96 protein-coding genes, 1 tRNA gene and 1 pseudogene (2 of these 98 cut by a window edge) are annotated in these 115343 nt (G+C 62.5%); 49 read left to right on the top strand and 49 right to left on the bottom strand.

Going from position 1 to position 115343, the window contains the following annotated elements; translation table 11 throughout:
- The 3 genes in view from DGA31_RS01760 to DGA31_RS01750 are tightly spaced (each overlapping or abutting the next) and all read right to left on the bottom strand, a layout consistent with a single transcriptional unit that may run on beyond the window.
- Positions 1-1221: the 5' portion of a DUF4129 domain-containing protein gene (locus DGA31_RS01760; protein WP_109511504.1), read on the bottom strand. The gene continues 321 nt to the left of window position 1, outside the view; the window shows 1221 of its 1542 coding nt (coding positions 1-1221); the start codon lies at positions 1219-1221; its stop codon lies off the left edge, out of view.
- A complete protein-coding gene (locus tag DGA31_RS01755; protein WP_109511339.1) occupies positions 1208-2233 on the bottom strand; it encodes a stage II sporulation protein M in 1026 nt (341 codons plus the stop codon). The genes DGA31_RS01760 and DGA31_RS01755 overlap by 14 nt, the downstream gene beginning before the upstream one ends.
- Complete coding sequence (locus tag DGA31_RS01750) at positions 2230-2940, bottom strand: RDD family protein (RefSeq protein ID WP_241509508.1); 711 nt, start codon at positions 2938-2940, stop codon at positions 2230-2232. The genes DGA31_RS01755 and DGA31_RS01750 overlap by 4 nt, the downstream gene beginning before the upstream one ends.
- 162 nt (positions 2941-3102) lie before the next feature.
- On the opposite strand from DGA31_RS01750, the gene sbcB reads away from it, so the two are divergent.
- Positions 3103-4533, top strand: coding sequence for an exodeoxyribonuclease I (sbcB, locus tag DGA31_RS01745; RefSeq protein WP_109511337.1), 1431 nt, complete (start codon positions 3103-3105; stop codon positions 4531-4533).
- Between the two features lie 134 nt (positions 4534-4667).
- On the opposite strand, the gene mvaT is transcribed toward sbcB, so the two are convergent.
- Positions 4668-5045 (bottom strand): histone-like nucleoid-structuring protein MvaT, encoded by a 378-nt coding sequence (mvaT, locus tag DGA31_RS01740; protein ID WP_056834360.1) that lies wholly within the window; start codon positions 5043-5045, stop codon positions 4668-4670.
- Between the two features lie 515 nt (positions 5046-5560).
- Here mvaT and purU point away from each other — a divergent pair.
- Positions 5561-6412, top strand: coding sequence for a formyltetrahydrofolate deformylase (gene purU, locus DGA31_RS01735; protein ID WP_056834363.1), 852 nt, complete (start codon positions 5561-5563; stop codon positions 6410-6412).
- 66 nt (positions 6413-6478) lie between these two features.
- The gene (locus DGA31_RS01730) at positions 6479-6658 is read left to right on the top strand and encodes a hypothetical protein (protein WP_109511336.1); all 180 of its coding nucleotides are present in this window, start codon (positions 6479-6481) and stop codon (positions 6656-6658) included.
- Here DGA31_RS01730 and DGA31_RS01725 read toward each other — a convergent pair.
- Together DGA31_RS01725 and DGA31_RS01720 are read right to left on the bottom strand one after the other, a co-directional pair.
- Complete coding sequence (locus DGA31_RS01725; protein ID WP_109511335.1) at positions 6619-7410, bottom strand: N-acetylglucosaminyl phosphatidylglycerol deacetylase; 792 nt, start codon at positions 7408-7410, stop codon at positions 6619-6621. The two genes, DGA31_RS01730 and DGA31_RS01725, sit on opposite strands and share 40 nt — an antisense overlap.
- A complete protein-coding gene (locus DGA31_RS01720; RefSeq protein WP_109511334.1) occupies positions 7403-8512 on the bottom strand; it encodes an N-acetylglucosaminyl phosphatidylglycerol synthase in 1110 nt (369 codons plus the stop codon). Before DGA31_RS01720 ends, DGA31_RS01725 begins: the two co-directional genes overlap by 8 nt.
- Positions 8513-8668: 156 nt before the next feature.
- Here DGA31_RS01720 and DGA31_RS01715 point away from each other — a divergent pair, with 156 nt between their 5' ends.
- Positions 8669-10159: a helicase HerA-like domain-containing protein gene (locus DGA31_RS01715; protein WP_109511333.1), complete on the top strand. Its 1491-nt coding sequence runs from the start codon at positions 8669-8671 to the stop codon at positions 10157-10159.
- Between the two features lie 301 nt (positions 10160-10460).
- On the opposite strand, the gene DGA31_RS01710 is transcribed toward DGA31_RS01715, so the two are convergent.
- Positions 10461-11933, bottom strand: a complete 1473-nt coding sequence (locus DGA31_RS01710; RefSeq protein ID WP_056834369.1) for an inorganic phosphate transporter — start codon at positions 11931-11933, stop codon at positions 10461-10463.
- 173 nt (positions 11934-12106) lie between these two features.
- On the bottom strand, positions 12107-12304 hold the full coding sequence (locus DGA31_RS01705; protein ID WP_056834371.1) for a hypothetical protein: 198 nt from the start codon (positions 12302-12304) through the stop codon (positions 12107-12109).
- An 865-nt stretch (positions 12305-13169) separates the two neighbouring features.
- Between DGA31_RS01705 and pcaR the strand changes: the two genes are divergently transcribed.
- The 5 genes from pcaR (at position 13170) to DGA31_RS01680 (ending at position 18550) form a co-directional block, all read left to right on the top strand.
- Complete coding sequence (gene pcaR, locus DGA31_RS01700) at positions 13170-14012, top strand: pca regulon transcriptional regulator PcaR (protein WP_056834373.1); 843 nt, start codon at positions 13170-13172, stop codon at positions 14010-14012.
- A gap of 167 nt (positions 14013-14179) precedes the next feature.
- The gene (locus DGA31_RS01695; RefSeq protein WP_056834376.1) at positions 14180-15037 is read left to right on the top strand and encodes a CoA transferase subunit A; all 858 of its coding nucleotides are present in this window, start codon (positions 14180-14182) and stop codon (positions 15035-15037) included.
- Complete coding sequence (locus DGA31_RS01690; RefSeq protein ID WP_056834377.1) at positions 15037-15816, top strand: CoA-transferase subunit beta; 780 nt, start codon at positions 15037-15039, stop codon at positions 15814-15816. The genes DGA31_RS01695 and DGA31_RS01690 overlap by 1 nt, the downstream gene beginning before the upstream one ends.
- On the top strand, positions 15813-17018 hold the full coding sequence (gene pcaF, locus DGA31_RS01685) for a 3-oxoadipyl-CoA thiolase (RefSeq protein WP_193551484.1): 1206 nt from the start codon (positions 15813-15815) through the stop codon (positions 17016-17018). The genes DGA31_RS01690 and pcaF overlap by 4 nt, the downstream gene beginning before the upstream one ends.
- A gap of 233 nt (positions 17019-17251) precedes the next feature.
- Complete coding sequence (locus tag DGA31_RS01680) at positions 17252-18550, top strand: MFS family transporter (RefSeq protein ID WP_056834382.1); 1299 nt, start codon at positions 17252-17254, stop codon at positions 18548-18550.
- A gap of 735 nt (positions 18551-19285) precedes the next feature.
- Here DGA31_RS01680 and adeC read toward each other — a convergent pair.
- Genes adeC through DGA31_RS01665 form a run of 3 tightly spaced genes read right to left on the bottom strand, consistent with a single transcriptional unit; the run spans position 19286 to position 25038 of the window.
- Complete coding sequence (adeC, locus tag DGA31_RS01675) at positions 19286-20746, bottom strand: AdeC/AdeK/OprM family multidrug efflux complex outer membrane factor (protein ID WP_056834384.1); 1461 nt, start codon at positions 20744-20746, stop codon at positions 19286-19288.
- On the bottom strand, positions 20743-23874 hold the full coding sequence (locus tag DGA31_RS01670) for an efflux RND transporter permease subunit (protein ID WP_056834386.1): 3132 nt from the start codon (positions 23872-23874) through the stop codon (positions 20743-20745). Before DGA31_RS01670 ends, adeC begins: the two co-directional genes overlap by 4 nt.
- Positions 23875-23877: 3 nt before the next feature.
- Complete coding sequence (locus DGA31_RS01665; protein WP_109511331.1) at positions 23878-25038, bottom strand: efflux RND transporter periplasmic adaptor subunit; 1161 nt, start codon at positions 25036-25038, stop codon at positions 23878-23880.
- 240 nt (positions 25039-25278) lie between these two features.
- Here DGA31_RS01665 and DGA31_RS01660 point away from each other — a divergent pair, with 240 nt between their 5' ends.
- Together DGA31_RS01660 and DGA31_RS01655 are read left to right on the top strand one after the other, a co-directional pair.
- Positions 25279-25917 carry a TetR family transcriptional regulator gene (locus DGA31_RS01660; protein ID WP_056834389.1) on the top strand — a complete coding sequence of 213 codons (639 nt, stop codon included), beginning with the start codon at positions 25279-25281 and terminating at the stop codon, positions 25915-25917.
- Positions 25918-26134: 217 nt separating this feature from the next.
- Positions 26135-27268, top strand: coding sequence for a type VI immunity family protein (locus DGA31_RS01655; RefSeq protein WP_109511330.1), 1134 nt, complete (start codon positions 26135-26137; stop codon positions 27266-27268).
- Here DGA31_RS01655 and DGA31_RS01650 read toward each other — a convergent pair.
- Positions 27265-28758: an MDR family MFS transporter gene (locus tag DGA31_RS01650; RefSeq protein ID WP_277749392.1), complete on the bottom strand. Its 1494-nt coding sequence runs from the start codon at positions 28756-28758 to the stop codon at positions 27265-27267. The two genes, DGA31_RS01655 and DGA31_RS01650, sit on opposite strands and share 4 nt — an antisense overlap.
- 422 nt (positions 28759-29180) lie before the next feature.
- Between DGA31_RS01650 and DGA31_RS01645 the strand changes: the two genes are divergently transcribed.
- On the top strand, positions 29181-29423 hold the full coding sequence (locus DGA31_RS01645) for a hypothetical protein (RefSeq protein ID WP_056834392.1): 243 nt from the start codon (positions 29181-29183) through the stop codon (positions 29421-29423).
- Between the two features lie 6 nt (positions 29424-29429).
- On the opposite strand, the gene DGA31_RS01640 is transcribed toward DGA31_RS01645, so the two are convergent.
- The 7 genes from DGA31_RS01640 to bglX form a co-directional block, all read right to left on the bottom strand.
- Positions 29430-30053, bottom strand: a complete 624-nt coding sequence (locus DGA31_RS01640) for a flavin reductase family protein (RefSeq protein ID WP_056834394.1) — start codon at positions 30051-30053, stop codon at positions 29430-29432.
- A 175-nt stretch (positions 30054-30228) separates the two neighbouring features.
- Positions 30229-30771: a phage infection protein gene (locus DGA31_RS01635; protein ID WP_109511329.1), complete on the bottom strand. Its 543-nt coding sequence runs from the start codon at positions 30769-30771 to the stop codon at positions 30229-30231.
- A 368-nt stretch (positions 30772-31139) separates the two neighbouring features.
- Complete coding sequence (locus DGA31_RS01630) at positions 31140-32462, bottom strand: MFS transporter (RefSeq protein WP_056834398.1); 1323 nt, start codon at positions 32460-32462, stop codon at positions 31140-31142.
- 173 nt (positions 32463-32635) lie between these two features.
- Positions 32636-34939 (bottom strand): PAS domain-containing protein, encoded by a 2304-nt coding sequence (locus DGA31_RS01625; protein ID WP_109511502.1) that lies wholly within the window; start codon positions 34937-34939, stop codon positions 32636-32638.
- Positions 34940-35175: 236 nt separating this feature from the next.
- The gene (locus DGA31_RS01620; protein WP_109511328.1) at positions 35176-36501 is read right to left on the bottom strand and encodes a sigma-54-dependent transcriptional regulator; all 1326 of its coding nucleotides are present in this window, start codon (positions 36499-36501) and stop codon (positions 35176-35178) included.
- Positions 36498-38261, bottom strand: a complete 1764-nt coding sequence (locus DGA31_RS01615; protein WP_109511327.1) for a sensor histidine kinase — start codon at positions 38259-38261, stop codon at positions 36498-36500. The genes DGA31_RS01620 and DGA31_RS01615 overlap by 4 nt, the downstream gene beginning before the upstream one ends.
- 67 nt (positions 38262-38328) lie before the next feature.
- On the bottom strand, positions 38329-40629 hold the full coding sequence (gene bglX, locus DGA31_RS01610) for a beta-glucosidase BglX (protein ID WP_109511326.1): 2301 nt from the start codon (positions 40627-40629) through the stop codon (positions 38329-38331).
- 392 nt (positions 40630-41021) lie between these two features.
- Between bglX and DGA31_RS01605 the strand changes: the two genes are divergently transcribed.
- The 3 genes from DGA31_RS01605 (at position 41022) to DGA31_RS01595 (ending at position 43698) form a co-directional block, all read left to right on the top strand.
- Complete coding sequence (locus tag DGA31_RS01605; RefSeq protein ID WP_109511501.1) at positions 41022-41747, top strand: TPM domain-containing protein; 726 nt, start codon at positions 41022-41024, stop codon at positions 41745-41747.
- A gap of 25 nt (positions 41748-41772) precedes the next feature.
- A complete protein-coding gene (locus tag DGA31_RS01600) occupies positions 41773-42390 on the top strand; it encodes a TPM domain-containing protein (RefSeq protein WP_056834407.1) in 618 nt (205 codons plus the stop codon).
- A gap of 93 nt (positions 42391-42483) precedes the next feature.
- Entirely contained in the window at positions 42484-43698 is a 1215-nt protein-coding gene (locus DGA31_RS01595; protein WP_109511325.1) for a class I SAM-dependent methyltransferase, read from the top strand.
- On the opposite strand, the gene DGA31_RS01590 is transcribed toward DGA31_RS01595, so the two are convergent.
- The gene (locus DGA31_RS01590) at positions 43691-44581 is read right to left on the bottom strand and encodes a DMT family transporter (RefSeq protein WP_056834411.1); all 891 of its coding nucleotides are present in this window, start codon (positions 44579-44581) and stop codon (positions 43691-43693) included. The two genes, DGA31_RS01595 and DGA31_RS01590, sit on opposite strands and share 8 nt — an antisense overlap.
- A 236-nt stretch (positions 44582-44817) precedes the next feature.
- On the opposite strand from DGA31_RS01590, the gene yiaY reads away from it, so the two are divergent.
- Positions 44818-45966, top strand: a complete 1149-nt coding sequence (gene yiaY, locus DGA31_RS01585; RefSeq protein ID WP_056834413.1) for an L-threonine dehydrogenase — start codon at positions 44818-44820, stop codon at positions 45964-45966.
- Between the two features lie 42 nt (positions 45967-46008).
- Here yiaY and DGA31_RS01580 read toward each other — a convergent pair whose 3' ends face one another.
- From DGA31_RS01580 to rtcR, 3 genes are all read right to left on the bottom strand, one after another.
- Positions 46009-46947: a DMT family transporter gene (locus DGA31_RS01580; protein ID WP_109511324.1), complete on the bottom strand. Its 939-nt coding sequence runs from the start codon at positions 46945-46947 to the stop codon at positions 46009-46011.
- Between the two features lie 56 nt (positions 46948-47003).
- Positions 47004-47747, bottom strand: a complete 744-nt coding sequence (locus tag DGA31_RS01575; RefSeq protein WP_109511323.1) for an AraC family transcriptional regulator — start codon at positions 47745-47747, stop codon at positions 47004-47006.
- Between the two features lie 288 nt (positions 47748-48035).
- The gene (rtcR, locus tag DGA31_RS01570) at positions 48036-49649 is read right to left on the bottom strand and encodes an RNA repair transcriptional activator RtcR (RefSeq protein ID WP_109511322.1); all 1614 of its coding nucleotides are present in this window, start codon (positions 49647-49649) and stop codon (positions 48036-48038) included.
- Between the two features lie 203 nt (positions 49650-49852).
- Between rtcR and DGA31_RS01565 the strand changes: the two genes are divergently transcribed.
- From DGA31_RS01565 to DGA31_RS01530, 8 genes are all read left to right on the top strand, one after another.
- The gene (locus tag DGA31_RS01565; RefSeq protein ID WP_109511321.1) at positions 49853-51403 is read left to right on the top strand and encodes a TROVE domain-containing protein; all 1551 of its coding nucleotides are present in this window, start codon (positions 49853-49855) and stop codon (positions 51401-51403) included.
- Positions 51404-51916: 513 nt separating this feature from the next.
- Positions 51917-53155 (top strand): RtcB family protein, encoded by a 1239-nt coding sequence (locus DGA31_RS01560; protein WP_109511320.1) that lies wholly within the window; start codon positions 51917-51919, stop codon positions 53153-53155.
- An 18-nt stretch (positions 53156-53173) separates the two neighbouring features.
- Positions 53174-53962 carry a nucleotidyltransferase domain-containing protein gene (locus DGA31_RS01555; protein WP_109511319.1) on the top strand — a complete coding sequence of 263 codons (789 nt, stop codon included), beginning with the start codon at positions 53174-53176 and terminating at the stop codon, positions 53960-53962.
- A gap of 58 nt (positions 53963-54020) precedes the next feature.
- A complete protein-coding gene (gene rtcA / locus DGA31_RS01550; RefSeq protein ID WP_109511318.1) occupies positions 54021-55046 on the top strand; it encodes an RNA 3'-terminal phosphate cyclase in 1026 nt (341 codons plus the stop codon).
- A gap of 171 nt (positions 55047-55217) precedes the next feature.
- Positions 55218-57359 (top strand): TonB-dependent siderophore receptor, encoded by a 2142-nt coding sequence (locus tag DGA31_RS01545; protein ID WP_109511317.1) that lies wholly within the window; start codon positions 55218-55220, stop codon positions 57357-57359.
- Between the two features lie 59 nt (positions 57360-57418).
- Positions 57419-58027 (top strand): DUF998 domain-containing protein, encoded by a 609-nt coding sequence (locus tag DGA31_RS01540; RefSeq protein ID WP_109511316.1) that lies wholly within the window; start codon positions 57419-57421, stop codon positions 58025-58027.
- Positions 58024-58821, top strand: a complete 798-nt coding sequence (locus DGA31_RS01535; RefSeq protein WP_109511315.1) for an AraC family transcriptional regulator — start codon at positions 58024-58026, stop codon at positions 58819-58821. The genes DGA31_RS01540 and DGA31_RS01535 overlap by 4 nt, the downstream gene beginning before the upstream one ends.
- A 96-nt stretch (positions 58822-58917) precedes the next feature.
- A complete protein-coding gene (locus DGA31_RS01530) occupies positions 58918-59259 on the top strand; it encodes a cupin domain-containing protein (RefSeq protein ID WP_056835320.1) in 342 nt (113 codons plus the stop codon).
- Positions 59260-59450: 191 nt separating this feature from the next.
- On the opposite strand, the gene dsbG is transcribed toward DGA31_RS01530, so the two are convergent.
- Genes dsbG through dsbD form a run of 3 tightly spaced genes read right to left on the bottom strand, consistent with a single transcriptional unit; the run spans position 59451 to position 62790 of the window.
- The gene (dsbG, locus tag DGA31_RS01525) at positions 59451-60221 is read right to left on the bottom strand and encodes a thiol:disulfide interchange protein DsbG (RefSeq protein ID WP_109511314.1); all 771 of its coding nucleotides are present in this window, start codon (positions 60219-60221) and stop codon (positions 59451-59453) included.
- A gap of 23 nt (positions 60222-60244) precedes the next feature.
- Entirely contained in the window at positions 60245-61048 is an 804-nt protein-coding gene (locus DGA31_RS01520; RefSeq protein WP_109511313.1) for a TlpA disulfide reductase family protein, read from the bottom strand.
- A complete protein-coding gene (gene dsbD / locus DGA31_RS01515; protein ID WP_109511312.1) occupies positions 61048-62790 on the bottom strand; it encodes a protein-disulfide reductase DsbD in 1743 nt (580 codons plus the stop codon). Before dsbD ends, DGA31_RS01520 begins: the two co-directional genes overlap by 1 nt.
- Positions 62791-62936: 146 nt before the next feature.
- Between dsbD and DGA31_RS01510 the strand changes: the two genes are divergently transcribed.
- Together DGA31_RS01510 and DGA31_RS01505 are read left to right on the top strand one after the other, a co-directional pair.
- Entirely contained in the window at positions 62937-63617 is a 681-nt protein-coding gene (locus DGA31_RS01510; RefSeq protein WP_109511311.1) for a response regulator, read from the top strand.
- A complete protein-coding gene (locus DGA31_RS01505) occupies positions 63614-64924 on the top strand; it encodes an ATP-binding protein (protein WP_109511310.1) in 1311 nt (436 codons plus the stop codon). The genes DGA31_RS01510 and DGA31_RS01505 overlap by 4 nt, the downstream gene beginning before the upstream one ends.
- Before the next feature lie 24 nt (positions 64925-64948).
- Here the strand turns inward: DGA31_RS01505 and DGA31_RS01500 are convergent, their stop codons facing one another.
- Positions 64949-66214, bottom strand: a complete 1266-nt coding sequence (locus tag DGA31_RS01500; RefSeq protein WP_109511309.1) for an OprD family porin — start codon at positions 66212-66214, stop codon at positions 64949-64951.
- Between the two features lie 333 nt (positions 66215-66547).
- Here DGA31_RS01500 and DGA31_RS01495 point away from each other — a divergent pair, with 333 nt between their 5' ends.
- The 4 genes from DGA31_RS01495 (at position 66548) to DGA31_RS01480 (ending at position 70126) form a co-directional block, all read left to right on the top strand.
- Entirely contained in the window at positions 66548-67570 is a 1023-nt protein-coding gene (locus DGA31_RS01495) for a TRAP transporter substrate-binding protein (RefSeq protein ID WP_056835322.1), read from the top strand.
- A gap of 17 nt (positions 67571-67587) precedes the next feature.
- Positions 67588-68109, top strand: coding sequence for a TRAP transporter small permease (locus DGA31_RS01490; protein WP_241509507.1), 522 nt, complete (start codon positions 67588-67590; stop codon positions 68107-68109).
- Positions 68106-69428 (top strand): TRAP transporter large permease, encoded by a 1323-nt coding sequence (locus DGA31_RS01485; RefSeq protein WP_109511307.1) that lies wholly within the window; start codon positions 68106-68108, stop codon positions 69426-69428. Before DGA31_RS01490 ends, DGA31_RS01485 begins: the two co-directional genes overlap by 4 nt.
- Before the next feature lie 305 nt (positions 69429-69733).
- The gene (locus tag DGA31_RS01480) at positions 69734-70126 is read left to right on the top strand and encodes a hypothetical protein (RefSeq protein ID WP_056834448.1); all 393 of its coding nucleotides are present in this window, start codon (positions 69734-69736) and stop codon (positions 70124-70126) included.
- Between the two features lie 41 nt (positions 70127-70167).
- Here DGA31_RS01480 and DGA31_RS01475 read toward each other — a convergent pair whose 3' ends face one another.
- The 5 genes and pseudogenes from DGA31_RS01475 to DGA31_RS31025 form a co-directional block, all read right to left on the bottom strand.
- Complete coding sequence (locus DGA31_RS01475; protein ID WP_109511306.1) at positions 70168-70902, bottom strand: PA3715 family protein; 735 nt, start codon at positions 70900-70902, stop codon at positions 70168-70170.
- A gap of 38 nt (positions 70903-70940) precedes the next feature.
- Complete coding sequence (locus tag DGA31_RS01470) at positions 70941-71615, bottom strand: hypothetical protein (RefSeq protein ID WP_193551483.1); 675 nt, start codon at positions 71613-71615, stop codon at positions 70941-70943.
- 206 nt (positions 71616-71821) lie between these two features.
- Entirely contained in the window at positions 71822-76228 is a 4407-nt protein-coding gene (locus DGA31_RS01465; RefSeq protein WP_109511305.1) for a response regulator, read from the bottom strand.
- Positions 76229-76257: 29 nt separating this feature from the next.
- Positions 76258-77415 carry a response regulator gene (locus tag DGA31_RS01460; RefSeq protein ID WP_109511304.1) on the bottom strand — a complete coding sequence of 386 codons (1158 nt, stop codon included), beginning with the start codon at positions 77413-77415 and terminating at the stop codon, positions 76258-76260.
- 192 nt (positions 77416-77607) lie between these two features.
- A pseudogene (locus DGA31_RS31025) lies at positions 77608-77700 on the bottom strand (transposase domain-containing protein); the annotation flags it as partial.
- Between the two features lie 279 nt (positions 77701-77979).
- Here DGA31_RS31025 and DGA31_RS01455 point away from each other — a divergent pair.
- Positions 77980-78219, top strand: a complete 240-nt coding sequence (locus DGA31_RS01455; RefSeq protein WP_109511303.1) for a hypothetical protein — start codon at positions 77980-77982, stop codon at positions 78217-78219.
- Positions 78220-78552: 333 nt separating this feature from the next.
- Here the strand turns inward: DGA31_RS01455 and DGA31_RS01450 are convergent.
- The 6 genes from DGA31_RS01450 to DGA31_RS01425 form a co-directional block, all read right to left on the bottom strand.
- Positions 78553-78626 (bottom strand) — tRNA-Gly (locus DGA31_RS01450).
- A 133-nt stretch (positions 78627-78759) separates the two neighbouring features.
- Positions 78760-79653 (bottom strand): alpha/beta fold hydrolase, encoded by an 894-nt coding sequence (locus DGA31_RS01445; protein ID WP_056834546.1) that lies wholly within the window; start codon positions 79651-79653, stop codon positions 78760-78762.
- A gap of 298 nt (positions 79654-79951) precedes the next feature.
- Complete coding sequence (locus tag DGA31_RS01440; RefSeq protein WP_109511302.1) at positions 79952-80644, bottom strand: pseudouridine synthase; 693 nt, start codon at positions 80642-80644, stop codon at positions 79952-79954.
- Between the two features lie 4 nt (positions 80645-80648).
- Positions 80649-80864: a cysteine-rich CWC family protein gene (locus DGA31_RS01435; RefSeq protein WP_056834549.1), complete on the bottom strand. Its 216-nt coding sequence runs from the start codon at positions 80862-80864 to the stop codon at positions 80649-80651.
- Complete coding sequence (locus DGA31_RS01430; protein WP_109511301.1) at positions 80861-82330, bottom strand: sensor domain-containing diguanylate cyclase; 1470 nt, start codon at positions 82328-82330, stop codon at positions 80861-80863. The genes DGA31_RS01435 and DGA31_RS01430 overlap by 4 nt, the downstream gene beginning before the upstream one ends.
- Positions 82331-82432: 102 nt before the next feature.
- A complete protein-coding gene (locus tag DGA31_RS01425) occupies positions 82433-85738 on the bottom strand; it encodes a dermonecrotic toxin domain-containing protein (RefSeq protein ID WP_109511300.1) in 3306 nt (1101 codons plus the stop codon).
- Between the two features lie 328 nt (positions 85739-86066).
- On the opposite strand from DGA31_RS01425, the gene DGA31_RS01420 reads away from it, so the two are divergent.
- On the top strand, positions 86067-86471 hold the full coding sequence (locus DGA31_RS01420) for a hypothetical protein (RefSeq protein WP_241509506.1): 405 nt from the start codon (positions 86067-86069) through the stop codon (positions 86469-86471).
- Between the two features lie 133 nt (positions 86472-86604).
- Positions 86605-87300, top strand: coding sequence for a uracil-DNA glycosylase (gene ung / locus DGA31_RS01415; RefSeq protein ID WP_109511299.1), 696 nt, complete (start codon positions 86605-86607; stop codon positions 87298-87300).
- A gap of 300 nt (positions 87301-87600) precedes the next feature.
- Here ung and DGA31_RS01410 read toward each other — a convergent pair whose 3' ends face one another.
- Genes DGA31_RS01410 through DGA31_RS01395 form a run of 4 tightly spaced genes read right to left on the bottom strand, consistent with a single transcriptional unit; the run spans position 87601 to position 91640 of the window.
- Positions 87601-88632, bottom strand: a complete 1032-nt coding sequence (locus tag DGA31_RS01410; RefSeq protein WP_109511499.1) for an AbrB family transcriptional regulator — start codon at positions 88630-88632, stop codon at positions 87601-87603.
- Positions 88625-90139 carry a tripartite tricarboxylate transporter permease gene (locus DGA31_RS01405; RefSeq protein WP_056834561.1) on the bottom strand — a complete coding sequence of 505 codons (1515 nt, stop codon included), beginning with the start codon at positions 90137-90139 and terminating at the stop codon, positions 88625-88627. The genes DGA31_RS01410 and DGA31_RS01405 overlap by 8 nt, the downstream gene beginning before the upstream one ends.
- Position 90140: 1 nt before the next feature.
- Positions 90141-90599, bottom strand: a complete 459-nt coding sequence (locus tag DGA31_RS01400) for a tripartite tricarboxylate transporter TctB family protein (RefSeq protein WP_109511298.1) — start codon at positions 90597-90599, stop codon at positions 90141-90143.
- 54 nt (positions 90600-90653) lie between these two features.
- Positions 90654-91640 carry a Bug family tripartite tricarboxylate transporter substrate binding protein gene (locus tag DGA31_RS01395; RefSeq protein WP_177339442.1) on the bottom strand — a complete coding sequence of 329 codons (987 nt, stop codon included), beginning with the start codon at positions 91638-91640 and terminating at the stop codon, positions 90654-90656.
- Positions 91641-92086: 446 nt separating this feature from the next.
- On the opposite strand from DGA31_RS01395, the gene DGA31_RS01390 reads away from it, so the two are divergent.
- Positions 92087-92758, top strand: a complete 672-nt coding sequence (locus DGA31_RS01390) for a response regulator (protein ID WP_056834569.1) — start codon at positions 92087-92089, stop codon at positions 92756-92758.
- On the top strand, positions 92751-94127 hold the full coding sequence (locus DGA31_RS01385) for a sensor histidine kinase (RefSeq protein ID WP_056834571.1): 1377 nt from the start codon (positions 92751-92753) through the stop codon (positions 94125-94127). The genes DGA31_RS01390 and DGA31_RS01385 overlap by 8 nt, the downstream gene beginning before the upstream one ends.
- A gap of 39 nt (positions 94128-94166) precedes the next feature.
- Here DGA31_RS01385 and DGA31_RS01380 read toward each other — a convergent pair whose 3' ends face one another.
- Together DGA31_RS01380 and ygfZ are read right to left on the bottom strand one after the other, a co-directional pair.
- Positions 94167-94988 carry an HDOD domain-containing protein gene (locus DGA31_RS01380; protein WP_056834573.1) on the bottom strand — a complete coding sequence of 274 codons (822 nt, stop codon included), beginning with the start codon at positions 94986-94988 and terminating at the stop codon, positions 94167-94169.
- Positions 94989-95050: 62 nt separating this feature from the next.
- Positions 95051-95992 carry a CAF17-like 4Fe-4S cluster assembly/insertion protein YgfZ gene (gene ygfZ, locus DGA31_RS01375; RefSeq protein WP_161959128.1) on the bottom strand — a complete coding sequence of 314 codons (942 nt, stop codon included), beginning with the start codon at positions 95990-95992 and terminating at the stop codon, positions 95051-95053.
- A 144-nt stretch (positions 95993-96136) separates the two neighbouring features.
- Here ygfZ and DGA31_RS01370 point away from each other — a divergent pair, with 144 nt between their 5' ends.
- The gene (locus DGA31_RS01370; protein WP_056834575.1) at positions 96137-96391 is read left to right on the top strand and encodes an FAD assembly factor SdhE; all 255 of its coding nucleotides are present in this window, start codon (positions 96137-96139) and stop codon (positions 96389-96391) included.
- The gene (locus DGA31_RS01365) at positions 96375-96824 is read left to right on the top strand and encodes a protein YgfX (protein WP_109511297.1); all 450 of its coding nucleotides are present in this window, start codon (positions 96375-96377) and stop codon (positions 96822-96824) included. The genes DGA31_RS01370 and DGA31_RS01365 overlap by 17 nt, the downstream gene beginning before the upstream one ends.
- 1 nt (position 96825) lies before the next feature.
- Here DGA31_RS01365 and nadB read toward each other — a convergent pair whose 3' ends face one another.
- Complete coding sequence (nadB, locus tag DGA31_RS01360; RefSeq protein ID WP_109511296.1) at positions 96826-98442, bottom strand: L-aspartate oxidase; 1617 nt, start codon at positions 98440-98442, stop codon at positions 96826-96828.
- Positions 98443-98943: 501 nt separating this feature from the next.
- On the opposite strand from nadB, the gene rpoE reads away from it, so the two are divergent.
- From rpoE to pdxJ, 11 genes are all read left to right on the top strand, one after another.
- A complete protein-coding gene (rpoE, locus tag DGA31_RS01355; RefSeq protein ID WP_056834582.1) occupies positions 98944-99525 on the top strand; it encodes an RNA polymerase sigma factor RpoE/AlgU in 582 nt (193 codons plus the stop codon).
- 31 nt (positions 99526-99556) lie between these two features.
- Positions 99557-100138, top strand: a complete 582-nt coding sequence (locus DGA31_RS01350) for an RseA family anti-sigma factor (protein ID WP_109511295.1) — start codon at positions 99557-99559, stop codon at positions 100136-100138.
- 8 nt (positions 100139-100146) lie between these two features.
- Positions 100147-101112, top strand: coding sequence for a MucB/RseB C-terminal domain-containing protein (locus DGA31_RS01345; protein WP_109511294.1), 966 nt, complete (start codon positions 100147-100149; stop codon positions 101110-101112).
- Positions 101113-101418: 306 nt separating this feature from the next.
- Complete coding sequence (locus DGA31_RS01340) at positions 101419-102840, top strand: DegQ family serine endoprotease (protein ID WP_193551487.1); 1422 nt, start codon at positions 101419-101421, stop codon at positions 102838-102840.
- A 162-nt stretch (positions 102841-103002) separates the two neighbouring features.
- Positions 103003-104799, top strand: a complete 1797-nt coding sequence (lepA, locus tag DGA31_RS01335; protein WP_056834589.1) for a translation elongation factor 4 — start codon at positions 103003-103005, stop codon at positions 104797-104799.
- An 8-nt stretch (positions 104800-104807) separates the two neighbouring features.
- Positions 104808-105662 (top strand): signal peptidase I, encoded by an 855-nt coding sequence (gene lepB, locus DGA31_RS01330; RefSeq protein ID WP_056834591.1) that lies wholly within the window; start codon positions 104808-104810, stop codon positions 105660-105662.
- A gap of 111 nt (positions 105663-105773) precedes the next feature.
- A complete protein-coding gene (locus DGA31_RS01325) occupies positions 105774-106151 on the top strand; it encodes a DUF4845 domain-containing protein (RefSeq protein WP_056835333.1) in 378 nt (125 codons plus the stop codon).
- A complete protein-coding gene (rnc, locus tag DGA31_RS01320) occupies positions 106148-106837 on the top strand; it encodes a ribonuclease III (protein WP_056834593.1) in 690 nt (229 codons plus the stop codon). The genes DGA31_RS01325 and rnc overlap by 4 nt, the downstream gene beginning before the upstream one ends.
- Complete coding sequence (gene era, locus DGA31_RS01315; RefSeq protein ID WP_056834595.1) at positions 106830-107732, top strand: GTPase Era; 903 nt, start codon at positions 106830-106832, stop codon at positions 107730-107732. Before rnc ends, era begins: the two co-directional genes overlap by 8 nt.
- Positions 107733-107801: 69 nt before the next feature.
- Positions 107802-108485 (top strand): DNA repair protein RecO, encoded by a 684-nt coding sequence (gene recO / locus DGA31_RS01310; RefSeq protein ID WP_109511292.1) that lies wholly within the window; start codon positions 107802-107804, stop codon positions 108483-108485.
- Positions 108486-108546: 61 nt separating this feature from the next.
- Positions 108547-109287: a pyridoxine 5'-phosphate synthase gene (gene pdxJ / locus DGA31_RS01305; protein ID WP_109511291.1), complete on the top strand. Its 741-nt coding sequence runs from the start codon at positions 108547-108549 to the stop codon at positions 109285-109287.
- A 391-nt stretch (positions 109288-109678) separates the two neighbouring features.
- Here the strand turns inward: pdxJ and cmoB are convergent, their stop codons facing one another.
- The 4 genes from cmoB to lon all read right to left on the bottom strand — a co-directional run bounded on the left by cmoB (position 109679) and on the right by lon (position 114475).
- Positions 109679-110638: a tRNA 5-methoxyuridine(34)/uridine 5-oxyacetic acid(34) synthase CmoB gene (cmoB, locus tag DGA31_RS01300; protein WP_109511290.1), complete on the bottom strand. Its 960-nt coding sequence runs from the start codon at positions 110636-110638 to the stop codon at positions 109679-109681.
- Positions 110635-111378, bottom strand: coding sequence for a carboxy-S-adenosyl-L-methionine synthase CmoA (cmoA, locus tag DGA31_RS01295; RefSeq protein WP_109511289.1), 744 nt, complete (start codon positions 111376-111378; stop codon positions 110635-110637). The genes cmoB and cmoA overlap by 4 nt, the downstream gene beginning before the upstream one ends.
- A 237-nt stretch (positions 111379-111615) precedes the next feature.
- Positions 111616-112011, bottom strand: coding sequence for a protease inhibitor I42 family protein (locus DGA31_RS01290; protein WP_056834602.1), 396 nt, complete (start codon positions 112009-112011; stop codon positions 111616-111618).
- Positions 112012-112069: 58 nt separating this feature from the next.
- Positions 112070-114475, bottom strand: coding sequence for an endopeptidase La (lon, locus tag DGA31_RS01285; RefSeq protein ID WP_056834603.1), 2406 nt, complete (start codon positions 114473-114475; stop codon positions 112070-112072).
- A gap of 266 nt (positions 114476-114741) precedes the next feature.
- Between lon and DGA31_RS01280 the strand changes: the two genes are divergently transcribed.
- Positions 114742-115343, top strand: the 5' portion of a protein-coding gene (locus DGA31_RS01280) for a methylamine utilization protein (protein ID WP_109511288.1). The gene runs 70 nt beyond the window's last position; 602 of the gene's 672 nt are visible here — the first part of the coding sequence; its start codon is at positions 114742-114744; the stop codon falls past the right edge of the window.

Below are 115343 nucleotides of genomic sequence, written 5' to 3'. Positions count from 1 at the left end.
GGCTACCGGTGGCGTATCGAATGATGCAGGCGCTGTCGGGCGCACCGGGCGTTTGCGCATGCCGATTGGCACGATAAACAGCTGCATCCATTGGCGGTAGCGCCAGAGCACCAGCACCGACAGACTGATGGCCAGCCCCCAGAGCAGCACTTCAATCAGGCGGGCAATCAGGCTGGCCCCTTTGAGCAGCCCGTTCAGCCAGTCAGGGCCGGAGCCGGAAGGGGGCTGAGCGGGCTCGGCTTCAGCCTGCGGTGATTCGGCCACGCGCCAGCCCGAGACGGTTTCAGGATTGCTGAAAGGCGGCGCTTGCAGAATCTGCTCGATCGTTTCACGCGATTGCTCGCTGGTCAGCGGCTGGTGGGTCAGGCGCGGGCTGTCAGGCGTTGCTTCGGGCTCGACACTGGCGGCCCAGCCCGTGGCCGGCAGGCCGCACAGGATCAGGCTGGCGCCCAGTAGCAGGGCGCTGGCGCTACCGGCCAGGCGCTGGCGCAGGCGCCTGAACACCAGCTCGATGTCCCAGGCCTCCAGGCGCGTGCGCCGGTTAAGGTAAAGCGTGAAGCCGCAGGTGACATACACCGGTTCCCAGGCGATCAGCGCCAGCGCATAGAGCCCGTTGAGCAGGTGATCGAGCCATAGCGGCTGCCCGAAGCCCTGCAGCAGGCCGGTCCAGTCCACGTCATCCGTGAGCGGTGCCGGGATCAGGGCGTACAGCAGCAGGATCAGGCCGATATACAAAACCATTTCCAGGTGCATGCCCACCAGGGTCAGGCAGCGTGCGGCGCGCATGTCGGCCTGACAGAGTACGCCCAGGCGCTGGCGACGTTCATCACCGGCCAGACCTTCGAGCTGCTGCACCGGCAGGGTGAAACTGCGCACCAGGCTCAGGCGCCGCCAGGTCAGGCTGGGTAGCCATTGGCGTCTGAGGGTCGCCGGCCAGGCCTTGAGGGCTTGTCCGAGGGTCGGTGTCGCCCCGAACAGCGCCTGGGACACAATCAGCAGTGGCAGACGTTCATAGAGTGGCTTGAGCCACCAGAACATCACCATGACCGCGCCGGGATAGTCCCACAGCAGCGCACTGAGCAGCGCCAGCAATGGCAGGGTGACCAGCGCCCAGGAGGCCATGAGCAGGCCACGGTGCTCACGGGCCAGCAGGATGCCCAGGTCCAGGGCTTCCCAGGCAGGGCGGGGGCGCACCTCGATACTGGCGTCAGTCAGGCGCATGTGCAGTGCGTCCTGCCAGCAGCAGCCAGGCAGCCACCAGTGTCCATAAAAGCCCGCCCACCAGGTATTTGATCCACGGCGCCGGCCAGGCCATCGATGACCAGTAGGCCTCGATGAACGCAGCAATCAGCAGCATGGCAATCACCCCGCCCAGCAACTGCATGCTGGTCCGGCCGGCTTCGCGCAGGGCGTGGCTGCGGGTCAGCCTGCCCGGTGCCAGGATCGCCCAGCCCAGTTTCAGCCCGGCCGCGCCGGCCAGCGCGATGGCGGTCAGTTCAAAGGCACCATGGCCGACCACGAAGGTCCAGAACGTCTGGCCATAGCCCAGTTGCGTCAGGTAGCCGGCCACCGCACCCATCATCAGTCCGTTGTAAAGCAGGATGAACAGGCTGCCCAGCCCCAGTAGTACGCCGGTGGCATAGGTCTGAAAGGCAATGCCGATGTTGTTCATGATGTAGTAGCCGAACATCTCCCAGTCTGCGCTGGCGGAGCGCTCGGGCGCTCTGCCGATGTGCTCGGCATCAGGTGCGTACATGGCCTGCAAGCTGCTGACCTGGCCGGGACTGACGACGCTGTACACCAGCTCGGGCACTGCATGCACCAGCAGGCCCATGCCCAGCAGGCTGCCGAACAGCAGCAGGCCCGACACGGCCACAAAACGCCATTGGGCCCGGACCTGCCTTGGAAAACCGGCCAGCATGAAGACCAGCAATTGGGTCACGGCCGTGCCTTGATGGCGATACAGTTGCTGATGGCCGCGCATGGCCAGTTGTTGCAGCGAGTCGACCAGGAACGTGCTGTAGCCCCGGGCCTGGGCCAGCGCCAGGTGCTGGCAGACGCGCCGGTAGTCGCGGCTGAAGGTTTCGTGATTCAGCCTGTGCCGAGGGCGCGCTTCAGGCCACAGTGCCTTGCGTTTGCCGGGCGTGCGGCGACGGTGCTCAAGCCGGTCCAGTTGTTCGGCAAAGGCGTTCCAGTCGGCCTGGTAGCGGGATTCGAACTGGCGCTGTTTCATGCCGGGCCTACCAGGGTGCGTGCAATGCCGTAAAGCTGGGCCACGGCCTGGTCGGGATGCACACGCAACGGCCCGGCCAGGTGGGCGGCCAGTTCATGGATGCGGGCAGCGGACAGCTCGCCCTGGCGCTCGGCCAGTTCGAGAATGGCGCGCTGCTCTGGCAGGGTCAGGGCAAAGGGGGCCACCGCCGGCATGGCTTCAGGCAGCACCGGTCGCGACCGTGGCCGTTCGCGATAGATCACTTGTGTGCCGGCGGCGAGGTCGCCCAGGCGTTTGAACGAGGCGTGGTTGAGGCTGGCGACAGCGCCAAGGGCATAGCCGAACGGCAGCATGTCGACGGCCCGCAGCAAATTGCGGATCAGTGAGGATGACCAGCCCACCGGCGTGCCGTCGTCATGCACCACGCGCAGCCCCATCCACTGTTTGCCGGGCGTACGGCCCTGGTTGAGCACCTCGAACAGCACCGGGTACCACCAGTTGAGCATGAACAGGGCGATGGCGATCAGCCCCGCACCCAGTTGGTCAAGCAGCGAAAACCCGCCATAGATGCCCAGCAACAAGAGGCCGCGCAGGCCCAGGTCGAGGCTGAAGGCCAGCGCGCGCACCACCAGGCCGGCAGGGCGCAGGATCAGGTCGATGCCCTCGGGGGTCTCGATCCTGAGTCGGGTGTCCAGAGGAAGGGCCGGCCTTGTCGAATCTGCAAGCATGGTCATGGCACTTGGGGAGCGATAAGGGATGTTAGCACTGTGTATCCGTCAAGCGGGCTGCACAGACAGACCTTGCCCGATCCATGCAGCAACCACGCGCCAATTGGCTATTTGAAGCCGTCAGGTTCTACACTTCTCAGGTCTTCAGTTCAGGAACAGCCCGTGACTTCCAGCATCTTCTGGTACGACTACGAAACCACCGGCATCAATCCGCGCTGCGATCGTCCGTTGCAAATGGCCGGTATCCGTACCGACGCCGACCTCAATGAGATTGCCGCGCCCGTCAACCTCTATTGCCAGCCCGGCGACGATATCCTGCCGCATCCGATGGCGTGCCTGATCACCGGTATCACACCGGTACGGCTGGCGGAGCAGGGTATGTGCGAGGCTGACTTCATGCGTCTGGTGCATGCGCAACTGGCTGCGCCTGGCACCTGCGGCGCGGGCTATAACACGCTGCGTTTCGACGACGAAGTGACCCGGTATAGCCTGTATCGCAATTTCTACGACCCTTACGGCCGTGAATGGCAGGGCGGCAACAGCCGTTGGGACCTGATCGATGTGGTGCGTGCCGCGTATGCATTGCGCCCCGATGGCATTGTCTGGCCCGAAGAGCAAGGGCGGGTCAGCCTCAAGCTTGAGCGCCTGACGGCCGCCAATGGTATCGATCATGGCCAGGCCCATGATGCATTGTCCGACGTGCGCGCCACCATCGCACTGGCACGCTTGATTCGTGACCGGCAACCCAGGCTCTACAATTACCTGTTCAACCTGCGTAACAAGCGCAAGGTGCAAGAGCAGATCACCTTGTTAGAGCCGCTGGTGCACATCTCCGGGCGCTTTTCGGCGGCCCGGCACTATCTGGGCGTGGTCCTGCCGCTGGCCTGGCACCCGCATAACCGTAATGCCCTGATTGTCTGCGATCTGCACGCAGACCCTGGACCGTTGCTTGAGGAAGAGGCCGAGACCTTGCGCCAACGGTTATACACCCGGCATGAGGACCTGGCCGAGGGGACGCGGCCGGTGCCGCTGAAACTTGTGCATATCAATCGCTGCCCGGTGCTGGCGCCACTGAATGTTTTACGGCCGCAAGATCAACAGCGTTTGCAACTGGACATGACCACCGTGCACGCGCGCGCCGCGTCATTGCAGCACAATCCGCAACTTTGGCAGGACCGTGTGCAGGCGGTGTATGGCAAGGAAGACTTCAGTGGGCATGAAGATCCCGAGCAACAGTTGTATGACGGTTTTATAGGCGAGCGCGACAGGCGCTTGTGCGAGCAAGTGCGCATGGCCGAACCCGAGCAACTGGCGCAACCGGTGTGGCCATTCGATGACGGGCGCTTGCCTGAATTGCTGTTCCGCTATCGGGCGCGTAATTTTGCCGACACCTTGAATACGGCTGAACAACAACGCTGGCTGGATTTTTGTCGGGCCAGGCTGAGTCACGCGGAGTACGGCGCGCCGAATACTTTGCAAAGTTTTACCGCCGCCGTGGCCGAAGTATCGCCAAGTGCCAGTCCCGAGCAGCTCAAGGTCATTGGCCAGTGGCAGGATTATGTGCAGCAATTGCGTAATCGACTGGGGCTCTAGGGAGGGGGGCGCAGCGTTACATCGGTTGAGCCCGGGCGCGTGTTGAGGGTGCAATAACAAGGTCGGGGTTATCGTTCAATTTCATGCAAATAAAAAACGCCAGCAAGCTGGCGTTTTGAGGTGGACGGTGGGGATCAGCCCAGCAGCGTCGACCAGCTTTCAACTTCATCGCCACCCCAGCGGGCTTTCCACTCTTTCAGGGTCTTGTGATTGCCACCCTTGGTTTCGATGACTTCGCCGTTGTGCGGGTTCTTGTATTGCTTGACCTTGCGCGCGCGCTTGGTCGTGGTGGTTTTTACAGCGCCACGCGGTGCCTTGTTGATCTTGGCTTCCGGGTCGAGCAGGGCAATGATGTCGCGCAGCGACTTCTGGTACTCACCCATCAGGGCGCGCAGTTTGCCTTCGAACTCGAGCTCGGCTTGCAATTTGTCATCTTGGGACAGATTTTTCAAACGCGCCTGCAGCTCTTTGATAGCTTCTTCAGTGGCGCGATATTCGATGATCAGGGACATGAGTCATACCTAGGATGTGAGGGTTGCAGGGGACAGTGGGGGCAATAATAGTCAGGGTATTTGAGCAAGTAAACAGTATTTAAAGTTTTCTTTGAAGTGAGTCATGGATATACAGCGTTCGTACAGCATGACGGAACTAGCCGAGCGCTGCAATCGTACCTAATTATGTTGGTTGTGGCTGTACGAAATGCCGTTGCAATGGCCGTGCACGCCGGCATGAAAACCGCGTGTGACGACCGGTGCAATCGTTCTTAGTCTGCTTTATGTCGAATCACAAGATCCTGTTTAAGGATGTCCCTGAAATAGCCATATGTCGGAATTTAATGCGCGAAAATTCCTCATTGAGTGTCAGGCTTTTCCTTTTAGCTCTATGCGGCAAGCGCATTGACAAGATGAAATCCGAGAGATGAGGCCTTGTGCCATGTTTGAGTGGCTAAAAGGCATGACCGTACTACTGCAGTTTTGCAGCGCAGCAGCTAGAATGGCCGCCTTTATGGAGCTCTGGAGTTTTACCCATGCGCACTTTTCGCCTGGTGATCGCTTGCCCGGACCGGGTCGGCATCGTTGCCAAGGTCAGTAACTTTCTGGCGTCCTACAATGGGTGGATTACAGAATCGAGTCATCACTCTGACAACCTCAGTGGCTGGTTCTTCATGCGCCACGAAATTCGCGCCGATACGCTGCCCTTCGACCTGGACGGTTTTCGCCAGGCATTTGCGCCGATTGCCGAAGAATTCTCGATGGACTGGCGCATTACCGATTCCAGCCAGAAAAAGCGCGTGGTCCTGATGGCCAGTCGCGAATCGCACTGCCTGGCCGACCTGCTGCACCGCTGGCACAGTGAAGAACTGGACTGTGAGATCGCCTGCGTGATTTCCAATCACCAGGACCTGCGCAGCATGGTCGAGTGGCACAACATTCCCTACTACCATGTACCGGTCGACCCCAAGGACAAGCAGCCCGCGTTCGCCGAAGTGTCGCGCCTGGTAGGCGAGCACCAGGCCGATGTCGTGGTCCTGGCGCGCTACATGCAGATTCTGCCGCCGCAGTTGTGCCAGGACTATGCGCACCGGGTCATCAATATCCACCACAGCTTCCTGCCCTCGTTCGTGGGCGCCAAGCCTTACCATCAGGCTGCCCTGCGGGGTGTGAAACTGATCGGCGCCACGTGTCACTACGTCACCGAAGAGCTCGATGCCGGCCCCATCATCGAGCAGGACGTGGCCCGCATCAGCCATCGCGACAGCATCGAGACCACCGTTCGCCTGGGACGTGACGTCGAGAAGCTGGTGCTGGCCCGTGGCCTGCGTGCGCATCTGGAAGACCGGGTCATGGTCCACGACAACAAGACCGTGGTCTTCGACTGATCCGGGCTGGCCCACCGCCGCGCGCTGCGCTACGGTGGGCCCTGTCGTCGCATCGGGAGACCGTCCATGAACGATCCGCTGGATAAAGCCACTTCCAAAGCCCCACCGGTGATCGGTGAAGGCTGCCTGAGCCGTTATGACCCGGACGCCCTGGGGCCGGAAGATGGCACCGACTTTCCGGACGCGGCCCGATTGTGGCGCCAGACTCAGGATTCGCAGCGCGACGACGGCGACCAACAGCCCTGAGTGGCCAGCCAGTCATGCTTGGTCAGCGGCTGGCGTCCTTCATCAAGCAGGCGTTCCAGTACCGTCAACCAGTACGTGCGCGCCAACGCATGCTGCATGTCCACCGGGTGCAGGCCCAGGCGGATGACGGGCGCCTGGCGCCATTGCCATTCATGACACCGCCCCACCAGCCATGACGCGCCTCGGCGCAATGAACTGCGCGCGCTCCAGACCAGGCCCGGTGCTGCAAAGCGCTTGAAATCAGGCAGCCGGTATAAGGCGCGCAGGTCGCTGGTGTACTGCAGCGGTCGCTGGGCCAGCGCCTGGCGGGTGCCGTCGCTCATCAGCCAGGCCGGGGCGACAAAACCGTAAAGAGGCCAGGCATACCGTTCGAACACGTCGATACCGGCATCCAGGCGCGCCAGCGCCTGTTGCCGGGTAAGGGGATAGAACTCGCCTTCATGGGTGTATAGCCGGCGCATGAAGCCGTCCACAGGGTGGCGTGGGGCAGGTGCATCATCGCAATGGTAGTAGCCGTGCAGCGCCAGTTCATCACCCAGCTCCAGGCGCTGGTGCAGCAGGTTCAGCAAGTGTGGATCGCGACCGAGCGCGTGGCGTTTGTGAAAGTCCGGCACCACCAGCCAGGTCACCGGCACCGGCCCGAGTGCATCGACGGCTGCGATGAAATCCCGGTAGAACTGCCAGCTGCAAGGGGCCACATCATGCAGGACCAGCAGCACGGCAGGCCGGGCCAGGGAGGCCGGTTCAGTCATGGGGCCTGGCCGGCAGGTGACCCAGGACGGTGCGGTAGTGGCCCAGCAGTCCGGCGACCACATTGTCCCAGCTGTAGCACTGTTCGACATGGCGCCGGCCGGCCTGTCCCACGGCCCGGACATCCCGGCTGAACAGCTCACGCACTGCGCAGGCCATGGCGTGTGGCTGGTTGGCCTCGCACAGGACGCCGCAACTGGAAGGAATGATCTCGCTGAACGCCCCGGCGTCGACGGCCACCACGGCCGTGCCACAGGCCATGGCTTCGAGTACGACCAGGCCAAAGGTCTCCTGGTCGCCGGCGTGCAGCAAGGCATCGGCACTGGCCAGCAGGCGCGCCACTTCGCCGGGCGGGCGGAAATGCCCGATCACCGAGACATTGTCCGGTCGATGGCTGGGCATGTGCGACCCCACCAGCAACAGGTGATAACCGGGTCCCAGGTGCTGCATGCAGTGCAGCAATACGTGGAGGTTTTTTTCCCTGGAGCCGCGTCCGGCAAAGATCAGCAGCCGTGTATCGGGTCTCAGCCCCAGCACCTGTTTCAGGCACGGGTCGCAATGACGAGGATGAAAGGCGTGCAGGTCGACACCCAGCGGCTGTACATGCACCTGCTCCACGCCCATCGCCAGGAGCTTGTCGGCCATTGCCTGGCTGGGCGCCAGGACCCGGTCGAAGTGGCCATACAGCTTGCTGATATACGCCTGGGCGCTGCTGCCCATCCACTGCCCGATACGGTTGCTGACCAGCAAGGGCAGGTCGGAATGATAAAAACCGATGACCGGTACATCCAGTTGCCGGCGTGCATCCAGCGCCGCCCAGGCGGTCAGGTACGGGTCACCCACTTCGATAAGGTCTGGCTTGAGACCTTGCAAGGTGATGCGCCAGGGGCTGACCCGCCAGGGAAAACGGTAGCCGTTGCCGAACGGCAGTGGCGGGGCAGGCACCTGGTAGATGCCGTTGTGATGGCTGCTGCGTGCGCCCGGGATCAACAGGCTGTGACGCACCTCCGGATAACGCATCAGGCGACGATGCTTGGCGTCCAGGTAGGTGCGCACCCCGCCGCTGGCCGGGGCGTAGAACATGGTCATGTCGGCGATGTGCACGCGGCATGCTCCTGCGATGAGTGGCTCTCTAAAGAGGGATCACTGACAGCGTAGTTGTTCGTATCACCTTGCGACCGTCCGCCGGGTGGAAGGTCATGAGTCGGGTTTCGGGTGGAAACTGAGAAGTCCGATGCCAACCTGAAGAGGATTGACTCAATGGCGGACTCTCAAACAATTGTCCTGGGTGCAGACCCGGCGGCTCAACCGGTGGCCCAGGCGCTGCGGCTGGCCAACCGCCATGGCCTGGTCGCCGGTGCTACCGGGACGGGCAAGACGGTGACTTTGCAACGCCTGGCCGAAGCGTTCAGTGAGGCCGGAGTGGCAGTATTTGCCGCCGATATCAAGGGCGATCTCTGTGGCCTGGGCGCGGCTGGCGCCGTGCAGGGCAAGATTGCCGAGCGGCTGGCCGGCATGCCCTGGCTGAATCATCGACCCCAGGCTTATCCGGTCATCCTGTGGGACGTCGATGGCGTGTCCGGTCATCCACTGCGCACCACACTGAGTGAAATGGGCCCCTTGTTGCTGGGCAACCTGCTGGCGCTGACTGACAGCCAGCAGGCCGCGCTCTATGCGGCGTTCAAGGTGGCCGACCGTGAAGGCCTGTTGCTGTTGGACCTCAAGGACCTCAAGGCCCTGCTCGTTCATCTGCGCGATCATCCGCAACAGTTGGGCGAAGATGCGGCCCTGATGACCACCGGCTCCAGCCAGGCTTTGCAGCGTCGCCTGGCCGGGCTGGAGCAGCAGGGCGCGGCAGCACTGTTCGGTGAGCCTGCGGTGCAACTGCAGGACCTGTTGCAGCCGGCCAGCGACGGGCGAGGACGTATTCATCTGCTGGACGCACGCCGTCTGGTGCACGAGGCGCCCAAGGTCTATGCCACCTTCCTGTTGTGGCTGCTGGCGGAGTTGTTCGAGCAGTTGCCCGAGCGTGGCGATGCCGACAAACCGTTACTGGCCTTGTTCTTCGATGAGGCGCACCTGCTGTTTGCCGATACGCCCAGGGCCTTGCAGGAACGGCTTGAACAGGTCGTGCGGCTGGTCCGGTCCAAGGGCGTGGGGGTGTATTTCGTGACCCAGTCGCCAAGCGACTTGCCCGATGACATCCTGGCGCAGTTGGGTTTGCGTATCCAGCATGGCCTGCGGGCCTTTACCGCACGCGAGCAGAAGGCGCTGCGCGCCGTGGCCGAAGGCTTCAGGGCCAACCCTGACTTCGATGCACGAGCGGTGTTGACCGAGCTGGGCATTGGCGAGGCGCTGGTCGGCACCCTGCAGGACAAAGGCACCCCGGCCAGGGTGCAGCGCGTGGTGATCGCCCCGCCGCAATCGCGCATCGGGCCGCTGAGCGAGGCCGAGCGTCGGGCATTGATCGCGGTGTCGCCGTTGGCAGGGCGTTATGACCAGCCTGTCGACCGCGAATCGGCCTACGAGATCCTGGCGGCGCGCACGCTTGCTGAGCCTGGCCCCCATCAGCCGCCCGGCCCGGCCGGGCCGCCGGAGGCCAGCCTGAGCGACAAGGCCGGTGACTTTCTCGGTGGCCTGGCCGGGCAGGCCATGAAAGGCGTCATGCGTCAGGCCGCCAGTCAGCTTGGACGGCAACTGGTGCGGGGATTGATGGGGTCGTTGCTGGGCAGCAAGACACGCCGCCGATGAACAGAGTCCTAGGGTCTGCTGCCGTTTCAGCACGAGGCGCGTTGCTGGGCCAAGTCTCGCCAGGCCAGGCGGAGGACGCAGAAAAGGGGAACGCCCTTTTCAAGTCCTCCAACACCGCATGGCGAGATTGGGCACGCAACCCGAAGGGCCGGGCCTGTTTTGCCGCGAGACTGCGTTACTCGCCACTCATCTGGAATGGCCAGACTTCGCGGCGCCTGCCTTGCCTCGCGGCAAAACGGGCGCCGGCGCGGCCGTGATGAAACGGCAACAGACCCCAGGCACCGGCCCGGGGCTCATGCGCTCAGGACAGCGCCATGGATGCCAGCCAGAACAGGCCGGCTGACAGCGTGACCGTGGCCGGCAGGGTCAGTACCCAGGCCAGCAGGATGGTGCGGACCGTGCCGCCCTGCAGGCCGCTGCGGTTGGCGACCATGGTGCCCGCCACGCCTGAAGACAGGATATGCGTGGTCGACACCGGCAGGCTGAACACATTGGCCAGGCCAATGGCCGTGGCTGTGGTGATCTGCGCCGACATGCCCTGGGCGTAGGTCATGCCCTGGCGGCCGATTTTCTCACCGATGGTCAGCACTACGCGTTTCCAGCCGACCATGGTACCGATGCCCAGGGCCAGGGCCACCGCGAGAATCACCCAGAACGGTGCGTACTCGGTGGTGGCGGTCAGGTCCTTGCGCAGCTTGTTCAGGTCGGATTTTTCGCGCGCGGCCAGGTCGGGCAGCTTGCTGACCTTGCGCGCCGTGTCGTCCAGGCACAGCAGGTAGCGGCGCACTTCAATGCGGTCTTCGGCGCTCAGGCCCTTGTAGTCGGTCACGCCTTGCAGTCTGGCGAGCAGGGCGTCGATGGTCGGCATGGTCTGCTTGGGATCGCACGCTGCAGTGGATGGCAGGTCGCCTGGCGCGGCCTTGCCCATGGCCAGGTATTCACCCAGCGTAGCGTTATTACGCTGGTAGAACTGGCTCAGGTGCAAGGTGGCATCGCGGGTGCGCTCGATCTGGTAGGTGGTGCTGTTCAGGTCGAGAACGAACTGGGCCGGCACGATACCGATCAGCACCAGCATGATCAGGCCGATGCCTTTCTGGCCATCGTTGGAGCCATGCACGAAGCTGACGGCCATTGCGGAAATGACCAGCACCAGGCGATTCCAGAACGGCGGGTGCTTCTTGTCGTCGAGTGTGCGGCGCTGCTCCGGGGTCTTGTGCATCTTCGACAGCGGGCGCCACCACTTCAGCAACAGCAACAGCAGGCCGGCAATCAGGAAACCGCCCAGGGGCGAGAACACCAGCGAGGCCCCGATATCGATTGCTTTCTGCCAGTTCACGCCTTCACTGACCGGAATGCCGTTGATCAGGGCGTTGGCCAGGCCCACGCCCAGGATCGAGCCGATCAACGTGTGCGAACTGGAGGCCGGAATACCGAAGTACCAGGTGCCCAGGTTCCAGGCGATGGCGGCCGTCAGCAATGAGAAGACCATGGCCAGCCCATGACCGGTATTGACGTTGATCAGCAGCTCGACCGGCAGCAGGTGCACGATCGCATAGGCCACGCCCACACCGCCGAGCAGCACCCCGAGGAAGTTGAAGACCCCCGAGGCAAACACCGCAAGATGCGGTGGCATGGCTTTGGTATAGATGACCGTCGCCACCGCGTTGGCCGTGTCGTGGAAGCCATTGATGAACTCGAACGATAGGACGAATGCCAGGGCGAGCAACAGGCTGACCAGCACCCATGCATCAAGCCCGCTGAATAAATCGATCATGTAGAATTTCTGACCCGTTCTTAAGGGGGCGGGATTATGACAGAAAAAATACACTTCCATATATCGACCGCTGATCGGTATCGATAATCAGTGGTTCGCAGGCATGGCACAGCCGCCCCGAAAAGGGGAAGAAAACAACGTCAGGGGCGGTCGGGGGCTGCTGAAGTCGACGGTCACTCGTCGTCTTTAAGCTCTTTTTCCATTCGTTGCAGCTCTTGCTTGAACGCCTGGTCCTGCACCGTGGCACGCTTGCGCCAGGGTTTGCGCTCGGGCTCGGGCTGCGCGGCATAGGTGGTCACTTCGCCGCCGTAAACTTCTTTGTAGCGTTGTTCGTGGCGCTCAAGTTCCGCGCGCAGTTCATCTTTAGTCACGGGTGTTACCTGATCATATCCAAATGAGTTCCAGTGATAACGCCAGGCACTCCATGCGCGCACATTCACCTGATTGGCCGGGGAGCAGGGCAGACAATTCAGTCAGGCCCTGCGGATCATCCGGTACTTCAAGGTAATGCAAACACCTGCAGTGGCTCGCGGCTACGGGCACTGGAAAAAAACAGCTGTCGTAGCGACATTCGTATGGGGCAGCCGCAATGCTGGACATTGCGGACGTTGACCAGACCTTGCATCGAGGTGAACGCAACAGGGCGTTGCGTGACGCATCGAAAAATGGCGATAGGCCCTGGCATGGCACGAAGGGCACAATCAGGACGCAAGGTATAACCGGCCAAGTGACCGCTACTATCTCCAAGAAGTACCGGGACGTCAACTACAGGAAACGCCCAATGTGCAGGGTATTGCCCTGACAGTTGCACGAGAAGTTTCAGCCATGAACAAATATGAAACATCTTTTTCCGGGCACAGCACGTTGAGCCCGCTAAGACATCGGGGCGATGCCGGGCTGTAGCAGTGAACAGGCAGACAGGCGTTGAACCACCCGGCAGGAAAAGCACGGCGGGCGTTGAAACGGCGACCGGTACTGACGGAAAAGCGGCAATAATAAAAACGGCCTTGCTTCGTGGACAAGGCCGTTGCCTTGGACTTCTCAGTGGGTACCTGACCAGGATTTCCAAGAAGCCACTTCATGGCAGGGGTAAAGGTATAAGTATATTTGTCAGGGGTCAATTGCGATTATCGGCCACTTGTTCGATAATCGCACGACCGGGCCGCCTCCATTGCGTCGCATACGGCCTGAACCTTTGAAATACAAGGTCTGCAAGGATAATGCTGAGGTGTGGTCATGAATGAAGAACTGCGTAATTCTTTTGTCTCGCTGGCGCCGCCCATCGTGGCGTCACCGGCCAAACGCATTCAAGCGCTGACCGGCGACCCGGACTTCATGACGTCACTGGCGCGTGGCCTGGCGGTCATTCATGCCTTTCAGGAACGCAAGCGGCATCTGACCATTGCCCAGATCAGCCATCGCACAGAAATTCCTCGCGCGGCCGTTCGCCGCTGCCTGCACACCCTGATCAAGCTCGGTTATGCGACCACCGACGGTCGTACCTATTCGCTGCTGCCCAAGGTCCTGACCCTGGGCCATGCCTATCTGTCGTCCACACCGCTGGCGATGTCATCGCAGCCCTATCTGGACCGCATGAGCGACCAGTTGCATGAAGCCTGCAACATGGCCACGCTCGAAGGCGAGGACATCCTTTATATCGCCCGTTCCGCCACGACCCAGCGGCTGATCTCGGTCGACCTCTCGGTGGGCGGGCGCCTGCCTGCCTATTGCACCTCCATGGGGCGCATCCTGCTGGCGGCGCTGGACGACGTCACCCTGCGTGAATACCTCGACCATGTCGACATGCAGCCCAAGACCAGCCGCACCCTGCGCACCCCTGAAGCCCTGTTCGAATGCCTGCAACAAGTGCGTCAGCAAGGCTGGTGCATCGTCGATCAGGAGCTGGAGCAAGGCCTGCGCTCGATTGCCGTGCCGGTGTATGACGCCTCGGGGCAAGTGCTGGCGGCGCTCAACGTCAGCACCAGTGCCGCCCGTGTGGCCCGCAATGAACTGGAGCAGCGTTTTTTACCGATCATGCTCGAAGCCAGCCGCGAACTGAGTGCACAGATCTTTACCTGAATGCCTTGAAAACAGCCATTTGCACGCGCGGCGATCTTGTTCGATTATCGAACGAATAATCGATTATCGGATTGTTTGCTGCCCGGCTCGCGCATAACCTCATGTTCATCGCGGCGCCAATCCAGTGCGTCGCTCATTTAACGTGACGTTGGGTTCGGGAGCACCTCATGGCTGAAATCATGTCTTTACGTGATGCGGTGAAACAACTGGTCAACGATGGCGACACCGTTGCGCTGGAAGGTTTCACGCATTTGATCCCCTCGGCCGCCGGCCATGAAATCATCCGTCAGGGCAAACGCGACCTGACCCTGGTGCGCATGACCCCGGACCTGATCTATGACCAGTTGATCGGCGCCGGCTGCGTCAAGCGCCTGATCTTTTCCTGGGGCGGCAACCCGGGTGTCGGTTCCCTGCACCGCCTGCGCGATGCCGTCGAGAAAAAATGGCCACGCCCTCTGGAGCTGGAAGAACACAGCCACGCCGACCTGGCCAACGCCTATGTGGCCGGTGCCTCGGGCCTGCCGTTCGCGGTGCTGCGTGCCTATGCCGGCTCCGACCTGCCCAAGGTCAACCCGCTGATCAAGACCGTCACCTGCCCGTTTACCGGTGAAGTACTGGCGGCGGTACCGGCGGTACGCCCTGATGTGACCGTGATTCACGCCCAGAAGGCCGACCGCAAGGGCAACGTGCTGATCTGGGGCATCCTCGGCTCGCAGAAGGAAGCGGCCCTGGCGGCCAAGCGTTGCATCGTCACGGTCGAGGAAATCGTCGACGACCTGCAGGCACCAATGAACTCTTGCGTATTGCCGACCTGGGCCCTGAGCGCTGTGTGCGTGGTGCCTGGCGGCGCGCATCCCTCGTATGCCCATGGCTACTACGAGCGCGACAACCGCTTCTATCAGGACTGGGACCCGATTGCCCGTGATCGCGAGGGCTTCCAGGCCTGGATCAAGGAGTACATCGAGGACACGGCGGATTTCGCTGAATTCAAGAACAAGCTGGCCAGCGCTGCGGAGGCAAAGTAATGACTTACACCACCAGTGAAATGATGACCATCGCCGCCGCACGTCGTCTGCACAACGGCACGGTCTGCTTTGTGGGCATCGGCCTGCCGTCCAAGGCCGCCAACCTCGCCCGCCTGACCTCGGCGCCGGACGTGGTACTGATTTACGAATCGGGCCCGATCGGCGCCAAGCCGACCGTATTGCCGCTGTCGATCGGCGACGGTGAACTGGCCGAAACCGCCGACACCGTGGTGTCGACCAGCGAAATCTTCCGCTACTGGCTGCAAGGCGGCCGCGTTGACCTGGGCTTCCTGGGGGCCGCGCAGGTCGACCGCTTCGGCAACATCAACACCACCGTGGTCGGCGATTACCACAACCCCAAGGTGCGCCTGCCGGGTGCCGGTGGCGCACCGGAGATTGCCGGCTCTGCCAAGTCAGTGCTGATCATCCTCAAGCAGTCGCCACGTTCGTTCGTCGAGCGCCTGGACTTCATCACGTCGGTGGGCCATGGCGAAGGCGGCGACTCGCGCAAGCGTCTCGGCCTGCCGGGTGCCGGTCCTGTGGGCATTATCACCGACCTGTGCATCATGGAGCCGGAGGAGGGTAGCAACGAGTTCGTGGTCACCACGCTGCACCCTGGCGTCACCCGTGAACAAGTCACCGCCGCCACCGGCTGGCCAGTGCGCTTTGCCGAAAACGTAACCTGTTCCGCCGATCCGACCGAGGTTGAACTGACCGCTCTGCGTGATCTGGAAGCGCGTACTGCCGCCGCCCACGGTCAGGCACCAGGAGAAGCATGATGCGTGACGTCTTTATCTGCGATGCCATCCGCACCCCGATCGGCCGCTTCGGCGGTGGTTTGTCCGGCGTACGCGCCGATGACCTGGCCGCTGTGCCGATCAAGGCGCTGATCGAGCGCAACCCTTCGGTCAACTGGGCCGAAGTGGACGAAGTCTTCTACGGCTGCGCCAACCAGGCCGGCGAAGACAACCGCAACGTGGCGCGCATGGCCGCACTGCTGGCCGGCCTGCCGGCGAGCATTCCGGGTGTGACCCTCAACCGCCTGTGCGCCTCGGGCATGGACGCCATCGGCACGGCATTTCGTGCCATTGCTTCGGGCGAAATGGAGCTGGCCATTGCCGGCGGCGTCGAGTCGATGTCGCGTGCACCGTTCGTGATGGGCAAGGCTGATGCCGCGTTCTCGCGCAACATGAAACTGGAAGACACCACCATTGGCTGGCGCTTCATCAATCCGCTGATGAAAGCCCAGTATGGCGTCGATGCCATGCCGGAAACCGCTGACAACGTGGCCGATGACTACAAGGTGTCGCGCGCCGACCAGGATGCGTTTGCCCTGCGCAGCCAGCAGCGCACCGCCGCCGCCCAGGCTGCCGGTTTCTTTGCCGAAGAAATCGTGCCGGTGCGCGTGGCGCACAAGAAGGGTGAAACCATCGTCGACAAGGACGAACATCCGCGTGCCGACACCAGCCTGGAAACCCTGAGCAAGCTCAAGCCGGTCAACGGTGCGAACAAGACCGTGACCGCCGGCAACGCCTCGGGTGTCAACGACGGTGCCGCCGCGCTGGTTCTGGCTTCGGCTGAAGCGGTCAAGAAACACGGCCTGACCCCGCGTGCACGGATTCTCGGCATGGCCAGCGCCGGTGTCGACCCGCGGGTCATGGGCATCGGTCCGGTGCCTGCTGTACGCAAGCTGGTCGAGCGCCTGGGTGTGGCCGTGACTGATTTCGATGTGATCGAACTCAACGAAGCTTTTGCCAGCCAGGGGCTTGCCGTGCTGCGCGAACTGGGCCTGGCCGACGACGCGCCTCAGGTCAACCCGAACGGCGGCGCCATCGCCCTGGGCCATCCCTTGGGCATGAGCGGCGCACGGCTGGTGCTGACGGCCTTGCACCAACTGGAAAAAACCGGGGGCCGCAAGGGCCTGGCCACCATGTGCGTAGGCGTAGGCCAGGGCCTGGCGCTGGCCATCGAGCGTACCTGAGGGTTGTTCTGTCACTGTCCGGACCTGTCTCCACAAAAGGGCAGGCCGGGCGGTTGCTTATCCGCTTTACCTCCTCTTCGCAGGCTTTGGCCTGCGTCTTTTTACCCGCGAAATGCCCCTCGTAAAGCGTCTACGTGGAACTTTCATTCCGGCAGATGTGACCAATTGTTTCGCGACAGGGTTATCCTTGCAGGGCAATCGTGTCGATATCACACCAGGATGGGGGAGCAACAATGGCAACGACCACGCAGCCGCACTACACCGGTGAGGAGCGCCGCAAACGCATCTTCGCCATCGTCGGGGCCTCGTCAGGCAACCTTGTCGAGTGGTTCGACTTCTACATCTATGCCTTTTGCGCGATTTATTTTGCGCCTGCGTTCTTTCCCTCCGACGACCCTACCGTGCAGTTGCTCAACACCGCAGGCGTGTTCGCTGCCGGCTTTCTGATGCGCCCCATCGGCGGCTGGCTGTTTGGCCGGGTCGCCGACAAGCACGGGCGCAAGAGTTCGATGCTGATCTCGGTAAGCATGATGTGCTTCGGTTCGCTGGTGATCGCCTGCCTGCCCACCTACGCCAGCATCGGCGCCTGGGCGCCGGCACTGCTGCTGGTGGCGCGCCTGATCCAGGGGCTGTCGGTGGGCGGCGAGTACGGCACCACCGCCACCTACATGAGTGAGGTGGCGTTGCGTGGCCAGCGTGGTTTTTTTGCTTCGTTCCAGTACGTGACCCTGATCGGCGGCCAGTTGCTGGCGGTGCTGACCGTGGTGATCCTGCAGCAGTTTCTGACCACCGAAGAGCTGCGTGACTATGGCTGGCGCATTCCGTTCGTGATCGGCGCCTGTGCGGCGATCATTGCCTTGTTCCTGCGTCGCAGCCTGGATGAGACCACCACCGCCGAAAGCCGCAAGGATAAGGACGCCGGCAGCGTGTCAGCCCTGTTCAAGCATCACAAGGCAGCGTTTATCACGGTACTGGGCTACACCGCGGGTGGCTCGCTGATTTTCTATACCTTTACCACTTACATGCAGAAGTATCTGGTCAATACCGGCGGCATGCCGCCCAAGACGGCCAGCTACATCATGACCGGCGCGTTGTTTGTGTACATGTGCATGCAGCCGTTGTTCGGCATGCTGGCCGACCGTATCGGGCGGCGTAATTCGATGCTGTGGTTCGGCGCGCTGGGCACCTTGTGCACGTTTCCGATCCTGATGGCGCTCAAGACCGTGAGCAGTCCGTGGATGGCCTTTGTGCTGATCACGCTGGCGCTGGCGATCGTCAGCTTCTACACCTCGATCAGCGGCCTGGTAAAAGCCGAGATGTTCCCGCCGCAGGTGCGTGCGCTGGGTGTGGGCCTGGCGTATGCGGTGGCCAACGCGATGTTTGGTGGCTCGGCTGAATATGTGGCACTGAACCTGAAGAACATGGGGATGGAGAGCAATTTCTACTGGTACGTGACGGTGATGATGGCCGTGGCGTTCCTGTTCAGCCTGCGGCTGCCCAAGGAACCGGCTTACCTGCATCATGATCATTGATTGAGGTTGGTGGCTGAGGTTGTGTCGGGGTGAGCGGATTTCATGCCTGGCTCCAGACGGTGGGAGGCGGCTTGCCGCTGTTGAGTTTTGTACGGTGTTGTCCGTGCTTGTTGTGGCTAGCCCTTAGAGCAGTTCCGACCCTCTTCGGGCCGGGTTACTTTGTCTTGGCAAAGTAACCAAACCGCTGGCTCCTGGCTGGGCCCCTGCGGGGTTCCCTCCTTGCGGCGCCACTCTATCGGGCCGCGCCGATGGGCCGTCCCTGGCCCAGCGGCGCTGGCTCGGCATCCCTGCCTCGCTCCCCGATTCCGCGACACCTCCACTCGGCCTGCGCCCAAGTCGCGATCTGTGTCGTCTGTGATATTTGCGTAGAAGAGCAACAGCAACAGCAACAGCTTTTGCTCTTGCTCTGCTTTTCATGCGCGAGGGTGCAGGCGACGCAGAACGCGACTTGTGCAGGCCGAGTGGAGGCGTTGCGCAGGGGGGAAAAGGGCCAGGACGGCCCGTTAGCCGCTTGGGCCAGGGACGGCCCATAAGCGGCGACCCCCGGAGCGACGCCGGAGGGAGGGGACCCCGAAGGGGCCGGAACCAGGAGCAAACGGTTTGCTTACTTTGCCAAGACAAAGTAAGCCGGCCCGGAGAGGGCCGGAACCTTTCTAAAGACCATCACAATAATTCCATCCACTCCAAAGACAACAAACCCGCCATCAGGCGGGTTTGTTGTCTTTCAAACATGAATCAAAACAACTGCACCGAAGGCTTTTCCTTGGCAATCGGCTGGTTCTGCGCGCTGTTCTCGTACCAGCCACCCCCCAACGACTTGTACAGATTGACCTCGCTGGTCAACTGCGCCAGGCGGTCGGTGATCAGCGTCTGCTGGGCACTGAACAGCGAGCGCTGTGCATCGAGGAAGGTCAGGTTACTGTCGATCCCGATCCGATAGCGACGCTCGGCCAGGCGGTAGTAATCCTGGTTGGCCGTGACGAAATCACGCTGCGCCTGCAACTGCTCGTCGTAGGTCTTGCGCGCCGCCAGGCCATCGGACACTTCCTGGAAGGCCGTCTGAATCGCCTTTTCATAGTTGGCGACGCTGATTTCCTTCTGGATCTTCGAATAATCCAGGCTGGCACGCAGGCTGCCGGCGTTGAAGATCGGCAGGTTGATGCTCGGCTGGAACAACCACGTCCCCGAGCCGCCGCCGAACAACCCGGACAGGTCCGGACTGATGCTGCCGGCATTGGCCGTCAGGCTGATGCTGGGGAAAAACGCTGCACGGGCCGCGCCGATATTGGCGTTGGCCGCCTTCAGGTTGTACTCGGCCTGGAGAATGTCAGGGCGACGCTGCAACAGGTCCGACGGCATGCCGGCCGGCATTTCGCTGAACAGATCAGCACTCAAGGGCTGGGCCTGTGGCAGGTTGGCCGGCAGGCCGGTGCCCAGCAGCAGGGTCAGGTTGTTCTGATCCTGCGCCACCAGGCGCTGGTACTGGGCCAGCCGGGCCTTGGCGCTTTCCACCGAGGTGCGTGCCTGGCTCAGGTCCAGGGCCGAGGCCACGCCTACTTCGTTACTGCGGCTGGTCAGGCGCAGGCTTTCGTTGTAGGTCTTGAGCGTGTCCTCGGTCAGCTTGAGCAGCTCCTTGTCGGCCTGCCAGGTCAGGTAGGCATTGGCCACGCTGGCCACCAGGCTGATCTGCGTGCTGCGCCGGGCTTCTTCGGTGGCGAAGTAGTTCTGCAAGGCTTGCTCGCTCAGGCTGCGCACCCGGCCGAACAGGTCCAGCTCATAGGCGCTGACGCCCAGGGTCGCCGAGTAGGTGCTGCTGATGCTGCTTTGCCCGGTGGTCGACATGTCGGCCGGCAGGCGCTGGCGATTGCCGCTGCCGGTGGCCGAGACCGCCGGAAACAGGTCAGCCCGCTGGATACGGTACTGGGCGCGGTAGGCATCGATGTTCAATGCCGCCACGCGCAGGTCGCGGTTGTTGACCAGCGCGGTCTGGATCAGTTGCTGCAAGGCCGGGTCACGGAAAAACTGCCGCCAGCCTTGTTCGGCTGCCGCCACGTTGGCCGCCTGGGCCGGCTCGTAGGCCGGTCCTTGCGGGTACTGGGCGGCCACCGGGGCGGCCGGTTGCTGGTACTCGGGTATCAGGGAGCAGCCGCCGAGGATGAACGCGGTGACTGCCAGGGAGATCAGGGACTTGCTCATTGGCCAGCCTCGTGGTGTGGAGTGTTTTTCTGTTTGCTCTTGAACAGCCCGGAGATCGAGACAAAGAACAGCGGCACCCAGAAGATCGCCAGAACGACGGCGGTAATCATACCGCCAATCACGCCGGTACCGATCGAGTGCTGGCTGCCGGAGCCGGCGCCGGTCGAAATCACCAGTGGCACGACACCCAGGATGAACGCCATGGAGGTCATGATGATCGGGCGCAGACGCATCCGGCAGGCTTCGACCGTGGCTTCCACCAGGCCCTTGCCCTGTTCATGCAACTCCTTGGCAAACTCGACGATCAGAATGGCGTTTTTCGCCGCCAGACCCACCGTTACGAGCAGGCCGACCTGGAAGAACACGTCGTTGGACAGGCCACGCAGGCTGGTCGCCATCAAGGCACCGATCACCCCCAGCGGTACGACCAGCATGACCGCGATCGGGATCGACCAGCTTTCATACAGGGCCGCCAGGCAGAGGAACACCACCAGCAGCGACAGCGCATACAGGGCCGGTGCCTGCGAGCCCGACAGGCGCTCTTCGTACGACAGGCCGGTCCAGGAGATACCAATGCCGGCCGGCAGGTCCTTGGCCATGCGCTCGATCTCGGCCATGGCTTGTCCGGTACTGTAGCCCGGTGCCGGGGTACCCAGTACTTCCATGGCCGGTACGCCGTTGTAGCGGGTCAGCTTCGGTGCACCGTAGACCCACTCGCCGCTGGCGAAGGCCGACAGCGGTACCATTTGCCCCTGGTTGTTGCGCACGTACCACTTTTTCAGGTCTTCAGGGTTCATCCGCGCACCGGCGTCGCCCTGCAGGTAGACCTTCTTGACCCGACCGCGGTCGATGAAGTCGTTGACGTAGCTGCCACCCAGCGCAATCGACAGGGTGTCGTTGATGTCCGACAGCGTCACGCCCAGGGCGCTGGCATGCTCGTCGTCGATGATCAACTGGTATTGCGGCTCATCGTTCAGGCCGTTGGGGCGCACACCGGCCAGGATCTTGCTCTGGGCGGCGGCACCGAGCAACTGGTTGCGCGCAGCCAGGAGTTTCTCATGGCCGACACCGCCCTGGTCCTGCAGGTAGACGTCAAAACCGGTGGCGTTACCCAGTTCCAGTACCGAAGGTGGCACCACGGCAAACACCATCGCATCGCGCAGGCTGAAGAAGTAGCCCTGGGCACGCTTGGCCAGTTCGAACACGCTGTTTTCGGCGGTACGCTCATCCCATGGCTTGAGCAGGACGAAGGCAATCGCCGAGCTCTGGCCGCGACCGGCGAAGTTGAAGCCGTTGACCGTGAACACCGACTTCACCGCACCGGCTTCCTTGGTCAGCAGGTGTTCACGCATGGTGTCGAGCACCTGCTGGGTGCGTTCGGAGGTGGAGCCCGCCGGGGTCTGGACCTGGACGAACATCACGCCCTGGTCTTCCTCGGGCAGGAAGGCGGCCGGGATGCGGTTGAACATCCATACCATGCCTACGCAGATCAGCGCATAGGCGATATAGGCCGGCCACTTGTGCTTGAGCATGCCGTTCACGCCGCGCTCGTAACCATGCACGCCACGGTCGAAGGTGCGGTTGAACCAGCCGAAGAAGCCGCGCTTTTCCAGGTCATGGGAGTGGTCGATCGGCTTGAGCATGGTGGCGCACAAGGCCGGGGTGAAGATCAGTGCCACGACCACCGACAAGGCCATGGCCGAGACAATGGTGATGGAGAACTGTTTGTAGATCACACCCGTCGAGCCGCCGAAGAACGCCATGGGCAGCAATACTGCCGAGAGCACCAGGGCGATACCGACCAGTGCACCCTGGATCTGGGTCATCGAGCGAATGGTCGCGTCACGCGGTGACAGCTTGTCTTCGATCATCACCCGTTCGACGTTTTCCACCACGACGATGGCATCGTCCACCAGCAAGCCGATGGCCAGCACCATGCCGAACATGGTCAGGGTGTTGATGGTAAAGCCGAAGGCCGCCAGGATGCCGAATGTCCCCAGCAGCACCACCGGCACCGTCAGGGTGGTAATCACCGTGGCGCGGAAGTTCTGCAGGAACAGGTACATGACCAGGAACACCAGCGCGACCGCTTCGATCAGGGTGTGGACCACCCCGGAAATCGATTCGCTGACCACTGGCGTGGTGTCATACGGGAAAGCGACCTGCATGCCAGGCGGGAAGAACGGTTCCAGCGAGGCGATGGTCGCCCGGATCGCCTTGGCGGTGTCCAGTGCGTTGGCGCCGGGGGCCAGCTTGATCGCCAGGCCCGAGGCCGGCTTGCCGTTGAATTGCGAGTCGACGCTGTAGTTCTGTGCACCCAGGCCGACCGTGGCGACATCCTTGACACGCACTTGCGAGCCGTCGGTGTTGACCTTGAGCAGAATGTTCTCGAACTGTTCGGCAGTCTGCAGGCGGGTCTTGCCGATGATCGTGGCATTGAGCTGCTGGCCGCTGATCGACGGCAGGCCGCCAAGCTGACCGGTGGCCACCTGGACGTTCTGCGCGCTGATGGCGGTTCTGACATCGCCCGGGGTCAGCTGGAAGTTGTTCAGCTTGGCCGGGTCGAGCCAGATACGCATGGCGTACTGGGCACCGAAGACCTGGAAGTCACCCACGCCCGAGGTCCGGGAGATCGGGTCCTGCATGTTGGAGACGATGTAGTTGGCCAGGTCTTCCTTGGTCAGGCTGCCGTCCTCGGACACCAGCGCGATTACCATCAGGAAGTTTTTCACCGCCTTGGTCACGCGGATACCCTGCTGCTGCACTTCTTGCGGCAGCAGCGGGGTGGCCAGGTTCAGCTTGTTCTGCACCTGGACCTGCGCGGTGTCAGGGTTGGTGCCCTGCTCGAAGGTCACGGTGATGGTCATGCTGCCGTCGGAGTTGCTCTCCGAACCGACATAGCGCAAGCGGTCGATACCGTTGAGCTGTTGCTCGATGACCTGCACCACGGTGTCCTGCACGGTCTGCGCCGAAGCGCCCGGGTAGCTGACCTGGATGTCGATGGCCGGTGGCGCGATGCTGGGGTACTGGTTGATCGGCAGCTTGAGGATCGACAAACCGCCGACCAGCATGATCACCAGGGCGATTACCCAGGCGAAGATGGGGCGGTCAATGAAAAATTTCGACATGGGTTACTCCCCTTTGCTGCCGGCGGCTTTATCGGTGGCCGCAGCAGGTGCCGGGTTGGCGCCTTTCACGTTGGTGGCTTCGCTGGCTTTCACTTCGGCACCCGGCTTCACGTACTGCAGGCCTTCGGTGATGATGCGGTCGCCCTCGTTCAGGCCTTTCTCGACCAGCCATTTGTCGCCGACGGTGCGGTCAGCCACCAGGGTGCGCTGCTCGACCTTGTTGTCCTGGTTGACCACCAGGGCGGTCGGGATGCCTTTCTGATCGCGGGTGATGCCCTGTTGCGGCGCCAGGATGGCCTTGGCATTCACACCGGCTTGTAGCTGCGCGTGGACGAACATGCCGGGCAGCAGACGGTGCTCGGGGTTGGGGAACACAGCGCGCAGGGTGACCGAGCCACTGGTCTGGTCCACCGACACTTCCGAGAATTCCAGGGTGCCTTCCTGCGGGTAGGCGCTGTTGTCTTCCAGGGTCAGCTGGACCTTGGCGGAGTTGGCGCCGGTTTTCTGCAACTTGCCGCTTTCGAGGTCGGCGCGCAGCTTGAGCATTTCGGCCGAGGATTGCACCACGTCGACATAGATCGGATCGAGCTGCTGGATGGTGGCCAGGGCGCTGGTCTGGCCGCTGGTAACCAATGCGCCTTCGGTGACGACCGAGCGGCCGATGCGGCCGGAAATCGGGGCCAGCACCTTGGTGTAGCGCAGGTTGATCTGTGCGGTCTGCAAGGCGGCCTGGGCTTCCAGGCTGGTGGCCAAGGCCTGGTCGTATTCCTGACGGCTCACTGCCTGCTCGCTGACCAGTTGCTTGTAGCGGTCGGCCAGGGACTTGGCCGATTGCAGCGTGGCCTTGGCGCTGTTGGCGGTGGCTTCATACAGTGCCGGGTCGATCTGGTAGAGCTGCTGACCGACCTTGACGTCGGCGCCTTCAGTGTACAGCCGCTTGAGAATGATGCCGTCGACCTGTGGCCTCACTTCGGCCACCCGGTAGGCGGTGGTGCGCCCCGGAAGCTCGGTGGTCAGGGTATAAGGCTGGGCTTTGAGGGTCACCACGCCGACCTGAGGAGTCTGAGCGGGCGGGGCCGCTTCTTCCTTCTTGCTACAACCGCTGAGCAGTGTTGCCAGGGCGACGGCAGTGACCAGAACGGGAACAGCTGGCTTGAATTGCATGAAGATCCTCGGAAGGTCAGAACCCTTGATTGCTCAAGAATGTGGAGATGTAAAAAACTTTGCCGCTAGATAAGTAGCATGCTAATGAATATACTTACATTCACGGCTGTTTGTAAACAGTCGATTATGAGACTTTAAGTCGCAGCCAGCGGGTCGGGACCCAGAAAACAACGCTCACCCGACCGTGCCTCCAGCACCTGTGCAAACAGGCTGGAGCATTTTTATTGAGGTTTTACTGCCATGGTTCGTCGCACCAAAGAGGAAGCACAAGCCACCCGTAGCCAGATTCTGGAAGCTGCCGAGCAGGCGTTCTATGAGCGCGGCGTCGCGCGGACCACGCTCGCCGACATCGCGACGCTCGCCGGTGTGACCCGTGGTGCCATTTATTGGCATTTCACCAACAAGGCCGAACTGGTGCAGGCGATGCTCGACAGCCTGCACGAACCCCTCGAAGAAATGTCCCTGGCCACCCAGAGCGAGGCTGAACACGACCCCCTGGGGTGCATCAAGAAGCTGCTGATTCATTTGTTTCATCAGGTTTCCAAGGACCCTAAAACCCGACGCATCAATGAGATCCTTTTTCATAAATGCGAGTTCACTGACGAGATGTGCGATTTTCGCCGGCAGCGCCGGGCCAACGCACTCTTTTGTAACGAACGGATCGGGCTTGCATTAAGCAACGCCGTGCGCAAGGGGCAACTGCCGGCCACGCTGGATATCTTTAGGGCCTCTGTCTGCATGCATGCCTACATCGATGGTGTGCTCGGGCAGTGGTTGCTGGTGCCTGACAGTTTCTGCCTGCACGAACAGGCCGAGCCATTGGTCGACACCTGCCTGGATATGCTCAGGTTCAGCCCGGCGCTGTGCAAGGCGTCCTGACCTGCGACCGTGCGGATTGATCGTGCAGTCGGAAATCATACGCCGGCAAGGTGTACATATCGCTATTACCGGTAGGAAATTGTCCCGTCTGTCAGACCGCAAGTCAGATATTTCCAGATATGTGTAGCTGATTTCCCAAACTTCTCCGGCCATATTGCTCATTGCCATATCTGTCTTCACTCTGCGGCCCTTCACCGTGCCGCTTGGGAGGGCAGACATGTTGCAAACAGCACCGGAACCTGAGTGTTCGCTGGCAGACCTGACGCGTCAGGCCCAAGCGCTGACCATCGATAATGCTCGATGCATGGCCATCGTCCGGCTGGGGCTGATTACCACGCTGTATTTCAGGAATGGCCATACGCAAGCCGTGCGCGAGCGTCTTGAGGCGTGTTTCCTGCGCTTCTACCAAGCGTTCAGGGCTGAGCTCAAATGTCAGTTTTTCCAGCATCGACGCTCGCTTTCGCCTTCAGGTTTTGCCGCCTGCCGACGTCAGGCCCGTGAACGCTCGCCGGACCTGCCACTGCTATGGTCGTTGTCCAGCAGCGGTGCCGAGCAGGCCGCGGCCTACAGCCTGTTTGTCGTGGCCGCTTCCCGGATGCAGGGTGAGAACGACCTTTCATGCCTGAAAATGGTCTTGCCGTGGTCTTTCCTGACTGAACCTGACGGCCTGCGGGCCTACGATGACTGGATACGCTATCTGTGCAATGCCGTGCAGGCCGAGCACGGGTTTGGCGGGCTGGCCTGCGTGCTGCCCGCCGAGGGGCATCGCTACCTGCCGCTGGAATACCAGCTCGCCCGGCAGTACAGCGGGCTGATGGTCGACCCGCGCCCGCATATCGACAGCCTGCGTCTGCTCAGGCATATCAAGGGCGTGAGCTGGTACACGGTGCTGGGCCATGCATTCGTCAAGCGTCTGGGGGGCAGCGATGCCCTGCGTGCACGTGCAAGCCTCTGGAGCGATGTGCAATTTCAGGCGTACGACGGCGGGCTGTTGATTCGTGCCGGTCGAGTGCCGGAACTGGGCGATGTGAGGGGGGCGGCGCCACAGGCGTATGCCCGGGTCAACCGGCTGATCCGCCCGGTGCGTCTGCAGGACACCGGCTGCCTGCATCCGTATCTGCCCAGCGACAAGGGATTTACTCCTCAGAGCACGGCCCGTTGGTATGCGCGCTTTGACGACAAACCGGTGCCGCCGGTCAGTGCCGGGCAAGCCTGCCCGCAAGCCGGCTATTGGTTCAGCAACGCCCGTGCCGGTTCACGTCGCCTGTTTCGCGAGGGCGAGATCATGCCCGGCTTTGCCGGCATCAAGGTCGAGCGTACGCAGTGGTTTCTGGACAAGCAGCAAGGCTAGCGCCCGCGCAAGACGGTATTGGGCATTGCCAGCGCGACCCCGAGGCCCAGCAGGGCGATGCCGGCGCTGACCAGCAACAGATGGCGGAACGTCTGCGCCAGTTCTGCCCGCAATGCCTCAAGCGCCGGTCCGCGGGTGGCCTCGAGGCTGGCGAGCAAGGCGTTGCCTGAATGACCTTCGCTGCCCAGTGCTCCTGCGCCCAGCGCTCCAAGGCCAGTGCCTTGCAGCATGGCCAGCAACAACGCCGACATCAGCGCCACGCCCATGGCCCCACCCAGCGAGCGAAACAGGTTGCTGGTGCTGGTCGCCACGCCCATGTCGCGCGCCTGCACAGCGTTCTGTCCTCCCACCAGCGAGGTCGGAAACAGCATCCCGGTGCCAATGCCGGTCAAGACCATGAACGCCCCCGTCAGCCACACCTGCTGCGGGGCCGTAAAGGCCAGACCCAGAATCGCCAGGGGCAGTAGCAACGTACCGCCCAGAATCAGGGGTTTGTAACGCCCCGTCATCGATGCGCGCCGGCCGGCGCAATACGCCCCCAATGGCATGCCCATCGCCAACGGTAACAGGTGCAGGGCCGCGCTATCGGCGCCTGCGCCGGTCAGCGTCTGATAACGCAGCGGCATCAATACCGTCAGCGAAATGGACTGGAAACTGGCGAAAAACACGGTCAGCCAGCACAGCACCGCACTGCGGCTGGCAAACAGGTGCATCGGCAGCACCGGCTCGGCGGCCCGACGCTCATAAGCAATGAAGGCCACCAGCGCCAGCACGGCAACGCCCAGCAGGGCCTGCACATGCCGGTCGGCCAGGCCATGGCCCTGGCCGATTTCCGTGATGCCCAGCAACAAGGCGCCTAGGCCGAGGATCATCAACATCGTGCCCAGGTAATCGATCACCGGTTTGCGTTGCGGAACCGGCAGGCCCTTGAGCGTGCGGTGGGCAACGACCAGGGCGACGACGCCCAGCGGCAGATTGATCAGAAATACCCAGCGCCAAGACCAGTACTCGGTCAACACGCCACCCAGCACCGGGCCGGCGACACTGGCCAGGGCGTACATGCTGCTGAAATAGCCCTGGTAACGTCCGCGTTCGCGAGGCGGGATAATGTCGCCAATGATCGCCTGGCTGACCGAAACCATGCCACCGGCACCCACTCCCTGGAGCACGCGCGCCATTACCAGTTGTTCCATGCTCTGGGCCATGCCGCACAACAACGAGGCCACGGTGAACAGCGACAGGCCGATCAGCATCAGGCGCCGTCGTCCGTACAGGTCGCCCAGCTTGCCGTAGATCGGCACAGCGACGGTCATGGCCACCATATAACCGGAAATCACCCAGGCCAGCAGGTCGACGTCCTTGAGTTGGGCAGAAATGGCCGGCAGCGACACCGCAACGATGGTCTGGTCCAAGGCGCTGAGAAAAGTCGCCATCATCAGGGCGAACAGAATACTGCCGATGGCAGGCGAAGTCGGATCGGGGCGGGTCACGGCAAAACCTGAAGGTGGTTACCCCGCGTGCAAGCGGGTCGGTCATGCCGGCCAGTCTAGTCCGTTAGCTTGCTAATCGATAGCCTTGCACAGCCTCATCGCAAGGCGGCAAGTGAGGCATTGGTGGGGGAGCAGTGGCCAAAGGCACACGCGACGGCAGCGGGCGCTTGCCGGATCTGCTCGATACGATAGGCGCCAGCGGCATACAACGCAAAGACGCCAACCAGACCCATTACAGCCAGGCATTTTCTTGTAGTGACTCTCATGACGCACCCCCTGGATCGACCTGTGGAGTATTTGAAGAGTTACTTCAAGTGTAGGACAACACTGCGGTTTGCAAGAAAAATTGGCCAGAGGCCAGCGCCTGTCCCGTCCTGGGGAGGTTAGAATCGCCGATCTTTTTACCAGAGGAGCATCTTCACATGGCCCGTAGGGAATTCGAGCATTTCGAAGCGGTGTCGGCGGCGATTCCAGCGCAAGGCGCCTATCAGGCGGCCATTGCCGTCAAGGCACTGCAGAGTGGCGGCGCGCCGCGTTTTCATGCCGTGCTCGACGGCCAGGCGTTCAAGACCGCCGATGAGGCCGACCAGGCGGCCGTCGGCGAGCTTGAGCGTCTGCTGGGCGTCGATGCCGACGCTGAACTGGTCTGGCGCCCGGCCTCGTAGACAGCCTCAGGTCCTGGGGCGGTGCATCTTGAACAGCGCTTCGGGGCCCAGCTGGAAATAATCGGCAGGGCCACCGCCACGCAGGATCGGCTCGGCGGCAGCGGTGTCATAGATGCCGTCCTTGAGCAGCCAACTGGCGATATGCACCGCCACCACCTCACCCAGAATCAGCCAGCTCGGCACCAGTGCCTGATCTGCCCGTTGCAGTTGCACGATCTGGGTCACCTTGCATTCGAACGCCACCGGCGTTTCCTTGACCCTCGGCACCGCCACCCGTTGTGAAGCCTGCGGTGTCAGCCCGGCCAGTTGAAACTCGTCAATGTCGGCCGGTACGGCCGCGCAGCTCTGGTTCATGGCCTCGGCGAGCGAGCGGGTGGCCAGGTTCCAGACGAACTCGCCGGTCTGCTCGATGTTATTGAGGCTGTCCTTGCGGCCGACGCTGCAAAAACCAATGATCGGCGGCACATAGTTGAAGGCATTGAAAAAGCTGTAGGGCGCCAGGTTCAGAACGCCCTGGGCATCCTGGGAAGAAATCCAGCCGATCGGACGCGGACCGACAATGGCATTGAACGGGTCATGCGGCAGGCCGTGGCCCTTGGACGGTTCATAGGAGTAGATGTCATCTGACATGTCGTGCTTCCTGGCAGCGGGGTGTTGTTGAGGCCTTAATAGTGCTGGCGCAGGCAATCTGTGGCAATCAGTGCCGCGACATGAACGGACAAGCCATAAAAAAATGCCAGTCAGGGGGCTGACTGGCATTAAACAGGAGCATCGAGGAAAGCTGGAGCAGAACGTTGAGCACCGATCAGGTCAGGCGGTTGGCACCGACACGGTCGGCACCGTCAGCGGCCAGGCGGTTGGCGCCTACACGGTCGGCACCGTCGGAAGTCAGACGGTTGGCACCGACACGGTCAGCACCGTCAGCGGCCAGGCGATTGGCACCTACACGGTCGGCACCGTCGGAAGTCAGACGGTTGGCACCGACACGGTCAGCACCGTCAGCGGCCAGGCGGTTGGCACCTACACGGTCGGCACCGTCGGAAGTCAGACGGTTGGCACCGACACGGTCAGCACCGTCAGCGGCCAGGCGGTTGGCGCCTACACGGTCGGCACCGTCGGAAGTCAGGCGGTTGGCACCGACGCGATCGGCACCGTCAGCGGCCAGGCTCTGGTCGGCACCCTTGATGTCGATCAGGGGCTGGCGGTTAGGGCCGACGTTGTCGGAACCATCGGCGGCCAGATAGTCGGCGCTGATGGCTTGATGAGCGGTGTCAGTGGCTGGCAGGGCGAAGGCGCTGGAAGCCAGAACAGAGAAAACGAGGCCGGCGAATACAGTGGTCTTTTTCATGGTGGTGTCTCCAAGTTCGGGAAGTCTGTTCGGGTGAGTTGTTGTCCCGGTATGGAGGCCATGCTACGCCGCGCATGATTATTAAGAAGTTAATAGGGTTGCTAGCGAACATTGCTGAAAATGATAGTTGGCCGCAGCGCCCGGTTTTCGGGCCGCGCAGACCGGAATGGGCATTGACGGTGCACTTTCTGAAATATCGCGAAATAAGCCCTCTTGACAAATCTGAAAATGGCTTTTTAGACGCCCGAATGAGCGCCGGGCAGGGCAGCGTCGTGCACTGTCGTGAGCCGGCTTGATCAAGCGCTGGCCATGAAAAAAGGGACAGCCCACAGATGCGGACTGTCCCTTCTCATCAACGCAACGCGAGATCAGTCGGTTTCGATCCGCGAATGCTTGCGTGTGTCCTTCATGAACACGTACACCAGCAGCGAGCAGGCGATGCACGCGGTGACGTACCAGTAATAGCCGGTTTCCATGCCGACGCTCTTGAACCACAGCGCGATGTATTCAGCGGTGCCACCGAACAGCGAAACGGTCAGCGCATACGGCAGGCCCACGCCCAGGGCACGAATCTCGGTCGGGAACAGCTCGGCCTTGACCACCGCGTTGATCGAGGTGTAGCCGCTGACGATGATCAGCGCCCCCATGATCAGGAAGAACGCGCCCCACCAGCTCTGGATGGTATGCAGGGTGGTCAGGATCGGCACCGTGAACAGCGTACCCAGGACACCGAAGGCGATCAGGATCGGACGCCTGCCGATCTTGTCCGACAGCGCACCGATGACCGGTTGCAGCAGCATGAACAGGAACAGTGTCGCCGCCGAGATCGAGGTCGAGTCAGTGATGCTCATGCCCACCGTGTTGACCAGGTACTTCTGCATGTAGGTGGTGTAGGTGTAGAACGCCAGGGTACCGCCCATGGTCAGGCCGACCACCGTCAACAGCTCCTTGGGATGGCGCATCAGGGTGCGCATCAGGCTTTCCTTGGCCTTTTCCTTTTTCTTCTTGGTGAACGACTCGGTTTCTTCCATGCCACGACGCAGGTACAGCGCCACTACCGCACACAACGCGCCGATCACGAACGGAACGCGCCAGCCCCAGGCGTACAGCTCTTCGGTGGTCAGGACCCGTTGCAGTACGATCAGCACGCCCAGGGCGATGAGCTGGCCGGAAATCAGCGTCACATACTGGAAGCTGGAAAAGAAGCCACGGCGTTCCTTGGTCGCCATCTCACTGAGGTAGGTGGCCGAGGTGCCGTATTCGCCACCGACCGACAGGCCTTGCAGCAGGCGGGCGAAGATCAGCAGGATCGGTGCGCCGATACCGATGGTTTCATAGCCCGGTGTCAGGGCAATGACCAGCGAGCCGAAGCACATCAGGATCACCGACGCCATCAATGCAGCCTTGCGGCCTTTGTAGTCGGCATACAGGCCCATCAGCCAGCCGCCGATCGGGCGCATCAGAAAGCCGACGGCGAAGATGGCAGCGGTATTGAGCAGTTGTGCGGTGGTGTCGCCCTTGGGGAAGAACGCCTTGGCGAAATACAGCGAGAACGCTGCGTAGACATACCAGTCGTACCACTCGACCATGTTGCCGACCGAGCCGCTGAAGATCGACTTGAGGCGCGAGGAAGTGGTTTTTGGCGCGGCGGTAGTGCCCGCCGACTCGGTGGAGGAGTTGGGAATAGCCATCGTGATCCTTTGCCAGGTCATTGTTTTTAGTAAGGGCCGCGTGACTGCGGTCCATGGACAAGACATAGCAGGACTTGTGCCACCCCCTGAAGGCCCGTAATAGAGCGATTCAGGGGCGGTGGGTAAGCAATAATCCGCCTATTGGCCCGATGGCATGAGCGGATTTTTGCCGATCAGGACGACTCGGATCGGGTGGGGCGGGCACTGGCGTACAGCCGTGCGCACAAGTCTTCGATCCGGTAGGGCTTTTGCAACAGCTCGAAGCGCTGTGAAGGTTCTCGATTGAGGTCGGCAAATGCAATGCTGTAGCCACTGGTAAGGATTACCGGCATGCCGGGCCAGGCCTGCTGGATGTTGGCGTACAGTTCGACGCCGCTCATGCCGGGCATGGCGATGTCCGAAAACACCACATCGAAGGGCTCTGGATCCGTGCGCAACACCTCCAGCGCCTGTTCGGCCGCCGCAGCCCATACGACGTTGAAGCCGCTCTGTTCCAGCATGGCCGAGGTGTAGGTGCCGATCTGCGGATTGTCTTCGACCATCAGCACCCTCAGGCCGCTATCGGCCAGCACCGGCCGGCTGTGCTGCATGGGCGCTTGCTCGGGATGGGTGGCGCTGGGCAGATAAAGGGTAAAGCGACTGCCGCTGCCCAGTTCGCTGTGCACCGCCACTTCACCGCCGGACTGTTTGACAAAGCCGAAGACCTGCGACAGCCCGAGCCCTGTGCCCTGGCCGACGCCTTTGGTGGTGTAGAACGGTTCGAAAATCAGACCCAGCTTGTCTGCTGCGATGCCAGAACCGGTATCGGTCAGGGTGATGGCCACATAAGCGCCCGGTGCCAGGCTAGTCACGGGCGCCAGGGCAGAAGCCTCCACGCGCTCGACCCGGATCGTCAACTGGCCGACACCGTCCATGGCATCGCGCGCATTGACCACCATGTTGATCAGGGCCGTGTCGAACTGGCTGCCATCGGCGTAGATGTAGCAGGGCTCCCCGGGGAGTTCGATACCGACCTGAATGCGTGAGCCGGTCAGGCTGTCCATCATCTCGCCGATGCGCGATACGCTTTCGTTGAGGTCGAACACTTGCGGTTGCAAGGCCTGGCGCCGGGCAAACGCCAGTAACTGGCCGGTCAGGCGGGCGGCGCGGTCAACGGTGCTGGAAATGGCCTCGACATAGCGCATGCGCTTGGCTTCGGGAAGGTGTTCAGGCTTGAGCAGGTCGGTACAGGACTTGATCACCGTCAGCAGGTTGTTGAAGTCATGGGCCACGCCACCGGTCAACTGGCCGATGGCTTCCAGCTTTTGTGCCTGGCGCAAGGATTCTTCGGTGATCCGCAAGGCTTCGCTGGCCTCGACCTGCGCCTGGATGTCCCGGCCTACGGCATGAATGAACTGCTGATCGGGTACGGCGGCCCAAGCGATGGTCCGGTACGAGCCGTCAGCATGCCGATAACGGTTCTTGAAGTCGGCAATCCTCAGGCCGTGCGCCAGATTGGCCATGGCCGCCAGGGTCGGTTCGACATCATCCGGGTGCACCAGGTGCATGAAATCGCCACCCGGCAACGACGCCTCATCCCAGCCAAGCACGCTGTTCCAGGCCGGATTGAGCGCATGAATGGTGCCGTCAAAGCGCGCCACCAGCATCAGGTCGGTCGACAACTGCCAGATCCGGTCGCGGTCAAGGGTGCGTTCCTGCACTCGTTGTTCGAGCGAGTCGTTCAGTGCGCGCAGGGCCTCTTCGGCATCGTAGAGCGCGGTCATGTCGCGTGATACGCAGAGGATCTTTTCCGGTTGACCGTTTTTGCCCAGCACCGGGCTGACGTGTACGTGCCACCATTTGCGCTTGCCACCCAGCGTCTCGGCCATGCCGGTAAAGCTTCTGCTCTGGCCGGCCTTGGCGGCGGCAACGGCAGCCCGGGCTTCCAGGTTGCCCTGGCCTTCCCAGAAGTCCGGCCAGGGACAGCCATGCACGGCATTGAAGTCGCTGACTTCCATTATTTTCTGACCGCCTTCGTTCATGAAGGTCAGCCGTGCTTCCAGGTCCAGCACCTTGATGCAGTCGTTGATACTGGCCAGCACGCGCTGGCTGAAGGCATGCTCCTGTTGTTGAACTGCCTGGGCGTTGACCTGCGCGGTCAGGTCGTGCACCACGCAGAGCGCGCCGGCCACGGGGCTGTCTTCTTCGGCCAGCAATGAGTCCGACAGCGGTGAGCACGACAGCGTCCACCAACGGGTCTGTGGCGGCTCAAGATGTGTGCAGGACACGGGCATGGATTCGCATTGCGTGCTGTGCCCTGCCAGCGCTTGCATGATGTACGGACCCAGGCTGTGCCAGGGCAGGCCTGCCACCGAGGCTGCCGGCTTGCCCAGCAACAGGTGCGGCGCAAGACCCAGCGCCGTGCAGCCGGCGTCATTGGCAAACAACAGGTGTTGCGGGCCCCAGACCAGCAGCATGCAGGTCGGTGAGGCGAACATCAGGTTCAGGGCGCCCAGCAGAGGGGCGGGCCAGTGCTCACGCACGCCCAGGGTGCTGCTCGACCAGTCATGCTCGCGTACGAAGCGGGCCGCTTCTGCACGGCTGACAGGCTGTTTCGGGGAAATGGTCACGGTAGGTTCAGCTCCAGGTCTGGTTCCATGAAGCGCAAATTTCGCGGCCAGATGATGTCATTGTGCCTTAGTCCTGGCGAGCGCCAGAGGTTCAGGCACATCGCTCAGGTCAGGAAGTGTTCGCGTACCAGTCCGTGGCGTTGCATTTTCTCGTTCAAGGTTCGACGCGGCAGCTGCAACTCGTTGAGCACCGCCTTGATGTCGCCTCTGTGCCGGGTTAGCGCGGCGCGCAGGCATTGAGCTTCAAATGCTTCCTGTTGATCGACCAGCGATTGTCCGGAAGGTTCGCTTGGCGTCTGGTTCAGGCCCAGGACTTCGCGCTCGGCGGCATTGGCCAGCTCGCGGACATTGCCAGGCCAGTCATGACTGAGCAGCCGGCCCAGCCGGGCGCCGTCCGGGATCGGTGCCGATCGGCCCAGGCGTGCGGCCGCCGCCTGGATGAAATGCTGGTAGAGCAGGGCGATGTCCTCACGGCGTTCACGCAAGGCCGGCAGGCGCAGTTCGGCCACATTCAGCCGGTAGGCCAGGTCTTCGCGGAAACGCCCGGCGCGGGCTTCGTCGAGCAGGTCGGGCTTGGTGGCGGCAATGATGCGCACATCGACACTGATGCTATGGTTCGAGCCCAGGCGCTGCAGCTGTCGATCCTGCAGCACGCGCAGCAGTTTGGCTTGCTGGGCGAGGGGCATGCTTTCGATTTCGTCGAGAAACACCGTGCCGCCGTTGGCGAACTCCAGCCGGCCGATGCGCTTGCCCTGGGCACCGGTAAACGCGCCGTTTTCATGCCCGAACAGCTCGGCTTCGAACAACTGCTCGGGAATCGCGGCGCAGTTCAAGGCCACAAATGGCTTGTCGGCGCGCGGGCCGAAGTCATGCAGGCAGCGCGCAACCAGTTCCTTGCCGCTGCCGGTTTCACCGCGAATCAACACGTTCACCGGCAGGCCGGCCAGTTCCAGCACCTGGCGGCGTAAGGTCTGCAGGCTGGGCGATACCCCCAGCAGCGCGGCTTCAAGCCGGCTGCGCGCGTCGGCCTGTTCATGCAGGCGACGGTTTTCCAGGATCAACTGGCGCTTTTCCAGAGCGCGGCGCAGGGTGTCGAGCAGCGCCTGCGGACTGAAGGGTTTTTCCAGAAAGTCATAGGCGCCTTCGCGCATCGCTTCCACGGCCATCGGCACGTCACCGTGGCCGGTCAGCAGAATCACCGGCAGGTCCTTGTCCTGGGCCTGCAAGCGGGCCAGCAGCGCCAGGCCGCCCATGCCGGGCATGCGCACGTCGCTGATGATCACGCCGGGAAAGTGCTCGGGCAACTGCGCCAGGCACTCTTCGGCACGGCTGTGCAACTGCACCTCGAAGCCTGCCAGGGTCAGCCAGGGCTCGATGGCCTGGCGAATGGCGGTTTCGTCATCGACCACGATGACCGAATTGAGGGTCATGGTTCGGACTCCAGGAAATCATTGGCCAGGCTGAAACTGAACACCGCGCCGTCACCGCCATTACGGGCCGTCAATTGCCCGCCCAGGCTGTGGATGATCGCATATGACACCGCCAGCCCCAGGCCCAGCCCGTCACCCACAGGCTTTGTGGTAAAGAACGGATCGAACAGGCAGGGCAGGTGCTCGGCTGCAATGCCGGTGCCGCTGTCGATCACGCTCAGTTGCCACTGATCATCCCGGGCTTCGATACGCACTTCCAGGCGCTTGTGCGGCTGATCGCGCAGGGCATCCAGAGCGTTGCGCAACAGGTTGATCAGCACCTGTTCCAGGCGGATGGCGTCGCCGCGCACCCAGGCCGGCCGCGCCAGGTGCAACACGCATTCGACCTGTTCCTCGCGCAGGCGGGTGTCAAGCAGCAGCAGGGCCTGGTCGACCACATTGGCCAGGTCCAGGCGCTCGCGCAGCCCGTCGGGGCTCTTGCGGGCAAAGGTCTTGAGGTGACCGGTCAAGGCGGCCATGCGGGTCAGTTGCTGGTCGAGCAAGGCCAGCGCCTGGCAGGCATCTTCGATACGGCCCTGATCGAGCAGCAGGCGCAGGGTTGCCAGTTGCATACGCTGCGCGGTCAGTGGCTGATTGATCTCATGGGCCAGGGCCGCCGACATCTGCCCCAGCGCCGCCAGCTTGGTCGATTGCACCAGGCCTTCCTGAGCGGTGCGCAGGTCACGGGTGCGTTCCTCGACCAGGCGTTCCAGCTCGTTGCGGCTGCGTTCGCGCAAGCGCGCCATGCGCCAGCGCTGCGACAGGAACAGCCCGAGAAACACCAGCATCAGCCAGAGACTGGCGGCGGCAAGGCCTGCATTGCGAATGTCTTCATTGACCGACACAGGCTTGCGCAACAGGTGCAGGGTCCAGTTCTCATCGGGCATCGCTTGCGATTGCCAGAGATACTCGGCGCTGCCTTCGGGGGCTTCCACGCGACTCAAGTGGCTGCCGGGACCAAAGCGTTGCAACACCCGGCTGCGCAAGGGCGACAGGGGTTTCTTGTCATATTGGCGGGTGCTCAGCAGGTCGGCGCGGTCTTCGACGGAAATCGATTGCAGCTCGCGATAACGCCAGTCAGTGCGGTTGGCCAGAAACACAATGCCCTTGGCATCGCTGGCCATCAGCAGGTCGTCGTCCTGGGCCCATTCGCGCTCAAGGGTGGGGAATTCCAGCTTGACCACCATGGCGCCCATGAACTCGCCATCGTCATCGAGCACGGCATTGGACAAGAAGTAACCGGGAATGCCGGTGGTCACCCCCACGGCATAGAAACGCCCCGTCCCTTTGGCGCGGGCCTGCAGGAAATAGGGGCGAAAACCGTAGTTATTGCCGACATAGCTCTTGGGGTTGCGCCAGTTGCTGGCGCCCACCGCCACCCCATGCCGATCCATCAGCTCCAGCGAGGAGGAGTGCGCTGCTCCGTTGATGCTTTCAAGCTTGCGATTGAGCGACGCCTGCGCCTGTTCGCCCAGAGGCGCACGCACTGCATTGCGGATCTCGGTGTCCAGCGCCAGTACCGCCGGCAGGGCGCGGTAACGCTCGATCAGCGTATGCAGGGTGTTGGCATACAAGGCCAGCCGGTCGCTGGCGCGCCTGGCTTCTTCACTGAGCACATGCTGCTGGGTCTGACGCATGGCCAGCGCGGCACAAATCGCCGCGCCGGTCACAATGACCAGCACATAGACGAACAGGCGCAGCGTGCGTTGGGTAAGCGTCATCGGGGAGCCTGCAGTTTTCAAACGGTTGCCCGGGCAGGCGTGTGCCTGCCCGGTGCCGCCAACAACCTTAAAGCAGGTTGAAACGGGTTTCCTTCACGTTCGCCGAGTCCAGGCCGATCATCACCTTGAACTCGCCGGCTTCGGCCGCGTACTTGAGTGCCTGGTTGTAGAACTTCAGGTCGTTCTCGCTCAGGGTGAAGGTCACGACCCGTTCCTGGCCAGGCTCAAGCATGACGTTCTGGAAGCCCTTGAGCTCCTTGACCGGGCGGCTGATCGAGGCGGCCACGTCGCGCAGGTACAACTGCACCACGGTGGCGCCGGCGACCTTGCCGGTGTTCTTGACCGTGACGCTGGCGGTCAGCGTGCCCTGGCGTGGCAGCGTATCGGCAGACAGGGTGATGTCCGAGACATCGAAGTTCGTGTAGCTCAGGCCATAGCCGAACGGGAACAGCGGGCCGTTGGTTTCCTCGAAGTATTGCGAGGTGTAGTTGCCAGGCTTGCCCGGTGTATAGGGACGACCGGTGTTCAGGTGGGCATAGTAGCTGGGCAACTGGCCAACCGAGCGTGGGAAGGTCATGGGCAGCTTGCCCGACGGGTTGTAGTCGCCGAACAGCACATCGGCAATCGCGTTGCCGCCTTCGGTGCCGGCAAACCAGGTTTCCAGTACGGCGTCGGCCTGCTCCAGCTCCTCGCCCAGCGCCAGCGGCCGGCCATTCATCAGCACCAGCACCAGCGGCTTGCCGGTGGCCTTGAGGGCCTTGATCAGGTCGCGCTGCCGGCCGGGAATGTACAGAGTGCTGCGGCTGGCCGACTCGTGGGACATGCCACGCGACTCACCGACCACCGCCACGACCACGTCGGCCTGCTGGGCGACCTGGACCGCCTCGTCGATCATTTCCTGGGCCGGACGCGGGTCGACATCCACTTCCTTCTCGATGAAGTTCAGGTAGTTGAGTACGTTTTCCTTGTCACTGACGTTGGCGCCGCGCGCATAGACCAGTTTGGCCTTGTCTCCAACGGCCTTTGCCAGTCCGTCATAGACAGTGACCGACTGGTTGGGGCGTCCGGCGGCCGACCAGCTGCCGAGCATGTCCAGCTGGCTCTGCGCCAGGCCGCCGATCACGGCGATGGTGCCTTGCTTGTTCAGCGGCAGGGCGTTGTTGTCGTTTTTCAGCAGCACCAGAGTCTTGCGTGCCACCTCACGGGCTTCGGCACGGTGCAGGCGATCTTCGGAATACGTGTCGGCCGGATCGTCACCGGCCACGCCGATGCGCTTGTACGGGTCGGCAAACAGCCCCATGTCGTATTTGGCGCCCAGCACTTCGCGTACGGCGTTATCGATTTCCTTGACCGATACCTCACCGGACTTGACCAGCTCGGGCAGGTATTTGCCGTAGGCGGCGTCGTTCATGCTCAGGTCGATGCCGGCCTTGATCGACAGCTTGGCCGCCTCGCGGTTGTCCTTGGCCACGCCATGCTGGATCAGTTCGCCAATGGCGCCGTGGTCGCTGATGGTCACGCCCTTGAAGCCCCAGTCCTTGCGCAGCAGGTCCTGCATCAGCCAGGTGTTGGAGGTCGCCGGGACGCCATTGATCGAGTTGAGCGCGACCATGACCGCACCGGCCCCCGCATCCAGGCCAGCCCGGTAAGGCGGCAGGTAGTCCTGGTGCATGCGCGTCGGGCTCATGTCGACGGTGTTGTAGTCGCGACCGCCCTCGACCGCGCCATACAGGGCGAAGTGCTTGACGGCAGCCATGATGCTGGCCTGCTCGGCCGGGCTGTTGCCCTGGAAAGCCTTGACCATGGTTTCGGAAATGCGCGAGACCAGGTAGGTGTCCTCGCCAAAGCCCTCGGAGCTGCGACCCCAGCGTGGGTCACGCGAGATGTCGACCATCGGCGCGAAGGTCATGTCGATACCATCGGCGGCGGCCTCTTTGGCCGAGATGCGACCGCTCAGGGCGATGGCCTCAAGGTCCCAGCTCGCCGCCATGCCCAGGCTGATCGGGAAAATCGTCCGATGACCATGCACCACGTCATAGGCGAAGAACATCGGAATCTTCAGACGGCTTTTGGCGACAGCGGCCTCTTGCAGAGGACGGTTTTCTGCCCGTGTAATGGAGTTGAAGGTGCTGCCAATCCGACCGGCGGCAATTTCCTTGAGAATCATGGGCTGCGGCACTTCACTGCTGATGCTGATCAGGCGCAGCTGGCCGATCTTTTCATCGAGCGTCATCTGTTTCATCAGGCCGGCGATGAAGGCATTCTTGGCTTGCAGAGGCGTTTGCTGCGCAGCCCCGGTCGGGGTGGCGGCCAGCGTCGAATGGCTGGCCAGGACGGCCAGCAAACCTGTTAAGCACAACTTGTTCATGAATGATTTCTCAAGGCTTATGCCAGTAACCTGCGTCAAATACCGGCTGCCAGATTTTAGGGTTTGAACCTTTGGCGGTATTGTTAAGCCAGAGCACAGAGGTCGTCGCTGGATGTTTTGTTGCATCATAGGGCGCTGATGCAGCCAGTTTTGACCGATACTCCGGCATTGGCGCCGGATTATGCCGGGGAACTTGCGATTTGGCTAAGGCAGCGATTTTTCCGGCGACTCGAAACGTACGACAGGAGACACTTCAGGATGCATGCACAGGGTTGCAGTCATGCCCCAGGCCTGCGGCATAGAGCGCCAGGGCGTCAATGGGTTACCCTCTGCGGGTTACGGATTGGCAAGGCCGGGCAGGTGAAGCTTTGAAGGCTGTTCTAAACATGATGATGCTGTCTGTGCTGTTGCTGTGCAGCGCCACCCAGATGGCCCGGGCCGACGAGCCTGCTTTATTGTTCCCGCCCATGACGGGCAGCGTGGTCGATGCCGCCCAGATGCTCGACAACCCGACCACGGCGCGCCTGTCGACCATGCTCGGCGAGCATGAACAGGCGACCGGCGAGCGGGTCGTGGTGGTTACGCTGGTCGACCTGCAGGGCACGACCATCGAGGATTACGGCACGCGCCTGGGCAAGGCCTGGGGCATGGGCAGCAAGGGCAAGGGCAATGGCGCCCTGCTGATCGTCTCGCGCGACAACCGCAAGGTGCGTATCGAGGTCGGTACCGGCTTGCAGGGCCGCCTCAACGAGGCCCAGTCATCGATGATCATCAACATGCTGGTCACCCCGGAGTTTCGCGAAGGCAATTTCGCCACCGGCATCGAGCGTGGCGCCCAGGCCATGATCGCAGCGCTGGGTGGGCATGTGCCGGATGACCCTGACCCGTCCCCGGACAGCACCTACGTGGGGCAGTCGGGCAGCGTGCTGTGGTCCGTGCTGCTGCTGGTACTGGCCGGCGTGGCGCTGTTCATGGCCGTGCTGGCGATGACCAACCTGGGCCGACGCCTGCGCAGCAAGGCCGACGGCGGCCGGGGCAAGCTCGACCCCTCGGGCAGCCGCGTCATTCGTGGCAGTGGCAAGGGCTTTGGCGGTGGCGGCGCTTCCGGCAACTGGTAAAACAGGAATTGAACATGAGGCATGCATGGCTTTACTGAGTCAGGATGAACAGCAACTGGTCGCCGAAGCGATCAGCCGTGTCGAACGCCGCACCGATGCCGAACTGGTCACGGTCCTGACCGCAAGGTCGGACGATTACGCCTACGTGCCGCTGGTCTGGGCTGGGGTCATGGGCCTGCTGCTGCCAGGCATCGTCAGTTACACCACCGAGGCGCTCACGGCCAACCAGTTGCTGCTGGCGCAACTGACCACCTTCGTACTGGTCGCACTGCTGTGCCGCATCACCCGGGTCACCAGCCAGTTGGTGCCTTCTTCGGTGCGTCGCTGGCGCGCCGGCAACCTGGCCCGTCGACAGTTTCTCGAACAGAACCTGCATGCTACGCCCGGCAGCACCGGCATCCTGCTGTTTGTCAGCGAGGCCGAGCGTTATGTCGAGATCCTGGTCGACCAGGGCATTTCCAGCCGCCTGCACGACGAGACCTTCAAGGCGATGGTCGATGTGTTTACCCAGCAACTGCGCAACGGTCAAAACCTGCAAGGCTTCCTGGGCTGCATTCATGCCTGTGGCGAGCTACTGGCCGACCATGTGCCGGTGACCCGCACGCGCAATGAACTGCCAAACCGGTTGGTGGTGCTGGGTTAGTCGACGGCGACAGACACACAAAGCGGACTTCTGGCAGCGCTGGCGCTAAAATGCCCCGCTTCCTGATCTGCCCAGCCGCCCGAGGCGTTTTCGATGTCTGCCACTTCCACACCTTCTTCTGCCACCGACCCGCGTGACCGGTTTCTCGGCCTGCTGGACGACTGCCTGACGCAAAATGCCCTGGTCAAGCTGGTCCTGGCCCGTCATGTGGGCACCGAGGCCGACCTGCAGCGCATCATCATCACCCCGGTGACGATCAAGGAGCAGGCCTGCCTGTCGTTCGTCTACCGCTACAAGACCCGCGACATCACCAAGAACCACGCGCTGGTCGAGGCGCAGGCGTTGATCGGCGACTTGCTGCCCGGTGCCTTTCGCAATGCCCATCTGCTGACCCTCAGCGACGAGGCGCAGCTGGAGTTCAGCAAAAAGGGCAAGCCCAGCCTGGCGCGTCATGCCGCGCAACAGTCGCGCGAAGCGCCGTCCGCCGGGCATGACCGCGAGAAAAAACGCTACCTGGAACTGACCCGGCCGTTTCTCACCGATCTGGGCGTGACCAACCGCCAGCACGAACTGATCCCGGCCATGTCGCGCAAGTGGAAGCAGATCAACAAGTTCATCGAGGTGTTTTCCCATGCCCTGGCCACCTCACCACTGAGCCTGGACAAGCCCGTGCGCGTGGCCGACTTCGGCTCGGGCAAGGGCTACCTGACTTTTGCCATTCACGACTACCTGCGCAACACCTTGCAGGCCGAGGGTGAAGTCACGGGTGTGGAGCTGCGTGAAGACATGGTGACCCTGTGCAACACTGCTGCCGCGCGCCTGGAGCATCCCGGCCTGGTGTTTCGCTGTGGCGACGTGCGCAGCGTGGCGCCCAGCGAGCTGGACGTAATGATCGCCCTGCATGCCTGCGACATTGCCACCGATTACGCGATCCACACCGGCATCCGCTCGGGCGCGGCCATCATCATGTGCTCGCCGTGCTGCCACAAACAGATCCGCCAGCAGATCCAGAGCCCGGGCCTGTTGCAACCGATGCTGCAATACGGCCTGCACATGGGCCAGCAGGCCGAAATGGTCACCGACAGCCTGCGCGCCCTGTTGCTCGAAGCCTGCGGCTACGAGACCAAGGTGTTCGAGTTCATCTCGCTGGAACACACCAACAAGAACAAGATGATCCTGGCAGTCAAACGCGCAGAACCGGTCGACCCGGCCCGCCTGCTGGCGCGCATCGCCGAGCTCAAGGCGTTCTACGCCATCACCGAGCAGTGCCTGGAAACCCTGCTGCGCGCCGACGGCTTTCTCAACTGACGACGGGCTTGGGGGCTACGACCGTGGTCTTGCGCCCCAGGACCACTGTGCCGATCACGGCAACCGCAAAGAGCCAGGTGATCGGTTCGACCTGCTCGCCAAACAGCAGTGCCGACAAGGCGATGGTGAAGAAAATCTGCAGCAGCTGGATCTGGCTGACCCGCGAGATCCCGCCCATCGCCAGGCCCGAGTACCAGGCAAAGAAGCCCAAAAACTGCGAAAACAGCGTCACATAGCCAAACGCCCACCAGGCCGATGCCGAGACCGGTCCCTGATGCTGGCTGGCCAGCCAGAGCACCGGCCCCAACAGCAGCGGAAACGCCAACACCAGCGCCCAGCAGATCACCTGCCAGCCGCCCATTTCCCTGGCCAGTCGTCCGCCTTCGGCGTAGCCCAGGGCGCCGACGGCAATCGCGCCGAGCATCCACAGATCGCCGACCTGAATGCTGCCGGCGCCATTGATCAGCGCATACCCGAGCACCAGCGCGCTGCCCAGCGCTGCGCAGGCCCAGAAGGCCCGCGAAGGGCGCTCGTGCGAGAGCCAGGCGGCATAAATGGCCACGAACAGCGGCTGGATACCGTTGACCAGCGCGCCGTGCGAGGCCGGCAGGCTTTGCATGGCCCAGGCCGACAGCACCGGAAAACCGACGATCACCCCCAGCACCACCAGCGCCAGGCCCTTGAGTTGCTGGCGGGTCGGCCACTTCTCCCGGCGCCAGAGCAACAGCAGCGCGGCGGGAATCGCCGCCAGCAGGGCGCGGCCCATGCCGTTGAGCAGGGGGTGGATTTCCTGGACCACGATGCGTGTCATCGGCAGGGTCAGGCTGAAGATGATCACGCCCAGCAGGCCCAGGGCCATGCCGGTATTTTCACGAGAGGACATAAGTGACGCCAGCGTTGTGCAGTGGAGGGCAAAGCCGGCATCTAGCCATAGACGGCCGGGTTTTTCCTTCACAGCTGGGCAGTGATTGAGCCGTACAGTTGGTCGGGTCAAGGCCATGCAGGCGCGTTTTCATTGCGCCAGGTCAATACCGCTGCCCTGTGCTGCGCCGATGCTGGGCCCCTGTCTACACACCCATGCCCCGCGCCGGCCCGGACGGCGTATCAAGAGGATCCGCCATGAGCAGCACCTTTTTCATTCCCGCCGTGAACATGATCGGCAGCGGTTGCCTGCAAGAGGCCATGCAGGCCATTCGCAAATACGGCTTTCTCAAGGCGCTGATCGTCACCGACGCCGGCCTGGCCAAGGCCGGCGTGGCCACGCAAGTGGCCGGGCTGTTGGTCGAGCAGGGCATCGACTCGGTGATCTATGACGGTGCCCGGCCCAACCCGACCATCGCCAACGTCGAGCAAGGGCTTGAGCTGCTGCAGGCGCACCAGTGTGATTTCGTGATTTCGCTGGGCGGCGGCTCGCCCCATGACTGCGCCAAGGGCATTGCCTTGTGCGCCAGCAACGGCGGCCACATCAGCGACTACGAAGGCGTCGACCGCTCGCAGCAGCCGCAACTGCCACTGGTGGCTATCAACACCACGGCCGGCACCGCCAGTGAGATGACCCGCTTCTGCATCATCACCGACACGGCACGGCACGTGAAAATGGCGATCATCGACCGCAACGTCACCCCGATCCTGTCGGTCAACGACCCGCAAATGATGGCCGGCATGCCGCGTTCGCTGACCGCTGCGACCGGCATGGATGCCTTGACCCATGCCGTCGAAGCGTACGTGTCCACTGCCGCCACACCGATCACCGACGCCTGCGCACTCAAGGCCATTGGTTTGATCGCCGGCAACCTGCAGCGGGCTGTCGAGCAGGGCGACGACTTGCAGGCCCGGGAAAACATGGCCTATGCGCAGTTTCTGGCCGGCATGGCGTTCAACAACGCCTCGCTCGGCTATGTGCATGCCATGGCGCACCAACTGGGCGGTTTCTACGACTTGCCGCACGGTGTATGCAATGCGGTGCTGCTGCCCCATGTCCAGCGCTTCAATGCCAGTGTCAGCGCCGCGCGGCTGACCGATGTGGCCCACGCCATGGGTGCCAATATTCGTGGCATGAGCCCCGAGGCCGGCGCCCAGGCCGCCATCGATGCCATCAGCCAACTGGCGGCCAGCGTCGAGATTCCGGCCGGGCTGACTCAGTTGGGGGTCAAGCAAAGCGACATCCCGACCCTGGCCGCCAACGCCCTGAAAGACGCCTGCGGCCTGACCAACCCGCGTCCGGCCGATCAGCAACAGATCGAAAGTATTTTCCAGGCGGCGCTGTAACCCGCAAACACGGCCCCCTGCACCGAATTCAACACCCGGTAATCAATGATTCATTAATGTTTGATGCGAGCGCAAACAGCCCACTACGCCCATTACCAGCAACACAATGGCGGCATATTCCACCGGTTGCGGCCAGCGGCCTTCCCAGAGAAAGCCCAGTAGCAAGGCCGCCAGGGTTTCGATGACCAGCACCTGGCCGCTGAGCGCCAGCGGCAGCAGGCGACTGGCCTGGTTCCACAAGGCGCCGCCGAGCACCGAAGCCAGCAGGGCCACGCCACCGGCCACCAGCATGAAGTGCAGCCAGGTGTACGGGGTGTGTGCACTGAATGCCGGTCCCAGCAACGGCACCGCGAGCACCAGTGACTGGGCACCGGTCATGACCCCGGCCAGCAATGCCCAGTCATTGGCCGACACGCCGGTCATGGTGCTCAGGCGCCGGGTATTGCTGACCGCAAACCAGCTCCAGCTCAACAGTGCGCCGACGGCACACAGCAGGCCCCAGCCGATATCGGCTGTGTTTTCAGCGTGGCCGCCGATGGACAGGGCGTGCAGGCTGATCAGCAGGACGCCGGCGATGGCGCAGCACAATGAAGGCGCCAGCCTGGGCAGCGAAACGGCATTGGCATCCTTGCGCCCGGCCAGCGTCATCAGTACCGGGATCAGGCCGACAATCAACGAGATGGTGGCGACGCCAGCCAGTTGTACACCACTGCCGACCAGCGAGTAATACAGCAGGTTGCCGATCAGGCAGAGCCAGAACAGCGACACCCAGTCCTCACGGCGCAGGCTGGCACAGGCGCGGCGCCAGCGCGGGGCCAGCAGCAAGACCGAAATCAGCCCGTAACAGAGAAAACGCAGCACGGCGAACTGAGCGCCCGACAGACCGGGCGTCAGTTTCGGCCCGAGAAAAATCACGCCCCAGCACATCCCTGCACCCACGCCAAAACCGATGCCCCTGAGCAGTACCCGATCAGCCACCATCACCACCACCGCCGTGCAGATTCAAAGCGGCCAGTCTGAAAGGTGGCGATCAGGTTTTATTGTCTGAACGTCCCGGGTTTTTTACCCAGGCTCTTGCGATAGGCTGCCGGTGTGACGCCACACAGGCGGTGCATGGCGCGGGTCAGCGCGGCCTGGTCGGAAAAGCCGCAGCGAAGGGCGATTTCGGCAATCGGCAGACGGCTGTCGGTCAGCCATTGTCGGGCTTTATGCAGGCGTACATCGGCCAGCCAGGCTTGCGGGGTTTGATCAAACAGCGCTCGAAAGCGCAGGTGCAGCTGGCTCAGGCTCATGCCGGCCAGACGGGCCATGGCGTCATTGGTCCACGCCGCGGCGGGGTTGGCCTGCAATTGCGCCAACAATGCCTGGATGCCGCTGGGCGCCGACAGCGGGCTGCAGGCCAGGGACGACAGCAGCAAGGGCGCCAGTTGTCCGGCACTGTTGCCAAGCGTTCGAGCGTCGACCAGTTCGGCGAACTCGATCAAGCGTCGCGTGGCTGGCGAAATGGGGACATAAATGCGCTGCGCCAGGCTGTCCAGCACCTGTTCCTGCCAATCGCCTGGCGGGCAGTCGAGCACCAGAAAGCGGCTGCCGGCCTCGGCCACCTGCGCATGCCGGGCGCCTGGTGCGACCAGCGCAGCGGTGCCAGCGTCCAGGCGTGCGCCATGACCTTCCACGTCGATTTCCATGCGTCCACTGATAGGCAGCACCAGTTGGGTGAAATCGTGCTGATGGTGGGGATGCTCGCCGTGATAGCGGCGGATGTCGAGCGTTGGGGCCACGGGAGATTCCGGTGCAAGGGGCCGAGGCCATGAATCTATCACAGCCATCGACTGCCGTAGGGTGGCCCTTGCGTGGGGTGTGCCATCCTCCTTCAAAAATAAAATAAATTATTGATTTAATTAAATATTAAATGCACCACCTGTAGGAGCGCGCTTGCCCGCGACCGGCTGCATTAGCAGTCGTAAATTTTTAGCGTCTGTACAATTTTTGCGAGCGCTAACGCACTCGGTCGCGGGCAAGCGCGCTCCTACACCCTGTGTTTGCTGCGCGACAGCGTGCCGCCTTGGCTATCGGGTCTGGTCGCGGATCGCTTTCCACTCCAGCCCGAATCGCGCCAGGTATTTACGCAGCCGGTCGGCATCGTTGGGGTTGGCCTTGCCCAGGCGTGACACGCCGAACAGCGTGCGCCCGGCAGCGGACAGGCTGTCGGCCTGACGACACACCTCAATCACAGCCTTCAGTTGCAGGCGGTCGAACAGGTCCAGCTCCAGGCCGTCTTCGAGCAGGGGTTGCAGAGTGTCCTGTTCCTGCTCCTGCTCGAGCCCCCAGGCAAAGCGCAGGCGCTGGATCTCTTCTTCGACCTGGCTTTCATCGATGCGTCCGCTGTCGGCCAGGGTGGCCATGCGTGTGATCGAGGCCGACAGTTCACGGAAGTTGCCCAGCCAGGCGGCTTCGCCGGCGCAGGCAAAATCCAGATAACGCCGGCGTGCTTCCAGGTTGAAACGCACCAGCCGGCCTTGCTCACGGGCGTAACGTTCCAGTTCGAAGTCGATATTGGGCTCGATGTCTTCACGCCGGCCATTGAGCCCCGGCAGGCTGAAGGTCCACAGGTTGATGCGCGCATACAGGTCTTCGCGAAACTGCCCCTGCAGCACCCGCTCGCGCAGGTCGCGGTGGGTGCCGGCGATGATCAGGAAATCGCTGGCCACTTCCTTGTCCGAGCCCATGGGGAAGAAGCGTTTCTCTTCGATGGCCTTGAGCAGCATGGCCTGCTCGTCGGCGCCCAGTTCACCGATCTCGTCGAGAAACAGCATGCCGCCATCGGCCGCCCGCAACAGGCCGTCGCGGGCGTTCTGCGCGCCGGTAAAGGCGCCCTTGAGATGGCCGAACAGGGCCGACATGGCACCGTCGCCGCGCAGGGTGGCGCAGTTGACCTCGACAAAGCGGCCTGGCACCTGGTGCCGGCTGCGCTTGAGTTCGTAGATGCGCCGGGCCAGGAACGACTTGCCGGCCCCGGTCGGGCCGATCAGCAGCATCGGCGCGGTGGAGCGCAGGGCGACCCGTTCGATCTGTTCGATGGAGCGATTGAAGGCCGGGTTGCGCGTGGCAATGCCGGCCTTCAGAAACGCCAGGCCTTGCAGGCGCTTGTCGGCAAAGCGCGAAGCAATATGATCATAGCGCGACAGGTCCAGGTCGATGATGCTGTGGGTGCCGGTGGCGAGCGCTTCCGGGTCCAGGCGCCGGGCCGGCGAGGTCTGGATCAGCCGCGCCGGCAGGTAGCGCGCCTCGGTCAGCAGGAACCAGCAGATCTGCGCGACGTGGGTGCCGGTGGTGATGTGCACCAGGTAATCCTCGTGTTCCACATCGAACGGGTAGGCGCTGGCAAAGTCGTGCAGCGCGCCATACACCTCCTGGAAGTCCCAGGGGTTTTTCAGGTCCATCGGATGCAGGCGGACCTCGGTTTCCGGCGACACCTGACGGATGTCCTCGACCACCCGCTGGGCCAGGCTGACGTCGCGGGCGTCGATACCGTGGATCAGCTCCAGACGGTGAATCAGTACATCCGGCTGCTGGCACAGGCCAATGCTTGGCCGCCAGTGGCTCCAGCGTGCCGCGCCCTTGCCGACTCGGTCAAGGGTGGCGCCGAGAAAACCGATGGCAACGGTATGCTTGGTGGACATGTTGATACTCTGGGATAAGTGGCGATAAAGAAGGATAGATTTTCAGCGATTGAATTGCCACGCAAAAACCATAGGCGAGAATTGATAAAATATTAATTCCTTATTAATCAATTAGTTGAAAATTTATTGGCATTGAAAAACAAACCTGGCACGTCGGCTGCAATATCTCTCGTAACAACAGGACAACAGAGTGAGATGCCACGATGGCCAACGTCAAACTGTTCAACAGTCACCCGGCAACCTTGCCAGCCAGCGATACGCACAATGCGGCCAAGGCCCCGGCCTATGCCTACAGCGCCCGGCACCAGCTGGCACAACTGACCGTGACCGGCTGCCTGAACCAGACGTTCTACGCCGCTCCCGAAGCGCAGCTCGACAGCGTGCTGCAACGGGTGGGCGAGCTGGACAGCCGCTACGTGGCCAAGGCCGCTCTGTATGCCCGTCGCAAAGGCCATATGAAAGACATGCCCGCCTTGTTGCTGGCTGCCCTGGTGGCGCAGCGCTCGGCCCTGGTGCCAGCCCTGTTCGGTGAGGTCATCGACAGCGGCAAGATGTTGCGTACCTTCGTGCAGATTCTGCGCAGCGGCGTGACCGGGCGCAAATCGCTCGGTTCGCAGCCCAAGCGCCTGGTGCAACAGTGGTTGAACAACGCCACCGAGTACCAATTGTTACAGGCCTCGGTGGGCAACCAGCCATCGCTGGCCGATGTGCTGAAGATGGTGCATCCCAAGCCTGCTGAAACCTGGCGCGAAGCGTTTTTCGCCTGGGTGATCGGCAAGCCGGTGGATGTCCAGGCCTTGCCTGAACTGACCCGCGCGCTGTTGGCGTTTCGCAGCGGTGCCTCTACAGAAGTACCCGGCGTACCCTTCCAGTTGCTGGGCAACGAAACCCTGAGCGCCGAGCAATGGGCGCACCTGGCCGGCACGATGGGCTGGCAGGCCCTGCGTATGAACCTCAACACCCTGGCGCGTCACGGCGCGTTTGAGGTGCCCGGTTGTGCCGAGCGTGTGGCGGCCCGCCTGGCGGATCCGGCGGCAGTGGCCAAGGCACGGGTGTACCCGTACCAGTTGCTGGCGGCGTACCGCATGACCGGCGACGATGTTCCGGCCAGCGTGCGCAATGCCTTGCAGGATGCACTGGAATTGTCCCTGGGCAACGTGCCGGTATTGCCGGGCAACGTGGTGGTCTGTCCGGATGTGTCGGGGTCGATGCACACCCCGGTCACCGGTTACCGGCAGGGGGCGAGCACGGCGGTGCGCTGCATCGATGTGGCGGCCCTGGTGGCGGCGGCGGTGTTGCGCAAGCAGCCCAATGCCCGGGTGATGCCGTTCGAGGTCGATGTGGTGGACGTGCAGCTCAATGCCCGCGACAGCGTGATGAGCAATGCGCAGAAACTGGCCGCCATCGGCGGTGGCGGCACCAACTGCTCGGCACCGCTGGCGCGGCTGGCCAATGCCGGCTGCAAGGTCGACACCCTGATCCTGGTCTCGGACAACGAGTCGTGGATCGATGCACGGCGCCACGGCGCCACCGAGACGATGCGCCAATGGGAGCGCATCAAGAAGATTAACCCGCAGGCACGGCTGGTGTGCATCGATATGCAGCCTGGCGCGACCACCCAGGCGGCAGACCGCGAGGACATCCTCAACGTCGGGGGCTTCAGTGATGCGGTGTTCGATGTGATTGAGCAGTTCATCAGCGGTCGCTACGGCGCCCGGCAGTGGGTACAGGCCATCGAGGCCATGGAGTTTTGAATGACGGGCATCCATTGGGTGCCCTGCGAAAAGTGTTTTTCACCGGCGCTGAATGCCGACGGGACTACATCCAAGACGTCTCGTCAGACCCTTGTCAGCGCCAGTGAACGGTGCGAATGCCGATGGCTGTACATCTTAATGTGCTTATCAGTCATCTCTGTTGTCGCACCACCCTGTTTGAGTTCGCTTTGCGAGCGATGTTTTCACCGGCGCTGAATGCCGACGGGACTACATTCCAAGACGTCTCGTCAGCCCCTTGTCAGCGCCAGTGAACGGTGCGAATGCCGGTGGCTGTACATCTAATGTACTTAATCAGCCACCTCTGTTGTCGCACCACCTTTTTGAATTTGCCCGGCGAATGCCGGTGGAACTACAGGATGCTGGGGTCGCGGGTTCAAGTCCCGCCAGCCGTAAGGCTGTAGCTCAGTCGGTAGAGCGCAGCAAATGTTTCACCTCGATTTGTCGCCCAAGGGCCCGGAACACAGGCCGCACGATCGGCCAGAAGGAATGATCATGAAAGAGCAGGAAACCAAGAGCACCTGGCAGTTGCTGGAAGTGGCCAACGGCAAGCCCATCAAGCTGTGGACCGAAGGCGTGCCGGTCGAAAACGAAGCCCGCAAGCAGTTGATGAACACCGCGAAGATGCCGTTCATCTTCAAGCATCTGGCCGTGATGCCCGATGTGCACCTGGGCAAGGGGTCGACCATCGGCAGCGTGATTCCCACGGTGGGCGCCATCATCCCGGCTGCGGTCGGGGTCGATATCGGTTGCGGCATGATTGCCGCCCGTACCTCGCTGACCGCCAGTGACCTGCCGGACAACCTGGCCGGGCTGCGCAGCGCCATCGAAAAGGCCGTGCCGCATGGCCGTACCGTGACCCGTGGTGGCCGCGACAAAGGCTCATGGCAGGACGTCCCGCAGCAGGCCGATAACGCCTGGGGCGCGCTGGCTCCACGTTTCAAGGCCATCACTGACAAGTACCCGAAGCTGAGCAAGACCAACAACCGCCAGCACCTGGGTACCCTGGGTGGCGGCAACCACTTCGTCGAGGTCTGCCTGGACGAAGCCAACCGGGTCTGGTTCATGCTGCACAGCGGTTCGCGCGGGGTCGGCAATGCCATCGGCAACCTGTTCATTCATATGGCCCAGGACGATATGCGTCAGCACATCGCGAATCTGCCGGACCGGGACCTGGCGTACTTCGAAGAAGGCAGCGAGCACTTCGATGACTATGTCGAAGCGGTCGGCTGGGCCCAGGATTTTGCCCGGCAGAACCGTGAGCTGATGATGCAGGCGGTGATCAAGGCCACCCGTCAGGTCATCACCAAGCCGTTCGAGGTCGCGCTGGAGGCAGTGAACTGCCACCACAACTATGTGCAGAAAGAGCGGCATTTTGGTGAAGACGTGCTGATCACCCGCAAAGGCGCGGTGTCGGCCAAGAAGGGCGAGTTGGGCATCATTCCCGGCTCCATGGGCGCCAAGAGCTTTATCGTGCGCGGGCTGGGTAACGAAGAGGCGTTCAGTTCGTGCAGCCACGGTGCCGGACGGACCATGAGCCGTACCCAGGCCAAGAAGCAGTTCACCGTCGAGGACCAGATTCGCGCCACCGCCCATGTGGAGTGCCGCAAGGACGCCGATGTGATCGACGAAATCCCGATGGCCTACAAGGACATCGATCAGGTCATGCATGCCCAGCGCGAACTGGTGGAAGTGCTGCACACCCTGCGTCAGGTGGTGTGCGTGAAAGGCTGAACAGACAGGAGAAGGACCATGGACCGCACAGAGGTTCATCCACTGAGCAGCGCCATGCGCGAGCGGGTGCTGCAGGCGTTGCAACGCATAGAGCGCGAGCACAACGTCACGGTGCTGTATGCCTGCGAGTCGGGCAGCCGCGCCTGGGGTTTTGCCTCGACCGACAGCGACTACGACGTGCGTTTTGTCTATGTCGAGAAACCCGACTGGTTCGTGCAGGTCGACACGCCGCGTGACGTGATCGAGCGACCGCTGGACGACGAGCTGGATGTCAGCGGCTGGGAGCTGCGCAAGACCCTGGGGTTGCTGCGCAAGTCCAACCCGACGCTACTGGAGTGGCTGGATTCGCCCCTGGTGTACCGCCATGAAGCGGCCGCCACGGCCGGGCTGCGTGCCCTGGCCGAGACGTTCTACAGCCCGCCGGCAGCGCGCAACCATTACCTGTCGATGGCGCGCAAGAATTTTCGCGGTTACCTGCAAGGCGACACGGTGCGGTTCAAGAAGTACTTCTATGTGCTGCGTCCCTTGCTGGCGGTGCGCTGGATCGACCAGGACCGGGGCCGTCCGCCGATGACCTTCGAGGCCTTGCTGGGCACGCTGGACGACCCGCTGTTGCTGGCGGAAATCGACGAGCTGCTGGCGCTCAAGCGCAATGCCGACGAAGCCAGCTACGGCCCGCGTCGCCCGCGACTGCATGCGTTCATCAACGCCGAGTTGCAACGCGAGGTCCCGGCGCTGCCACGCACACGCCAGGACAGCGGGCTGCTGGACATGTACCTGCGCGACACCGTGGCGCGGTATGCCTGAACGGCTGACACCGGACTGATGCACTTATCGGCAAACCTATTCGATTCCAAGGAACACCATGAAAAAGGACGTTATTGAACTGGACGGCAGCATCGGTGGCGGGCAGGTGCTGCGCAGTGCCTTGAGCCTGTCGATGATCACCGGCCAGCCGCTGCGCATCGACAACATCCGCGCCCGGCGCGTCCGGCCCGGCCTGTTGCGCCAGCACCTGACTGCCGTACTGGCCGCCGCCGAAGTGTGCGGCGCCACGGTCGAGGGCGCGCAGATGCATTCGCAGCAGCTGTATTTCGAGCCTGGCGCCATTCGCGGCGGCGACTACCGCTTCAGCATCGGTACCGCCGGCAGTTGCAGCCTGGTATTGCAGACCCTGTTGCCAGCCTTGCTGCATGCCCCGCAAGCGAGTCGCGTGCACATCAGCGGTGGCACGCACAACCCGCTGGCACCGCCGGCCGATTTCCTGCAGCGCGGGTTCTTGCCGCTGATGCAGCGCATGGGCGCCAGGATCGAGCTGCAACTGCTGCGTCATGGCTTTGTCCCGGCCGGCGGTGGCGAGCTGCTGGCCTTTGTCCAGCCCTCGACCTTGCAACCCTTGCACCTGTGCGAGCGCGGTGCGCTGTTGAGCCGGCGTGCCACGGCAGTCATCGCCGGTGTGCCGGGGCATGTGGCCGAGCGTGAGTTGAGCCGTCTCGCCAAACGCTTGAACCTGGCCCCTGAAGCGTTGCACTGGCAGGTCCTCGACCCTGAGCATGGCCCCGGCAACGTGCTGATGCTTGAAGTGGTCTGCGAACACCTGAGCGAGCTGTTTTTCGCCTTCGGCCAGTCCGGGCTGCGCGCCGAGAAAGTGGCCGATTACCTGGTCGATGCCGCCCGGCCGTGGCTGGGCAGCGAGGCGGCGGTGGCCGAGCACCTGGCCGACCAGCTGTTGTTGCCCATGGCCCTGGCCGGCGCCGGCAGCTTTACCACCACGCACGTCAGTGAGCACCTGCGCAGCAACATCAGCGTGATCGAACGCTTCTTGCCGGTGTTGATCGATTGCCAGCAGCAAGGTGAAAACCTGTGCAAGGTCGAGATTGAGGCCTGTTGAGGTGCGGCGTGACGACGCATTGTGAATAAAAAATATTCACAAATGACATTCAATCCTATCTAATGTCGCCGCGCCTTGACGCTGCCGACAGTCCTGAGATGCACAGGGACCGCTTCTGGTACGGGCACGTCCAGCCACACCCGTCCTGTCTCTGCTCATCAAGGAATCGTCATGCGGCCTCTTTCCCGCCCTTTCTTCATCGCTGTCCGGGGTACGGCCCTGGGCTTGCTGGTCACCAGCCCGGCCGTGCTGGCCGACACCACCGGCACGCCTGCCGGCAGCGCCGTGCAATTGCCGGACATCAATGTCGAATCCAGCCGCGAGCAGACCCCGGTCACGGCGCCGTTCACCGGCTACAAGGCCGAGCGGGCGCAGAGTGCGACCAAGACCAACACGGCCATCAATGAAACCCCGCAATCGATCACGGTGATCGGCAGCGAACAACTGCGTGACCAGAACGTCCAGTCGCTGGCCGAAAGCCTGCGCTATACCGCCGGTGTCAATGCCGGCCAGCGCGGCCGGCGCGGGCTGGATGACTTCATCGTGCGCGGTTTCGTGCAGAGCGCCTACAAGTTCGTCGATGGCATGCGCATGGACTCGGACATGTGGATCCAGAGCGATCCGTTTGCCTTCGAGCGCATTGAAGTGCTCAAGGGGCCGGCGTCGATCCTCTATGGCCAGATCGCCCCGGGCGGGGTCATCAACCAGGTCAGCAAGCGGCCCACCGATGAGCCCTTGGCCGAGGTCGGCCTGGGCCTGGGCAACTATGGCCAGCGCAAGTACACCGCCGACCTGTCCGACCGCCTCAATGCCGACGGCAGCCTGCGTTACCGGCTGGTGGCGCTGTATTCCGAAAGCGATGACATCGTCGATTACGTCGACCGCGACCGTACCTATCTCGCGCCTTCGCTGACCTGGGACATCAGTGACGACACAAGCCTGACCCTGCTGGCCAGCTATCAGAAAAGTCACTATGTGCCCATTCGGGGCCTGCCGGCCGAAGGCACGGTGCTGGGCAACCCCAACGGCAGCATTGCCCGCGACCGTTTTGTCGGCGTGCCGGGTATCGACCGCTACACCACCGAGCAGCAGATGCTGGGCTACGAGCTGGAGCACCGCTTCGCGCCCAACGTCACTTTCCGCCAGAAGCTGCGCTACAACGAATACGACCTGGACGGTGCCTTCTCCAGCCCGACCTCGCTGGCCGCCAACAAGCGCAGCTACAACCGCCAGGTGCAATGGCGTGACGTGCAGGGCGAAGTGTTCACCATGGATAACCAGTTGAACGTGCAGTTCGACACCGGCCCCTTCGGCCACGATGTGCTGGTGGGCCTGGACTGGTTCGACTTCCACACCGACGACACCCGCCACACTTCGACCCTGGCAGCCATCGACCTGTACAACCCGTCCTACAGCGTGGTGCCGGGGCCCAAGACCTTCCAGGCCACTACCAGCGGCACTGAAGACATGCTGCAGCGCGGCCTGTACCTGCAAGACCAGATCACGTTCGGTGATGGCTGGAACCTGTTGCTGGGCCTGCGCCACGACGACTCCGAACTCAAGTCGCATCGTGGCAGTACGCGCACGACCACCAACGAGAACGCCACCACCGGCCGCGTCGGCCTGCTGTACGCCTTCGACAACGGCTGGTCGCCGTACATCAGCTACAGCGAGTCGTTCGTGCCGGTCACCGGCAGCGACATCAGCGGCAAGGCCTTCGAGCCGGAAACCGGCGAGCAGACCGAAATCGGCCTGAAGTACGAGTCGCCCGGCAAGGCGCTGGACGTGACCTTTGCGCTGTACGACCTCAAGCGCCAGAACGTCACCACCACCGACCCGAGCAACAGCGGCTTCAGCGTGCAGGTCGGCGAGCAGCGTCACCAGGGCGCGGAAATCGAACTGCATGGCCGGCTGACCGAGCAACTCGACCTGGTGGCCACCTACAGCTACATCGACGCCGAAGTCACCAAGAGCAATGACGGCTTCCAGGGCAACCGGCCGATCCAGGTGCCCGAGCACATGGCCAATGCCTGGCTGCGCTATGACCTGTCCAGCCTGCTGCCGGGCCTGGGTATGGGCGCCGGAGTGCGCTATATCGGCGAACAGGCGGGCGATCAGGCCAACACCTTCGACTCGCCCGACTACACGCTCTACGACATGATGGTCGACTACAAGACCGGCCCGTGGCGCTTTGCGGTCAACGGCAGCAACCTGACCAACAAGGACTACATCGCCAGCTGCGCCAGCACCTCGGCCTGCTTCCCCGGGGATCCACGGATGCTGATGTTCAGCGCCAACTATAAATTCAAATAAACTCAGCACACCTGCAGGCACAGACAAGGCTGCGCCTGCCCACTGACAAGGACGCGACAATGCAGAAGGGATTTCTGAACATGGGCCGGGTGATCCCGGTGTGGCTGTTTTTCGGCGTGTGGCTGACCGCACTGGGTTATCCGGGCTACAGCCATGTCGACCAGGCGATGAGCCAGCTTGGCGCCGTTGGTGCGCCCACCCACGGTTATTCGGCCTGGGTCAATAACGTGCCGCTCGGCATCCTGTTCATCCTGTTTGCTTGTGGCGCCAGCCTGCACTTTCGCACCTCGCGCCTGGCGTTGTTGAGCGCCGCCCTGATCGGTGTGCATGGCCTGGCCAGTTTCGCCACCGGCTACTTTGCCTGCGATGCCGGTTGCGCCCCGGCGCAGCCGTCAGCCTCCCAGAACCTGCATAACCTGGCCGGGCTGGTGATGTTCCTGTCGCTGACCCTGGCGAGCGCTCTGTGGGTCTGGCTGGGCAAGCGCTTGCTGGGATCGACCGGCTTTACCGTCTGGTCGGCGCTGTGCACGGTGCTGGCGCTGGTCACGGTGGCGCTGATGGGGCAGGCACTGGAAGCCGGGCAGGGCTTCGGCCTGTACCAGCGGCTCAACTATGGTGTTTCAGTGCTTTGGGTGGCGACCCTGGCGCAGCTATCCTTGCGGGCATGAACACACACGATTGGGTCCTGCACGGCGAGTCACCCTCGCGCATCGAGCGTATCGAGGCGTATTTCAGTGGCCACGGCTACACGCCGCACCGGCACGACACTTACGCCATCGGCCGCACCCTGGCCGGCGTGCAGAGCTTTCAGTACCAGAAGGTGCTGCGCCACAGCCTGCCGGGCGGCACGCTGGTGCTGCACCCCGATGAGCTGCACGATGGCATGGCTGGCACCGAGGCGGGCTTTCGTTATCGCATGGTCTACGTCGAGCCGGTGCTGGTCCAGCAGGTGCTTGGTGGGCGGCCGTTGCCATTCATCAAGGGCGCATTGAGCGCGGACACACGTCTGTACCAGGCCTGCGAGGTGTTCATGCAGGCCATGGACTGCCCGCTGGAAGTGTTGCAGGAGCAGGACGCGCTGTTTGACCTGGCGCAGGCGCTGCAGGCCGTGGCCGGCAAGCCCAGGACGCGGCGGTGCTTCGATTATCGCGCCGCCGAGCGTGCCCGCGACTACATCGACAGCCGGCAGGGCGCCGGGGTGACCCTTGATGAGCTGGAGCGGGTCAGCGGTCGCGAGCGCTGGAGCCTGTCGCGCGATTTTCGGGTGCTGTACGGCACCAGCCCTTATCGCTACGTGATCTTGCGCCGCCTGGACCTGTGCCGTCGCCTGCTGCGCTCGGGCTTTGCCCTAGTCGATGCAGCACTGGCCGCAGGTTTCTTCGATCAGAGCCACATGACCCGACACTTCATCGCCTGCCATGGTGTGTCCCCGGCGCGCTGGTTGCGCATGCAGGCACGCTGAAGCTGCACGATCGTACAAGAACGGCCACGGCGGGCCCGCTAGGCTGGCGATACTTCATTCATCAGGAGTTTCGCTGTGAGCCAATCGATCAACCTCATGCACAAACTGTCGCTGTTCAACGACCAGTGGTCGCCCCGGGTCATCGCCGAAATGAACGACTACCAGTTCAAGGTGGTGCGTATCCAGGGCGATTTCATCTGGCATGCGCATGCTGAAACCGACGAAGCCTTTCTGGTGCTCGACGGCACGTTGCGCATCGATTTTCGCGACGGCCACGTGCTGTTGAATCCCGGCGAACTGTATGTGGTGCCCAAGGGCGTGGAACACAAGCCGTACGCCGGGCACGAGGTGCAGATGATGCTGATCGAGCCCCGTGGCGTGCTCAATACCGGCGAGCAGGGCGGCGAGCGCACAGCCATAAACGATCTGTGGATCTAATGCCGATCAGTTAAACCTGTGGGAGGCGGCTTGCCGGCGATGGCTATGTGATAGACGCAGCAGGTGTATGGGCTTTGCCGGCCTCATCGTCGGATCGCCGCCCGCAGCAGAGTGCCCTTCCACCTGTTAGGCATTCGACGAATTCCGCCTGACTGATCGGCATTAATCTGTGGAACTGAGCCAGCCTGGCCTCAGCGCGCCGCCAGCGGCCCGAGCAATTGCGCCAACGCCTCAGGCCGGGGGGCGCCTTGCTGTTGTTGCAGGCGGCCCTGGTCGTCCAGGTAGAAGATCGCCGGAGTGGCCTGGGTGCCCAGTTCCTTCATCAACCCGGTGTGTTCGGCCAGTTGTTTCTGGATGCTCTCCGGGATGGTCGCCAGCGGCTTGAGGGTGCTGGCCTTGCCGGCCGACTCATGGGCGTGCAGCGCCGCCTTTGGGTCCCTGGCACTGAGCAGGGCGGCGGACTTGCCGCTGCTGTCGGCGCGGATCAGGCCGACCATGACATGGCGCAATTGCACTTTGCCTGCGTCGACCCAGGGCCGGGCCTGGTTCCAGAACAGGTTGCAGTAGGGGCAGTTGGGGTCGCTGAACACATACAGGATGCGCGGCGCCTTGGGGTCGCCGTCGGCGATCCAGGTGGTGGCTTGCAAGCGTGACCACATCTGCTGGGCAAGCGGTTCGTACACCAGCCGGTCCAGCGGAGCCTGGCTCAGGTCCTGGCCCTTGGCATCGAACAGGCTGCCGGCCAGCACATGCTCGCCGTCCGGGGTCAGGTACAGGGCCACGCCCTGACCTTGATAGCGGGCGGCATAGCCCTTGAGCCCGCCCGGTGCGTCGAAGCTGCCGACCACGGTGGCGCCACGGGCTTCTAGCGCAGCAAGGGCGGCGGGGTGTTCGCTGGCGTGCAGGCTGGCGAGCGGCAACAGGCCGGCCAGCAGCCAGGTAAATGGCTGGGTGGATTTCATCGCAGATTTCCTTACTTATTGATTCAAGGCTTAAAGGCTTCAAGGGTCTGGGCCAGGCTGGCGCTGGACAGTTCGCCCAAATGACTGGCGACCCGCCGCCCCTGGGCGTCATAGAACAACGTGGTCGGCAGGGCAGTGGAGCCGACCGTGCGGCCGAACTGGCTGTCGGCATCGAACAGCACATTGCGCAGGGCTAGGTTCTGGCTGCGCAGAAAGCGTGTGACCGTGTCGGGTGTCTCGCCCTGGTTGACGAACACAAACTCGATGTCGGGATGGTCGGCCTGGGCGTCCATGAGCACCGGCATTTCGCGTCGGCACGGTGGGCACCAGGTGGCCCAGAGGTTGACCACGCGGGGTTTGCCCGCCGTGGCCTGCCAGTCGACCGGCTGGCCGTATTGATCGTGGAGGGTGACGGCCGGTAATGCGCTGTCGCGTTCCAGGCCCTGCCAGACCAGATTGGCCGCGCCCCAGCCCAGGACGCCGACCGCCAGCGCCGCGCCCAGGGGCTTGCGCAACGGCTGGGTGCGCCATGTCAGCCAGCCGCCCACGGCCAATGCCACGCCGACACCCGGCCAGGCGCTGAAGCCGCCATCGCGAATATCGATGATGCGCCACAGCGCACCCTGGTAATGCTCGAAATAGCGGGCCACGAACACCAGCCGGGCCACCAGCAGCGCGATGATCAGCAGCCAGAACAACTGGCGCTCGGGGTTGCAGCCCTGGCGCCGGCCGAGCCACCCGCCGGTCAGGGTGGCCGCCATCAGGCTGGCCAGCACCAGGGCATGGTGCATGCCCAGGGCAAAGGGGCCCAGGTTCAACGTCAGCATCAACCGCGCTCCCGCAAGGTAATCCAGTGATCGACAAAGGTCTTGGCGTCCACCTCGCCAATGATCCGCGCCTCACGCCGCTCCTGGCCGTCCGGGCCGATCCACAGCAGGGTCGGCGGGCCGGGGACGTCGAAGCGCTGCAGCAGCGCCCGGCTCGCCTCATCGTTACGCGTGACGTCGGGCTTGAGGATACGCACCCCGGCCAGGCTGGACTGGACCTCCGGCCTGGCGAAGACCTGTTTGTCCATGACCTTGCAGCTCACGCACCAGTCAGCGTAGTAGTCGACCAGCACCCATTGGCGTGCGTCTCTTGCCTGTGCCAGTGCCGCTTCCAGGGCTTGCACCGAGTCGAGCTTGCGCGCCGGGTCGATGTCGACGGTGGCCACCGGCGCGCGCGAGGTGTAGACCGCCAGCGGTTGCCACGGATCACTCGCACCCCCGGCGGCGCCCACCAGCAGCAGGCCACCCCACAACCCGACCAGCCACGCCGCACCCCGGTACAGCGGCTGCCGGGTCGGCAACTGGCCGGCCAAATGCAGCAAGGTAGCGCCCAGCATCAGTAACAGCACGCCCCACAGGCCCAGCCACAGCCAGTCGGCCAGCAGCACGCGGACCATCAACAGGGCGGCGATCAGGAACATGAAACCGAACAGGTTCTTGAGCCGGTCCATCCAGGCCCCGGGCTTGGGCAGAAAGCGATTGCCGACCGTCACCAGCAGCAGCAGCGGCACGCCCATGCCCAGGCCGAGCGCAAACAGCACCAGGGCGCCGTGCAGCGCATTGCCGCTCTGGGCGATGAACAGCAGCGCGGCGGCCAGCGGGGCGGTCATGCACGGACCGATCAACAAACCCGACAGCACACCAAGCGTCGCCGCCCCGAACAGGCTGCCACCGCGCTGGCGGCGGCTGGCGCTGTCGAGCCGATGACGGATAAAGGCCGGCAGTTGCAGCTCGAACACCCCGAACATCGGCAACGCCAGCAGCACGAACAATGCGGCAAAGCTGCCCAGCAACCACGGCTGTTGCAAGGCCGCCTGCAGGTTGGCCCCCAGCAGGGCAGCCAGCACGCCGAGACCGGCATACACCATCGCCATGCTCAGCACATAAGTGCCGGCCAGCAGCACACCGCGCCGGGCCGACACGCCTTTGCCGACCACGATGCCGGCCAGGATCGGCAGCATCGGCAGCGAGCAGGGCGTGAAGGCCAGCAGCAGGCCGAAGCCGAAAAACATCACCAGGCTCCAGGCCAGTGCACGCTCCTGAAGCTGACCGGACAGCGCCTGGTCCGGGGCTTGCGCCGTGGCCGGCGGCGACTCGTCCGGCGCCGCGCCGTCCAGCACCAGGTCGCGGCTTTGCGGCGGGTAGCACAGGCCGGCGTCGGCACAGCCTTGCCAGCTCACCTTGACGTGCTGGCCGGCCCCGGCACCCAGTGTGAGGGTCAGGCTGTGGCGATAGATCTCGGTGTCGCCGAAATATTCGTCGCGGTGCGCCTCGCCGTCCGGCAGCTCAGGCATCGCACCGGGTGCCAGTCCGGTCAGGTGCAGGCGGTGCTTGTAAAGGTAGTAGCCTGGGGCAATCTTCCAGTGCAACTGCGTGGTGCCGTTTTCCAGCGGCAGCACGCTCAGGTCGAAGGCCTGCTCGGCGGCCAGGAAACGGTTGTCCAGGCTGCGTGTGAACAGCCCGCTGCTGGCCGTGGCCAGGCCGGACATGAGCAACAGGATGAGGAAAATGAGGGGGCGCATGAGGCTCCTTGCAAGACGCTTGAGTGACCAGTGCCGCGCAGCTTGCCGTGCCGTGATTAACGGTCGGTTAACGTTCGGAAAAGGTTGGGATAATGCCGCCTTAACCGAACCCCCGGATGATGAGCGTTTTTGCGCAGGAGCTTTGCATGCACGTTTTGCTGGTCGAGGACGATGCCCTGATTGCCAGTGGCATCGTCGCCGGGCTGAATGCCCGGCGCCTGACAGTCGATCATGTGGCCAGCGCCAGTGCGGCCGAGGCCATGCTGCGAACCGGCCACTTCGAGGTGCTGGTCCTCGACCTGGGCCTGCCCGATGAAGACGGTGTCAGCCTGTTACGGCGCCTGCGCCAGCAGGGCATGGCACTGCCGGTGCTGGTCCTGACCGCCCGCGATGCCGTCACCGACCGGGTCATCGGCCTGCAGGCCGGCGCTGACGATTACCTGCTCAAGCCCTTCGACCTGCGTGAGCTGACCGCCCGGCTGCACACTCTGGTCAGGCGTTCGGCCGGGCGCTGTGTCAACACGGTCGAGCACGGGCGCCTGAGCTATGACCCGAGCCGCTGCCAGGCCTGGCTCGACGGCACCGAGGTGGAGCTGTCACGCCGGGAGCTGGGGTTGTTGCAAGTGCTGTTGAACAACCCGGAGCGGGTGCTGAGCAGCGATCAGCTCAAGGATGCGATCTACGGCTTTGGCGAGGATGTCGAGAGCAATGCCCTGAGCGTGCACATTCATCATTTGCGCCGCAAACTGGGCAACGGCATCGTCGAGACGGTGCGCGGGCTGGGTTATCGCCTGGGTACTGCCGGTCATGAGCCATGCGCCTCATGAGCCTGCGCCTGCGCCTGACCCTGATGCTCGGCTCGGCCTTCGTGCTGCTCTGGTTGCTGGCCGCCGCCTGGATGCTGCACGACCTGCGCACGCAGATGATGCGCTCGCTGGACGAACGCCTGGCCGCCTCGGCGCACATGGTGGCCGGCTTGCTGGCGCAGTTGCCGCAACCGTTGAGCCCGGACGGCACGCGGCGCAGCATCAGCGCCGAACAACTGGGCATCGCCAATGGCCTGGTGTGCCAGGTCAGCTCGCTGCGCGGCGAAGTGCTGGCGCGCAGCCCGTCGGCGCCGGGGCAGGCGCTGCAGGCCGAGGACGGCGGCTTTCAGCAACAGATGATCGAGGGCGTGGCCTGGCGCAGTTTCACCCTGGCGCAGGGCGAACTGCGCATCACCACCGCCGACCGGCTGGATGAGCGCGATGCCCTCAGCCATTCGGTGTTGTTGGCGGCCGCATTGCCAGTGGCCGTGGCCTTGCTGGGCAGCCTGGGGTTGCTCTGGCTGTGCCTGGGCCGCGGGCTGGCGCCCTTGCGGCAGATTCGCCAGGCGCTGCAGCAACGCAGCCCCGACTCGCTGCAACCCTTGCAACTGGACGCCTTGCCGACGGAATTGCAGCCATTGGTACATACCCAGAACCAGCTGTTCCAGCGCATTGCCCAGGCCATCGAGCGTGAACGACGCTTCACCGGTGACGCCGCCCATGAACTTCGCAGTCCGCTGACGGCCATCAAGACCCACCTGCAGGTTGCCCGTTTGATCCATGGCGAAAGCGACTCTTCGCTGGCCAATGCCGAGGCTGGCGCCGATCGCCTGCAGCGCACGCTGGAACAATTGCTGTTGCTGGCGCGGGTCGAGGGTCGCCAGGCGTTCGACGATGGCCTGCACTGCTCGGCGCGCGAGATCGCGCACCTGGCCATGGTCGACCTTGACGCCGCCCAGCGCCCGCGCATCGACCTGCACCTGGCCGCCGGACTGACCGACGCGCCCGTGACGGTGCCGGTGACCCTGCTGGTCTCGGCCCTGCGCAACCTGCTGGAAAATGCCCTGCGCCATACGCCCGCCGGCAGCCCGGTACAACTGAGCATCAGCGCCTCGATCGACGGCCTGCACCTGAGCGTGCGTGATCATGGTCCGGGCATCCCCGACGAACATTTGCCTTGCATGACCCGGCGTTTCTGGCGCAGCGCCGGCAGCCAGGGCAGCGGCCTGGGCCTGTCGATCGTGCAGGCGATTGCCGAACGGTGCGGCGGTCGACTGCAATGGATCAATCATGCCGACGGGCTTGAGGTCACGCTGTGGGTGCCTTGAAGGCCCGAGCGGCGCTGCACCGGATCAGAACAACGGCAAGGTATAGCCGACGATCACCCGGTTTTCGTCGATGTCGCTGGTCAAGCCACCGCTTGAGCGAAAGGTGGCGTTGCGCAGGCGGACATTCAACCCCTTGAGCGTGCCGTTCTGGAAGGTGTAGACCAGGTCGGTGTCGCGCTCCCATTCCTTGCCACCGCTGACCCGTGCGGTCTCGATGTGCTTACCGTTCACGTAGCGGCTCATGAAGCTCAGGCCGGGAATGCCCAGGGCGGCGAAGTCATAGTCGTAGCGGGCTTGCCAGGCATCGGTCCCGGCCTTGGTGAACACGTTGACCGTGACCAGGTTGACCGAATACGGGTCCAGCCCCGGATAGGCGAAGTCGCCGTCGCCGGACAGGTTCTGGTACCCGGCGCCGAACTTGTGTGCCCCCAGGCCCAGGGTGAGCATGCCGTTGAAAAAACGGTTGTCGATGCGCCCGCCGTCGACCCGGGCGCTGCTGCGATAGCGGTGCTCGCCGTCTTCGCCGGTGTCGAAAAAGCGCAGGTCGGTCTTGAGGCTGACGCCTTCAGCCAGCGCCGTGGTGTGGGTGAGCCCGGCGAAATGCTGGCGGTAGAGGTTGTCCATCTGCGCGTAGTAGTAGCTCAGGGTCAGGTTCGGGTTCAGCGCGTAGCTGCCGCCGAACAGGTCCAGATGAGCGCTTTGCACACCGCCATAGTTCATCTCGTCGTTGCTCGACGAGTCGCGCAGGTTGATCTTTTCCAGGCGCCCGGCGTTCAGGGTCAGGCCGTCGATTTCCCGGCTGGTCAGCAGGCCGCCCGAATAGGTCGAGGACAACAGGCGCACATCATTGTAGGCCGCCACCGGCAGCGACGGTTGCAGGGTGCCCAGCTTGAGTACGCTCTTGGACAGCCTGATCTTGGCGGTCAGGCCCAGCTCGCTGTAGTCATCCACCGGCTCCAGGCTGCTGGCGCCATAGGGCAACAGGCCGGTGCCACGGCGGTCGCGGCTGGAATCGAGCTTGATGCCCAACTGACCGATGGCGTCGAGGCCAAACCCTACCGTGCCCTCGGTAAAGCCCGACTCCAGGCGGGCGGTGAACCCCTGCGCCCATTCCTCGGCCTTGGCCTGGGCGGCCCCGCTTTGGCGAAAGTCGCGGCTCAGGTACATGTTGCGCGCTTCAAGGCTGGCCTTGCTGTCGGCAAAAAAGTCGGCCTGAGCGGCGCCGCTGAAGCTGCAAGCGCTGCCCAGCAGGCAGGCGAGTGCCGGCAGGGGGTGTCGATTCCTGATCATTGTTTTTATCTCCAGGACATGGGTGATGAACCGCCACGGCTGAAATCCCCATGCCGTGGCGGCGCTTATCAAGCCATATGGTTAATCTGTTAACAATAGTTTTTCTGACCGCTAAGAAAAGAAAACGATGATCAAATAGCGTCAAAAAATGATTCAATTGTTTGTTTTTATTGATTTTATTTTATTTTCTATAGGGCTTTTGAAGATTTTTTGGTCAGCCCCTACTTTCGTGGATATTGACAATTTTCTATAAAAACTTAATTTATTAATGTATTGCGCTTCCTGCCGCCACTGCACCTGCATGGCTACAAAAACAAAAACGGAGCTACCTGCATGACATCCATCAAGATTGCCGCCCTGTGCCTGGTCATGGCGGGCGCTGCATCGGCACACGCCGCCGAGACCGTCACCCTCAAGGTGGCCCACTTCCTGCCTTCGACCTCCAATGCCCAGGCCAACATCATCGAGCCGTGGTGCGAGCAACTGCGCCAGGAGTCGGCCGGGCGCATCCAGTGCCAGCTGTATCCTTCGATGCAACTGGGCGGTACGCCGGCCAAGCTGGCCGACATGGCGCGCAATGGCGTGGCCGACATCGTCTGGACCGCGCCGGCCTACTCGCCGGGCAAGTTTCCCCGGGTCGAAGCGCTGGAGCTGCCGTTCGTGCTGCCGTACGGCGGCAAGGCCGGCAATGACATCATCTGGCAGTTCTACGAGCAGTACGCCAAAGAGGACTTCAAGGGCTACAAGGTGCTGGTGGTGCACGGCGATGGCGGCATGAACCTGCACACCCGGGGCAAGGCGGTGCACACCCTGGCCGACCTGAAAGGCCTGAAGCTGCGTGCCTCCAGCCGCACCGCCGCCAAGACGGTCGAAAGCCTGGGCGCCACGCCGGTCAGCATGCCGCCGGCGCAGATGACCGAGGCCATCTCCAAGGGCGTGGTCGACGGCGCACTGGCGGCCTGGGAAGTGGTGCCGGCGACCAAGCTCGATGAGGTGACCCAGTATCACAGCGTCACCCCGGCCGGGCAGCCGGCGCTGGGCTACACCGTGCTGGCCATGCTCATGAACCAGAAAAAATTCGACAGCCTGCCGGCCGACCTGCAGGCGATCATCGAACGCAACAGCGGCAAGGTGTTGTCCGAGCGCTTCGCCACCGCCTGGGACAAGGCCACCGATGCCGCCCATGACGCCACCCCGGCCCAGGGCCTGGTGAATATCGAGGCGGGTGCCTACGAAGACATGCACAAGGCGTCGGCCAGCGCGGTCGAGCAGTGGATCAGCGAAGCCGATGCCAAGGGCCTGGAGGGCAAGGTGCTGGTGCAGCAGGTGCGCAGCCTGTCCGGCGTGGCGCAGTAACCGCCATGCAGGAATCCTTGAGTGTCGAATTGGTCGTCGAGCCCCATCACGGTCGGGCGCGCCGGTTGCTGGGCCAGGTGACCCAGGCGTTTGCCCTGGGAGGCGGCCTGTTGTTGATGGCGCTGATCGGCATGTCGCTGGTGTCGATCATCGGCCGCAAGCTGTTCTCCATGCCGGTGCGTGGCGACATGGAGCTGGTCGAGGTCGGCGCCTCGATCGCGATTGCCGCCTTTCTGCCGCTGTGCGAGCTGCGTGGCACGCACATCAAGGTCGATGCGCTGACCTCGTGGCTGCCTGCCGCAGTGCGCGCCAGCCTCGACGGTGTGGCGCACCTGCTGTGCTGCGCGGTGGCGTGGCTGCTGGCCTGGCGCACCGGGCTGCAAATGCTCGACAACCATGAAAATGGCGACACCACGACGCTGTTGTCATTTCCACTGTGGGTGGCGCTGCTGTTTATCGTCCCCAGCCTGGTGCTGCTGGGCATCTGCGCGCTGGCGCGGGTTCACGATGTCTGGTGCAAGGCAAGGGGGCGTTCATGAGCGGTCTGGGATTGGGGCTGGTGGCGCTGGGCATCACCATGCTGCTGTTGCTGTTGCGCGTGCACATCGGCATCACCATGCTGATCGGCGGTGCGGCGTGTTTCTGGGCGGTCAATGACGGCGACCTGTCGAGCCTGATGTTCACCCTCAACGACCTGGCGTACTCGCGGCTGTCCAACTACGACCTGGCGGTGATCCCGCTGTTCGTGATGATGGGCCAGTTCGCCACGCATGGCGGCCTGTCGCGCTCGATCTTTCGCTGCGCCGCCGCGTTCATCGGGCACTGGAAGGGCGGCATGGGCCTGTCGGCGATTGGCGCCTGTGCAGGGTTCGGTGCGATCTGCGGTTCGTCGCTTGCCACCGCCGCGACCATGAGCCATGTGGCCTTGCCCGAGCTGCGCCGGCATAACTACTCCGGGCGCCTGGCCACCGCCACGGTGGCGGCGGGCGGGACGCTGGGCATCCTGATTCCACCGTCGGTGCCGCTGATTATCTATGCAGTGCTGACCCAGGAGTCCATCGCCAAGCTGTTCATGGCCGCCATCGTGCCGGGGGTGATTGCGATCATCGGCTACATGCTGGTGCTGCGCATCATGGTCGGCCGCGATGGCAGTCAGACGACCCTGTCGCCCAAGGCGTCGGCGGCCGAACGATTCAAGGCGCTGATCAATGTCTCGCCGGTGATCGGCGTTTTCCTGGTGGTCATCGTCGGGATTTATGGCGGCTGGGCCAACCCTACGGAGGCGGCGTCCATTGGCGCGGCGGCCTGCGCAATTCTGGCCATCTGGCAAGGCGGCATGCGCTGGATCGGCATTCGCGCCAGCCTGTTGGGCACGGCGGAAACCTCGGCGATGATCTTTCTGGTGCTGCTGGGCGCCGACCTGCTCAACTCCGGACTGGCCCTGACCCAGATGCCCGGCGAACTGGCGGCCTGGGTCATCGCCAGCGGCCTGGCCCCGATGCTGGTGCTGATCATCATCCTGGGGCTGTACCTGGTCCTGGGCTGCGTGATGGATTCGCTGGCGATGATCCTGCTGACCATCCCGATTTTCTACCCGATGATCATGGGCCTGGATTTCTTTGGCCTGAGCGAGTCGGACAAGTCGATCTGGTTCGGCATCCTGGCTCTGATGGTGGTGGAAATCGGCCTGATCCATCCGCCCCTGGGCATGAACCTGTTCATCGTCCAGCGCACCGCCGGTGACGTGCCCTACGGCGAGACGGCCAAGGGCATCGTGCCGTTCCTGTGCTCGGACCTGCTGCGCATCGTATTGCTGGTGGCCTTTCCGGGACTGTGCCTGTGGTTGCTGACAGTGTAATGCCGCTATCTCCCCCCGTAGGAGCGCGCTCTGCCGGAATGCCGGACCACCGCGACCGGCTGCGTTAGCAGTCGTAAAATTGTGGCGTTTCGCAGATTTTGAATGTGTTACCAGCTGTAGATTTTCAGCGCTTGATCAATTTTGCGAGCGCTGCGTACTCGGTCGTGGTGGTCCGGCATTCCGGCAGAGCGCGCTCCTACCGAGCCCTATGTCCGCTGGCCAATCCTGCGGCTAGTACACCTGTGCTATTGAAGAAAACGGCCGTAAGCATTTACTGTGCCCTCAACTGCACAAGGACTGCTGCAATGAAGAAAACGATGTCGGCCCTGCTGTGTTCATCTGTATTGCTGGTGGGCTGCGGCCCTGACGCCGTGGTCCGGGAGCTGCCTTCGCCAGGCGGGAAATACCATGCCCAGGTGCGTCACTGCCCTGAAAGCGGGGCCATCAACTGGAGCGAGCAACTGGAAATCTACGTGCTTGATGCTGGCGTCGAGTCGAGGTGCCATTCCTATGTAGAGCCTCTGGTGGGATTCAAGGTCAGGCCGCCGGAGATGCCACTTGACCAGGTGCAAGTGCAATGGCTGACCGACACTCGATTAAGGGTCTGGTATCCAGGCCTGAAGCCGGATGTCTCGCCCGATTCGATGTATCGCAAATCCGACTCACCGATCGAAATGGTCTTCCAGCCCAGGCCATGACCTCAGGCTGGCCTGGCAGCGCCGTGGTGCCTGCAAGGGCCTCAGTTCGAGGACAATGCCGCTGGCACAGGGTAGTGTTTGCCGTCGTATTCCAGCGTGAACCGGGAGACAACCGGTGTGCGTTCGACGTCTTCGCAGTCGTCACCCTTGGCCACGCTTTTGATATGGATGACCTTCTGCTCGACCTGCAGGCTGGCCAGGCCGTTCTTGCTCTTGTCAGCGATCGAGATCGTACGCTCTGCCTGGGTGAAATCACCGTTGCAGGTGCCGTCCCAGTCAGCGCTGCTGCTGCTCACTTGCAGCGTGTCCATGACCGGGCGCAATGTCTGGCCCTCCAGGACATAGAGATTGAGCTGCTTGCTGCTGGAAGGATTGACCCGCGAAGACCCCAGGTGACTGATGCGTACGCCAAACGCCCGCAGCCCGGGGGCAAGCTGGTAGCGGGCGGTGTCCAGGACCAGGCTGTCAAAGTAGACGGCGTCTGACACGATCGCGCTGCGCTCGTAGTGCCGGGCAATGATCTTGCCGGTGGCCGTGTCGGCAACGACCACGCCCAGGCCATACTCACCCTGGCCATCGGCGTCGACATTCTCGGCCAAGGGCAGGGCGGCCAGGGTTTGGCGCGGGTTGCCCGGATTGATCTTGCACACCGCATGTTCGCTGTCGAGCTTCAGGTCGGGCTGCAGGCTCCTGGCCCAGGTGGGCAGATGCTCGGTGCAGTCGGCCGACGCAAACAGAGGGATGAACAGCAGCGCCAGCGCGGAAAGTGTACGCATCGAACAAATCTTCCTTTGAGTGTGTGGGCTGGAGGGTATCAAGGCTTGAAGGCTTCGACACCCAGCAGCACGACCAGCAGCAGTGCCACCAGCGCGATCATCGATGTTCGGGTCAACATTGATCGCACCTTTCTGCGGCGATGGCCCGGGCGCGGGACCTGAGGCGTTGTGGCCGGCGTGCGGTAACGCAGGGCCTGTGTACGTTCTGGCGATAGCATGCGGTTGTTGATGCCGGGTTCGATCCTGCCGGCAAAACGCGGCACCGGCACATTCATCAGTTCGCCAAAGGTGCGGTAGGCGGAGTTGCTGTTGACGGTGCCCCGCCACAGGCTGAAGCCGTAGTTGGGGTAGTTCAGGTCTTGCGCATTGCAGGCCGATACGGCGTTTACCGCGGTGTTCCAGCGCGCCAGGATTTCCTCCCGGCCACCGATGGCGACCGTGCAGGCGTGCTGATCATCGCGAATGAAGCTGGTGCGGTTGACCGGCGCGCCGATCAAGTCGGCGTAACCGGCATCGTGCGGGTAATGCCAGGCCCGCAGTGAATGCCGGGCTTCATTGAAACCGATCGCAATGGCCTTGCCGGTCCGGCGCTCGGTGGCCAGGCCATGCAACTGAGCCAAGGCATGACCGTGCTCGTCGCGCAGCACCCAATAGTTGTGTGCGGCGACCCCGAGGATATTGAGTGATCGTGCTTCGATCGAGTAGCCGGGCATGGTTGTCTTCTGGGGTGTGGGTGATCGCAAGGGTCCGGCTCGACGTTTTGAGGTCATTCTAGCTGGTATGGGGCCATTTTTAATGCAGGAGGCACCCCGGGGTCATGGGCCAACGGTGCCTGGCCAATGCCGATCAGTTAAAGTGAATTTCGTCGAATGCCGGACATGGGGGGAGGGGGCCCCGGTGGCGGATGGAGAGACGCCCGTCAGGCGCCTCTTGCTGACTCGCCCTGCAGTAACGCCAGGGCTCGGTCAAAGTCAAACAACTCAACCTGTCGGGCTGCCAGCGCAAGCCGCTTGGCCAGGTGCTGATCAAGCCGCTGTCGGCGTAGATCTTCAAGTACCTTTATTGCAGCAGTGTCACTCTCGCCCAGCAACCGTATGAGTAAGTTCAGTTGCGCTTCTACCTCTGTGTTGTTGCACAGAGCGCCGCTCTGCGGGCTCGCACAGCCGTCCCCAAGAAGGGTCAAGGCTGCCAGGACTGGCGCCAGGCAGCGCTGTACCTCCGTCACTGAATGGCTTACGGCGAGCGCCTGATCGCCGGCCTTGCAGGCTCCCTCAAGCGCGCCTGCAGCCTGAGCCACAGCCTTGGCGCCGATATTGCCAGCGGTGCCCCGCAGGCTATGGGCGAGTCGGCTGGCAGCGCTCGCGTCCGGATCGGCCAAAGCCGCCTGGAACTGCTCAGGGAAGCCCGTTTGAGTGTCACGGAATTTGCGCAACAGGCGCAGGTAAAGATCGCGACGCCCCATGCATGTGCTCAGGCCTGCCGCGATATCGATGCCTTCGATGCGCTCCGGCAGGTCGGCCAGGGCCGGTGCCAGCGATGAAGGCGCAGGTTTATGGCGAGAGGGCTTGGGATGGATCCACTTGGCCAGGGTGGCGAACATGCCGTCGACGTTCAACGGTTTGGATATATGGTCGTTCATGCCACAGGCCTGTGCACGCTCGCGATCACCCTCCATCGCGTTGGCGGTCATGGCGAGTATCGGTAATTCCGAGAAATGTGCCTGCTCACGGATCCTGCGAGTGGCGGTATAACCGTCCATGACCGGCATTTGGCAATCCATCAGCACACCGTCAAAGTCGGTATCGCCAATCAGGATGTCCAGCGCTTCCTGGCCATGCCGTGCAAGGCGCAACTGTATCCCGGCGCTCTCCAGCAGCTCACAGGCAAGCTCCTGATTCAGCTCGTTGTCCTCCACGAGCAGCAAGCGCGCGCCGCGTAGGCCGGCAACAAGATAGGCACTCTGCTTGGAACGCTCGCTCGTCCGGGTCTCGCCTTGCGGTGCCCGATACAAGACCGCGCCGATGGCTTCGAGCAATGACGATGAGGTCACCGGCTTGGTCAGCACAATTGGCAGTTGGATGCCATGCCGCTCGGCCTCATCGCGAGCATCGTCACGGCCGAAGGCGGTAACCATGATCACCGATGGCGTGGGGCGCGGGTTGCCAGAGCGCATCCGGCTCACCGTTTCCATGCCGTCCATACCAGGCATCCGCCAGTCCATCAGCACCAGGTCGTAAGGCAGCTCGCGCGCTTCGGCATCGCCCAGCAGGCGAAGTGCCCTGCCGCCGTTCTCGGCGACGTCCACCTCCAGGCCGAAGCTGCGCGCCATGCCCGAGAGGATTTCCCGGGCGCTGGCGTTGTCGTCCACCACCAGAATACGCATGCCCGGCAATTCGTCGGCCCTGAACATGCGCCGTGGCGGTACACCCTGTTGCAGGCCCAGGCGCACCTGGAAATGGAAGGTAGAACCGTGTCCCGGCACGCTTTCCACCCAGATTCGTCCCTCCATCAGCTCCACCAGCTTCTTCGAAATGGAAAGACCCAACCCGGTGCCCCCATACTTGCGTGTGGTTGAACTGTCGGCCTGGCTGAACGACATGAACATGCGCTCGCACTGTTCTAAGGTCATGCCGATACCGGTGTCACGCACCCAGAAATGCAGCTCGACCTGCTCGCCGTTCGTACCTGTCTGTTCTGCGCCGACCACAATCTCACCGCGCTCGGTGAACTTGGCGGCATTGTTGCCCAGATTGATAAGCACCTGCCCCAATCGCAGGGGATCGCCAACCAGAGCGGTGCTCAATTGCGGTTGCATGTTGAACAGCAACTCCAGTTCCTTGTCCTGGGCCTTCAGACCGACCATGTTTGCAAAGCTGTCGAGTACGTCTTCCAGGCGGAAAGGAATATGCTCAAGGCTCATCCTGCCTGCCTCGATCTTGGAGAAATCGAGAATGTCATTGATGATGCCCAGCAGATTCTCCGCTGAGCGATTGACTTTCTCGATGTAGTTGCGCTGCCTGCTGTCCAGTTCGGTGCGCAACGCCAGGTGGCTCATGCCGATGATGGCGTTCATCGGTGTGCGGATTTCATGGCTCATATTGGCGAGGAACTCGCTCTTGGCTCGAGTCGCCTCTTCAGCCACCGCCCGCGCCTCCACCAGTTCGGTGATGTCGATCTTGACACCCGTGGCACGCAGTGGCTTGCCATCCGCAGCCCGCGTGAAACGGCTGAGCGATTTGAAGGTGCGCACCGCGCCGTCGTTGCGCCTTACGATGCGAAAATCCAGTTCAAAACGATCTACACCGCTTAAAATCGCCTTTGCGTAAGCAGCCTCGGCAGCCTGCGCGTCATCGGGATGCAGCAGTGCATTCCAATGCGCCATGGTCCCGCCAAACGCTCCCGTTTCGAGCCCGAACATGTGCTCCAGCTGCGGCGTCCAGTAGTCTTGACCTGTCACCAGGTCAACGTCGAACAGGCCAATATCACCCGCCTCCTGAGCCAGGCTCAAGCGGTCGCTTGCTGTGCGCAGCCTGGTTTCCATCGCCCGTCGCTCACTGACGTCACGCACCGATGCGCAGACGCAGATACCACGCCCCTCGAGGCTAGGCAGATGAGAAAGGCCAATTTCCACCGAAAACTGGCTGCTGTCCTTGCGCACGCCGCGCAGGTCATCCAGGTTACCGCCCATCTGGCGCGTGGTGCCGTTGGCGATGAAACCGTCGCGTAAACCAACATGCCGTTCGCGAGCGGCTTTCGGCACCAACCGCTCGACAAAAGCCCCGATCAGTTCACCCTGTTCATAGCCAAATAGAATGTCGAGTTGCGGGTTGGTCATCATGATGCGACCGTCGGCACCTATTACCAAAATGCCGTCAGGTGACGCTTCGATGATGCCGCGATACCAGGCTTCGGTCGCGCGCAGTGCACCCTGCTGGGCCTCCAGCTCCTGAGCCTGGCGCTCCAGTTGCTGCGCCTGACTGCCCATCTCGTCTGCTTGACGACGCGTCTCCTGCAGCAATGCCTGAGCGGCTTCGCTTCGCTCCATGATCGCCAAGGCACCAGCCAGCCTGGGAAGCACCTCCTGCAGTAGCAGTTCCTCGTCCTCATCCAGAGGATGGAACCCGGCTAGCTCCAGCACCCCGAGCAAGCGCTCGCCACGCATGATCGGCTGTACCAGCAAATGGCTGACTTGCGCCTCGCCCAAGTGGGAGCGCACATGCCAAAAGGATTCTGGAAGCTCGTTAAACTGACGCGGTTTGTGATCGCGGGCACACTGGCCTACAAGGCCTTCACCCATCTCCACCTCTGCGTATGGCTGGCTTTGCCCATCCAGCGCGTAGCCGCCCAGCAATCGCAGCTGTGAGGCTCCCTGATAGAGGGCATACAGCGCCCCTTGGCACATGGCCAACTGCGGGACCATGCGGCTGAAGAAGGCCTGGGCCAAATCCTGCGGCGTTTCCGCTTGCTGCAGGTCTATCTGCAGCAAGGAGGCGTGCCCTTTGATCCAGCGCTGGCGCTCAAGCTGACGCGACTCAAGCTGGAGCTTGGCGATAGCACGCGCCAGGTCGCCGGTCTCGTTCTGCAGGTCTGTATGGGGAATCTGCTGATCAAGCTTGCCGGATGCCAGCTCATCCACCGCCACGCGTACCCGGTTGAGAGGCAGGCGAATCGATCGGCTGACCAGCCATGCAAGTATCAGTGCCAGCGTCGAGCCACACAGCAACAGGGCGTAAGTCACATTGCTGCTGCGCACTGCATAATCGGCGAGATACTTCGCCGTATCGTGAATATCGGCTTTCTTGTTTTCCGCCACACGATTCAACAGCGCATCGCTTTCCATTTCCAGATCGATGAACGCCTGACTTGTGAGCACGGCCATGGCCTGGCCCGAATAGCCACGCCCTATCAGTGCGAGCGCCTCATCACCGCTGCTCAACAGACGTTGCAGGGAAACCTCGAATTCGGCCAGCCCCTTCTGGCTGGCAGGTCGGCGCAAGGTCGGGCGCGCCTGAGCTATGGCCTCTTGCAAGTGCTTCTGCGCTTCTTGCATGTGAGTCAATGCTGCGATGCGCACGTCCGCATTATTGGTACCGACCGCTCTTTGCAGGGCCTGCATCACATGGGGCAACTGCACCCGGGCCTCTTGCACCAGTTCTATGCCGACCAGGTCTTGCTGATACAACTGCTGCATCTCGTGCTTGAGTGCGCTCTGAGAACGCAGGCTCTGCACACCAAGCAGCAGGATCATCGCGAGCAGAGCGCTGAAGCCGATCAGCAGCTTGCGCCCAAGAGGGAGACGCTCCAGCAGGTCGAATAATAGGGTCATGTATCTTCTCTTGAGAGGGTGCACCGAATTCAAGGTTGCCGGGCAATGTGCGCTAACGTTGCCAGTTGCCTGGCCATGTCTTGATCGGTGTCAGAGAAGCGCTCGGATATTTCACGAAAGCGCTCTGCGTTAGCCACAAAGACGTCGCAGATATCGGGATCGAAATGCGAGCCGCGTCCCGCGCGAATGATGCCGACCGCCTGCTCATGAGGCATGCCCGGCTTGTACACGCGTCGGCTGATCAAGGCGTCGTAGACGTCCGCTACTGCCATCAGGCGGGCGCTGATGGGAATGTCATCAGCAGCCAGCCCCTGCGGGTAGCCACTGCCGTCCCATTTTTCCTGATGGCTGTAAGCGATTTCCTTGGCGAGACGTAAAAAATCAACCTTCACACCCAACTGATTCTCGGCATGCTGAATGGCATCGCGTCCCAGTGTGGTGTGAGTCTTCATAATCTCGAACTCTTCGGGGGTGAAGCGCCCCGGCTTGAGCAAGATATGGTCGGGAATGCCGATCTTGCCGATGTCATGCAACGGCGCGGACTTGAACAGCAGCCTGATAGTGTCCTCATCAAGAAAGTGCCGAAACCGTGAATGCTCACGCAGTAGATTTGCCAATAACCGAATGTAATGCTGGGTTCGACGGATATGGTTGCCGGTCTCGTTGTCACGGGTCTCGGCAAGAGAGGCCATCGCATGGATGGTGACATCCTGAATCGCCGTCACCTCGCGGGTGCGCCGCTGCACCTCCTGCTCAAGAAAGTCGTTCTTGTCTCGCAGGAAGTCGGCAGCCGCTTTGACCTTGAGTTGAGTATCGACTCTTGCCAGCACCAACGGTGGGCTGATCGGTTTGGTTATATAGTCCACAGCCCCCATTTCGAGGCCGATGATCTCGTCTTCGATGGTGGCCATGGCGGTAAGGAAGATGATTGGGATATCACATGTTCGCGGCGCCTGTTTCAAGCGCTTGGCCACTTCGTAGCCGGACAGTTCAGGCATCATGATGTCCAGCAGAATCAGATCCGGTAACGGGTCGCGCTCAAGGATACGCAACGCCTTCTCGCCGCTGTTGGCGGCTTTGATCCGATAACGATCCTTGAGCAGGTCAACCATTAACATCAGATTGTCGGGGGTGTCGTCGACCACGAGAACGGTAGTGGGCTGAGGAACATTGTGCTCGCTATTCATGGGATATCAGCTCCCTTGCTAATCGAGGACAGCCAGGAAAGCCGCTCCGTTTTGGGGAGCGTAGCCGAGAAATATGCAGCCGTTATCAAGCTTTGGCTGTTCTGGAGAACTTTAGTGGCCGATGGCTGTCACCAGGGCGCCGCATGCTGGTCAAGGTGAATGCAGCCGCGTGGTTGGCACACCTTGCACCGATCAGGCAGGCATCCACTGAGGCGGCAGCAGTCGCTCGATCTTACTGGCCCGCTGCGTCGGTAGCCGCATGAGCACATCCCGCAGATAAGCATGCATACGGGGCGGTGGTCTAACGAAGAACACCGTGCAACGAGTGACACTGTCTACCCTATGGATGGCACGCCGACACTTGGCAATACGATCGATGTGCGCCTGTAAGGTGGGAAATGGCTGCCGCGATGTGCTCGTGGCAGTTAAAACACAGAAATGAGCGGGTGACCTGATCGTTTTTGATCGATTTGCCGCTTCCAGGATCGGCGGGGGCTGAAGCCCGCCAGAAATACATGGCTACTTCAGGCCCTCCTCAAGGGGAAAAGAACCAGGAGCAGGAAAATGAAATCCGCATTGGCCATTACGCTTTGGGTGCTAATGCCTGTAGGCGTTATTACGTTCATCGCGTCTCACTATCCGTCAATGATTGAGCGCAGAGCAATGGCAAACAAAGCACATGGCCAGGCTAGTCAGCTTCAGCCAAAACCTGTCGGCACTGAACTTGAAATCATCCTGCCTAACGGCCAACGGCTCAAGGCTAAGGAGTTTTCGTCTGACGCTCAGGCCAGTAAGCTCGAATAGCGATAGCTTGAAAATCCTTGAGAGTGAGTAGTCGGCAATGTCTCGCGAAGCGGGCGCGGATGAGCCCATTCGAGTCGATAGGCGTCGGCAGGGCTGCCGGCTCGGAATGTTGCATTGGCACGGAGAGGTGTGGGTCAATCTTCGCGATCTGCCCGAGCGGGTTCAGGTGCAGCAGGAAGCGCAGGTGTCACGATGAGAGACGCTGAGGCGATTTTTTCGAAGTGAAAAAAGAGTATGGAGCCGGGAGGAGGGCGGTATCGCGAATAGCCAAAGCCAGTTACTGCATGGCTTTGTGGCTATCGGTGCGGTAACCGGAGGTTACGCGGAAGGGGCTGGAGCGGGTGAAGGGAATCGAACCCTCGTTATCAGCTTGGGAAGCTGGAGTAATGCCATTATACGACACCCGCGCAAAGCGACTGACGTTGTACCAGATAGTGGCATTCAATTGAAGCCCTGATTTCAATCGGTTGGCCTGGATCATTCGCCGAGAGGCATCGGATTGGCGTCGGCGAATGGATCCGCAGGTCGGGTACGTCGGCTTCAGAAAGCAAATGCATGGTGGCTCGAAGTCGGGTGGATGGAATAACGGGGGCTGCTGGAGGCCGAGGGTTCGGGCTTCAGGAACTCCGTCAGTGCACGTTTCGAATCGCGGCAGGCGGCCTTGTTTTCCATGTCCAGAAAGTGGCCGGCATCCTGGAGGATGCTGAAACGGCTGTGCTCGACATAGTTGGCGAACAGCGGCGCGTCGCAGGCGCTGGTGTATTCATCGAGCGCGCCGTTGAGGAACAGCACCGGTACGTTGATGTTCTGCGCGGCCGTCAGGTAGTTCTGCGGGTCGATTTCCAGTACCTGGCTGATGTGGTAGTGCATCTGGTCGTATTCATGCAGGTCCAGGCTGCTGACGTGCCGGTAGTTGAAGCGCTTGAACAGCGACGGCAGGTGCTTGCCGATGGTGCCGTTGATCAGTTGCCCGACTTCATGACGGTCGTGCGCACCCAGGTGCGTGATGCCGCGCAACAGGTAGTCGCGCATGGCGTCGTTGATGCGTGGCGAGAACGAGCTGATCACGGCTTTTTCGATGCGCCGTGGCCGGTGCGCCAGGGCCACCAGCGTGGCCGCGCCGCCCCATGAAAAGGACATCACGTGTTCAGCCTGGAAATGGTCGATCAGCTCCAGCAGGATCTGGCCTTCCATTTCGCGGGTCAGCGGTTTTTCATGCCGGTTGTGAGGTTTGGATTTGCCGGCATAGGGTTGGTCGTAGAGCACGATATTGAATTGTGGGTACAGGTTGCGAACGGTCTGGGCAAAGGATGCCGTGGTGGCCAGTGAGCCGTTGACCATCACGATGGTCTTTTCTGCGGTGTCCGAGCGGTAGAACTCGGTGTACACCCTGAACAATCCTTGTATATCAAGCACAGCGGTTTCTGGCCTCATATGTCTTCTCCTGGCGTAGACAAGTGTGCGCGCAAATTAATTTGCACGAGTTTCGTGACAGGTAGGCATACGCCTGAAAGGCCCATGTCGATCCGAACGATCTGTCCGACAGGTGTTGTTATTAGGCGGGCGTTTTGTCGTGGGGCCGGGGCCCGGTACGGCAAAAGGTTTCTTAGAATGCGGGTATGACTTGTCGGTCACATGCAGACCGACGATTGGATTCAAGCAGTCGATCCCGGAACCCGCAAGTGCCGTTCGTACGTTGTTACACGCCTGGAGGGAGGCGTCCGACTGACGGTCAGACGGCGAGGATTTCCGTGGCGCTCAGGGGGCGGTACTGGCCCGGTGACAGGTCCGCGTCCAGCAAGAGCGGGCCCATGCTTTCTCTGTGCAGAATCAATACCTTGTTGTCGAAATGGCCGAACATGCGCTTCACCTGGTGATAGCGGCCTTCGACAATGCTCAGGCGCGCCTGGCGCGAGCCGAGCAGGGTCAGGCGGGCGGGCTGGGTGGTGATGTTTTCGAAGGCGAAGTAAAAGCCTTCGGCAAAACGAGCCACATACCGTTCGTCGATCAGTTGCTCGGTTTCGACGTAATACACTTTTGGTTGCTTGGTCTGCGGCTGGGTCAGGCGCCTGGACCATTGCCCGTCGTTGGTCAGCAACATTAACCCTGTGGTGTTGAAATCCAGGCGCCCGGCAATGTGCAGTTCATGCTTGTCGGGGACGTCCAGCAGGTCGAGCACGGTACGATGCCGCGGGTCGGTCGTGGCGCTGACGCAGCCGGCGGGCTTGTGCAGCATGAAGTAGCGCGCCGGCTTGCCGGCCTGCAGTACCTCACCGTCAACCTGCACGCAACTGAACTCACGCACCTCATGCAGCGGATCACGCACCACCTGTCCGTCGACCTGAACGCGGCCGGCGACCAGCGCCAGACGCACTTGCTGGCGGTTGAAACGTGGCAGGTTGCCAAGAAAGCGGTCCAGGCGCATGGCGTCAGTCGTCTTGTACGGGGGTGGCAAGTTCGATGCCGGCGCAGCGAGGGCACAGGCAGGTCTTGTCACGCAGTTCGGGCGCCAGGGCGTCGAGGCGCTCAGGCGCGATGCTGACACTGAAGCACCAGCACGGCCGGGTGGCAGTGCGCGGGTCGGCCAGGGTACAGCGATTGCTCTGCCCGCAGGCCGGGCACAGGGTCGGGTCGGGTGTGTTCATGCCGGCACCGCCTGCTCGATGCACACCTGATTGCGACCGCTCAGCTTGGCCCGGTACAGCGCCCGGTCGGCACGGGCGATCAGGTCTTGCAGGTTGTCGGCGCCCTGGCGCTCGGTCAGGCCCACGCTGACGGTGACCTGCAAGGTGACACCCGAGAATGAATAGTCGTGGCCTTCGGCAAGCAGGCGGATCTGTTCGGCGACTCGCTGGGCGCCGGCCAGGTCGCTGTCGCGCAGCAGGATGATGAACTCTTCGCCGCCCCAGCGGCAGATGACATCCGACTGGCGCAGGCAACTGCGGAGGTCTTCGGCAAAGCCGGCCAGCACCGTGTCACCGGCCAGGTGGCCGTGGGTGTCGTTGAGGTGCTTGAAGTGGTCCAGGTCCAGCAGCAGCACCGTCAACGGGCCCTGACTGTCGAGGGTATTGCCGGCCAGCAGGTTGAAGCCGCGGCGGTTGGGCAGGCCGGTCAGGCTGTCGAGGGTGGCCTGGGTTTCCAGGCGCTGCTGGTAGCGCCGCAGGATCCTGTGCAGCAGCAACATCACGACCAGGGTGACCACCAGGCAAATCGCCAGGTTGATGTAGAGCGACTGACGCACATCGCTCAGGGCGCTGTCCTCCTGCTTGTCGACGAACAGGTACCAGTTCAGCTCGGGAATGAAGCGCACGTTGAGAAAGTGGCCTTCGCCTTCGGCCTTGTACTCATAAGTGCCGCTGTGCGGCTTGGGCAGTTTGTCCTGCAGGTCGCGCAGGTTCGGCAGGTCCTTGAGCGACTGGCCGATTTTCGCACCCTGTGGTCCGCCACCGGCCCCGGTCAGCACGATGCGCCCGGTGGTGTCGACGAAGTACACGCTGCGGTCATAGCGCTGTTGGTAGCGGTCGATCAGCTTGATCACCGCATCGACCGTCAGGCCTACGCCGGCGGCGCCGATAAAGCGGTTCTCGTAGTCGAAGACCTTGTAGTTGATGAAAAACGTCATGCTGTCCTGGTTGGCCATGTCCGGGTCGACGCTGATCTCGTAGGGCTCGCTCATGTCGCGCACGCGGTAATACCAGGCGTCGCGCGCTTCACCCGGCCTGATCTTTTTCAGCACGCCCTTGGCCTGGTAGTAGGTCAGCGTGGCATCGGAAATGAAAAATGCCGTGTAGGCCCCGTAGTGGTCCATGACTTCGCGCAGGTAGCGGGTCATCTGCCCGGTGTTACGCTCGCCGCCCACCACCCAGTCACGCATGAAGGTGTCACGCGACATCATCGAGGAAATCAGCACCGGCCGGACCAGGTCTTTCTGGATTTCCGAATACACCGTGTCGGACGTCAGCGGCAGTTCGGTGTTGATGATGCTGTCGCGGATCGAAGTCCGCGACGCGTAATAGCTCAGCAGTGAAGTGGCCAGGAACCCGCTTGCAAGCAGCACCACCAGGGTCAGTAACAAGGGGCGCTGCGAGGTAACGGTGTTGGGAAAAGGCATGACAAGTCCGGACGGCTGGATAAACCTGAGGGCTGGCATAGTAGACGAAACACCCTGCGGCACTCTATTGGACGATCATTTTGCATTTATCGCGCCATAGGGTCAGGGCGTGATCGGTACGTCCTGGCCCAGCCCTGGCGCACTCCACACCGGCGCCCGGCGCAACAGCCCGGCAAGGGCGGCGCAGCGGCAATGCAGCAGCAGGATCCGGTCGTAATGAATGCCTTGGGCGGCCAGGGTATCGAACAGGTCTTCCAGCGTCGGTGGCAGGCGGCCGAAGCGGTTGCGTACGGTCAGGACATCCATGGGTGCAGGCGGCTGTTGATTGCCGAACGGCCGGGCATTGCTGTTGCGCACGACCTGGGTGATTTCCTGATAGCTCTCGCCGCCCTGGCCCTGGTACTTGGACAGTGTGTAGTTTTTCAGACGGCCGGTCTGCGCTGTGCCAGCCATGAGTTTATCGGTCAGGGTCAGCGGCGGCAGCGACGCGCCAGGTGGCACCACAGTGTTGCCGGCTGCACTGGAAATGCCGAACGGACTGGCGCGCTGATTGACCACACGGTGCAGCGCCGGGTCGATCAGTACATACCCGTGCGGGGCATAGGTATGGATGTGGGTGCCATTGGGGATCGCAATGGTCTTGCTCCAGGGCAGGTGATAGCCGTGGGTGCTGACCACCAGCGTCCTGGCCTGGCCTCGGTCGCAGGTCCATAGCAGAAACTTGCGCCCCACTTTCCAGGCGTGCACAGCCATGCCGCCGAAATGCGGGTGGGGTGCAATCGTCCAGCGCTTGAGCAGGCTGTCGGTGTGGAAGAACTTCTCCAGCCGTGTCTGGCGCCGGCCCGGCGAGCGCCCCAGCCAGGTGCCAAGCGTGTGCAAGGAGCGCGCCGGTGCCTTGGCTGCGTGCACCCCCGCCTTGCCGACAGTGCCAAGCCTGTTCAGCGCGCCGTACAGGCGAGGCGTCAGGGGGGCCAGGCCGAGCAGCCCCAGGGTCAGCGTCGACAGCAGCGCCTGGCGTTTTTCGGCCTGGCGCTGGCCGGGCAGGTTGGCCTGGGCGATATCTACGCCCACCAGCCCGGCTTGCGTGGCCAGTGAGGCGAGCATGGCCGGAGTCAGCAGCAGCGACATCGGCGCCAGCAGCCATTGCAGATGCTGCAGGCGTGCGCGCCAGTATTGCAGCGAGGCCTGGCGCGACGTCACGATCAACTGACGGGCGTCCTCCAGTGCATTGGCCTTGAGCGTCTGGCGCATGAAGGGCATGGGCGGGCCGGCTGGCAAGGCATGTTCATGCAAGGCATCGGCGAGGGTGCGGTGCACATCGGGGTTGTAGATCAGGTCGGTCCAGGGCCGCAGTAACGAGGCTGGCGAGGCCTGTTCAAGCCCGCTCCAGTACTTGAACAGGTAGGCAAGCCGTTCGCGATGACGGGCCGGAACATAATTCAGCACCGCATGGCGCCAGCGCTCGTCAGCACTGGCCTTGCCCAGGTAGGCGCTCAGGGCGGTGGCATCGGCAAACTCGATGAACGCCTTGTGCTGCCCGGCCTGGTACAGCACGCGCCGCGATGTATTGTCCGGACACAGGACCAGCAGGCTGGCACAGGGCTGGCGTGACAGGCCTTCGAGCGGGTCGCTCTGCACGTCAAAACCCAGGGCCTTCCAGCAGGGCGCCGGGCTGTGAAAACTGGCGACGATGGCGGCAAAGCCGCTGCGTTGCAATGTGCCGGTCTTGAGGCTGATCACCGCCTGAGTGACCAGCAGCGCGCACAAGGCGCGTTCGATGCTGTCTTGCTGGCCATCCCAGAACACAACGATGCGCCGGGTCATGACGGCCAGGAAATCGGTCTGTTCGATGTACGCACACACGGCAGCGGCCTCGATGGACAGTACCCGGTCCCGGGCCCATTCGCCCTTGCCGCCGGGGTCGTGGTAGACCACGGTCCGGGCGCCATGATCGATATAGCCGCTGGGCGACTCTATCTGGTAATGGCCGATCAGGGCCTTGGCCAGGTTCAGCGGCGTCTCGTCGGGCACGTGGAACCAGGTGTTGGCCTGGCTGACATGGCCCAGCAATGTCCGGAATTCGCCAGGACGGTAGGCGATGAATACCTGGCGTGGGTCAAGGTCCAGGCCATGGTGTTCATGCAGCCAGCTTTTCATCAGTTCGTTTGCGACCTGGTCGGGCCTGGGCAAGGCGTCAAGGATGGCCGGTTGTGCCTGCCAGAGATCGACAGCACAGGCGAGGCTCATGCTGCGGGCGATAAAACGGTGCAACAGGTCGTCGTTGTGCGGGCTGGGCGAGTCCTCGGCACACTCGCGGGCAACCTGTAGCAGCGTGCGAAAGACATCGCCTTGCAGGGGGCGCGATTCAAGGCGTGGCGGCTTGTCGTGTGCGGCCGGCTGCTGCTCCAGCCACTGGCGATGCCAGTTCGAGGCGTTCAGGGCCCCGAGCAGGCGAGCAGTCATGACTTCGGGGTCGTCGCTGATGTATTCGATGGGCGCTTGCGCGGTGCCGGGCCGGTGAATGAAACAATGTGCATTGAGCCTGGAGCGGACCTGGAACAGGCCGGGCACCGGCTCATCGTCGATATACAGCAGGCGCACCTCGGCCTTGCCGCCGAGACGTCCAGCGGCCAGGGTCTGGCTGTCGGTGGGAAATGAGGCGTAGCCCAGAGCGTCCAGGGTCAGGTAGTAGCCGGCCTGGCTCAACGTGCCACGCTTGCGCTGGTGTGCCAGCTCATCGATGAACGCCAGTCGGGCCAGACTCAGCCAGGTATTGGCATGGCGCTGCCAGAAGGTGTCGAGGCCTTGCAGATAATCATCAAACCAGCGTTGATCGATCACACGACGCAGCACGTCACTGGCGCTCATGTGTTCCAGCCCTGGCAGCGGACGGTCATCGACTGGCGTGGTACGGGCCAGCGCTGCCAGCTGTTGCAGGTCGGCACTGGCGACGGCCAGTTCGGTCAGGCTGCAATCGAGCAGGTGGTGTTCATCACCATGCTCATCGACCCAGCCCTGGGCATGGCTCAAGCGCAGCCGCAGGTGGTCGGGATCAAGTGGCTGGCCAGCCATGACTTGCAAATGCCCGCTCAGGCGCTCGCGTGCATAGACAGGCCAGGGCACGGGGTAGTCCAGGTCCAGTTGCACCGCTTGCAGCAGCAGCGGCGAGTCGCCGATCAAGGCAAAGCCCGGGCTTTTGCGCAAGCGGCTCAGCTGTTTGAGGGTGAGTGGGTCGGCCAGGGGGGAGGGCGTTTCCAGACCGTGCAGGCGCTGATTGACGGTCGAATAATAGAAAGGTGACAGGGCGAAGGCATTGCCGGCCGGCAGTTGGTCGGCGCGCTCCTGGTCCTGGCCGGGCAAGAGGGCCGGTTCCGGAAATACCGGGGCATTGCTGAAGGTGTCGTGCATGGTGAGGTTCGCAAGTGGAGGGCGACTCACTATGTCGCGACCTGGCCAATGCCTGGGGCTAACTATGTAGCGCGCATCGCTGCGGCTGTTGAAGGGTCGCACTTTGCTATGAAATGTCTTGTTGCATATTCGTAAAGGGCTGGTCTTGACCTTGAAACCCTTATGTAACGTGGCTTTCAGCCTGAAAGACGACAGGTTTCGCTGAAAATGACGCACCAGCGTCGTCGCACTTGCGGCTCGTTTTCCAGTCTGATCTATCGTCCCCCAGTGTATGGACGGACACCGGCCAGCGTCGCTGGTTGGACCACCTGCGGTCCAGGAGGCCGCCATGTATCGACAATCCTTGTTTGTCTTGCTGCTGTCTCTGTTCATCGCCGGCTGTTACGCAGGCCCTGGCTACTATGAATCGGATGTGTACTCCCGACCCGACACCGAGGTAAGGCGTTACTACGACACCGGTTACAGCCCCACTTATTATCAGGAGCGCCGTATCTACGTCGCTCCCCAGCCACGTTATTACAACCCGCCACCGAGGGTTTACTACCGCGCGCCGCCATCACCGCGTTACTACGCACCGGGCCGTCCGCCCGGTCATGGCTGGGATAACAGGTGGCGTGGAGGGGATCGCGACCGGTATGACCGTCGCGATGATCGTCGCCATGACCGGGGTGATCGCGGTGACTACCGGCGTGGGGACCGTGACCAGCGGTCCGGTCACTGGGACCGTCGTTGACCGGGATGTTCAACCTTCACACACGGCGCTCATCGTAGCGCCGTTTTTCATGCAGCCGTGTGCCCGACGCAGAGCATTTGACTTTGTCGCCCGGCTTTCCTAGTGTCCGCCCATTGTTTTAATGGGTACTGCCATGACGAGTGAAGACCGGATCAAACTCGAACCAAGCTGGAAAGAGGCGTTGCGCGCCGAGTTCGAGAAACCCTACATGAGTGAACTGCGCGAGTTCCTGCGCCAGGAGCATGCCGCCGGCAAGGAGATCTACCCGCCAGGGCCCTTGATCTTCAATGCCTTGAATTCCACGCCACTGGATAACGTGAAAGTGGTGATCATCGGCCAGGACCCTTACCACGGGCCCGGTCAGGCGCATGGCCTGTGCTTTTCGGTGCAGCCCGGCGTGCCGACGCCGCCGTCGCTGGTGAACATTTATAAAGAGCTGCACCGCGACCTGAATATCGATATTCCCAACCACGGCTACCTGCAATCCTGGGCCGATCAGGGCGTACTCTTGCTTAATACCACCCTTACAGTGGAGCGCGCCAACGCTGCCTCACACGCCGGGAAAGGTTGGCAGCATTTTACCGACAAGGTCATCGAGGCGGTCAGCGCCCATCAGCCGCACCTGGTGTTCCTGCTCTGGGGCGCCCATGCGCAAAGCAAACGCAAGCTGATCGATGCCACCAAGCACCTGGTGCTGACCTCGGTGCACCCGTCGCCGCTGTCGGCTTACAAGGGCTTCCTGGGCAACGGGCACTTCAGCCGGGCCAACAAGTACCTGGAGCAGAACGGCCTGACACCGATCGACTGGCGCCTGCCCGAAACGGTCTAGGTTCGATACAGATTGATCGCCGTCGCGCAGCAAGGAAGCTGCTCTGCCGGCGAAAGGGCCTGCAGGGCCAACACACCTGCTACGCCTGTCACGCAGCTATCGCCAGCAGAGCTTGCCTCCCACAGCCTGATGTCAGGCCCGAGACCTTGGGCGACATCAATCCTGTGGGAGGCGGCTTGCTGCGGGCGGCGATCCGACGATGAGGCCAGGACAGTCGACAGACAGGCAGCGCTTGTAAACCCGTCATTGCCAGACAGTTGCTGCCTCCCACGGGAACAGGATGGGGTTCAATGGCGAAGCTCAGGCCGCCTTGCGCGCCCAGAGGCGGTACAGCGGTTCGGCCAGAAACAGCACGAACAGCAGGCGCATGACCTGCATGGCCGTGACCAGGGGCACGGACAATTGCAGCACCTCGGCAGTCAGGCTCATCTCGGCGATGCCGCCGGGCATCATGCCCAGGGTCAGCGAGCGCACATCCAGGTGCGTGAGGGCGCCCAGACCCAGGGCGGCCAGCGCCGCAACCAGCATCATCAGCGAGGTGCCCAGCAGGGTGCGTGCCAGAAACGACGGTGCACGCCGAAAGAACGCCCGGTTGAAGTGACAGCCCAGCCCGCTGCCGATCAGCAACTGGCCCAACTGGCTGGCGCCGTTGGGCAGGCCCAGGTTCAGGTCACAGCCGATGCTCAGCACCGAGGTCAACAGCAGCGGGCCGAACAGCCAGGGGTTGGGTTGCCTGAGGCGTTGCCAGAGCACGGCCACCATCGCCCCGCCCAGGCTCAGGCCGACCAGCCAGCGCCAATCGACGCTGACGGCATGCATCACGGCTGCGCCATCGCCCAGCAGGTACTTGAAGATCGCCGGAATGCACAACACCACCGCCAGCACCCGCAGGCTCTGGGCGGCAGCAACGTTGCTGAGCATGGCACCGTTGCGACCCCCCAGGTTGACCATCTCTTGCGAGCCGCCCGGCATGCTGGAGAAAAACGCCGTGGGGCGGTCTTCACCGGTGCGCAGCATCAGCCAGACGCCGATCAGGCTGGACAGCCCGGTGATCAGTGCGCCGAAGAAGATCAGGCCGAAATGCGCCATGACCTGTTCGATGATTTCGGTGTTGAAGTGCAGGCCGATGCCCACGCCGATGATCAGTTGCCCGACCTTGCGCCCGCCCGGAATCGGCTGTACCTGCCAGGGCGTAAGGCAGCGCACCAGGATGATCGCCAGCAACGAGCCGACCATCCAGGGCAATGGCCAGCCCACCAGGCTGGCCAGGAAGCCGCCCAGCAGGCCGATCAGGGGTGTTGGCCACCAGGTGCGCCAGGTGCTGTCAGGCATCGGCCAGGGCATTGCGTTGCTTGGCGCGCTTGCGCCAGATGCGGTACATCGGGAACAGCAGCATGAACACGGTCAATACCCAGGCACCCAGGGTGATCGGGCTGTTCCACAGAATGCCCAGGTCACCGTTGGAGATCGACAGCGCGCGGCGCAGGTTCTGCTCCATCAGACCGCCCAGGATGAAACCGAGCAGGATCGGCGACAGCGGGAAGTCCATCTTGCGCAGGATGTAGCCGAAGATGCCGATACCGACCATCAGGAACAGGTCGAATGTAGTGGCATGCACGGCATAGACGCCAATCGCGGTAATGATCGCGATCACCGGTACCAGCGCCCAGTTCGGTACGGCCAGAATACGGGTGAAGATGCGGATCATCGGGATGTTCAGGATCACCAGCATGACGTTGGCGATGAACAACGAGGCGATCAGGCCCCAGACCAGGTCCGGCTGTTGCTGGAACAGCAGCGGGCCGGGGGTGATGTTGTACAGCGACAGGGCGCCGATCATCACGGCCGTGGTGCCCGAGCCCGGTACGCCCAGGGTCAGCATTGGTACCAGGGCGCCACAGGCTGCACCGCCAATGGCGGTTTCCGGTGCGGCCAGGCCGCGCATGTCGCCCTGGCCGAACGTGCCGGTGTTGCCGGCGATGCGTTTTTCGGTCATGTAGGCCACGGCACTGGCCAGGGTGGCGCCGGCACCCGGCAGTACACCAAGAATGAAGCCCATCAGTCCGCAGCGCACGTTCACAGCGAACACAGCGGCGGCTTCCTTGACGTTGAACATCATGCGCCCGGTCGCCTTGACCGCTTCCTGGCCACGGTGGGTCTTTTCCAGCAGCAGCAGGATTTCGCTGATCGAGAACAGGCCCAGCACCAGCACCACGAACTGGATGCCGTCGGTAAGGTGGATGTTGTCACCGGTAAAACGGTACACGCCGCTGTTGGCGTCGATACCGACCGCCGACAGAAACAGGCCGATCAGCGCGGCAATGAAGGTCTTCACCGGCCGGTCACCCGCCATGCCGCCCAGGCAGACAATGGCAAAAACCATCAACACGAAGTATTCGGCCGGTCCAAAGGCAATCGCCCATTTGGCCAGCAGCGGGGCGAACAGCACCATGCCGCAGGTGGCGATGAACGCACCGATGAACGAACTCCAGGCCGACAGCGACAGGGCCACGCCCGCCAGGCCCTTGCGTGCCATCGGGTAGCCGTCCAGCGTGGTCATGACTGTGGAGGCTTCGCCGGGGATGTTCAGCAGGATGGAGCTGATGCGCCCGCCGTATTCGCAGCCCAGGTACACCGCGGCCAGCAGGATCAGCGCCGATTCCGGCGGCAGGCCCAGGGCGAAGGCGATCGGGATCAGCAGGGCCACGCCGTTGATCGGTCCCAGGCCCGGCAGCAGGCCGACGATGGTGCCGATCAGGGTGCCGGACAGTGCCGTGATCAGGTTGTAAGGGGTGAGGGCCACGCCAAAGCCATGACCCAGGTAGCTGAAAGTATCCACATTAATTCTCCAGAACGCTGAGCAGGCCCAAAGGCAGGGGAACGTCCATGGCTTTATCGAACAGCAGGTAAAGGCCGACGCTCATCAAGGTCACCACCACGATACTGGGCACCCAGCGACCGCCGTACAGGCGCGCCATGGGGATGCCGATCAGGATGCTGGCGAGGATGAAGCCCAGCGGTTCGAACAGGCCGGCAAACACCAGCAGCAAAACGACGCAAAGACCGATCTTGACCAGGGTCTCGCGGTCCAGGGGCGGATCTTCTTCAGTGTGCACCACCGGTGTCGGGCGAAAGGCCATGTACAAAAGGGCCGCACCCATCAACCCCAGCATCAGCAGGGGGAAGGCGCGGGGGCCGACCGGTTCATAGGAAAACGGTGCCTGATAAGGCCAGGCCATGACGGCCAGTGCGGCGCATACCAACAGCAGTACGACCGCGAAAATACGTTGCAGGACCATAGGGATCTCCTGAGCCACACCTGCCGGGCAGGTGTGGCCGTCAATGGCAGGTGATTACTGGATCAGGCCGAATTCCTTGGCCAGCACTTTGTAATCGGCAACCTGTTTCTTGACGTAGGTGTCCAGTTCGGCACCGGTCATGGCGAACGGGAACAGCTCGCGCTGGTCACGCAGCTTGGCGAAGTCTTCCGAGGCCAGCACCTTGTCGAACGAAGCTTTCCACCAGTTGTAGTCTTCGTCGCTGACCTTTGGCCCCAGGTAGAAGCCGCGCACCACCGGCCAGACGATGTCGTAGCCTTGTTCCTTGGCGGTCGGGATGTCTTTCATTTCTGGCTCGTCGATGCGCTTGTCAGCGAATACGGCCAGCAGGCGCATGTCGCCGCTGAGGATGTGCGGCATGGAGTCGGAAATGTCGGTACTGCCGACCTGGATGTGCCCGCCGAGCAGGGCGGTGGCGATTTCGCCGCCGCCTTCGAGGGCGACATAGCGCAGGTCGCGCGGGTTGATACCGGCGGCCTTGGCGATCAGCGCGGTCTGCATCCAGTCCTGGCTGCCCACGGTGCCGCCGGAGCCGATCACCACCTTGCTCGGGTCGGCCTTCAGGGCCTTGACCAGATCGTCGAGGTTCTTGTACGGCGAGTCGCTTTTCACCGCGATGGCGCCATAGCTGGTGCCAACCGCTGCAAGCCAGCGCACGGCGTTTTCATCGAACCGACCGAACTTGCCTTGCGCCAGGTTGAGCAGCGAACCGCTGGACCAGGCCACGAGGGTGCCGGCATCGGCCGGCCGCTGGGCCACCACCGCGTTATAGGCCACCGCACCCACGCCGCCTGGCATGTAGGTCACGCGCATCGGCGAGGTCAGGATCTTCTCGTTGATCAGTGCGCTCTGCACCAGCTTGCAGGTCAGGTCGAAGCCACCGCCGGGCGAGGCCGGGGCGATGCATTCGGGGCGCTTGGGCTCGGCGGCGAACAGTTGGCTGGCAACCAGCAGGCTGCCGGCGGCGAGGGCCAGATGACGAAGGGACAGGTTCATGGTCAGTCTCCTGAAGCGTTTCTTGTTTTTGGAGGGGGAAACGGTTGGCGGCGGCCTGGATTTCAGGCAGCGAGCAGCATCAACGCAGTGGGCTGCATCGAAGTATTGGAAACAGGGGGATGTGAAGCGATTGCTGCGCAACGGCAGCGCAAGGGTAAACAAGACGTCCGGCCGCAATAGGCTTGGTCATGGTCAACTCCGTGTACTTATTGTTGTTATTGTTTCAGGTGCACCCTGGCATCCTGACCGACCTCGGTGCCGGGCCTCTGGTGGGCGCGGTATCCGGACGTTTTGCGGATGCTAAACGACCAACCTTTCACAAACCTTTCAACTACCTTTCTGGCAAGCGTTCAATGGCTTCGATTTGTTTCGATGCTTCACAGGCCCCGGCGCGCCTGTAAACTCTGTGTCCACAAGCCATCATGGCAAGCCCCCTCATTCTGGAGACATTGATGCGCGTTCTTCTTGTCGAAGACCATCTGCAACTGGCTGAAAGTGTCGCCCAGGCGCTCAAGGGCGCCGGTCTGACCGTCGATGTGCTGCATGACGGCGTTGCAGCCGACCTCGCCTTGAGCAGCGAGGAGTACGCCATGGCCATTCTCGATGTGGGCCTGCCACGCATGGACGGCTTCGAAGTGCTGGGCCGGCTGCGGGCGCGGGGCAAGAACCTGCCGGTGCTGATGCTGACCGCGCGCAGTGACGTCAAGGACCGGGTGCTGGGCCTCAACCTGGGCGCCGACGATTACCTGGCCAAGCCGTTCGAGCTGTCGGAGCTTGAAGCACGGGTCAAGGCCTTGCTGCGTCGCAGTGTGCTGGGCGGCGAGCGTCAGCAACAATGCGGTGCACTGACCTATGATCTCGATACCCGGCGTTTCAGCCTGGCCGGCGAGCTGCTCAACCTGACCTCGCGCGAGCAGGCCGTGCTCGAGGTGCTGATTGCCCGCCCCGGGCGGGTGATGAGCAAGGAGCAACTGGCCTCGCAGGTCTTTGGCCTGGACGAGGAGGCCAGCCCCGACGCCATCGAGATCTACATCCATCGCCTGCGCAAGAAGCTCGACGGGCAGTCGGTGGCCATCGTCACCTTCCGTGGCCTGGGCTACCTGCTGGAAAGCCGCGATGCGTAACAACAGCCTGCGCTGGCGGCTGCTGTGGAACCTGGCCTTGCTGTTGATCGTACTGATGTTGGCCAGCGTCATGAGCGCCTACTGGAACGGCCGTGAAGTGGCCGACACCGCCTATGACCGTACCCTGCTGGCCTCGGCCCGGACCATCGCGGCCGGCCTGACCCAGCGCGACGGCACCCTGAGTGCCGAAATTCCCTACGTGGCGCTCGACACCTTCGCCTACGACAGCGAGGGCCGTATCTACTATCAGGTCAACGACATCAACAAGAAGCTGATTTCCGGCTTCGAGAACTTGCCCTCGCCGCCGCCGGGCACCTTGCGCACCGATGACTACCCGGCACTGGCCAGTTTCTATAATGGCGTGTACCTGGGGCAGGACGTGCGCGTGGTCAGCCTGCTCAAGCCGGTCAGCGAGCCGGGCATGAACGGCATCGCGGAAATCCGTGTGGCCGAGACCCAGGAAGCCCGGGTCGGCATGGCCCGCAGCCTGATGGCCGATACCTTGTTGCGCCTGGGGATGCTCGGCGGTGGTGCGCTGCTGCTGGTGTGGTTCACGGTCAGTGCTGCGTTGCGCCCGCTGGAGCGTCTGCGCAGCGCCGTGGAGGAGCGCCAGCCCGACGACCTGCGGCCCTTGCCGATGGTCGAGGTGCAGCACGAATTGCGCCCGCTGGTCGGTGCGTTGAATCACTTTACCGAGCGCTTGCGCCGGCAGTTCGAACGGCAAGGGCAGTTCATTGCCGATGCCGCCCATGAACTGCGCACCCCGCTGGCCGCGCTCAAGGCCCGGGTCGAGCTGGGGCTGCGCGAGCAGGACCCGGTGCAGTGGCGCAATACGCTGGAGCTGGCCGCGCAAAGTACTGATCGGCTGACGCACCTGGCCAACCAGCTGTTGTCGCTGGCGCGCATCGAAAATGGCGCCCAGGCGATTGCCGAAGGCGGTGCCCAGCGGCTCGACCTCAGCCAGCTGGCGCGGGAATTGGGCCTGGCCATGGCGCCCCTGGCGCACGCTCGTGGCGTGGCCCTGGCTCTTGAGGCCGATGAGCCGGTCTGGCTGAATGGCGAGCCAACGCTGCTCAACGAGTTGCTCAGCAACCTGATCGACAATGCTCTGGCGCATACGCCGTCAGGCGGCAATGTAGTGCTGCGCGTGCACGCACCAGGCATCCTTGAGGTCGAGGATGATGGTTCGGGCATTCCCGAGGCGGAGCGGGAGCGGGTCTTCGAGCGCTTCTACCGGCGCAGCCAGCAGGGTTCCGGCACGGGGCTGGGCCTGGCAATCGTCGGCGAAATCTGCCGCGCCCACCTGGCCCAGATCTCCTTGCACGACGGCGCCGAGCGCGGGCTCAAGGTGCGGGTGAGTTTTGGCTAGCGCTATCCCTGTCGGCTATGCCCTGTAGGAGCGCTGTGCTCAGTAAAGCATCCTGCTGGCCTCGTCCATCTCGACGCTCAACTGCCCGCCGGCCGGGTCGAGCCCGAGCCGGTGAAACGCCGGCAGGTCGGGCAGGTCGACCTGGCCGAACGGGTGATTGCTGCCTTTGTACAGATGCACGCTCGCCACTTGCACCAGGTCGATGTAGTCAGCCTTGGCAGAGACGCGTGTCAGGTCCTGGAACTGGCCGGGCAGGCTGGCCAGCGGCTCGGGGAAATCCCATGAGCGCAGCAGCCGTTCGCCGATGGTGGGGTGAATGTTGTCGATCACATGATTGAGGCTGACAGGGTCGGCCAGCAGTTCGAAGTGGTCCTCGGCATAGGTCAGGATCGGCAGGACGCCGATCAGGTGCACCAGGCCTGCAAGGGTCGCCTGGTCGGGCTTGAGCCCGGTATAGCGCTGGCACAAGGTGTAGCCGATGCCGGCGACCTGCAGGCTCCGTTGCCAGATTTCGCGCATCTTGTGTTCGATTACCGGCGATTTGGCATGGAACATCTGTTCAACCACCAGGCCGATCGCCAGGTTGCTGGTGTAATTCACGCCCAGGCGCAGGATGGCAGTGTTCACGTCGCTGACTTCGACGCTGCCGCGCAGCATCGGGCTGTTGGCCACCTTGATCAGGCGCGCCGACAAGGCCGTATCGCTGCCGATCACCCGGCTCAGCGCGACGACGCTGATTTCGGTGTTTTCGGCAGCCTGGCGGATTTTCAGGGCAACTTCGGGCAAGGTCGGCAGGAACAAGGCATCGCGGTCGATGGCCTTGATCAGATCTTTCTGTACCTCATCAGCCATCTTGCTCATGCTAAGTCTCGTAGCTGTGGGTTTCTTGTATAGCCGACAGACGCGTTGCCTGCCGGTTCAGTTCAGCGTTGGGTTTCCAGCTTGCTGTCCAGGGTGTAAGGCAGGTCGTGCAGGAGCAGAACAGGGCCTTCGGCGGTGCCCAGGTGAATCTCGCCGGCCTCGGCTGCATCGTTCTGCAGCACCGCCAGCAGTTCGCTGCCGTTGGTCGTGCGGGCCGCCAGCACCACATTGCCCACGGCACTCTTGTGCGTGGGTGAAAACAGCGGTGTGTTGGGCTCGGGCGCCTCGGCGCTGTCCAGGCTCAGGCGGTACAGATGGCGCTTGAGCTTGCCCAGGTACTGCATGCGCGCCACGATCTCCTGGCCGGTGTAGCAGCCTTTCTTGAAGCTCACGCCCCCTACGGCCTGCAGGTTGATCATCTGCGGGATGAATTCTTCGCGGGTCGCTGGCATGACCTGGCCGATGCCGGCGCGGATCTGGCCCAGCAGCCAGTCATTGAGCGAGCCCTCGGGCAGCAGGGCGACCAGGCGGGCCTTGATGGCTTCAGCGTCGCCAGCACGTACCCAGAGTTCGGCCCTGTTCGGGCTGACGCGGGTGGCAATCAACTGTTCGTTGCGCACCAGGCTGTCGGTCTCGCCGGGCAGTTCCAGGCCCAGGCCGGCCAGTGCGGCGTCGCCGTCCTGCAGGCCGAAACGTACCCAGGCGGCGCTTTCATCGGTGAGTTTCGACTTGGAAAACACCGCGTACTTGCGCAGGTCGAGCAATTGCGGCTCGATCAGTTCGCCGGCCATGGCCAACAGGCAGCCATCGGCCTCGAACAGGATGCGGAAGCTCGACTGCATGCGGCCTTTTTGCGTGCAGCGCGCGCCCAGGCCCGAGCGGTTTTCATTCAAGTAGTTGATATTGCAGGTCAATTGACCCTGCAGGAATTTGCCGGCGTCCACGCCGCGAACGGCCAGGACACCTTCGTGAGACAACGTGCAGAAGAAAGCTGATTCGGCCATGGTCATCGCAAAGTCTGAAAAAGAATGACGCACATCATAGTGGTGCAACCTCAATAAGGGTATACGCAAACCGCCCTGTGCCTTGTGCGATTCGCGCCCGGGCCGTGGGGCTGTATACTCAGCGGCTACTTTGAGGAGCGATCCATGGTCGAAGATGTAGAACTCAACCGTCTTTTCTGGCACAGCCGTCGCGGCATGCTGGAGCTGGACGTGCTGCTGGTGCCGTTTGTGCGGGAGGTGTATGCCCACCTCAACGAGGTCGACCGGGCGCTGTATCGTCGCCTGCTCGAATGTGAAGACCAGGATATGTTCGGCTGGTTCATGCAGCGCGGTGAGTCCGAGGACCCCGAGTTGCAGCGTATGGTTCGCATGATTCTGGACCGTGTCCAGCCCAAGTGAGTCGTTCGAATGCCGCTGGCAGGCCTCCAGGGGCCTGCTGGCAGCGTATGGGCTGACGCAGGCGCTGGCGTGGCTGGCCCTGTGGCTGCTGGCTATTCCCTCATGGGTCAGTCTGGGTGGCCTGCTGCTGTGCCTGGTCCATGCCGCCTGCGTGCTGCCGCGCGCCATCCTGCTCAGCCATCCGCGAGCGTTCAAGGCGCTGCGTCACGGGCGTGAAGGCTGGCAAGTGTGGAGCGGGCAGGGAGGGTGGCAGGCGGTCGAGGTCGCCCCTGACAGCCTGGTGCTGCCATTGATGGTGGTGTTACGTGTACATCTGTTGCACGGCGAGCGGCCCGACTGGCGGACGCGCTCGGTGTGCATCGCCCGTGATGCGCTGGCGCCGGATGTTCATCGTCGCCTGCGCGTGCGGCTCAGGTTTGCCCGGCGCGGCTGATTCAGGCCTTGAAGTTGTTCGGCACCAGCACGGTGTCCAGGGCCTCTGCCAGCATGTCAGGGTAGTCCAGCGTGTAGTGCAGGCCGCGGGATTCCTTGCGTTCCATGGCTGAGCGGATCATCAGCTCCGCCACTTGGGCCAGGTTGCGCAGCTCTATCAGGTCGCGGCTGACCTTGTAGTTGCTGTAGAACTCGTCGATCTCATCCAGCAACAGGCGCACCCGGTGCTGGGCGCGCTGCAGGCGCTTGCTGGTGCGCACGATGCCCACGTAGTCCCACATGAAGCGCCGCAGCTCGTCCCAGTTGTGCGCGATGATCACGTCTTCGTCCGAATCGGTGACCTGGCTGGCGTCCCAGCCGGGCAGGGCGCTGGGCATGCCGATCTCGGTCAGTTGCTCGACGATGTCGGCGGCTGCCGAGCGGGCATAGACAAAGCATTCGAGCAGCGAATTGCTGGCCATGCGGTTGGCGCCGTGCAGGCCGGTGCAACTGGTTTCGCCGATCGCGTACAGGCCCGGCACGTCGGTGCGCCCCTGGCTGTCGACCACGACGCCGCCGCAGGTGTAGTGCGCGGCGGGCACCACCGGGATGGGTTCGCGGGTGATGTCGATGGAAAACGCCAGGCAGCGTTCGTAAACGGTCGGAAAGTGCGACTTGATGAAGGCTTCGGGCTTGTGGCTGATGTCCAGGTAGACGCAGTCGATGCCCAGGCGTTTCATTTCATGATCGATGGCCCGGGCCACGATGTCGCGTGGCGCCAGTTCGGCGCGTTCATCGAAGCGCGGCATGAAGCGATCGCCGTTGGGCAGCTTGAGGTACGCACCTTCCCCGCGCAGGGCTTCTGTCACCAGGAAGCTCTTGGCCTGCGGGTGGTACAGGCATGTGGGGTGGAACTGGTTGAACTCCAGGTTGGCGACCCGGCAGCCCGAGCGCCAGGCCATGGCAATGCCGTCGCCCGAAGCGCTGTCCGGGTTGCTGGTATAGAGGTAGACCTTGGCCGCGCCACCGCAGGCCAGGATTGTGAAGCGCGCGGCGTGGGTGTCGACTTCGCCGGTGTTGCGATCCAGCACGTAGGCACCCAGGCAACGCTGGCCGGGCAGGCCCAGGCGAGGTTCGGTGATCAGGTCCACCGCAACGCGCTGCTCCAGCAATTCGATGTTGTCGCGCTTGCGTGCCTGCTCCAGCAGGGTCCTGAAGATCGCCGCACCCGTGGCATCGGCCGCATGAATGATGCGCCGGTGGCTGTGACCACCCTCGCGGGTCAGGTGGAATTCGAAACTGTGCGCCTGCTCGTTGCCTTCATCGTCACGGGTAAAGGGCACGCCTTGCCCGATCAGCCACTCGATGGCCTCGCGGCTGTGCTCGACGGTGAAGCGCACGGCCTCTTCGTTGCACAGGCCGCCGCCGGCATTGAGCGTGTCCTCGACATGCGACTCGACGGTGTCGGTGTCGTCCAGTACGGCAGCCACGCCGCCCTGGGCCCAGAATGTCGAGCCGTCGGCCAGGTCACCCTTGCTCAGGATGGCAATGCGCAGATGGGCGGGCAGGGTCAGGGCCAGGCTCAACCCCGCCGCACCACTGCCGATAACCAGAACGTCATGCTGAAAATGTTGGCTCATCTATCAACTCCGCGTCGAGCGGCCACTAGTATAAGTATAGGGGGACCGGCACAATAGCCTCGCTTTACATGGCAATGTGAGACCACAGGCGGGGGGCGGATTGTGCGCCAGTCGCCGACGCCATGCCTACCGTTTTCGATGCAATCGTTTGTTGAGGTCCGACAGCGGCAGTACGAGGCAGCGATCAGGGTGGGCAGGGTGGGGCTTGAGCCTGCAATTACGGGGTGCGGGAACTTTTCAGCCCGCGCCACGCTCAATAGCAGGTTGCCTGTATAAGGAACAGCGTCGGCTATGCCGAAAAGGATCATCGGCAGCGAAATCGACGACAAGACTATTCACGCAGCCGGGCCTTGCCCGCGCTGCGTTTTTCGTGCGGGCCAGTTCGGTGCCGGCAGGAAACTTGCCTGAAGGGGGAGAACTTTTGTCAAAAGCCCGAGTCTATGTTTGCAAGCCTGAACGATGGCTGATGCAACACTCCTTCAGGCTCAATGAGGAGTGTTCATGCTAACCCAGGAAGAGGATCAGCAGCTGGTCGAGCGCGTTCAGCGTGGCGATCGGCGAGCATTTGATCTGTTGGTGCTGAAATACCAGCACAAGATTCTCGGGTTGATCGTGCGATTCGTGCACGACACCCATGAAGCTCAAGACGTGGCGCAAGAAGCCTTTATCAAGGCGTACCGCGCACTCGGCAATTTCCGCGGCGACAGTGCTTTTTATACCTGGCTGTACCGCATCGCTATCAACACAGCGAAAAACTACCTGGTGTCGCGCGGTCGGCGACCACCGGACAGCGATGTCAAGTCCGAAGACGCAGAATTCTACGACGGCGATCATGGCCTCAAGGATATCGAGTCACCGGAGCGGTCATTGTTGAGGGATGAGATCGAAAGCACTGTGCATCGAACCATCCAGCTTCTCCCTGAAGATTTGCGTACAGCCCTAACTTTGCGCGAATTCGATGGTCTGAGTTATGAGGACATTGCGAGCGTCATGCAGTGTCCGGTGGGTACCGTGCGCTCTCGGATCTTCCGCGCTCGGGAAGCCATCGACAAAGCCCTGCAGCCGTTGTTGCAGGAATCCTGAGACAGCGGCGATAGCCAAGAGAGGAACCGCCATGAGTCGTGAAGCCCTGCAGGAATCGCTGTCCGCAGTGATGGATAACGAAGCGGACGAACTGGAATTACGTCGTGTGCTGAGTGCCATCGACGATGCGGATACACGTGCCACCTGGTCGCGTTATCAGGTTGCCCGTGCAGCGATGCACAAGGAACTGCTCGTACCCCACCTGGACATCTCGGCCGCTGTATCGGCTGCGATTGCCGACGAAGCTTCGCCGTTGAAGCCGGGTCGCGGTCCATGGCGGACCCTGGGTCGTCTGGCGGTAGCCGCCTCGGTGACCGTTGCGGTACTGGCAGGCGTACGCCTGTACAACCAGGACGAAATCACCGGTGCACAGCTGGCGCAACAGAACCAGCAACCTGCCAACCTGTCGGTCGCTCAGCCCCAGGGGCCTGCGGTACTGGCCGGTTATACCGAAGAAGCTACCGGCCCTGCCAACGGTGCTGTACAGGCCCAGGCCGGTGCAGACGACCAGCGTGTGCCAGGCTACCTGCGTCAGCATGCCCAGCAGGCGGCCCTGAAGGAGACTGAAAGCGCTCTGCCTTACGCACGCGCTGCCAGCCTGGAAAACCGCTAAGGAAGAGTATGCGAGCCACTCCTCTATTGCCTTTGTTGTTCAGTGGATGGCTAGCCGCTCCTGCGTATGCCGATGATGCGCAAGACCTCTTGAAGCGTCTTGCGCAAGCCGAGCAGCAACAAAGCTTTCAAGGGACTTTTGTCTACGAGCGTAACGGTGGTTTTTCCACCCATCGCATCTGGCACAGCGTCGAGCAGGGCAAGGTGCGTGAGCGTCTTCTGCAACTCGACGGCTCGGCTCAGGAGATCCTGCGTGTCGATGGCCTGACGCAATGCGTCAGCGGCACGCTGGTGACGGGGCTGGCCAATCTGCCCGATCCTTCCGGGCGCGTCCTGGATGTCAGAAAGCTGTCCGCCTGGTATGACATGCAAGTGGCTGGCAAGTCCCGCGTGGCGGGTCGTGCCGCGACCATTCTGGTCATGTCGCCCAAGGACCAGCACCGATACGGTGTCGAGCTGCACCTGGACGATGAGACCGGCATGACCCTCAAGTCGCTGTTGCTCAGCGAAAAGGGCCAGTTGCTCGAAAGGTTCCAGTTCACCGAATACGATCCTTCGCAGTCTCTCGATGAGCGATCACTGCAAGCCAGTGCCGACTGCAAGTCGTTGCCGTCTCCCAGAAACAAGCCTGCTACCCAGGTGCCGTCCAAGCCCGTTGCCTGGCATGCAGAATGGTTGCCGCCGGGGTTCGAGCTGGGGAATGAGTCCGTACGCAAGGATACCGGGTCCAGTGGTCAGGTCATCAGCCTGCTGTATGGCGACGGTCTGACACGCTTTTCGGTCTTCATTGAGCCGGTCGCAGCCAAGGTGGCACCCGATATCCGTACCCAGTTCGGGCCCACGGCTGTGGTGTCGCGTCACCTGAGTTCAGCCCAGGGCGACAACATGGTGACTGTGGTCGGCGAGATACCGGTCGGCACGGCCGAGCGGATTGCCCTGTCCATGCGCCATGGCGATGCGGCGGGTGCCCGTTAGTCGGTGAACGCCGCTGACGGTGCATCGATGGCAGATGTAAAAGGTTTCACTTCGGCTGCTGCGGGCATACAGCCTATAGTCTGTCGGGTCTGGAGCGGTTCGACGGAAATATCTGGTGAGCTTTGCACGTTGCAAAAAGCCTGAATTTTTTCTATAGGTCACAGCCTCACAGCTGTGACCTTTGTCGTTATGAGGCCTGAAAACGCTGACCACCGTGCAGCCTGCTGCCAGGGTCGCAAGGCCCGGGCTGATGGATCAGTCGCTCTGTCGCTTAATTTTGCTCGTATCCACGGGAGCCGTATGTCGATACCACGTTTGAAGTCTTGTTTCTCATTGATGGCTGCAGTGCTGATGCTCGGCCAGATCGCTGCGGTCCAGGCAGAAGACCTGCCGGATTTCACGGGGTTGGTCGAACAGGCCTCGCCTGCCGTTGTAAACATCAGCACCCGCCAGAAAATGCCCGAGCGTGCCCTGGCCGGCCAGGGCGCGGACCTTGAAGGCCTGCCGCCGATGCTGCGCGAGTTTCTCGAGCGCAGCGTGCCGCCGGGCTCACGCTCGCCCGGTCGCGGGGATCGCCAGCGCGAGGCCCAGTCGCTGGGCTCGGGTTTCATCATTTCCGATGACGGCTATGTCCTGACCAACAACCATGTGGTCGATGGCGCTGACGAAATCCTCGTTCGTCTGTCCGATCGCAGCGAGCTCAAGGCCAAGCTGGTCGGCACTGACCCGCGCACTGATGTCGCAGTCCTGAAAATCGAAGGCAAGAACCTGCCAACGGCCAAACTGGGTAACTCCAATACCCTCAAGGTGGGGGAGTGGGTACTGGCCATCGGCTCGCCGTTCGGCTTCGACCATTCGGTGACCAAGGGCATTGTCAGTGCCAAGGGCCGCAGCCTGCCGAATGACACCTATGTGCCGTTCATCCAGACCGACGTGGCGATCAACCCGGGTAACTCCGGTGGTCCGCTGTTCAACATGAAAGGCGAGGTGGTGGGTATCAACTCGCAGATTTTCACCCGCTCCGGTGGCTTCATGGGTCTGTCGTTCGCCATCCCGATCGATGTGGCGATGGACGTGGCCAACCAGCTCAAGTCCAGCGGCAAGGTCAATCGTGGCTGGCTGGGCGTGGTCATCCAGGAAGTGAACAAGGACCTGGCTGAGTCCTTCGGCCTGGAGCGTCCGGCCGGTGCCCTGGTGGCGCAGGTGCTCGAAGACAGCCCGGCGGCCAAGGGTGGCCTGCGTGTCGGTGATGTGATCCTCACCGCCAACGGCCAGCCGATTGTCATGTCCGCCGATCTGCCGCACCTGATCGGCAACCTCAAGGATGGCAGCAAGGCCGAGCTGGAAGTGATCCGCGACGGCAAGCGCCAGACGGTCAACGTTACCGTCGGCGCCCTGCCGGACGAAGGCCAGGAGATGGGGGTGCCGGGCGCCGGTGTCGAGCGCAGCAGCAATCGCCTGGGCGTTTCGGTGATCGAGCTGACCGCTGAACAGAAGAAGAGCCTGGAGCTCAAGGGTGGCGTGGTCATCAAGGAAGTCCAGGGCGGCCCGGCGGCGCTGATCGGCCTGCAGAGTGGTGATGTGATCACCCATCTGAACAATCAGGAGATCGTGTCGGCCAAGCAGTTTGCCGAAGTGGCCAAGAGCTTGCCCAAGAACCGCTCGGTGTCCATGCGCGTACTGCGCCAGGGCCGCGCCAGCTTCATCACCTTCAAGCTGGCCGAATAGTCAGCGTGACAGGCACACCAGAAGGGCGGCGCGAGCCGCCCTTCTGCATCACGGTGCAGGCTTGCCTTGCAGCAAGCGTGACGCCCCGGCGTTCCTTCAGGTACAATTCCCGGCTATTTTTCAGCGGGCGATTTGCCTGTGCCCCTTTTTGAGTGTTGATCCGTGAGTGATTTGAGCCACATTCGTAATTTCTCCATCATCGCCCACATCGACCATGGCAAGTCGACCCTGGCCGACCGCTTCATTCAAATGTGCGGTGGCCTGTCCGAGCGCGAAATGGAAGCGCAGGTCCTCGATTCCATGGACCTCGAGCGTGAGCGCGGCATCACCATCAAGGCCCACAGCGTTACCCTGTACTACAAGGCCCGCGACGGCATCACCTACCAGCTGAACTTCATTGACACCCCGGGCCACGTCGACTTCACCTATGAAGTCAGCCGGTCACTGGCGGCCTGTGAAGGCGCCTTGCTGGTGGTCGATGCCGGGCAGGGCGTCGAAGCCCAGTCGGTCGCCAACTGCTACACCGCCATCGAGCAGGGCCTGGAAGTCATGCCGGTCCTGAACAAGATGGACCTGCCGCAGGCCGACCCGGACCGGGTCAAGGACGAGATCGAGAAGATCATCGGTATCGACGCCACTGACGCGGTGGCGTGCAGCGCCAAGAGCGGCATGGGCGTCGACGAGGTCCTCGAGCGCCTGGTCGCGACCATCCCGCCACCGGTAGGTGAAATCGACGCACCCCTGCAGGCGCTGATCATCGACTCCTGGTTCGACAACTACCTGGGCGTCGTCTCCCTGGTGCGCGTGCGCCAGGGCCGGGTCAAGAAAGGCGACAAGATCCTCGTCAAGTCCACCGGCAAGGTGCACCTGGTCGACAGCGTTGGCGTGTTCAACCCCAAGCACTCCGCCACCGTCGACCTCAAGGCCGGTGAAGTGGGCTTCATCATCGCCGGCATCAAGGAGATCCTTGGCGCCCCGGTGGGTGACACCCTGACCCTCAACACGACACCTGATGTCGAGATGCTGCCAGGTTTCAAGCGTATCCAGCCTCAGGTGTATGCCGGCCTGTTCCCGGTCAGCTCCGATGACTTCGAAGACTTCCGCGATGCCTTGCAGAAGCTGACCCTCAACGACTCGTCGCTGCAGTACATGCCGGAAAGCTCCGACGCCCTGGGCTTCGGTTTCCGCTGTGGCTTCCTGGGCATGCTGCACATGGAGATCATCCAGGAGCGCCTGGAGCGCGAGTACGACCTGGACCTGATCACCACCGCCCCGAGCGTGATCTACGAGATCAAGCTCAAGACTGGCGAAACCGTCTACGTCGACAACCCGTCGCGCCTGCCGGATGCCTCGGCCGTGGAAGACTTCCGCGAGCCGATCGTGCAGGCCACCATCCTGGTGCCGCAAGAGCACCTGGGCAACGTCATCACTCTGTGTATCGAGAAGCGTGGCGTGCAGCGCGACATGCAGTTCCTCGGCACCCAGGTGCAGGTGCGCTACGACCTGCCGATGAACGAAGTGGTGCTGGACTTCTTTGACCGCCTGAAGTCGACCAGCCGCGGTTACGCGTCGCTGGACTACCATTTCGACCGCTATCAGTCGGCCAACCTGGTCAAGCTCGACGTGCTGATCAACGGCGACAAGGTCGATGCCCTGGCGCTGATCGTGCACCGCGATAACGCGAACTATAAAGGCCGCGCGCTGACTGAGAAGATGAAGGAACTGATTCCAAGGCAGATGTTCGACGTTGCCATCCAGGCCGCCATTGGCGGGCAGGTGATCGCGCGGACCACTGTCAAGGCGCTCAGAAAGAACGTATTGGCCAAATGTTATGGCGGTGACGTCAGCCGTAAGCGCAAGCTGCTCGAGAAGCAAAAGGCCGGTAAGAAACGCATGAAGCAGGTCGGCAATGTGGAAATTCCACAAGAAGCCTTCCTTGCAGTGCTCAGGTTGGAATAGCAGGTCATATGTCACTAAATTTCCCGCTGTTGTTGGTCATCGCTGTATTCGTCTGCGGCCTGCTGGCCTTGATCGACCTGGTTTTCCTGGCGCCCAGGCGCCGTGCGGCCATTTCGAATTATCAGGTCAGTGTCGGGCAGCCGGACATGGCGGTCGTCGAGCGCCTGAGCAAGGAACCGATCCTGGTCGAATACGGCAAGTCGTTCTTTCCGGTGCTGTTCATCGTGCTGGTGCTGCGCTCGTTTCTGGTCGAACCGTTCCAGATTCCGTCAGGCTCGATGAAGCCGACTCTCGACGTGGGCGATTTCATTCTGGTCAACAAGTTCTCGTATGGCATCCGCCTGCCGGTGCTGGACCAGAAGGTGATCCAGATCGGTGATCCCAAGCGCGGCGATGTCATGGTGTTCCGCTACCCGAGCGACCCGAGCGTCAACTACATCAAGCGTGTAGTGGGCCTGCCGGGCGACCGGATCCGCTACACCAGCGACAAGCGGCTGTTCATCAATGACCAGCTGGTGGCCAAGACCCTGATCGGCAGCGAACCGGGTACGCTGGGCAGTGCCGAGCTGTATTCGGAGAAGCTGGGCGAGGTCGAGCACCAGATCCGCCAGGAAATGACCCGCTACCGCGCGCCGCCGGATACCCAGTGGACCGTGCCGGCCGAGCACTATTTCATGATGGGCGACAACCGCGACAACTCCAACGACAGCCGTTACTGGGATGACCCCAATATTCCCAAGGACGAGCTGGGCATGGTCCCGGATCGCAACATCGTGGGCAAGGCCTTCGCGGTCTGGATGAGCTGGCCCGAGCCCAAGCTCAGTCACTTCCCGACCTTTTCACGGGTCGGGCTGATCAAGTAATCGATGCGGCGCTGTTCGAACAGCGCCGTATGTCATTTGGAACGCTCGAAACCCTGACTTGAACACCCCAGGTCGAAAAGCAGGCGGGTCGAGCTACGCTTGGACATGAACATGACGTTCGCTGGTAAGCAAAGGGGATTGTCGCTGATCGGGCTGCTATTGCTGCTGGGGTTCATCGCATTTGCGCTGAGCACAGCCTTCAAAGTGGTGCCGCACTACATCGACTACTTTTCCCTGCGCAAGGTCATCGAAACGGCCGTAGACAACCCGTCACTGGGCATCGAGTCGGTCGACGACTTTTACAGTTACGTCGGTAAGAACATGCAGGTCAACACTATCCGGGATGTAGATTTGAAACAGGCTTTAAGACTGAAGGTGGAGAACAACAGGTTCGTGGCCCACCTCGATTATGAACAACGTGAACCCCTGATCTTCAATGTCGACCTGGTCATGAAGTTCGACAAGCAATTCAGCGTGGCCAAACCGTGAGTGCATCTCTGAGTCGTCTCGAGCGTCAGCTCGGCTATACCTTCCGTGACCAGGAACTGATGATCCTGGCACTGACCCATCGCAGCTTTGCCGGTCGCAACAACGAACGCCTTGAGTTCCTGGGCGACGCGATCCTCAACTTCGTGGCCGGCGAGGCGCTGTTCGAGCGTTTCCCGCAGGCCCGTGAAGGGCAGCTGTCGCGGCTGCGTGCCCGCCTGGTCAAGGGTGAAACCCTGGCGCTGCTGGCCCGTGGCTTTGCGCTGGGCGAGTACCTGCGCCTGGGCTCGGGTGAATTGAAAAGCGGCGGTTTCCGTCGCGAGTCGATTCTGGCCGATGCCCTGGAAGCCCTGATCGGTGCGATCTACCTGGATTCTGACATGGCCACTGCGCGCGAACGCGTGCTGGCCTGGCTGACCAATGAGTTCGACAGCCTGACCCTGGTCGACACCAACAAGGACCCGAAAACCCGCCTGCAGGAGTTTCTGCAGTCGCGCGCGTGCGATCTGCCGCGCTACGAGGTGGTGGACATCCAGGGCGAGCCGCACTGCCGGACTTTCTTTGTCGAGTGCGAAATCAGCCTGTTGAACGAAAAAAGCCGCGGCCAGGGTGTCAGCCGGCGTATTGCAGAGCAGGTCGCCGCTGCCGCGGCCCTTATCGCCCTGGGCGTGGAGAATGGCAATGACTGATACAAACGTAACCCGCTGCGGCTATGTCGCGATTGTCGGCAGGCCCAACGTGGGCAAGTCCACGCTGCTCAACCACATCCTCGGCCAGAAGCTGGCGATCACCTCGCGCAAGCCGCAGACCACCCGGCACAACATGCTGGGGATCAAGACCGAGGGCGATGTGCAGGCGATCTACGTCGACACCCCGGGCATGCACAAGAACAGCGACAAGGCCCTGAACCGCTACATGAACAAGACCGCCTCGGCGGCGTTGAAAGACGTCGACGTGGTGATCTTCGTGGTGGACCGCACCCGCTGGACCGACGAAGACCAGATGGTCCTCGAACGCATCCAGTACGTCGAGGGCCCGGTGATCCTGGCGATCAACAAGACCGACCGCCTCGAAGACAAGGGCGAGCTGATGCCGCACCTGGAGTGGCTGCAGGGTCAGTTGCCGAAGGCCTCGATCGTGCCGATTTCGGCGCAGCACGGGCACAACCTGGAAGCGCTCGAAGGGCTGATCGCCTCGCACCTGCCCGAGAACGACCACTTCTTCCCGGAAGACCAGATCACCGACCGCAGCAGCCGTTTCCTGGCTGCTGAACTGGTGCGCGAGAAGATCATGCGTCAGCTGGGCGCCGAGCTGCCGTACCAGATCACCGTCGAGATCGAAGAGTTCAAGCAGCAGGGGCGTGTGTTGCACATCCATGCGCTGATCCTGGTCGAGCGCGACGGGCAGAAGAAAATCATCATTGGCGACAAGGGCGAGCGCATCAAGCGCATCGGCAGCGATGCACGCCGCGACATGGAAGTGCTGTTCGACTCCAAGGTCATGCTCAACCTGTGGGTCAAGGTCAAGGGCGGCTGGTCCGACGATGAACGCGCCCTGCGTTCGCTGGGCTACAACGACCTGTAAGCCCCCTGGTGACAGGGCCACGCCACGTGCGTGGCCGGTCGCCGTTTTCCCTTCTGCGAGTCCTGCCCGATGAGCACGCCCATCGCTCAACCTGCCTTCGTGTTGCACAGCCGGGCGTATCGCGAAAACAGTGCGCTGGTCGATTTCCTGACGCCCCAGGGCCGGCTGCGTGCCGTGCTGCGCAATGCGCGTGGCAAGGCCGGTACGCTGGCACGGCCGTTCGTGCCCCTGGAGGCCGAGTTTCGCGGCCGCGGCGAGCTCAAGAACGTCGGGCGCATGGAAGGCGCCGGCATTGCCCGCTGGCTGGTGGGCGAAGCGCTGTTCAGTGGCATGTACCTCAATGAACTGCTGATTCGCCTGTTGCCCACCGAAGACCCGCACCCGGCGGTCTTCGATCATTACGCCGCCACCCTGGTGGCGCTGGCCGAAGGCCGGCCCCTGGAGCCGTTGCTGCGCTCGTTCGAATGGCGGCTGCTCGATGATCTGGGCTATGGCTTTGCGCTGGACACCGATGTCGAAGGCCAGCCGCTGGACGCCACGGGCCTGTATCGCCTGCGGGTCGATGCCGGGCTGGAGCGGGTGTGGCTGTTGCAACCGGGGCTGTTCCAGGGCGTCGAGCTGCTGGCCATGGCCGAAGCCGACTGGAGCGTGCCTGGCGCCCTGGCGGCCGCCAAGCGCCTGATGCGCCAGGCGCTGGCGGTGCACCTGGGCGGGCGGCCACTGGTCAGTCGCGAACTGTTTCGCAAGCCGTGAACAGGCTTTATGCTCTGCGGCCTGTCTTCCATAGATAACCCCTGACTTGCAGGAGATCCTCGTGACCCATAGCTCTCGTATCCTTCTTGGCGTGAACATCGACCACGTCGCCACCCTGCGCCAGGCTCGCGGCACCCGCTACCCGGACCCGATCAAGGCGGCGCTGGATGCCGAAGAGGCGGGGGCCGACGGCATTACCGTGCACTTGCGTGAAGATCGCCGGCACATCCAGGACCGCGACATCCTGTTGCTCAAGGACGTGCTGCAGACCCGCATGAACTTCGAAATGGGCGTGACCGAAGAGATGCTCGCGTTCGCCGAACGCCTGCGTCCCGCCCACGTATGCCTGGTGCCCGAAACCCGCCAGGAACTGACCACCGAAGGCGGGCTGGACGTGGCCGGCCAGGAAGAGCGCATCAGAGCGGCGGTCGAGCGCCTGACGAAGGTCGGCAGCGAGGTGTCATTGTTCATCGACGCCGACCCTCGACAGATCGAAGCCGCCAAACGCGTCGGCGCGCCGGCCATCGAACTGCACACCGGCCGCTACGCCGATGCCGAGACACCGGCCGAGGTGGCCGTTGAGTTGCAGCGCATCGCCGACGGTGTGGCGCTGGGCGTGGCTCAGGGACTGATCGTCAATGCCGGTCATGGCCTGCATTACCACAACGTCGAAGCCGTGGCGGCGATCAAGGGCATCAACGAACTGAACATCGGCCACGCCCTGGTGGCGCATGCACTGTTTGTCGGCTTCAAGGCGGCGGTGGCAGAGATGAAAGCGCTGATTACCGCCGCTGCCCGATGACAGGGTTATAGCAATGATTGTCTCGTAGGAGCCCGCTTGCCGGCGACCGAGTGCGCAGCGCTCGCAAAATTGTCGAAACGCTGAAAATCTGCAGCGAATGACTGAAAAATTTATGAAACGCTGCAAATTTACGACTGCTAACGCAGCCGGTCGCGGGCAAGCGCGCTCCTACCACGGCAGCGCGGCGGATTATCGGTTACCGCCCAGGCGCACCTGAACGCCGCCTTCGAAACACCTGGTGCGCTACCTGCAAATGATCTTCAACAAGGTGACCGTCAGCTGAATCGGCCTTGTAGGAGCGACCAACGGTCGCGAAAAGGCCGGCACCTCCAGCGCCTGACCGTCAGCATTCGCGACCGTTAGTCGCTCCTGCCTGCCATTCAGTGACATGTCAGGGCTTGCGGCCGATCACCACGGCGCGCATCGGGGCCGGCAGGCCTTCGACGGTGCGGCTGTGGTCATCGGGGTCGAGGAAGTCGCCCAGCGACTGATAGCGCATCCAGTCGGTGCTGCGCTGCTCCTGGACGCTGGTGATGCTGACGTCTACGCAACGCACGTCGACGAAGCCTGCCCGGCGCATCCACAGTTCCAGCGCCGCCACCGAGGGCAGGAACCAGACGTTGCGCATCTGCGCGTAGCGGTCTTCCGGCACCAGCACCTGCTGGACATCGCCCGGTACCACCAGGGTTTCCAGTACCAGTTCGCCACCCTTGAGCAGGCAGTCCTTCAGGGCCAGCAAATGGTCGATGGGCGATTTGCGGTGGTAGAGCACGCCCATGGAAAACACGGTGTCGAAGCCTTCCAGCCCCGCCGGCAGATCTTCCAGGGCAAAGGGCAAGTGCCAGGCCGGCAGATCCGGCAGGTAGCGCTGCATGGCCTGAAACTGGCAGAAGAACAGCCAGTTGGGGTCGATGCCGATCACGCTGTCAGCCCCGGCACCCAGCATGCGCCATTGGTAATAGCCATTGCCGCAGCCAACATCCAGCACGCGCTTGCCGGCCAGGTTCAGGTGGGGCGCCACGCGCGACCACTTCCAGTCCGAGCGCCATTCGGTGTCGATGTGCACACCGAACACATCGAACGGTCCCTTGCGCCATGGCGACAGCCCCATCAAGGCGCTGTGCACCTGGGCGCGGGTCTGTTCATCGCAGTCCACGTCCAGGGTAAAGCCGTCGCGCAGGTCGACATGGCTGGGCATCAGCGCCGGCAGCGCCTGCAAGGCTGCACTCCAGCGCTCAAGGTCGCCATGCCCCTTGGCCATCTTGGTGTCGAGCTGGACTTGCAGGCTGTCGGCCCATGTGGCCAGGGGAGTGTTCGCCAGGCGGCGAACCAGTGGAGCGAGATCGATCATGGCAGGGCTATCAACGAGGCAAAGTTAATGCATTGGAACCACAGCACCACGCGTGAAAAACCGGCTTCGCGCAGGCGCTGGCGGTGTTCTTCGAGGCTGTCGGGTTTCATGACGTTTTCGATGGCACTGCGCTTCTGGGCAATTTCCAGTTCGCTGTAGCCGTTGGCGCGCTTGAAGTCCAGGTGCAGCTCGGTCAACAGCGCCTGCTCGTCGGGGTCGTTGAAACGCAGCTTTTCCGACAGGATCAGCGCGCCACCGGGCACCAGGGTCTGGCGGATGCGGCTCAGCAGCGCCAGGCGCTGCTCGGGGGCGATGAACTGCAAGGTGAAGTTGAGCGCTACCACTGAGGCCGGCTGCCAAGGCAACTGAAGAATATCGGCTTCGATGACCTCGACCGGCAGCAGCTCCTGGAACATCGAATTCTGGGCATTCAGGTACTCGCGGCAACGCCCGACCATCGCCGAAGAGTTGTCCACGGCAATCACCCGGCAGCCATCCTGGCGTACATGACGGCGCAAGGCCTGGGTCACGGCCCCCAGCGAACAGCCCAGGTCGTAGAGCACGCTGTCGGGGCGGGCGAAATGCGCGGCGATCACGCCAAGGTTTTCAACGATGGCCGGATAGCCGGGCACCGAGCGTTTGATCATGTCCGGGAAGACCCGCACCACGTCTTCGTTGAAGGCGAAGTCGGGCACCTGGGGCAGGGGCTGGGAAAAGAGGCGATCGGGTGGCTGGTTCACGGCGATTCCGGCGCAAGGTGTGCAAAGGCCGGCATTCTAGCCAAGTTGCGGGCCGGATGCATGGGCCTGTGCCATCAGGCTGACCAGTCGCCTGCCTGGGCTCTGTACGAAAAGTCGGTGAGCGAAGGTCAGGCAAGGCAAAAAGCGGCGAGTAAGCGCAGTTGACACGTGTCAATCAGCATTGCGAATCGATTTTTAACGCCGCATGGCCGAGCGCAGCCACTTTACGTACAGAGCCTATATCACCCTGACCAGGCATTCGAAGGTGCCCTGGGGCGCCGCTTCAGGCTCCCAGGGTTGCTTGTACTCAAGCCGCAGGCGCGCGGTGCCGGCCTCTGTCGCCTTGTAGCGCCACACCGACTGACCGCCGCTGCCGACCACCACCTCTGCACCCTTGTCGGCGTTGTACACCTCCGGCCCCAGGCTGCGCAGGATACCGGCTGCCGGTTCGCGCACCTGCCAGCGAAAGCCGGTGCTGGGGTTGCTGGGCAACGACAGGATCAGCGTCTGCCCGCGGGTCAGCGCCAGCGGGCAGTCGCCTTGATCGTCCAGCGAGACGATGGCGTCCGGGGTGTGTGCACACGCGGTCAACAAGACAAGGCTGATGGGCGCGAGCAGTCGGGCTGAGGTCATGGCAAGGTCCGTTTTGGGCAAGACAAGGCGGCAGGATAACCGATCTTGCCCGCACGGATCAGAACAACACTTTGGCTACATCACTGAAGCGCTTGGCGAAGTGCACGGTCAGGCCCTCCTTGAGGTATTCCGGCAGTTCCTCGAAATTGCCCCGGTTCGGTTCCGGCAGGATCAGTTCGTTGATTTTCTGCCGGCGCGCGGCAATGACCTTTTCCCGTACCCCGCCAATGGGCAGGACATGCCCGGTCAGGGTCAGTTCGCCGGTCATGGCCACGCCCTTTTTCGGCGCCTGGTTACGCGCCAGCGACAACAGGGCGCTGGCCATGGTGATGCCGGCGCTCGGGCCGTCCTTGGGCGTGGCGCCTTCAGGCACATGCAGGTGCACGAAGGCCTCATCGAAGAAACTGGCATCGCCGCCAAACTTCGACAGGTTGGAGCTGACATAGCTGTAGGCGATTTCAGCTGATTCCTTCATGACCTCACCCAACTGGCCGGTGAGCTTGAAGCCGCGGTTCTGGGTATGGATACGCGTGGCCTCGATCGGCAGGGTCGCACCGCCCATGCTGGTCCAGGCCAGGCCGGTGATGACACCGGTGCCAGACAGCACCTGCTCGCTGCGAAACACCGGCATGCCGAGCAAGGCCTCCAGGTCCTTGGGACCGATCTTGATGACCGCGTCCGGCGTCTCCAGCAACTTGACCACCGATTTGCGCACCACCTTGCCCAGTTGCTTTTCCAGTTGCCGTACGCCGGACTCACGGGCATACCCTTCGATCACCGCGCGCAGGGCGGCATCGCTGATCGAAAGGCTGCTCTTGGCCACGCCGGCCTTCTGCAGCTGCTTGGGCCACAGGTGACGCTTGGCGATGGCCAGTTTTTCTTCGGTGATGTAGCCGGCCAGGCGGATCACTTCCATCCGGTCGATCAACGGGCCCGGGATCGAGTCCAGGGTGTTGGCCGTGCAGATGAACAACACCTTGGACAGGTCCAGGCGCAGGTCCAGGTAGTGGTCGAGAAATTCGACGTTCTGTTCCGGGTCCAGGGTTTCCAGCAGCGCCGAGGCCGGGTCGCCCTGGTAGCTCTGGCCCATCTTGTCGATCTCGTCGAGCATGATCACCGGGTTCATCACCTCGACGTCCTTGAGCGCCTGCACCAGCTTGCCTGGCTGGGCGCCGATGTAGGTGCGGCGGTGACCCTTGATCTCGGCTTCATCGCGCATGCCACCGACACTGAAGCGATAGAACGGCCGGCCCAGCGATTCGGCGATGGAGCGGCCGATGCTGGTCTTGCCCACGCCCGGCGGGCCGACCAGCAGCACGATGGAACCGGCGATCTCGCCCTTGTAGGCGCCGATGGCGAGGAATTCGAGGATGCGCGACTTGATGTCGTCAAGCCCGGCGTGATGCTGGTCGAGCACCTTGCGGGCATGCTTGAGGTCAAGCTTGTCGGCGCCAGTGACGCCCCACGGGATCGAGCTGGCCCAGTCCAGGTAATTGCGGGTCACGGCGTACTCGGGTGAGCCGGTTTCCAGGATCTTGAGCTTGTTCAGTTCTTCATCGATTTTCTTTTGTGCCTGGGCGGGCAGGGTCTTGCCTTCCAGGCGCTGCTCGAACTGCTCGATGTCGGCGCTGCGATCATCCTTGCTCAGGCCCAGCTCCTGCTGAATGACCTTGAGCTGTTCCTTGAGAAAGAACTGGCGCTGGTGCTCGCCGATCTTGCGGTTGACCTCGGCCGAAATCTCTTTCTGCAAGCGCGCGACTTCAACTTCCTTGCGCAGCATGGGCAGGACTTTTTCCATGCGTCGCAGGATCGGCACGCAATCGAGCACGCCTTGCAGGTCCACGCCGCTGGCCGAGGTCAGTGCGGCGGCAAAGTCGGTCAGGGGGGAGGGGTCGTTGGGGCTGAAGCGGTTGAGGTAGTTTTTCAGCTCTTCGGTGTACAGCGGGTTGAGCGGCAGCAGCTCCTTGATCGCATTGATCAGGGCCATGCCGTAGGCCTTGACCTCGTCGGTCGGGTCATTGGAGGTCTGCGGATACTCGACTTCGACCATGTAAGGCGGGCGGTGATGCTTGAGCCAGGTCTTGATCCGCACCCGCGACAAGCCTTGGGCCACGAACTGCAAGCGCCCGTTTTCACGGCTGGCGTGGTGGACTTTTACCAGCGTGCCATACTCCGGCAGGGCCTTGGTATTGAAGTGGCGCGGGTCTTCCTGCGGGGTGTCCATGAAAAACAGCGCCAGCGAATGATGGTCCGACTTGCTGACCAGCTCCAGGGTCTCGGCCCAGGGCTCTTCATTGACGATGACCGGCAGCACTTGCGCCGGAAAAAACGGGCGATTGTGAATCGGGATGATGTAGACCTTGTCCGGCAGGTTCTGTCCGGGCAGTGTCAGCGAGGTGCCTGAGCCGAGGTTGACTTCGTATTCGGTGGCGTCGTCGTGTGAATCGTTCGGCTGGTCGCTCATGGTGCACCTGGGAGATTGAACATGCAGCTTAGATGGGGCAAGCGCGCTCAGGTTTCAATGGCCGCAGTCGATAGCGTGTCATAGGGATGAAACAGGCCGGCTGCGCCGCACAGGCAAATGCCATTCGTCGGTCAGGATCAAATGATGGCAAAATGCCTTATCTGACGCATTCCCTTGCCCAGGTTGCAGCGTTAACCTGCAGGCCAGACACATCGTGCCAGGGTTGGCTTAACTTTCCGGCATTGGCCGTTGTGGATACGTTCAGTATGACCAACGTTTTTTCTCGTGCGCTCCTGGCGGGGCTGTACGCTTTGTTTACGGCAAGCGCAGGTGCTGCGAGCCTGAATGCCCAACTGTTCGATCAACAGGGCCAGCCACTGGCCAATGCCGTGCTGACCCTCAAGGGCGGCGGGGCAGTGCCGGCCGGCACGCTCAAGGCCGACATGGACCAGCGCAACCAGGAATTCGTGCCACGGGTACTGGCCGTGCGCACCGGCACGCAGGTGTCTTTCCCCAACAGCGATGACATTCGCCATCAGGTCTATTCCTTTTCGCAGCCCAAGCGTTTCGAGTTGCGGCTTTATGAAAAGACGCCGTCGGAGCCGGTGCAGTTCGACAAGCCGGGCCTGGTGGTGCTGGGGTGCAACATCCATGACTGGATGGTGGGCTATATCTATGTCACCGACGACCCCTGGTTCGGCGTGACCGACGCCAACGGTCAGCTCAAGCTCGATCAACTGCCGCCCGGGCGCTACACCGCCACCCTCTGGTCCCCGCAAAGCGAAGACATGCAACCGGTCGCCGGTGGCGATCTCGAGATTGCGGCCGGCGGCCTGAGCAAGCGTTTCGACCTGGCCGTCGAGGCCAG

Source organism: Pseudomonas ovata (assembly GCF_003131185.1).
Taxonomy (GTDB): domain Bacteria; phylum Pseudomonadota; class Gammaproteobacteria; order Pseudomonadales; family Pseudomonadaceae; genus Aquipseudomonas; species Aquipseudomonas ovata.
The sequence above is the reverse complement of the archived record's forward strand: the minus strand, read 5'-3'. Positions and strand labels throughout refer to the sequence as shown.

Excerpts from the sequence above, each read along its gene's own strand:
- DGA31_RS01655 (WP_109511330.1), top strand. The coding sequence starts at position 26,135 with ATGTTGCAAACAGCACCGGAACCTGAGTGTTCGCTGGCAGACCTGACG.
- cmoB (WP_109511290.1), bottom strand. The coding sequence starts at position 110,638 with ATGATCGATCTCGCTCCACTGGTTCGCCGCCTGGCGAACACTCCCCTG.
- DGA31_RS01625 (WP_109511502.1), bottom strand. The coding sequence starts at position 34,939 with ATGTTCGCCTCACCGACCTGCATGCTGCTGGTCTGGGGCCCGCAACAC.
- DGA31_RS01580 (WP_109511324.1), bottom strand. The coding sequence starts at position 46,947 with ATGGTGGCTGATCGGGTACTGCTCAGGGGCATCGGTTTTGGCGTGGGT.
- mvaT (WP_056834360.1), bottom strand. The coding sequence starts at position 5,045 with ATGTCCCTGATCATCGAATATCGCGCCACTGAAGAAGCTATCAAAGAG.
- DGA31_RS01505 (WP_109511310.1), top strand. The coding sequence starts at position 63,614 with ATGAGCCTGCGCCTGCGCCTGACCCTGATGCTCGGCTCGGCCTTCGTG.
- adeC (WP_056834384.1), bottom strand. The coding sequence starts at position 20,746 with ATGAGCAAGTCCCTGATCTCCCTGGCAGTCACCGCGTTCATCCTCGGC.
- lon (WP_056834603.1), bottom strand. The coding sequence starts at position 114,475 with ATGAGCGACCAGCCGAACGATTCACACGACGACGCCACCGAATACGAA.
- nadB (WP_109511296.1), bottom strand. The coding sequence starts at position 98,442 with ATGAGCCAACATTTTCAGCATGACGTTCTGGTTATCGGCAGTGGTGCG.
- DGA31_RS01710 (WP_056834369.1), bottom strand. The coding sequence starts at position 11,933 with ATGATCGATTTATTCAGCGGGCTTGATGCATGGGTGCTGGTCAGCCTG.
- DGA31_RS01370 (WP_056834575.1), top strand. The coding sequence starts at position 96,137 with ATGGTCGAAGATGTAGAACTCAACCGTCTTTTCTGGCACAGCCGTCGC.
- DGA31_RS01695 (WP_056834376.1), top strand. The coding sequence starts at position 14,180 with ATGGCTGAAATCATGTCTTTACGTGATGCGGTGAAACAACTGGTCAAC.
- DGA31_RS01435 (WP_056834549.1), bottom strand. The coding sequence starts at position 80,864 with ATGAACACACCCGACCCGACCCTGTGCCCGGCCTGCGGGCAGAGCAAT.
- DGA31_RS01540 (WP_109511316.1), top strand. The coding sequence starts at position 57,419 with ATGCAGAAGGGATTTCTGAACATGGGCCGGGTGATCCCGGTGTGGCTG.
- DGA31_RS01440 (WP_109511302.1), bottom strand. The coding sequence starts at position 80,644 with ATGCGCCTGGACCGCTTTCTTGGCAACCTGCCACGTTTCAACCGCCAG.
- DGA31_RS01480 (WP_056834448.1), top strand. The coding sequence starts at position 69,734 with ATGAAGAAAACGATGTCGGCCCTGCTGTGTTCATCTGTATTGCTGGTG.
- DGA31_RS01290 (WP_056834602.1), bottom strand. The coding sequence starts at position 112,011 with ATGACCTCAGCCCGACTGCTCGCGCCCATCAGCCTTGTCTTGTTGACC.
- DGA31_RS01520 (WP_109511313.1), bottom strand. The coding sequence starts at position 61,048 with ATGCTGACGTTGAACCTGGGCCCCTTTGCCCTGGGCATGCACCATGCC.
- DGA31_RS01680 (WP_056834382.1), top strand. The coding sequence starts at position 17,252 with ATGGCAACGACCACGCAGCCGCACTACACCGGTGAGGAGCGCCGCAAA.
- DGA31_RS01445 (WP_056834546.1), bottom strand. The coding sequence starts at position 79,653 with ATGAGGCCAGAAACCGCTGTGCTTGATATACAAGGATTGTTCAGGGTG.
- pcaF (WP_193551484.1), top strand. The coding sequence starts at position 15,813 with ATGATGCGTGACGTCTTTATCTGCGATGCCATCCGCACCCCGATCGGC.
- DGA31_RS01475 (WP_109511306.1), bottom strand. The coding sequence starts at position 70,902 with ATGCGTACACTTTCCGCGCTGGCGCTGCTGTTCATCCCTCTGTTTGCG.
- DGA31_RS01420 (WP_241509506.1), top strand. The coding sequence starts at position 86,067 with ATGTATCGACAATCCTTGTTTGTCTTGCTGCTGTCTCTGTTCATCGCC.
- DGA31_RS01455 (WP_109511303.1), top strand. The coding sequence starts at position 77,980 with ATGAAATCCGCATTGGCCATTACGCTTTGGGTGCTAATGCCTGTAGGC.
- DGA31_RS01555 (WP_109511319.1), top strand. The coding sequence starts at position 53,174 with ATGGACCGCACAGAGGTTCATCCACTGAGCAGCGCCATGCGCGAGCGG.
- DGA31_RS01635 (WP_109511329.1), bottom strand. The coding sequence starts at position 30,771 with ATGAAAAAGACCACTGTATTCGCCGGCCTCGTTTTCTCTGTTCTGGCT.
- DGA31_RS01670 (WP_056834386.1), bottom strand. The coding sequence starts at position 23,874 with ATGTCGAAATTTTTCATTGACCGCCCCATCTTCGCCTGGGTAATCGCC.
- DGA31_RS01495 (WP_056835322.1), top strand. The coding sequence starts at position 66,548 with ATGACATCCATCAAGATTGCCGCCCTGTGCCTGGTCATGGCGGGCGCT.
- DGA31_RS01640 (WP_056834394.1), bottom strand. The coding sequence starts at position 30,053 with ATGTCAGATGACATCTACTCCTATGAACCGTCCAAGGGCCACGGCCTG.
- DGA31_RS01645 (WP_056834392.1), top strand. The coding sequence starts at position 29,181 with ATGGCCCGTAGGGAATTCGAGCATTTCGAAGCGGTGTCGGCGGCGATT.
- DGA31_RS01730 (WP_109511336.1), top strand. The coding sequence starts at position 6,479 with ATGAACGATCCGCTGGATAAAGCCACTTCCAAAGCCCCACCGGTGATC.
- DGA31_RS01715 (WP_109511333.1), top strand. The coding sequence starts at position 8,669 with ATGGCGGACTCTCAAACAATTGTCCTGGGTGCAGACCCGGCGGCTCAA.
- rtcA (WP_109511318.1), top strand. The coding sequence starts at position 54,021 with ATGAAAAAGGACGTTATTGAACTGGACGGCAGCATCGGTGGCGGGCAG.
- DGA31_RS01470 (WP_193551483.1), bottom strand. The coding sequence starts at position 71,615 with ATGCCCGGCTACTCGATCGAAGCACGATCACTCAATATCCTCGGGGTC.
- pcaR (WP_056834373.1), top strand. The coding sequence starts at position 13,170 with ATGAATGAAGAACTGCGTAATTCTTTTGTCTCGCTGGCGCCGCCCATC.
- DGA31_RS01545 (WP_109511317.1), top strand. The coding sequence starts at position 55,218 with ATGCGGCCTCTTTCCCGCCCTTTCTTCATCGCTGTCCGGGGTACGGCC.
- DGA31_RS01755 (WP_109511339.1), bottom strand. The coding sequence starts at position 2,233 with ATGAAACAGCGCCAGTTCGAATCCCGCTACCAGGCCGACTGGAACGCC.
- DGA31_RS01400 (WP_109511298.1), bottom strand. The coding sequence starts at position 90,599 with ATGGTCCTGCAACGTATTTTCGCGGTCGTACTGCTGTTGGTATGCGCC.
- DGA31_RS01465 (WP_109511305.1), bottom strand. The coding sequence starts at position 76,228 with ATGACCCTATTATTCGACCTGCTGGAGCGTCTCCCTCTTGGGCGCAAG.
- DGA31_RS01530 (WP_056835320.1), top strand. The coding sequence starts at position 58,918 with ATGCACAAACTGTCGCTGTTCAACGACCAGTGGTCGCCCCGGGTCATC.
- DGA31_RS01385 (WP_056834571.1), top strand. The coding sequence starts at position 92,751 with ATGCGTAACAACAGCCTGCGCTGGCGGCTGCTGTGGAACCTGGCCTTG.
- DGA31_RS01665 (WP_109511331.1), bottom strand. The coding sequence starts at position 25,038 with ATGCAATTCAAGCCAGCTGTTCCCGTTCTGGTCACTGCCGTCGCCCTG.
- DGA31_RS01615 (WP_109511327.1), bottom strand. The coding sequence starts at position 38,261 with ATGACGCTTACCCAACGCACGCTGCGCCTGTTCGTCTATGTGCTGGTC.
- DGA31_RS01565 (WP_109511321.1), top strand. The coding sequence starts at position 49,853 with ATGGCCAACGTCAAACTGTTCAACAGTCACCCGGCAACCTTGCCAGCC.
- DGA31_RS01485 (WP_109511307.1), top strand. The coding sequence starts at position 68,106 with ATGAGCGGTCTGGGATTGGGGCTGGTGGCGCTGGGCATCACCATGCTG.
- DGA31_RS01430 (WP_109511301.1), bottom strand. The coding sequence starts at position 82,330 with ATGCCTTTTCCCAACACCGTTACCTCGCAGCGCCCCTTGTTACTGACC.
- dsbD (WP_109511312.1), bottom strand. The coding sequence starts at position 62,790 with ATGCGCCCCCTCATTTTCCTCATCCTGTTGCTCATGTCCGGCCTGGCC.
- DGA31_RS01425 (WP_109511300.1), bottom strand. The coding sequence starts at position 85,738 with ATGCACGACACCTTCAGCAATGCCCCGGTATTTCCGGAACCGGCCCTC.
- purU (WP_056834363.1), top strand. The coding sequence starts at position 5,561 with ATGCGCACTTTTCGCCTGGTGATCGCTTGCCCGGACCGGGTCGGCATC.
- DGA31_RS01560 (WP_109511320.1), top strand. The coding sequence starts at position 51,917 with ATGAAAGAGCAGGAAACCAAGAGCACCTGGCAGTTGCTGGAAGTGGCC.
- DGA31_RS01750 (WP_241509508.1), bottom strand. The coding sequence starts at position 2,940 with ATGCTTGCAGATTCGACAAGGCCGGCCCTTCCTCTGGACACCCGACTC.
- DGA31_RS01535 (WP_109511315.1), top strand. The coding sequence starts at position 58,024 with ATGAACACACACGATTGGGTCCTGCACGGCGAGTCACCCTCGCGCATC.
- rtcR (WP_109511322.1), bottom strand. The coding sequence starts at position 49,649 with ATGTCCACCAAGCATACCGTTGCCATCGGTTTTCTCGGCGCCACCCTT.
- recO (WP_109511292.1), top strand. The coding sequence starts at position 107,802 with ATGAGCACGCCCATCGCTCAACCTGCCTTCGTGTTGCACAGCCGGGCG.
- bglX (WP_109511326.1), bottom strand. The coding sequence starts at position 40,629 with ATGAACAAGTTGTGCTTAACAGGTTTGCTGGCCGTCCTGGCCAGCCAT.
- lepB (WP_056834591.1), top strand. The coding sequence starts at position 104,808 with ATGTCACTAAATTTCCCGCTGTTGTTGGTCATCGCTGTATTCGTCTGC.
- DGA31_RS01510 (WP_109511311.1), top strand. The coding sequence starts at position 62,937 with ATGCACGTTTTGCTGGTCGAGGACGATGCCCTGATTGCCAGTGGCATC.
- DGA31_RS01350 (WP_109511295.1), top strand. The coding sequence starts at position 99,557 with ATGAGTCGTGAAGCCCTGCAGGAATCGCTGTCCGCAGTGATGGATAAC.
- DGA31_RS01590 (WP_056834411.1), bottom strand. The coding sequence starts at position 44,581 with ATGTCCTCTCGTGAAAATACCGGCATGGCCCTGGGCCTGCTGGGCGTG.
- era (WP_056834595.1), top strand. The coding sequence starts at position 106,830 with ATGACTGATACAAACGTAACCCGCTGCGGCTATGTCGCGATTGTCGGC.
- DGA31_RS01620 (WP_109511328.1), bottom strand. The coding sequence starts at position 36,501 with ATGACCCTCAATTCGGTCATCGTGGTCGATGACGAAACCGCCATTCGC.
- DGA31_RS01460 (WP_109511304.1), bottom strand. The coding sequence starts at position 77,415 with ATGAATAGCGAGCACAATGTTCCTCAGCCCACTACCGTTCTCGTGGTC.
- DGA31_RS01410 (WP_109511499.1), bottom strand. The coding sequence starts at position 88,632 with ATGCCTGACAGCACCTGGCGCACCTGGTGGCCAACACCCCTGATCGGC.
- DGA31_RS01380 (WP_056834573.1), bottom strand. The coding sequence starts at position 94,988 with ATGAGCAAGATGGCTGATGAGGTACAGAAAGATCTGATCAAGGCCATC.
- DGA31_RS01345 (WP_109511294.1), top strand. The coding sequence starts at position 100,147 with ATGCGAGCCACTCCTCTATTGCCTTTGTTGTTCAGTGGATGGCTAGCC.
- DGA31_RS01500 (WP_109511309.1), bottom strand. The coding sequence starts at position 66,214 with ATGATCAGGAATCGACACCCCCTGCCGGCACTCGCCTGCCTGCTGGGC.
- yiaY (WP_056834413.1), top strand. The coding sequence starts at position 44,818 with ATGAGCAGCACCTTTTTCATTCCCGCCGTGAACATGATCGGCAGCGGT.
- DGA31_RS01595 (WP_109511325.1), top strand. The coding sequence starts at position 42,484 with ATGTCTGCCACTTCCACACCTTCTTCTGCCACCGACCCGCGTGACCGG.
- DGA31_RS01605 (WP_109511501.1), top strand. The coding sequence starts at position 41,022 with ATGCTGTCTGTGCTGTTGCTGTGCAGCGCCACCCAGATGGCCCGGGCC.
- DGA31_RS01725 (WP_109511335.1), bottom strand. The coding sequence starts at position 7,410 with ATGACTGAACCGGCCTCCCTGGCCCGGCCTGCCGTGCTGCTGGTCCTG.
- DGA31_RS01630 (WP_056834398.1), bottom strand. The coding sequence starts at position 32,462 with ATGGCTATTCCCAACTCCTCCACCGAGTCGGCGGGCACTACCGCCGCG.
- dsbG (WP_109511314.1), bottom strand. The coding sequence starts at position 60,221 with ATGAAATCCACCCAGCCATTTACCTGGCTGCTGGCCGGCCTGTTGCCG.
- DGA31_RS01690 (WP_056834377.1), top strand. The coding sequence starts at position 15,037 with ATGACTTACACCACCAGTGAAATGATGACCATCGCCGCCGCACGTCGT.
- DGA31_RS01390 (WP_056834569.1), top strand. The coding sequence starts at position 92,087 with ATGCGCGTTCTTCTTGTCGAAGACCATCTGCAACTGGCTGAAAGTGTC.
- rpoE (WP_056834582.1), top strand. The coding sequence starts at position 98,944 with ATGCTAACCCAGGAAGAGGATCAGCAGCTGGTCGAGCGCGTTCAGCGT.
- ung (WP_109511299.1), top strand. The coding sequence starts at position 86,605 with ATGACGAGTGAAGACCGGATCAAACTCGAACCAAGCTGGAAAGAGGCG.
- DGA31_RS01600 (WP_056834407.1), top strand. The coding sequence starts at position 41,773 with ATGGCTTTACTGAGTCAGGATGAACAGCAACTGGTCGCCGAAGCGATC.
- DGA31_RS01660 (WP_056834389.1), top strand. The coding sequence starts at position 25,279 with ATGGTTCGTCGCACCAAAGAGGAAGCACAAGCCACCCGTAGCCAGATT.
- DGA31_RS01325 (WP_056835333.1), top strand. The coding sequence starts at position 105,774 with ATGACGTTCGCTGGTAAGCAAAGGGGATTGTCGCTGATCGGGCTGCTA.
- ygfZ (WP_161959128.1), bottom strand. The coding sequence starts at position 95,992 with ATGGCCGAATCAGCTTTCTTCTGCACGTTGTCTCACGAAGGTGTCCTG.